This is a genomic window from Flavobacterium marginilacus (genome assembly GCF_026870155.1).
Lineage (GTDB): Bacteria > Bacteroidota > Bacteroidia > Flavobacteriales > Flavobacteriaceae > Flavobacterium > Flavobacterium marginilacus.
The window spans coordinates 3460286-3575628 of record NZ_CP113975.1 but is presented as its reverse complement, the minus strand read 5'-3'; the positions used below and the strand labels follow the sequence as shown (position 1 = coordinate 3575628).

Here is a 115343-nt window from a genome sequence, read left to right as displayed (position 1 = left end):
GTATTGAGAATCAGACAGGAAAAACCGATTAGACTGCTGGCAAATGATGTTCAGACTTAATTAAGTAACATCAAATAATTTATTTCAGATTATATAAAAGACTTTTTGTTTACAATAAAATAGTAAGAATATGGAAATTACATTAAATGGAGAGAATGTTTTAGACTTTGTAAAAATATTTCCAGACGACGATAGCTGCCGGGAATTTATTGCCAATGAAAAATGGAAAGACGGCTATAAATGTAAGCGCTGTGAGAATACAAAGTATGTTTATTTTGAAAAACATAATAAAAGAGAATGTACTAAATGCAGGTATAATGAGAGTCCGACAGCAGGTACTCTTTTTCATAGAGTGAAATTTGGAATTCAAAAAGCATTCTGTATAGTCTTTGAAATGGCTTATACCAACCAAGCAGTGTCGTCAATCCATATTGCAAAACGATATGAAATAACTCAAAAGACTGCATGGTTATTCATTCAAAAAGTAAAACTTGCTATAAAGGCTTCTAAAAAAGATCCTATGAATGACAAACTGCAGATTAATAATTTTGGGATTGGAAGAACAGAAATAAGTGGAAAGAGTTTTGGACAAAAGTCCGATGCCGTCTGCGATATTACCCTAACAGAGGAAGGGGAAATAAATGAGGCTATAAAGATGTTGTTAATGATTATTCTGCAAAGCCGATAAATCAGCGTTTTATTGGTCTCAATTAGAGTTTAAAACTATACACTTTCAGCGCATCTTGCTTTAGCTTCTAAAAAAATTTTGCCACAGATTCACAGATTTTAAAATCATTTTTTATCTGTGAATCTGTGGCAAAATTTCATCAATTTTCGCAATCCAATCTTGCAGTTTCAGTCAGCCTAACAATCGAACTCAGGTTATTAGTCTTAAAAAAAGTTAAAACTATGTACTTTGCGACATTTTGCTTTAGCTTCTGAAAATTATTTGCAGCCTTTGAGACTGCTAAATTAACTCATTAACATTCAGGGTAATATAGAGGTGGTTTGATTCATTTTCTCATTAATATTTTCTGTAAATTCAGTGCTTAACGGCACATTTGTGCTTTAAATATTTGAAACTTTATCAGTCTGTCCATTTTTTTTAAGTTTTTCTTCCATGTACTCTTTTGGCGCTGTTCCATAGAACTGTTTGAAACTTGTTGAGAATTTAGAAACATTTGAAAAGCCTACAAGGTAAGCCACTTCCGAAATATTCATCTGTTTGGAAGCCAATAGTTCACCCGCCTGTTTCAGCCTGATGTTGCGTATGAGATCTCTTGATGACTGATTCGTTAATTCTTTTAATTTCCTGTGCAGATGTACTCTGCTTATTCCAATTTCAGACGCGATCATTTCTACATTTAAATTTGGATCACTGAGATTTTTATTGACAAAATTCATTATTTTCTGAATTAGTTTTTCGTCAGAAGATTCCATTGTGATTTTTTTGATTTTATCCTCCTGTGCCTGATTGCCGCTGTAATTATTTTTTAATAATTCTCTTGTTCGGATAAGATTTAGTACCGTCTTTTTTAATATCTCCATGTTAAACGGCTTGGTAATATATGCATCTGCACCAATGTTGAGTCCTTCTAACTGATCATGATCGTGTGAATTTGCAGTTAACAGAATCACAGGAATATGATTAATGTTAATGTTTTTCTTTACTTTACGGCAAAATGTAACACCGTCCATTACAGGCATTTTAACATCGCTTATAATAAGATCCAAAGAATCTTTTAAAACTATTTCCAGAGCCTCTTTACCATTAATACTGGTAACAACTTTGTAATGCGCTGCTAGTTCTTTAAATAAATACTCTCTGATTTCGTCATTGTCATCGACAACTAAAATTCTTTTTTTACTAGTTGTACTAATAAAAGACTGATCAACAGGTTCTAATGAAGGTATCTGTAAAGCAGACAAGACCAAATTGTTAATTCGCTCATGAGTATTATCCTCATCCTCTTTTTCTACTTCCATATCCTCTGTTCTCATTGGAAGCTGTATAATAAAACGGCATCCTGGAGTTCCAATATTATTTTCAGCAGTTATGCTTCCATTGTGGAGTTCAACAATTGATCTTGTTAAGTGCAGACCAATACCAGTACCTTCAGTATGATTCAATCTGCTGTTACTGGATTGATAAAAGCGGTCAAATATTTTGGCCAGCTCGTTTTCATTTATTCCTATTCCATTGTCAGCAATAGTTATCGTAAAACAGGAAATCTCTTTATTGTCTTGATATAATTTTGAATCTCCCTCAATAAAAATTTCAATCTTTCCTTCATTAGGCACAAATTTAACTGCATTAGATAGCACATTCTGAATTATCCTGTCAAAATATTTTGGATCTATCCATGCATATAGCTCAGGCTTTTTGTAATGGAGTTCCAATTCTATATTTTTTGTCTGAATCTGCTCTTCAAACAGTAGACAGCTTTCCTGTAAGGAGTTTATGATTTCAGTCCGCTTAAGGTTCAGGGATATTTGTCCCTGATCTATTTTACGAACATCCATTACCTGATTGACCAGCTGTAGTATTTTTTCAGAATTGCGGTGCATTACCATATACGATTTCTGCCTTGTAATATCATGATCTGTACTCATTAATTTGAGCAGAGGGTTGATAACTAATGAAATAGGAGATTTTATATCATGCGAAATGTTTGTTAAAAACTGAAGTTTAGCTTCGTTTACCTGCTTGTTCTGTAAATGTTCCTGTAATTTTATTTTAGTTAATTTTCTTTGATTAATCTGCTGTACAGTAACATATGCTGCGCCAAAAAAGAATGCCCAATAAAACAATTTAGCCCATATCGAAAAATACCATGCAGGATGTACAGTTATTGTCAATTGGCGAATCCCCGAATATTTGCCATAGACTTCTGCTTTTACCTTAAAATTATAAGTTCCAGGTTCAAGATTGTTAAATGTGATATTGTTTATGCCTTGCTGCAGTTTATTCCATTTGTTGTTTTCTAAAGAGTAGAAGTAAGTTATATGCCGCTGATTGTTAAAATCCATAGTAGAAAATTCAATACTGAATGAATTGTCATCATGCCCCAAATCGACTGTTTTGGCATCAATAAGCGCACTGTTCACTATATCAAACTGATCAGATTTCATGCCTTTCTTTACCGATTTATTTTGAATATAAAATCCTGTTATATAGACATTTGTGCTTTTTTCGTTGTATTTTATCATTTCAGGGTCAAAATACGTTACGCCTTTCATTCCCCCAAAAATGATCTGGCCTCTGATGTCTTGAAAAGAGGCATTTTTGCTGAACTCATTTCCCTGAATGCCGTCATTAAAATTGAAATTGAAGAATTTTTTGCTTCGCGGACTGAAACGTGATATCCCGCTGTTAGTGCTGATCCATAGATTGCCGCTTTTATCTGATTGTATAGCAGAAATTATATTGCTGGGCAAATTATTATCGGTTGTATAAATAATTGGCTTCTCTTTTATAGGCAGGTAAATAAGTCCCTCAGATGAACCAATCCATAAATTTCCAAGTTTATCCTCATGTAAGTCGTAAATTATTTTTTTTGGAAATGTATGGTTTAGCGAGCCTTTTTTAATGAAGGTCTTAGTTTTCAGATCCATGCAGTACAGTCCGTCGTAAGTTCCAATATAAAGTTTATTGTTTTTAGCAGGCAAAAGACAGTTCACACACCAATTTCCTAAGGTATTTTTACTGTCTTTTGAATTATAGTCAGTAACTTTATGTGTAGTGAGATCCATGCAGTACAGCCCAGATCCAAGAGTACCTATCCATAATTGTTTTTTCTGATCTTCGACCAGACTGTAAATGTTTTCTACAGGTTTATTTTCTTTACTTAATATAGTATTTATAAAATCAAATTGGTTCGTGCTACGGTTAAGTTTGGCCAGCCCATGCAGGTAAGTTCCAATCCATAAATCATCATTTGAGTCTTCAAAAATGCACATAATCGCCAGCCGGCTGAAACCATTTTTTTCAAAAGTGTAATGGTATTTTTTTTTATTCTTATCTGTAATGCCATAAAGACCGCCACCGTCAGTTCCTACCCATAAAATACCTTTTCTATCTCGGAACACTGACATCACGCAGCTTGAACCAATAATGTTGTTGTTTACGGATTGGTATCCTATATAGTTAAAATTATTTTCTTTTGGAGGAATCTGCAGTACTCCCTTTTGATATAGTCCCATCCAAAGATTTCCTGCCCGGTCTTTAAGTATAGAGTGCACTTTGGACATTGAAAAATCAAAATTGGCAACATTAAAGTTAGCTACTGAAAGCTTCTTTTTTTCAGAATCATAATTATACAATCCCATTCCGTCTGTTCCCACAAGGATTTGATCATTTTTAATCAGAAATAATTTTTTGATAGGGAGCGATTTTGAATCTAAAAAGGATTCAAATTTCTGTTCAGATCTGTTGTAAATAAAAAGACCATTGTTAAGCGTACCTAAAAATAAGTTTCCTTTTTTATCTTCGCAAATACTGGTAATGTTGGTCAGATGATCTTTTAAAAGGATAAATTGTTTTAAGTTATTATTGCTGTCAATTCTCCAAAGTCCTCTGTCCTGAGTTAAAATCCATAAATTTTGATTCTTGTCTTCATAAAGATCGTGGATCATCGTTGTAGAAATCTGGATATCGAGATGTTTTGCGGCCAGGTTCTTTTTTTTAGAATCAATTTTAAAAATACCATAGCCTGAAGATCCTACTAAAATGTCACCATTTTTTCGCTGTATCATACAGCTGACATGAGGACTAAATTTTGTATCAGTATTACCAGTCATCGGAACATCCGTAAAAGAGTCCGTTGCATGATTGTAGATCTGCAACCCATCAATAAAACCAAAAAATAAATTCTTGTTTCTGTCTTCAAAAATTGATTTTATGTAGTTATTATGAACAGTTCCGGCAGTATTTTTTCTGCGTTTGTAGATAACAAACTTTGCTCCATCATAACGATTTAAACCATCTTCGGTAGCAATCCAGATATATCCCTTACTGTCTTGATACATAGAGTTTATAAGACTGCTTGATAACTGCGAATCTGAAGTATATAATATTCCTGATTGAGACTGTACTCGGCAGGAAATAAACAGTGCTATAATTATTACTATTTTAAAGATTTTCATGAAAATAATAGGTTAGAAAATTTTAATCTAAAAACGAGAGTCTTCTTAAAAACTGCTTGCAGAAGACAAGTTATAAAATGGTGAATATAGAAATCTGTAAACGTACTAAAGCATAAAAACGAACAACCCGATGTACTATCCCATATAAATTAAATTTAAAAATAGTCCATTTTGATTGCTTTATAATAGGCGGGCATCTTTAAAAAAAATAAGGCTGAGCCTATTCGGAATAGCTTACTTTCCTTTTAAGAAAAAGTAATGAACTTTTATATAGTCCGGTTACAGAGCGTAAAAAATTATTTAATGAGAATGATACTTAAAAATTGTTTTTTACATAATAGTCTAATTGACTACAATTTTAAGGGATATATTTTATATCAGCAAATTTTTCTTAAATAAGCGTTTGTTTTTTCTTGTATTTGACTCAAAATTTTAGTATTATAATTCTATTTTATTTAATGAAATCATAAAAATAATTAATAATATTTAATTTCTGTTTACAAATGTATAAAATACATTTAATTTATATGATAACTTTGTTTTTTATTGATAATTGTGTAATTTTTATCTAAATATTTTTTTAGGTGTAATTTCTGTTTAAAACTAGATTGCTGTTGATGTTCTATTTTGGTTTTTGTCAAAAGGCGGTATTGGTCAGCTTTGTAAATAACAATATGTTTTGCTTTTAGAATTCGAAACTGAATCCCTTTTTTGTTAGTTTTTCGTAAATTTCAGTATCAAATTCATACAGCTGCGCAGCTCTGTATTTAGTGTTCTGCTGTTTCTCGGGGAGGGTTTTAAGTAGTTTCATATTCAGGAATTTACGTCTAAAGTTGGGTTTGTCCATTTCGTATCCTAAAATTTCTTCATACAAATGCATAAGTTCAAGTAAGGTGAATTTGTTCGGAAGTAATGAAAAACCGATAGGTGCTTTTTTGACTTTTTTTCTAAGTTTTTTAAGGGCATACTCTAGTATTTGACTGTGATCGAAGGCTAGTTCGGGTATTTCTTTAATGTTGTACCATTTTGCGTCAGAGATGTTTCCTCCTGCAGTGATGCTGTAATCTGTGCTTTTGATTACTGCATAGTAGCCGATAGTGATTACACGCGCCGCAGGATAACGGTCTGGTGCGCCAAAAGCTTTTAGCTGTTTGAGGTAAATTTTGTCAAGACCTGTGATTTTTTTGAGCAGTCTGTGTGCGGCGCCTTTTATATGTTCTTTTTCAGTAATCCACCCGCCGGGAAGGCCCCATTGGCCTATTGATACTCCTTCACCGTGCTGTACAAGAAGTATTTTGAGGCTTCCGCTGTCATAGCCAAATACTGCACAGTCAATGGTGATGTCTCTCATTACCCATGTAGTTTCATTTCTGTCAATTTTTTTCTTTTTTTTCTTTTCTTCCACTATAAAAGTCTTTTTTTTCTAAAATAAAATCTGCGGTAGTGTGATTTATAAAGCAAAAATATTAAAAACTTACTATATATTGTCAATGTGACTATATTAAAATTCGAATTAGTCCTTTTTTTTTGCTGAAAATGTAATAATGGTACAAAGAACACTTAATTTCTTTTACATTAAAAAAAATGATATATTTTTACACAATCGTTTGTGTTTGCTATTTTTTTAAACATTATTCATTTTTATGTATATAATTTTATTAATTCATTTGATAAATAGCTGTTTTTTTAAATGCAATTTTTTGTAAAAAGTACTTGAGTTTGATAATCATTTATAATTTTTAGAAGACCGTCATAATAAATTATTATCAGAAATAAGTAGCAAAAAATTGACTTGAACAGATAAGCAGTTATGATCCAAACAATATAAATGCATCCAGATGATGGATATATTCTGAAATCAGATTAATTAATTATTTGTAATGAAAACTTTTTTTTTAACATTCCTGCTTTTTGGATTTTCTGTGTACTCACAGGAAGACAGAAATCTTAAACTTTGGTACAATCAGCCTTCGGGAGAAACATGGGAAAATGCGCTGCCGATAGGTAATGGTTTTCTTGGTGCTATGGTATATGGTAATGCTGAACATGAAATTATTCAGTTGAATGAGAATACGGTATGGAGTGGCGGTCCCAATAGAAATGACAATCCAAATGCTTTGGCAGCTTTGCCGGAAATTCAAAAAATGATTTTTGAAGGAAAATATAAAGAAGCTGAAGAATTAAGTAACAAAGCATTTATTTCAAAGAAGTCTCAGGGACAGATGTTTCAGCCAGTTGGAAATCTTAATTTATACTTTAAAGGCCATGAAAAATATTCTGATTACAGGAGGGAACTCGATATAGAAAAGGCAGTTTCGAAAACCAGTTATGAGGCTGATGGTGTGAAATATACGCGAGAGGCTTTTGTGTCATTTGCAGACAGAGTAATAGTAATGAGAATTACAGCTAATAAAAAAGGGAGCATTTCATTTGCAGCAAGCTATACTTCGCCTCATAAAATAAAGAATTTTGCAGTAAACAATTCAAAAGATCTCGAAATTACCGGAACTGCAAGTGACCACGAAGGTGTAGCGGGGCTGATTAAATTTAAAGGTATAACCCGTATTAAATTAGACAGCGGAAAATTATCTGAATCAGACGGAATGCTTACCGTTAAAGAGGCAAATGCTGTTACAATCGTTATTTCTATAGCAACTAATTTTAATAATTATCATGATGTAAGCGCTAATGAAGGACAACGTGCTGCCGATTATTTGAATAAAGCTGTTGGCAAATCTTATGAGATACTAAAAAAAGCACATATTGCTGCTTACCAAAAATATTTTAATCGTGTTAAACTTGATTTAGGAACAACTCCTGCCGCAGATCTGCCTACAGATGAACGATTGAAGAATTTTAGAAATGTAAATGATCCGCAATTTGCAGCATTATATTATCAGTATGGGCGCTACTTGCTTATATCATCTTCACAGCCTGGAGGACAGCCGGCTAATCTGCAGGGCATTTGGAATGGAAGTCTTCATCCTGCTTGGGATAGTAAATATACCATTAATATAAATGCAGAAATGAATTACTGGCCTGCTGAAAAAACAAATCTTTCAGAGCTGCATGCCCCTTTTTTACAGATGGTAAAAGATTTATCAGTAACGGGACAGGAAACTGCTAAAACGATGTATGGAACAAGAGGATGGATGGCACATCACAATACTGATATTTGGCGGGCTACTGGTGCTGTGGATGGTGCTTTCTGGGGGCTTTGGACTGCAGGAGGAGGATGGGCCAGCCAGCATTTGTGGGAGCATTATCTTTACACTGGTGATAAAACATTTTTAGCAGCTGTTTACCCGGTAATAAAAGGTGCTGCTTTGTTTTATGCCGATTTTCTGATTGAACATCCAAAATACAAATGGCTGGTAGTAAATCCAGGGAATTCACCAGAAAATGCACCAAAAGCACATAACGGCTCATCACTTGATGCAGGGACAACTATGGATAATCAAATTGTTTATGATGTTTTTACTGCAACAATTCAGGCAGCACAAACTTTAAAAGAGGATAATGCTTTAATAGACACTTTGAAACAGCTTCGCAATCGACTGGCTCCAATGCATATAGGGAAACACAACCAGCTGCAGGAATGGTTAGACGATATTGATGATCCTAAAGATAATCACCGGCATGTGTCGCACTTATATGGATTATTTCCTTCTAATCAGATTTCAGCCTATAGAACACCTGAATTATTCGCAGCTGCAAAAAACACCTTACTGCAGCGCGGAGACGTATCAACAGGCTGGAGTATGGGCTGGAAAATAAACTGGTGGGCAAAACTGCAGGATGGAAACCATGCTTATTCTCTTATAAAAAATCAATTGACCCCATTAGGTGTAAATGCTGGCGGGGGCGGAACGTATAATAATCTTTTTGATGCGCATCCTCCATTTCAGATTGACGGGAATTTTGGGTGTACTTCGGGAATTACAGAAATGCTGGTTCAAAGTTCAGATGGAGCGGTTCATCTGCTTCCCGCATTGCCTGATGCCTGGCCTGATGGCAGTGTTGAAGGAATACGTGCTCGGGGCGGTTTTGAAATTGCTGAGATGAAATGGAAAGATTCTAAAATTACAAAATTAGTTATCAAATCAGCACTTGGCGGGAACTTAAGATTACGCCTGCCAAATGCTATGAAACAAAAGTCAGGAGAGGAATTAGCAGCTGCAAATGGAGAAAATCCTAACCCGTTTTATTTTACAGATGAAACGGCATCACCTATTATATCTGAAAATTCTAATATAAAACCACTGGAGCTTAAACCTACAGTTTTGGTTGACTTTTTAACAAAAAAAAACGGTGTTTATACATTCGTCAGCAAATAAAAAAATACACAGTCCAAATTGAACTGAGAAGAGAGATATGAAAAATAAATTATTAAAAATCATAAACTTAAAAGGCATTATAGTCTTGTTTGCTGTGTTCAGCTTTTTTAATGTCTGGCCACAGTATGTACTATTGCAATCACAAGTAATTGTAGTAAATAAAAATTCAACAGTAGAGGTAAAATTACTTCGCAGGGGCGGTTTTGTTGTTTCATTAAATCCAATACAAAATTAAGCAGTTAAAAAAATGCAAAGATTCATATACATTCTAATTTTAAGTTTCTCCTTTTCAATTAGTGCGCAGCAGTATAAAAAGCACATTTTGACTACGGATAGGCTTTCAATTGAATTATCTGAAGGCATACTTAATATAATTCCTGTTACTGAAAAATCAATCCGGGTGCAATATCAAATTGGAAATTCAAAAGAAGCCCAAGAGTTTGTTTTGATTAATAAGCCTAAAGTTCCAGGTTTTACATTAAAAGAAACCGCAGCGAGTTTGAAGTTGAGCACAAAAGCAATAACAGCATCATTTGATAAAAAAACAACTGTTATTCAGTATAGCGATAAATCTGGTAAAGTGTTTCTTTCCGAGAAAGCAAATTCGAGGTTAATGAAACCCAGTTCCATTATGGGAGAAACTTGTTTTGTGGCCGAACAGGGATTTGAATCTCCTCAAGACGAGTATTTGTTTGGATTAGGACAATTTCAAGATGGCTTTTATAATTTAAAAAATACTGCCCGAAAGTTAATTCAGGTAAATTCACAGATTGCCATTCCGTTTTTGGTATCTAATAAAGGATATGGACTTTTATGGCACCAATATGGTCTGACCTATTTTAATCCAACGAACCAAAATATTCCCTTGGTTAAAAATGGTATAAACCAAAGTGAAAATCGAGAAGCCGAAGTAACAACCACAGCAGGAACACAGCGGGTTTCACAACAGCAGTCTGTTTATTCGGGCAGTTTTTCGGTGGCTAAAGACGGCGAATATTCTCTAATGCTTGACCTTGGTGATATGGATAGTAATCATTTGGTTATTATTGATAATATAGATGTAATCAATCAATCCAATTTATGGTTGCCGCCGGCAGTGAGCAGATTAGTTCAGTTAAAAGCAGGAGAACATACTGTAAAAGTTGTCTGCAAATCGAGCAACACACCGTCGCTTAGTTTAAAACTTTCTAATAACGAAACGGTTTTCAATTCGCCAAATGCGAAGTCACTTGATTATATCGTTTTTTCGGGAAAAGACACAGACGAAATTATTGCTGGTTACCGTAATTTAACCGGGAATGTTCCTATGCTGCCAAAATGGGCTTTTGGTTTCTGGCAATGCCGAGAAAGATATACTTCTGGCGAGCATTTGGTTGCTGCAATTAAAGAATTCAGGAAACGCAGTCTGCCTGTAGATGTAATTGTACAGGACTGGCAGTATTGGGGGAAATATGGCTGGGGAGTTCCTAAATTTGACGAAACACATTATCCTGAACCAGAAAAATTCATAAAGGAAATTCATGATTTGAATGCTCATTTTTCGGTTTCTGTCTGGGAAAATCTGAATAAAGAATCAGAAATTGGTAAGGAATATTTAGCTAAAAATTTATTCATTCCCAATAGTCCGTGGATAGACATTTTTAATCCCGAAACTCAAAAAACACATTGGAATGCACTCAATAAAAATTTATTTGCACTTGGTGTAGATTCTTGGTGGATGGATGCTACTGAACCAGAAAATGATGCGCTGAGAGGCAAACAAACTTATTTTGGCCTGGGAGATTTTTACCGCTTAACTTATCCATTATTTGTCAGCAAGGCGATTTATGAAGGACAAAGAAATACAAATCCAGAAAAAAGAGTTGCCATTCTCACCCGTTCAGCTTTTCTTGGACAGCAGCGTTACGGAACTATCAATTGGTCAGGTGATATAGGCTGGAGCTGGGACACTTATAAACGTCAGATAGAGGCAGGGTTAAATTACAATCTTACAGGCATGCCTTATTGGACAACTGATATTGGCGGTTTTTTCCGCCCGGGTCCGAGACAATATACTGACGAAAAGTATCATGAAATACTCACCCGCTGGTTTCAATGGGGTGCTTTCAATCCGATATTCCGTATTCATGGATACCAAACAGAAACGGAACCTTGGAAATATGGCGAAAAAGCAGAGAATAATATGCGTTCTATGATGAACCTCAGGTATCAGCTGCTGCCATATATTTATTCAGAAGCGTGGCAGATATCCAAGAATAATTCAACATTAATGCGGCCGCTAATTATGGATTTCAATGATGATCCAATTGCTGTCAGCCAAGCTTATGAATACATGTTTGGTAAAGCATTTTTGATAGCGCCGGTCACAGCTCCAGATGTTATCAATTGGGATGTTTATTTACCAAAGAATACTGCCTGGTATGACTTCTGGACTGGTAAACGATTTGAAGGCGGACAAACAGTAACAGTTCCGGCTCCATTGGATAAAATTCCGGTTTTTGTAAAGGAAGGTTCAATTGTGCCAATGGGGAATGTTGTTCAAAATACCCAGACAAAGCAGGATATTCTAGAAGTACGTGTCTATACAGGCAAAGATGCTGCGTTTACATTTTATAATGACGAAGGGAATAATTACAATTATGAAAAAGGAAAGTATATCGAAATTCCAATGATTTGGAATGAAAAGAATCAAAGTTTGACTATAGGTAAACAAATTGGTAATTACCAAGACCAGACAAAGGTGTATACCATGAATATTGTATGGATGTCTGGAAAACAGAATGATGCAGCTGTTAAAACAATAAAATATACAGGTAGGCAAGCAGTGGTAAAAAAGTGATTTCAGATTAAAACTGAAATCAGAATAGATAATTAGAAACTAAAAATGGATAATATGAAATTTAAGATTAAAATTCTATTGGTGTTCTGTGGTTTGTCAATGATTAGAATGACAGCACAAAATCCTATTATAAAAAATATTTTTACTGCAGATCCTTCGCCGCTTGTACATAAAGGCACATTGTATTTGTATACAGGGCATGATGTAGCAACAGAACAAGATACGAATTATAAAATGTCCGATTGGCACGTATTTTCTACAACAGACATGGCAGCCTGGAAAGATCACGGAGCACTGCTTTCGCCAAGTACATTTTCTTGGGCTACTGGGGATGCTTATGCTGCGCAGTGTGTGGAGAGAAAAGGAAAGTTTTACTGGTTTGTTTCTACGTTTCACAAAAAAGATGATGTAAGCGGGGGCGGTGCCGCAATTGGCGTAGCTGTTTCTGACAGTCCTACAGGTCCTTTTAAAGATGCTATTGGTAAGGCTCTTGTAATAAACGAAATGACTACAGACATGAAATTTGCCTGGGATGATATTGACCCTACCGTATTTGTTGATGATGACGGACAAGCTTATTTATTTTGGGGTAATGGAAGCTGTAAATGGGTAAAACTTAAAGACAATATGATCGAAATGGACGGGCCTATCACCACTTTTAAACCTAAAAATTACATTGAAGGACCATGGGTATATAAGAGAAAAAATCTGTATTATCTAGTTTATCCAAGCGTTGGTACAAAACCAGAAATGATAGAATACTGCACAGCTCCAAAACCAGAGGGACCATGGACATATCAAGGTATCATCCAAGATAATGTGACAAACAGTTTTACTACACATCCAGGGATTATTGACTATAAAGGGAAATCATACTTTTTTTACCATAATGGGAGTCTGCCTACTGGCGGTAGTTATAGACGTTCTGTCTGCGTAGACTATATGTATTATAATGAAGACGGAACGATTCAAAAAATTGTGCAGACAACTGAAGGCGTAGCCAAAGTAAAATAAAATATACACCTTAGATTCAAATTTATACAATGAAAAATAAAATTAGTATCATTTTTACCTGTCTGATTTTAATTATGCAGACGGCAGTATTTTCTCAAAAAACGACAGCCAAAAATCCCGTGATTTATGCAGATGTGCCTGATTTATCTATCATTAGAGTTGGGAATACATACTACATGAGCAGTACCACAATGCACATGAATCCGGGTGTTCCAATCATGAAATCCAATGATTTAGTGAACTGGAAACTTATTAATTATGCTTATGAAACATTAGAGGATAATGATGATAAACTGAATTTAGATAATGGTAAAAATGATTATGGCAGAGGTTCATGGGCCAGCAGTCTGCGCTATCATAATGGCACTTATTATGTCAGTACTTTTTCTGGGACAACTGGTAAAACGTATATTTTTTCCACAAAAAATTTAGAAAAAGGTCCTTGGAAAAAAAATGTATTAAATGCTTCTTACCATGACCATTCGATTTTTTTTGATGATGACGGCAGGATTTATATGGTTTATGGTAACGGAAAACTTTTTGTAAAAGAATTAAATGCTGATTTATCGGGAATTAAAGAAGGAGGATTGGATCAGGTATTAATTGAAAACGCCAGCGCTCCAGCCGGAAGCAATATTATGCTTAATTCGGAGGGTTCTCAGCTTTTTAAGGTGAAAGGAAAATACTATCTGTTTAATATCGCCTGGCCAAAAGGAGGAATGCGAACTGTAGTTATACATCGGGCGGACAATATTAACGGCCTTTGGGAAGGAAAAATCGGTTTGCAGGATTTAGGTGTTGCACAAGGCGGAATTATTGATACTCCTGACGGAAAATGGTTTTCTTATTTATTTAGAGATGCAGGAGGCGTAGGCCGTATTCCCTATCTGGTTCCTGTTAAATGGGAAAACGGCTGGCCAATATTAGGAGAAAATGGTAAAGTGCCGGAAACTTTAGATTTACCGGCTAATAAAAGCCTTATTCCGGGTATTGTAAATTCTGATGATTTTACCCGAAAAAATGGAGAAACTGATTTACCATTAGTGTGGCAGTGGAATCACAATCCAGACAACAAACTTTGGTCTGTTACAGAAAGAAAAGGCTATTTAAGATTAAAAACAGAACGAATCGACAACAGTTTTCTGCAAGCTAAAAATACTTTAACTCAAAGAACTTTTGGCCCTGAAAGTTCAGGTGAAATAATGATTGAAGTTTCTAAAATGAAAGACGGCGATTTTGCAGGACTTTCATTATTGCAGAAAGATTTCGGACTAATAGCTGTAAAAGCTGAAAACGGTTCTAAAAAAATCGTAATGATTGATATTTCCAAAGAAATTGAAAGTGTTCCTTTAAATCAGGACAAAGTATACTTTAAAGCCGAATGTAATTTCAAAGATAAAGCTGATACAGGAAGATTTTTCTACAGTCTGGATGGAAAAAAATGGATTAGTATCGGAAATGCTATAAAACTGCCATACACACTTCCGCATTTTATGGGATACCGTTTTGGACTTTTCAATTATGCAACCAAAAATACGGGCGGTTTTGCGGATTTTGATTATTTCCATATCAGTGATAAAATTTCGAAAACGAATTAGTTTTTCTTTTTATAACAAGCTTAGCTATTAAATTATAATATAAAAAAGCATGAAAATTAATTGTCTCATCATCATAAGTTTATTTTCAATATGCAGCATAAATGCGCAGAAATATCCTTACCAGAATTCTTCACTCAGTTCAGAAGAAAGAGCCAAGGATTTAATTTCAAGACTGACACTTGAAGAAAAAGCCGCATTAATGTGCGACCAGTCTGATGCTGTGCCAAGGCTTGGAATTAAAAAATTCAACTGGTGGAGTGAAGCTTTGCATGGCTATGCAAATAATGATAATGTAACTGTTTTTCCAGAACCTATCGGTATGGCAGCTTCATTTGACGATCAGTTTGTTTATCGTGTTTTTGATGCCGTATCTGATGAAGCCAGAGCAAAATACAATCAGTGGATTAAAAACGGAAATGAAAATAAACGGTTTTTAAGTCTCTCAGTATGGACTCCAAACGTAAATATTTTTAGAGACCCGCGCTGGGGACGAGGTCAGGAAACTTATGGAGAGGATCCTTATCTTACTTCACGAATGGGTATTTCTGTTGTGAAGGGACTGCAGGGACCAGCAGATTCTAAATACCGTAAGCTCTTGGCCTGCGCAAAGCATTTTGCTGTTCATTCCGGCCCGGAATGGAGCAGACACGAATTAAATCTTAATAGTGTAGATCCTAGAGAATTGTATGAAACCTACCTGCCGGCATTTAAAGCACTAGTGAAGGATGCAGATGTAAGGGAAGTTATGTGTGCCTATCAGCGTCTGGATGATGAACCTTGCTGCAGTAATACCCGTCTTTTGCAGCGTATTCTTCGTGATGAATGGGGATATAAATACATGGTAGTTTCAGATTGCGGAGCAGTAACTGATTTTTATACTACTCATAAAGTCTCATCAGATGCGGTACATGCTGCTTCCAAAGCTGTACTTGCAGGAACTGACGTAGAATGTGTTTGGGAGAAGTACCCTTTTAAAAACCTGCCCGAAGCTGTTGCAAAAGATTTAATTAAAGAATCTGATATTAACAAAAGTCTGCTTCGTGTTTTAGTGGGGCGTTTTGATTTAGGTGAAATGGACGATGATGCTATTGTGCCTTGGACAAAGATTCCTGCTTCGGTTCTTAATAATAAAGAACATCAGCAGTTAGCACTTGAAATGGCTCATAAAACAATGACGCTTCTGCAGAATAAAAACAATGTTCTTCCTTTAAATAAAACAGCTGGTAAGATTGCAGTTATTGGTCCAAACGCTGATAATGAACCTGTGTTATGGGGAAATTATAATGGTACACCCGTTAGAACCATTACGATAAAAGATGGAATTGAATCCAAAATAGGAGCAAACAAAATCGTTTATGATAAAGCCTGTGATTTAGTAGAAGATAAAGTAACTCAGACTTATTTTGACCAAATTTCATTTGAAGGGAAAAAAGGAATGAAAGCTACTTATTGGAACAATCCAAACAGAGAGGGCGCTAGTGTAATTTCTCAGCAGATTGTTAATCCTATAAAAATGACTACTGCGGGTCAGCATGAGTTTGCTTCAGGAGTTAAGCTGGAAGGATTTTCTGCAAAGTATGAAACAGAATATACAGCGAAACAAAACGATACACTTGTTTTTAAAACTGGGATTACCGGTGTTTTTGAATTGTTAGTGAACGGGAAATCAATTTCAAAAGCCAATAATTGGCGGACAGTTCCTTCTAATATTCCATTTGTTGTAGAGGCAGGGAAAAAATATAAAATTGAAATTCTTTATGCTCAGTCAAACAATTGGCAGGCCAATCTAGAATTCGATTTTGGAAAAGGATTTGATATCGATTTCAGCAAATTGGTTCAAAAATTAAAAGGTATCGATACGGTAGTTTTTGTAGGCGGACTTTCGACTTTGCTTGAAGGCGAAGAAATGCCTGTTTCTTATCCGGGTTTTAAAGACGGTGACCGTACAAATATTGAGCTTCCATCTGTTCAGAGAAAATGTTTGAAAGAACTCAAAGATGCCGGCAAAAAAGTAGTTTTTGTAAACTGTTCCGGTTCTGCCATTGCTTTAGCTCCTGAAACCTCGAGCTGTGATGCTATTTTACAGGCGTGGTATCCAGGAGAATCGGGCGGTCAAGCTGTTGCCGATGTACTTTTTGGAGATTATAATCCTGCTGGAAAACTGCCGGTTTCATTTTATAAAAATTCAGAGATACTAGGTGATTTTGAAAATTATTCAATGAAGAACCGTACTTACAGATATACAACAGATGTTTTATTTCCTTTTGGTTTTGGCTTAAGTTACTCTGAATTTAATATTGGCTCAGGCACATTAAGCAAGACAAATATAAAACCGACTGAAAACACGCAGTTAAGTTTTCCAATACAAAATATCAGTAAACGTGATGGAACCGAAATTGTTCAGGTGTATGTCCGAAAATTAAATGATTCCAACGGTCCTTTAAAAACATTAAAAGCTTTTAAAAGAATCAATTTAAAGGCAGGCGAAAAACAAAATGTTACGATCGATTTACCGGCTTCTTCATTTGAGTTTTATGATACTAAAATTAATAAAATGAATGTGGCATCAGGTGAATATGAAGTTTATTATGGCAATAGTTCGGATGCCAAAGATTTAAAAATGACTACCGTTTATATTAAATAAAACAGTTAAAAAAAATGAGCTTTAAAAAGAAATGCCTTTTAGTATTTTGTAGTATTCCCATGCTGGGGTTTGCTCAGAAGCCTATTATTCAAACCAAATATACTGCCGATCCTGCTCCGATGGTACATAATGATACAGTGTTTTTATATACATCCCATGATGAAGATGATGCCACTGGATTCAAAATGAAGGATTGGCTGCTTTATACTTCAACAGATATGGTAAACTGGACCGATCATGGTATTGTTGCTTCACTGAACGATTTCAGCTGGGTAAAGCATGACAATGGTGCCTGGGCGATTCAATGTATAGAGAGAAATGGTAAATTTTATATTTACGCTCCCATGCACGGGCAGGGAATAGGTGTATTAGTATCCGATAGTCCTTATGGACCGTTTAAAGATCCACTGGGAAAACGATTGATTGAGGACAATCATATTTGGAATGATATTGACCCAACACCACTTATTGATGATGACGGACAAGCTTATCTATATTGGGGAAATCCGGATGTATATTATGTGAAATTAAATGAAGACATGATTTCGACCTCTGGAGAAGTTGTCAAAGAACCTACTAAACCAAGGAACTATCAGGAAGGGCCTTGGGTTTATAAACGCAAAGGACATTATTATATGTCTTACGCCTCAACTTGCTGTCCGGAAGGGATTGGATACGCGATGAGTAATTCCCCAGCAGGACCTTGGGAATATAAAGGAATGGTCGTTCAAGCCAGTGAGAAAACAAGAGGTAATCACCCTGGGATAATTGATTATAAAGGTAAATCTTATGTTTTTGGTCATAGTTATGATTTAATAAAAAGAGAAACTGCTACGTTTTATGAAAGACGTTCTGTGGATATGGACGAAATCATTTATAATCCCGACGGAACAATACAAGCCTTATCATACTGGTCTGTTGATGGACCAAAACCAGTTGGAACAATTAATCCTTTTAAACGTGTTGAAGCTGAAACCATGGCATGGAGTGAAGGAGTGAAGTCGGATGCAATTAATGAAAAAGGTGTATTTGTGACTAAAATAGACAACGACGATTATATTGATATTCAGTCTGTTAATTTTGATAAAGAACCAAAAAGTTTCCAAGTTAGTGCCTCTTCCATTTTGGGAGGAAAAATAGAAATCCATTTAGATACTAAAGAAGGCGAACTTCTGGGTGTTTGTGTTATAAAAAGTACCGGGGATTTAAATACTTGGAAAGAATTTAATGCTAAAGTTAAAAAGGTAAAAGGCTTGCATAATCTGTTTTTTGTGTTCAAAGGGAATGAGAAATCTATGTTTAATTTAGATTGGTGGCTATTTGAATAATCCCATTTAATTTAAAAACAATCTAAAAAAGTTAATAAATAAAAAATGTACTTAAAAAAAATTAAGCTTTTGGTATATATAATTCCTATGATTGGATTTTCTCAAAATCCTATTGTACAGACAAGCTATACCGCCGATCCCGCACCGATGGTGTATAATGGCAAAGTGTATTTGTATACTTCCCATGACGAAGATGAATCGACTTGGTTTACGATGAATGACTGGAAGTTATACACTACCGAAGACATGGTAAACTGGACAGATCATGGCGCGGTGCTGTCATACAAAGATTTTAGCTGGGCAAAGATGAATGCTTGGGCAATTCAGTGTATAGAAAGAGAAGGCAAGTTTTATATATATGCGCCAATAACCGATCGTCAGGGGAAAAATGGTATTGGAGTCGCAGTGTCAAATAGCCCTTATGGACCTTTCACAGATCCTTTAGGAAAACCACTAATTCAAAACAGCAATGCCGATATTGATCCAACGGTTTTTGTTGATGATGATGGACAGGCTTATCTATTATGGGGAAATCCTGTATGCCATTATGTGAAATTGAACGAAGACATGATCTCTTATAATGACGAAATAAAAACATTCCCAAACACTATTGAAGCATTTGGAAAACGCATAGGAAAAGAAGATTCCCGCAGGCCTACAACTTATGAAGAAGGACCCTAGCTTTATAAAAGAAACAAATTGTATTATTTGTTTTTTGCGGGAGGTCCAATTTCAGAACATATAAGTTATTCGACCAGCAAAAGTCCGATTGGTCCTTGGAAATATCAGGGGGTTGTAATGCCTACTCAGAGCGGAAGCTTTACAAACCATCCCGGTGTTATTGATTTTAAAGGCAAGTCTTATTTTTTCTATCATAATGGCGCATTACCTGGAGGTGGAGGTTTTACCCGATCAGTATGTGTAGAAGAAGCTGTTTTCAATCCGGATGGCACCATTAAACAGATGAATATGACCGAAGGAATTAAAAAAAGCTTGGCCACTGTCAATCCTTACGTTAAGTCAGAAGCAGAAACTATGGCTTGGTCAAAAGATGTAAAAGCGATGCAGAATAATGAGGTTGGTGTTTTTATAACTGCCATGAAAAATGATGCTTTTACAAAAGTTAAAGATGTCGATTTCCGAAAAGATGGGGCTTCAAAATTTACCGCAAGGCTGGGTACAACTCACAACAGTGATGTATCTATGGAAGTAAGGTTAGACGGTGTGGATGGTGAATTAATTGGAACTATAAAAGTTCCAATGACAGGAGGAAACGATAGATGGGCATTAGTGACTACAGACATTCAGAAAGTCACAGGAATACATGATGTTTATTTTGTGTTTAAAGGAAAAGCTTCCAGCAAAATCATGTTTTTTGATTATTGGATGTTTTCTAAATAATAAAAAAGGATTCAGATAATTATGTATTTAAGAAGCAATTTAAAGTATCAGTTTCCTTAAAAAATGTAATGGAGGGATATTTAGTCAATTAATGTAAAATAAAATGAAGAATTTAACCTGTATTTTTAAAATTGAAATGGTGTTAGTATTTATAATTAACACAGTTTCTTTTGCTCAAAATCCGCTTATCCGAGATCAGTTTACGGCCGATCCTTCTGCGAGAGTGTTTGGAGATAAAGTTTATATATTTCCGTCTCATGATATTCTTGCGGCTGAAGGGAAAGGACGCAAAGACTGGTTTTGTATGGAAGATTATCATGTGTTTTCTTCGGCTGACTTAACCCATTGGACAGATCACGGAATGATAGTACAGCAAAATTCAGTTTCCTGGGTTAAACCCAATAGTTATAGCATGTGGGCACCAGATTGTATTGAAAGAAAGGGTAAGTATTATTTCTATTTTCCGAGTATACCAAAAGATACCATTAATTATAAAAAAGGATTTACCGTAGGCGTGGCCATTGCCAGTAAGCCTGAAGGACCTTATGTGCCGGAACCAAATCCGATAAAAGGAATCAGTGGGATTGATCCTAATGTTTTTATTGACAAAGACGGACAGGCTTATTTATACTGGTCTGGAGGAAATATTTATGGAGCCAAATTAAAGGAAAACATGACCGAATTAGATTCGGAGGTGAAAACACTAGAAAATTTGCCTGCGATAGGATTAAAAGAAGGACCGTATGTATTTGAGAGAAACGGAATCTATTACCTGACTTATCCTCATGTCGAAAACAAAATTGAGCGTTTAGAATATGCAACTGCTTATAATCCGTTAGGTCCATTCAAAGTTGCAGGCGTTATTATGGATGAATCGCCTGCCGGATGCTGGACTAATCATCATTCGATTATAGAATTTAAAAAGCAATGGTATTTGTTTTATCACCACAACGATTTATCGCCTCAATTTGATAAAGCCAGATCAATCAGAGCTGATTATTTGAATTTCAATCCAGACGGAACTATTCAGAAAGTGATTCCGACTTTAAGAGGCGTTGGAATCACCAAAGCAACGGATCAAATTCAAATTGACCGATATTTTGAAATAAGCGATAAAGGAGTTTCAATTTCATTTTTAGAGAGTCAAAATTCCTTTAAAGGATGGAAAACTTCCTTCAATCAGTCAGGAGGATGGATACAGTACAATAATGTTGATTTTGGTCAGAAAAAATTAAAATCGGTGACTGTAAAAGTTTCTTCAGAAAAAGGCGGGGTTCTGCAGATAGCTTCGAAAGAAAAAAAACAAACGATTATCGCTGAAGTAACTGTTTCCAAAGGCAGTAATTGGGCAGAAATAAAATCGCCAGTATTGACAATGGAATCCGGTATTCAAAATTTGATTGTTTTGTCGAAAGGTGATAATCAAATTGAAATTGATTGGATCAAATTTGAATAGCAGTACAAACTAAAGTTAGAAAAGAATAAAATTAATAAATAATAAATAAATAGTTAGAAATGAAAAAGATACAAATCGTTTTATTTTCATCATTAATGATGGGCTTGTTTTCCTTCACAAATATTGGTGATAAAGACAAGCTCAAAGGTAAAACAGCAAAAAATCCACCAGTGTTTTCCAAAGTGGTTTATCAGGGTGACGATCAGTTATATAAAAAAAATCCATTAAAAGCAGGGGAGTTTTATACCCCGGTGCTGCAGGGGTGTTATCCGGATCCGGCAATTACCAGAAAAGGGGATGATTATTATATGGTTTGTTCATCATTTGCAATGTTTCCCGGCGTACCTATTTTTCATTCTAAAGATTTAGTAAACTGGACTGATTTGGGCGGGGTTTTGAATAATGTAAACGAATTTAATCCGCACGATACGGGTATCAGTGCAGGAGTCTACGCTCCGGGGATAACTTACAATCCGCATAATGATACTTTTTATATGATTGTTACGGCTTTTACAGGGAATATGGGAAATATAATAGTAAAAACCAAAGACCCGATGAAAGGCTGGGGAAGCCCAATTAAACTAGATTTTGGAGGAATTGATCCATGTATTTTTTTTGATGATAATGGAAAAGGTTATATCGTTCACAATGATGCTCCGGATAAAGGCAAAGAACTTTATATTGGTCACCGCGTAATTAAAGTATGGGAATATGATACTGCAGCTGACAAAGTAATTCCAGGTACTGATAAAATTATTGTTGACGGAGGAGTAGATCTTTCTAAAAAACCTATTTGGATTGAAGCGCCGCATTTGTATAAAAAAGACGGACGTTATTATTTAATGTGTGCCGAAGGTGGTACAGGAGGGAATCATAGTGAGGTGATTTTCATCAGTGACAGTCCAAAAGGTCCTTTTAAACCATCATCAAACAATCCCATCCTAACACAAAGATATTTTCCAAAAGACAGAGCCAATAAAGTGGATTGGGCAGGACATGCTGATTTAGTATTAGGACCGGATAATAAATATTACGGAGTGTTTTTAGGAATACGCCCTAATGAAAAAGACAGAGTAAATGCAGGACGTGAAACGTTTATGCTTCCTGTAGACTGGTCTGGAACGTTTCCTGTTTTTGAAAACGGATTAGTTCCAATGGAACCAAAATTAAAAACGCCAAACGGAGCTGAAAATAAAACCGGAAAGGATGGATTTTTTCCTAATGGAAATTTTACTTTCGAAGAAAATTTTACTTCCAATAAATTAGATTACAGATGGATAGGATTAAGAGGGCCGCGCGAAAATTTTATTTCAGTAACTAAAAAAGGACTGCAGATTAATCCATTTGAAGTAAACATTAAAGAAGTGAAACCTACTTCGACGCTTTTTTACAGACAGCAGCACAATAGTTTCACTTTTGCCACAACAATTGATTACAAACCAGCTTCCGAAAAAGATTTGGCAGGTATTACATGTCTGCAAAATGAGAAGTTTAATTATGTTTTTGGTATCACCAAAAAAGGAAATGATACTTATATATTGTTAGAAAGAACAGAAAAAGGGGAGTCTAAAATTATTGCAAGTACAAAAATTGACATCAAAAAACCAATCCGTCTGCAGGTAAAAGCAACAGGAGACAGTTATGAATTTAGCTATTCAACTGATGGTATTGATTTTAAAAACTTAGGGGGAGCAGTTTCAGGAGATATTCTGTCAACTAATGCTGCAGGAGGTTTTACAGGCGCATTGGTAGGATTATATGCAACTGCTGCTAATGATGCTCAGCCTCAGTAAAGAGAAGATGCAGTTTTTAAGTTACAGACCCCGAAGGGATTTTGATTTTGGGGTCTTTGATACTGTAATTTTTAATTTAAAGTCTCGCTTATAGGCTGTCTCAAATCTATTTATAATCAATTATGATTCAATTCAAAATGAAATTTTATACGTTATCAGCAGTATTGTTTTTAATGGCAAATACATTTGGTCAGTCAATTAAAAAAAGTGTCCAGCAAACACCTCCACAATATGTTTTGCATCAAATGGAAACACATGCTTTTACAATTGCGGCTAATGGTAAATCAGCTTCTATTTATGTTGATCCAAGTGATTGGAAAGGAGTTGTCCGCGCTGCGAAAGATTTAGGAGATGATGTCCGAAAAGTAACAGGGGAATCTTCTCAGGTTTTTGAAAGCATACAATCTGAAAAGAATTCTATTGTGGTAGGAACTATCGGTAAAAGCCAGATTATTGATAAATTAATAGCTGCTAAAAAAATTGATGTTTCTGGTATAAAAGGACAGTGGGAATCATTTTTAATTCAGACAGTAGACGGTCAGTTAGTAGTAGCAGGCAGTGATAAACGGGGGACTATTTATGGAATTTATGATATCTCGGAAAAAATTGGCGTCTCTCCATGGTATTTTTGGGCTGATGTTCCAATTAAAAAAGTAAAAGAACTTTACATTAAGCATGGAACATACATTCAAAATTCGCCAAAAGTAAAATACCGCGGCATATTTATCAACGATGAGGAACCTTCATTTGCACAATGGGCAAGAGGAAATTACGGAGGAATAAATTCCAAAATGTATGCCACTATGTTTGAATTACTTTTGCGTTTGAAAGCCAATTATTTATGGCCAGCAATGTGGGGAAAATCATTTAATGAAGACGATCCGCTGAATCCCGTAGTTGCTGATGAATATGGCATTGTGATGGGAACTTCACATCATGAACCGATGATGCGTTCGCAAAAAGAATATACAGATAGAAAAAAAGAAATTGGGGAATGGAACTTTGAAACCAATGAAAAGAATATTAGTCAATTTTTTTACGATGGATTAGAACGCAATAAAAATTTTGATAACTTAATCACCATTGGAATGCGTGGCGAAGGTGATGTGGCAATGGGAGAAGGTGACGATTTAAAGAACATTAACACTTTGCAGAATGTTATAAAAAAGCAAAGAGGAATTATTCAAAAAGTATATAATGATCCTCCTGAAAATCACCCTCAAGTTTGGGCTATATTTACAGAAGTGCAGCGTTATTACGATGCAGGCATGACAGTTCCAGATGATGTTATTCTTTTATTCTGTGACAATAACTGGGGACAAATACGACGTACTTATCCAGAAAAGGAAAAGAATAGAATAGGAGGGGGTGGATTGTACTATCATATTGATATGAACGGAGGTCCTTGGAATGATCGTTGGCTTAACACTACTACAATTCCTAAACTGCAAGAACAATTTAATTTGGCTTATCAATCAGGTCTTGATAAATTATGGATAGTTAATGTTGGTGACTTAAAGCCTAAAGAACTTCCTATTGATTTTATTATGCGTTTTGCCTGGAATCCAGATGGAATCCCAGCGGATAAAACTTGGAATTATACAGTTGATTGGGCTAAGAGAATTTTTGGAAACGAACATGCTGAAGAGATTGCAGATATAGTTTCAAAGTATACCAAATATAATCTTTGGCGTAAACCTGAAGTACAGGTTGCTAATATTTTTAGCGTTGTCAATAACCATGAATCGGATAGAGTATTAAAACTATGGAGGGAAGTAACTGATAAAGCAGAAAAATTAAAATCAGAAATTCCTTCAGATGCTCAAGATGCTTATTATCAATTAGTATTGTATCCAGCGAAAGCTTCGGCCGGCGTTGCTGAAATCTTTCTGGCAGCCGATAAAAACAGGCTTTTTGCAAAACAAGGCAGAGTAAGTGCAAATGATTTTTACAAACGTGCTCAGGATCTTTTTGAAGAAGATAAAAAAATGAGTGATTACTACAATGATACAATGTCCAAAGGGAAGTGGAAGAATATGATGAGTGACGTTCACATGGGGTATACAATGTGGTCTATGCCTAAAGCTAATCAACTTCCTGAGATGAAAGAAATAACTCCATTAGCTGAGCCAACGATGGGTGTCGCTATAGAAGGATCTGAATTATCATGGCCGAATGCTACTGATAAAGCAGTATTGCCTGTATTTGACGGATTGGCTAAATCCAGTTATTATATTGACGTATTTAACCGTGGTCTTGGAAAATTTGAATTTGTTGCTAAAGCAAATAAACCTTGGATTAAATTAAGTCAGTCTAAAGGGGTTGTTGAAAAAGAAACACGTATTCAGGTAGATATAGACTGGAATATTTTAGCCGATGGAACTTTTGATGGTGTGATTGAAGTTAGTCAAGGAAATAATATAGTATCTGTTCAGCTTGACGCTGTAAAAGCAGATCAGCCAAAAATTAACGAACCTTATTTTGGGAGTTTAACGGGAGAATTTTCTATTCCTTCAAATAAATACAATGCTAATATACCAGGAAAGAATGCAAAATGGATTGCTTTATCAGATTTAGGAAGATCAGAAGCGAGTATGGGAATTTATCCAACAAATGCACCAAGTGCAACTGTAGAAACAGCTCCTCGATTAGAATATAAAGTCTTACTTTCTGAAAAAGGAAAAGCAAAAGTTTTTTTAGGTATTCTTCCTGTGCAGGATGTTAATCCAACTCGTGGATTGAGAATTGCAGTTGCTTTAGATAATCAAACACCCCAAATTATTGATGCTCGAAAAGGTATGGTTGATGAGTTCAAAGAATATACCCCAAGTAATTTAGCGAACTCAAAAGTGTTAAAACCACTTCCTCCTTTAAACAGAGATTGTTATTTGAACGGCAGTGGTAAGGAACGGCGAAGCGATATTTTTGACAATATGAGGTGGCTTGATACAGCATTAGAAGTAAGCGAACCGGGTATTCATACCTTGAAAATCTTTATGATTGATCCAGAAGTAGTGATTGACAACATTGTTATCAACCCAAATAATAGGTATCCCAGTTATTTTGGACCAGTTTCAAATCAGTATAATGCAAAATAATTTTTAGATTCAATATGAAAAAGCAACATATCAAATGGGTTTTGTTTTTTAGTCTCCTCATTATTTTGGAGGGATGTAAATCCAGTCAAACAGCCGTAAATGGAATTGAAAAATCCAATACTCAAAATTGGGTAGGAACTTGGGCTACGGCACAAATGCTTGTTGAACCCAATAATATGCCGCCTGCTCCAGGTTTGGCTGAAAATACATTGAGGCAGATTATCAGGGTTTCAATTGGAGGGAAAAAGCTGAGGTTACACTTTTCAAATATATATAGTGATCAGCCAACTGTTTTAAAATCGGTAAGTATTGCAAATGTTGCTGATGCTCCGGCTATTGATGCAGCTACGCAAAAGACACTCAGCTTCAAAGGAAATCCGGGAGTAACAATGAACCCTCAGGAAGAAGTGTTTTCAGATGCTTTTGATTTTGTGCTGCAGCCAGGCCAGCTTTTAGCGATAACTATTCATTATGGGACTGCTTCGCAAAAAACATCCGGGCATCCAGGTTCCCGAACAACCTCTTATATTTTGGAGGCAGATAATCTGAACAATGCTGCTTTTTCGGGTGCGGTGAAGACAGACCATTGGTATTCAATTATGGGAGTGGATGTTATTGCACCTAAAAAATCGGCAAATATTGTCTGCTTAGGGAATTCTATTACTGATGGACGAGGTTCAGGAACTAATAAACAGAACAGATGGACTGATATTTTTTCTGGACGTTTATTAGAAAATAAAGGAACAGAACATATTGGAGTTTTGAACTTAGGAATTGGAGGAAACTGTGTTGTCAGAGGCGGATTAGGTCCAACAGCATTGAATCGATTTGACAGAGATGTACTTTCTCAGGCTGGAACAAAATGGTTAGTAATTCTTGAAGGTATAAATGATATTGGAGGGATTAAAACTGCTGAAGAATCTCCAGTAAGAGCACAGGAATTGATTGCTGCCTATAAAGTGATGATCGACAAAGCACACGCTAAGGGAATCAAAGTGTATGGCTGTACTATTCTACCGTTTGAAAAATCATTTTATGATGCGCCTTATCGACAAGAAGCCAGAGATATTGTAAATGCATGGATTCGAGGAAATAATGGTTTTGATGCTGTAATTGATTTTGATGCAGCAATGGCTTCAGAGCCTGGCTCAAAAACTATTTTACCCAATATGCATGATAAGGATTTTTTGCATCCAAATGAATTGGGTTACAAAAGAATGGGCGAAGCCATAGATTTAGGTTTGTTTAAATAAAGTTATGAGTTAGCTTTTGTAAAAAACATCAATGAAAGACTTGAATTCTAGAATAGTTTTAAATGGAAAATAGTATAAAATCAAAAGAAAATTACTTATGAAAAATATATTTATAGCTGTAGTATTAACCTCTTTGACTTTTTCGAGTACAATTGCCCAATCGCTAACAACACAAGTTCAAGTGAAGCAAGGTCAGTTGCTTGGAACTGCTGAAGATGGATTACTGGTTTTCAAAGGAATTCCATTTGCAAAACCGCCGGTTGGAGATCTTAGATGGCGTGCTCCTCAGCCAGTAAAAAAGTGGGATGGTGTGCTGCAGGTAAATAAATTTGCGCCGGGTCCAATCCAGGGAGGAAATCCACCTTCTGGAAAGAGCGAGGATTGTCTTTACCTGAATGTATGGACACCAGCTAAATCTGCAAAAGAAAAAGTTCCGGTACTGGTTTGGATTTATGGAGGCGGATTTGGAGCAGGAGCAACTTCTGAAGCCTCCTACAATGGTAAAAATTTGGCCAAAAAAGGTGTTGTATTGGTAAGTATTGCCTACCGTGTGGGACAGTTAGGTTTTATGGCACACCCGGAACTGAGCGCTGAAAATCCAAAAAATGTTTCAGGAAATTACGGTTTACTGGATATGATTGCAGGTCTGCAGTGGGTAAAAGAGAACATTGCTGCTTTTGGAGGCGATCCAAATAAAGTAACCATTTTTGGAGAATCAGCAGGAGGTATTGCAGTAAGTATGTTATGTGCTTCGCCTTTAGCAAAAGGGCTTTTTAATGGTGCTATATCACAAAGCGGCGGTTCATTCGGTCCTTCAAGACTTACAACGTATCCAGGTGAAAACATGAAAACACTTAAGACAGCTGAAAAGGAAGGAGTGGATTATATGAAAAATGCCGGAGTGGCTTCAATTGAAAAATTACGGTCGATTGAGGCTGATAAACTCCCTGCAGGGCGAGGTTGGCCCATTACTGACGGGTGGGTAATTCCAGACGATCAATACAGATTATATGAAGCGGGCAGATATAATGATATTCCCGTTCTTATTGGTTACAATTCAGATGAAGGGGCAAGTTTTACACGAACCAAAGACCCAAAGGAATTTATCAGGAGTGTAGAAACGCGCTATGGTAAATTCGCAGAAAATCTTTTAAGAGCTTATCCTGTGGGCGATTCTTCAGTTCCTAAAACGGCTCGTGATTTATCCCGCGATGCTGCTTTTGGCTGGCAGACATGGTCTTGGGCGAGACTTCAGGCAAAAACGGGAAAGTCAAAAGTGTTTTTTTACTATTTTGATCAGCATCCAGATCATCCTAAAGATTCACAATACTATGGTTTTGGTTCTTACCATGGTCAGGAGGTAGCGTATGTTTTTGAGAATTTAGATAAATCAAACCCACAAACGAGCAAGTCAGATTTAGCAGTTTCAGATCTAATGGGAACTTATTGGACAAACTTTGCAAAATATGGTGACCCTAACGGCAAAGATATTCCTAACTGGCCGGCTTTTAACAATTCGGATCCCAAGTTAATGTATTTCAATAATAGTGCCTACACTGGTCCAGTTCCAAGTTTAAAATCACTAGAGGTTTTAGATTCCTATTTTTCGTGGAGGCGTACACCAGAAGGCGAAGCTTGGGCAAAATAAATTCTATTTCAAATTATACTAAATTATAAATGCAACTGCTTAAATGACCATTAAACTATGAAGAATAATATCAGCCTAATGATGTTTGTTATCTTATTATTTTCAGCAAACACTATGTTTTCACAAAATCCTAATTTCCATATCTATCTGAGTTTTGGCCAGTCTAATATGGAAGGGAATGCTAAAATTGAACCTCAGGATACCGTTGAGGTTGATGGGCGTTTTCAGGTTTTGGAAACGGTAAATTGTCCAGAACTTAAACGTGAAAAAGGAAAATGGTACACAGCTGTTCCTCCATTATGCCGTTGTAAAACTGGTTTGACGCTAACCGATTATTTTGGAAGGACAATGGTCGCAAATCTTCCTAAAAATGTAAAGGTGGGAATTATCAATGTCGCAGTTGGGGGCTGTAAAATAGAGCTTTTTGACAAAGATAAATATGAATCATACGTGACAACCGCTCCTGATTGGCTGAAAGGAATGGTCAAAGAGTATGATGGAAATCCTTATGCAAGATTGGTCGAAATGGCAAAAATCGCTCAGAAAGACGGTGTGATTAAAGGAATTTTAATGCATCAGGGCGAATCAAATACTGGCGATACGCTTTGGACAAAAAAGGTCAAAATTGTGTATGACAACTTGATGAAAGATCTTAAGCTGAATCCTAAAAATGTTCCGCTGCTTGCTGGAGAAACTGTTAATGCAGATCAAGGCGGGATTTGTGCGAGCATGAATACAATTATTGCCACTCTTCCAAAAACAATTCCTAATTCCTATGTGATTTCGTCTAAAGGATGTACAGTTGCTAAAGATAATTTGCATTTTGATGCTGCCGGCTATAGAGAATTAGGAAAAAGATATGCTGAGAAGATGCTTTCGCTAACAGAAAATAAAGCGTCAAAATAATATAGAATTTCAGTAATGATTTTTACAGCTAATCAGCCAGATATTTACCAAATGATAAAAGCAAATTTATTCAAAAACATACATAAAACAGGATTATTTCTACTGTCTGTTATTGTTTCTTCTAATATGCTTTTTGCCCAAGAAAAAAAGAAATCAAAAGGAGCATTTGAAAATATAAAATACAGAAATATTTTTTTAGAAGCAGGGTATAAAAAAGCAGCTATTAGAGAGAAACTTTCTAAGGCTTATTACGATGTTTTTGAAGGTCCCAATCGTGTTTATTTTACTGTTGGAGATACAATGGCCTACGTATCGGATGTGAAAAATAAGGATGCAAGAACTGAAGGAATGTCATACGGAATGATGGTGGCAGTGCAGCTGAATAAAAAAGATATTTTTGATAAAATATGGCGATTTTCTAAAGCCTATCTGCAGCATCAAAGCGGTCCTCGTGAGGGTTATTTTGCATGGAGTCTTAACCCTGTTACTATGAAGCAGAATTCTCCTGGATCTGCATCTGATGGGGAACTGTATTACATAACCAGTCTTTTGTTTGCTTCAAACAGATGGGGTAATAATACCGGCATTAATTATTACAAGGAAGCCAGACGAATACTGGATGCTATGTGGAAAAAAGACGGAACAGGCAATATTTATAATCTGATTAATACTGAGCATAAGCAAATAAGTTTTGTACCTGAAGGAAGAAATTATAAATGGACAGATCCGTCTTATCATTTACCCGCTTTTTATGAAATATGGGCTGAATATGCAAAAGATGGACATGAGCAATTTTATAGAGATTGCGCAGATACCTCTAGAGTGTTTTTTAAGAAAGCGACACATCCGGTAACGGGTCTGAATTCTGATTATACAGAATTTGATGGTAAGCCCCATGTAACTCCATGGATGCCAGCAGGATTTCGTTATGATTCCTGGCGTGTTCCAATGAATATTGCAATGGATTATGCTTGGTTTGGTAAAGACAAAAAATGGCAGAAAGAATATGCTGTGAAGTTTCAAAAGTTTTTAAGGTCTAAAGGGATGGATACGTATCAGGATCAGTTTAATCTTGACGGTTCAGCTCCAGAATTTATTCTGCAGGCGGGTACTGTGAAAAAATTGAGGCACTCGATTGGGTTAGTTGCCACAGCTGCTGCAACAGCAATGATAAATGATGAAAAGGGAAGTTTAGATTTTGTGCATGCAGTCTGGAACGCTAAGCTTGAACCGTATGAGGATGGCTATTTTGACCCTTATTATGATGGTCTAATGTATCTTTTTAGTCTGATGCATTTGAGCGGTAATTATCAGATAATTACTCCTCAGACTAAATAGATTAAGTATTATCTGCGATTAGATTGAGTAATTAAAAATTAGAATTCCCATAGTTTACAATTTATCGGAGTTATTATTTAGCTAATGAATTATCAGTAAAGCTTGTTGTTTTTATATAAGATAAATTAATAGAATTAGTTAAACCTTAAATTGTTTTTATAAATAATGGCAAAAGAGCACAAGTGTTTCTCTTTAGCCCCGATCGCAGTGGAAATCCTTGTGGGCTGGGGTTCAGCCCACAAGATTGCAGCGAAGAGCGGGACCAATCTTGCTTAAAATACCCAATGTTTCTGCTCCAAAAAATACTAATTGGGTTCAGGTTAAAAATTAATTGAGCATATAAAGTGGATGAAATATGCTTGCCATAATTCCTGTTTGAACGGAACAGGAGTATCAGAATAAGTTTTAAACATATTGCCAATATTATTTTATTAATCAAAAAACCAACAAAATTATGAAACAGTATTCTATTGTTTTGTTGCTGTCATTGACTTTAATTAGTTCGTTAATGACCGCACAGACAGCTTCGTCAAAAATTATTGAAGATTTTAAGCCTTCAGTATTAAATCAGCCAGGGAAAGAGTTTCCTCAGGTAAATTCTCAAGGTTATGCCCGTTTTCGTATTGAGGCACCAGCAGCAGACAGTATAATAGTAAGCCTTGGATTAGGAGGTAAAAAAGGAGGAACAAAACTTTCTAAAGGAGCAGATGGTGTTTGGACAGGTACTACAGCAGGTCCTATGGATGAAGGTTTTCATTATTATCACGTTAATGTGGATGGAGGAACATTTAACGATCCGGGGGCACTAAATTTTTATGGCTCAGTACGTTGGGAAAGCGGTATTGAAATTCCTGCTCATGATCAGGATTTTTATGCGTTAAAAGCAGCAGCTCACGGAAATGTACAGCAAATACTTTTTCCATCGAAAAGCACTAATACATCCCGCCGTGCCTTTGTTTATACACCTCCAGGATATGAAAAAGAGCAGTCCAAACGCTATCCTGTATTATACTTACAGCATGGCTGGGGCGAAGATGAAACGGCATGGAGCAATCAGGGTCATGCCAATTTGATTATGGACAATCTTATTGCTGAAGGAAAAATTAAGCCATTTATTATTGTGATGACTTATGGAATGACAAACGAAATTAAGTTTGGCGGATTAAAAAACTTCGATATTACTCCTTTCCAGACTGTGATGGTTGACGAATTAATCCCTTATGTCGATGCAAATTTCCGTACAGTTGCTAAGCAGTCTCACCGTGCCATGGCAGGTCTCTCGATGGGAGGGATGGAGACACGCATGATTACACTGAACAAAACAGACGTTTTTTCTCATTATGCACTTCTTAGCGGAGGGCTTTACAACCCGGAAGATATTAAAGATAAATCTAAAGTAAAATTGATCTTTTTGAGCTGTGGAAGTAAAGAAAATCCCGATGGTGTAAAAAAATCAGCAACAGCTCTTAAGAATGCTGGGTTTAATGCTGTTTCATATGTTTCTGAGGGTACCGCACATGAATTTCAAACCTGGCGCCGTAGTTTGAAAGAACTGGCTCCGTTATTATTTAAAGAGTAGTTAACGGGTTGTATAACTTATAAAAGATAAATCATGGACAAACTTAAGAAAGCGATAATGCTTCTTTGTTTATGCAGTATTTCCAACATTGCAATTGCCCAAAAATTAGTGCTGAATGAAAAGGAATATTTTGAAACTCAGGGCTTAAATGTTCTGGTTTTTAATAATGAATACAATGGGATGTTTTTTGATGAGAAAACGGCTGGGATAGAATTTATACATCATGGTGTCAGGACTGTGACCGGCGGTGCCGTTAGGCTTCATAATACACCGGAACAATGGGATTTAATTCCCAAAATGATCAGCCGAAAAGTTGACAAGTCAAACAGCACTATTGAAGTAGCACTGCGATATGAAGAATTTAATTTTGATTCGAAAGTAGTAGTAACTGCAAAAGACAAGGGGTTTACAATTTCTGTTTTTCTGGAAAAACCATTACCAAAACAATTAGAAGGAAAGGCAGGCTTTAACATGGAATTCATACCCACTTCTTACTTCGAAAGCAACTATCTAGTTGATGGAAGGGCAGGAACATTTCCAAGATATCCTGCCAGCAATACTGAAATTCGGTCTTCAGCTCAAAAGATTCCGCAGTTTGGCGGGCATAATACGTTTGACGATCGTGGAAAAAATGAATATATAGTGACGCTCCCATTAGATTCTGGCAAGAGTTTAACCTTTGCACCTGAAAACCCAGAGCGTACTGTAAAAATTCAGTCCGAGGATCAGGATGTGATGCTTTTTGACGGGAGAAATCTTGGGCAGAATGGATGGTTTGTTGCCCGCAGTATTTTTCCAGCAAATAAAACAGGCAAAGTGCTTACCTGGTATGTAGAACCAAATGCGATTCCAAACTGGATAAGAAAACCAGTAATTGGATTTTCTCAAGTAGGTTATATGCCAAACCAAAAGAAAGCTGCAGTTATTGAACTTGACAAAAATGATAAACCGCTGGCTGCGGCATCTATTTTTAAGCTTAATGAAAATGGAGAATTTGTTGAAAAATTAAAGGCAGATGTAAAGGTTTGGGGGAATTATTTAAGATATAATTATGCGCAGTTGGATTTTAGTTCAGTTAAAGAAAAAGGTCTTTATTATATCCAATATGGAGATCAAAAAACGAACACTTTCCAGATAGAGGATGATATTTATTCAAAAGTATGGCATCCTACTATGGACGTATGGTTTCCTGTTCAAATGGATCACATGGAAGTCAATGAGGCATATAGAATTTGGCATGGAAAGCCATTTTTAGATGATTGTCTCCAGGCACCGTTAAATCACGAACACTTTGACGGATATAAACAAGGGCCTGCTACAGAAACCAAGTATAAACCTTTGGAACGTATTCCGGGGATGGCAGTGGGAGGCTGGTTTGATGCTGGTGATTTTGATATACAGACTTTTTCACATGTTAGTGTAATCAATAGTTTTGTTGAATCTTGGGAAGCATTCAAAGTAAAGAGAGACGAAACTTATATAGATCAAAAAACGCAATATGTAGATATTCACCGTCCTGATGGTAAACCAGATTTGCTGCAGCAGATTGAGCATGGAGTTTTGAACCTAGTTGCACAAGTTGAAAATATTGGTCATCCTGTACGAGGTATAATTGTACCAAATCTGCATCAGTATCATCACTTGGGGGACGCGTCTACAGAAACTGATAATCTGCCGTATAATTCATCGCTTAAACCATATGAGTCCAATGGAGTTTCGAGCGGTACACTTGATGACCGATGGGCTTTTATAAATAGAACTTCATTTTTGGATTATAGGACAGCCGCAGCATTAGCCGCAGCAAGCAGAGCTTTGAAAGGGTATAATGATGAGCTTTCAGCTAAATGTTTGTCTAGTGCTATAAAGCTTTTCAATGAAGCAAATGAAATTGCAAAAAATGCTAAGCCTGATGACAGCCCAATGTCCAAATGGGGAAAAGGAAGTGATATGATTGCAATGATGCAGTTATATCTTAGCACAAAAGAGAATCAATACAAAACTGGTTTCTTGAGTAAAATCTGGAATCAATTGGATGAAAATTTGGAATTTAATATTAATTCGGCACTCTTGGCTGTGCCATACATGGATGACAGCTACAAAGCAAAAGTGCGTGATTATGCAATTAAATATAAGATTGCTATTGACAAAGAAACTTCGGATAATCCGTATGCTGTTCCTATAGTGAAAAGAGGCTGGGGAGGCAGTTCTCAGGTTATAAATTGGGCAAGTACTAATTATTATATCCATAAATTTTATCCGGACATTATTGATAAAGAATATGTTTATCAAGGATTGAATTATGTTTTTGGATGTCATCCGTATTCTAATCTGTCATTTGTGAATGCGGTAGGCAACAAATCCAAAAAAGTGGCCTATGGCGGTAATCGGGCTGACTTTACAACTATTGCGGGCGGAGTAGTTCCAGGTCTTATTTTTCTTAAACCCGACTTTTTAGAAAACAAAGATGACTGGCCTTTCTTTTGGGGTGAAAATGAGTGTATTATTGATGGCGGTGCCTGGTATGTTTTTTTAGCAAACGCTGCAAATGAATTGGCACAAAGCCAGCAAAAAAAATAATATTACTGTCCGCAAATAATACCATGTATTTTTTTGCCGCTGATTACACATATTCTCACAGATTTCAGTACTGTTTTTAAAAAAAATCTGTGTAAATCTTTTTAATCTGTGGCTGATTCGATCTGTTTGGGATTAGTTAAGAATAGTCATAAAAAATAATATTAAAACTTTAAAAAACTAAATATGAAAAGATTTTTAAGTGCAGTCATTTTAATTTCTGTTTTGCATTACCATACAAGCTGGAGTCAGGAAGCACAAGGCGTAACTCAGGATTTTAAGGCTTCATCAGTAAACCAGCCCGGAAAAGAATTTCCGCAGGTTAACTCTCAAGGGCGTGTACGTGCGAGTATTGCTGCTCCTAATGCAAATAAAGTGCAGCTGGATCTTGGAGGAGTGAAATATGATATGATAAAAAATGCTGCCGGAGTCTGGACAGGAGAATCTGCTCCGCAGGACGAAGGATTTCATTATTATCAGTTGAATATTGACGGAGCTTCTGTTCCAGATCCGGGAACATTATATTTTTATGGTGCAGGACGATCAGGCAGCGGAATTGAGATTCCAGCTTCGGATCAAGATTTTTATGCTCTGAAAGATGTTCCCCATGGTCTTGTTAGTGAAAATATTTATTTCTCAAAATTGACCAATTCGTTCAGACGCTGTTTTGTGTATACTCCAGCGGGTTACAATGAGAACACAAAAAACCGCTATCCGGTTCTTTATCTGCAGCATGGAAGTTTTGAGGATGAAACGGGCTGGTCAGTTCAGGGTAAAGCCAATTTGATTCTGGATAATTTAATTGCTTCCAATCAAGCGGTTCCTATGATTGTTGTTATGGATAATGGATATGCTTATAAAAAAGAAGAAGGAAATACAGCAAATATGCCTGCTCAGCCTGTGTCGGTTTTTGAAGAAGTGGTGATGACTGAGGTTATTCCAATGATTGATTCAAAGTTCCGAACTATTTCAGATCGCGGGCATAGGGCTATTGCGGGACTTTCGATGGGAGCCAATCAAACCATGAGAATTGCAATGAATAACTTGGATAAGTTTGCTTATTATGGCGGATTTAGCGGTACTTCAAATTATCCAAGTGCTGATGAAATTGATCCGGCAGTATTTTTAGGCGGAAAATTCAATGACGCAAAAGCAGTAAATAAACAGCTTAAAGTTTTATGGCTTGGACTTGGAACAAAGGAACCAAATCCTTTTCCCGGTTCAATAGGAGCTTTCAGGAAAATGCTTGATAAACAAGGTATTCGATATGTGTTTTATGAGTCTCAAGATACAGCTCATGAGTGGTTAACCTGGAGAAGATCTTTATATCAGTATGCCGGCTTATTGTTCAAGTAATAAGTATTCGATTAATTAAAAACATATTTAAAATGAAAAAAAATCTTTTGTCAATTCTTGCTTTAGTCATCATGACGAGCAGTTTATTGGCACAAAAAATTGAAAAAGAAGGGCCAAAAGGCTTTGATCAGGTTCGAACAGGAATTCCTAACGGGAAAGTGGAGAGTTTAGAATACAGCTCTAAAACTGTGGGAACAAACAGAAAAGTGACTGTATATACTCCTCCCGGTTTTAGCAAAAGTAAAAAATACCCAGTTTTGTATTTACTTCACGGTATAGGCGGTGACGAAAAAGAATGGTTAAACGGAGGCAGTCCGCAAGTGATATTAGACAATCTTTATTCCGAAGGCAAGATTGAGCCGATGATTGTTGTTATGCCAAACGGCCGTGCAATGAAAGAGGACAGCGCCGCTGGTAATATAATGGCTCCGGATAAAGTACAGGCTTTTGCCACTTTTGAGAAAGATTTACTAAATGATCTTATTCCTTTTATCGAAAAAAAATACCCAGCTCTCAAAGACAGAGAACACCGTGCAATTGCAGGTTTATCTATGGGCGGAGGGCAGTCTTTAAATTTTGGATTAGGAAATTTGGATAAATTTGCCTGGGTAGGAGGATTTTCATCTGCTCCAAATACTAAGATGCCGCAAGAGCTGGTTCCTAATCCTGAAGATGCAAAAAAGAAATTAAAGCTGCTTTGGATTTCCTGCGGAGATAATGACGGGCTTATTTATAATAGCAAGCGCACTCACGATTATTTGTTTAAAAATGATGTGCCTCATATTTATTATATTGAGCCGGGTGTTCATGATTTTAAGGTGTGGAAGAATGGATTATATATGTTTTCACAGTTTTTGTTTAAACCGGTAGATTCTTCAGCTTTTGCAAAATACACTATTTTGGGAACTCCGGCAGAAACGAATATCCGAAATGCCAAATATCCTCAGATACTGCCTGATAACCGAGTTATTTTTAAAGTGAAAGCACCTGAAGCGGTAAAGGTTCAAATTGATTTAGGAAAAAAGTATGACATGGTTAAAGACAGTGAGGGAATCTGGAACGTTACTACGGATGTTGTTAATAAAGGGTTTAATTATTACTCATTGCTTATTGACGGTGTAGCTGTTGCCGATCCGGCAAGTGAAACTTTTTATGGCATGGGCCGTATGGCCAGCGGCATTGAAATTCCAAACAAAGAAGGAGATTTTTATGCTTTAAATAATGTGCCGCATGGTGAAATCAGCATAAAAAAATATTTTTCAAAAGCCACTAATTCCTGGCGCGAAATGTATGTTTACACACCGCCAGGCTATGATAAAGCCACCGAAAAGTATCCGGTATTGTATCTGTTGCATGGAGGAGGCGAAGACCAGAGAGGTTGGGCAGCACAAGGTAAAGCTAATTTAATTTTAGATAATTTAATAGCTGAAAATAAAGCCAGACCAATGGTAATTGCAATGCTTGACGGTAATATGGGAAATACCGGAGGGATTGCAGGATTTAATGAAAATGCATTGAAAGCTTTTGAAAATGAATTAAAAAATGGAGCAATACCATTTGTAGAAAGCAATTTTAAAGTTGCGGCAGATGCTAAAAACAGAGCCTTAGCCGGTTTATCGATGGGAGGTTTACAGACGCTTTATGCCGGAGTAAAAAATTCGGATATGTTTTCCAGTATTGGTGTATTCAGCTCAGGATGGTGGGCAAATAGTCAGGAATTGTCAGGGCCTCAGTATGAGTTTATGAAAAATAATACAGCTGCTATTAATTCAAATCTTAAAGAATTCTGGATTTCAATGGGTGGCAAAGAAGATATTGCTTATGAAAATTGTAAAATAATGATGAGCAGGTTTGATGAGATGGGGATTAAATACAAATACAGTGAATATTCCGGAGGGCATAGCTGGCCAGTTTGGAGACATGATTTATTTATGTACACGCCGTTATTGTTTAAGTGAAATTTATTTATTTCAGAAGTGAGGTTTAATAAATAGTCTGAACCGCAGCAAAAATCAAAAGCCTGTAAATTTTATTAATATTTACAGGTTTTTTGTTTTATTCAAGACTGTATTTCTAGTCTTGCTGGCTTTCCATTTACATCAGGGTCTAAGGTGAAAATTTACAGCTTTTCTTTAATAAAAAATGTATATTTGAATCAGGTTAGCAGAGATGAAATAACTGTTTCAAAGACAGTTTAAAAATCCGATAATCAAACTATCCAATAACTTAAGATTAAGGTATGCCTCAAAACACCAAAGAATTAAAACTCGCCGTACTTATTGATGCCGACAATGTTCCTTACAGCAACGTAAAAGGAATGATGGAAGAGATTGCTAATTTTGGAACACCAACCACTAAACGTATTTATGCCGACTGGACCAAACCAAATGCCAACGGCTGGAAATCAGTTTTGCTAGAACACGCCATCACGCCTATACAGCAGTACAGCTATACGACTGGGAAGAATTCCTCCGATTCTGCTTTGATTATTGACGCTATGGATTTATTGTATTCGGGCAAATTGGATGGTTTTTGCATTGTATCAAGCGACAGCGATTTTACACGCCTTGCCATTCGCTTGCGGGAATCGGGCATGAAAGTAATTGGCATTGGAGAAAAGAAAACACCAAGTGCCTTTATTGCGGCTTGTGACCGGTTTGTTTTTATTGAAGTACTGGACGGTGCTATCAAAAAGACCAGAAAAACTACCAATGCCCAAAGCAAAGCACCAAAACCCACTGCTACAGTTCCTGCAGAATCTAAAAAGGCTGCAGAAAAAGAAATCTCCGTCAAAATTGACAATAAAACCATAGAACTTATCGAAGATTCGCTTGATGCTATCGGTGACGAAGACGGCTGGGCATTTCTAGGCGATGTGGGCAATCTCATTGTAAAAAAGAAACCAGAATTTGATCCTAGAAATTATGGTTTTTCAAAACTGACACCAATGCTCAAATCAATGACAGATATCCTTGAAATTGATGAAAGAGAATCAGACAAAAAAGGCATCAAACACGTTTTTGTGAGATTGCGTTATACGTAGTTATTTCAGAATAAAAATATATTTACACCTCTATAAATTTTTAAACAGGCTCTAAATGTTATTACTCTTGCAAAATACTTACTATCATCGTAATTCGTAATTTTTAATTCGTAATTACTGCTTAGAAACCAAATTCTACTAATTCCTCAGGATTTTCAATACAGTTTTCTATATCAGTGATAAAAAGGTCAATTTGTTCTTTGGTTACATTAGGCATGCAGATAACATGCGAGATATCGCCTTCTGTAGCCAATTGCCATTTGGATTTAACTTCTTCTGCTATTTTTGGAAAAACAACGGTTATTGAATTTGGATTCCTCCAGGCTTCGATTCCAATGCTTTTTAATCTTTGCTCACAATATTCGGCTGTTTCGAGGCTGTGCAGATAGCGTTTTTTTAGACCTTCAACTCCCATTTTTTTTAAAGTGTACCATAAAAACAAAGGACAATGGCCGTTTCTTGAACCTGTAATGGTTGTATCCAGAGATCCGATGTATGAAATTCCTTTTGAGATGCGGTCTCGGTTGGAACGCTTTGTGATAATTACGCCTGTTGGAATAGGGGAACCAATAAATTTATGTCCGCTGATGGAAATGCTGTCGGCTCCATCGGTAAAATCGAAAGATAATCTTGGTTCCATAAAAGCGCCGTAACTGCCCGATAAAGCAGCATCACAGTGAATATAGCTGTCTTGTATGGCCAGTCCTTTTAGTATATTCCTGATTTTTGAAACGTCGTCCTTGGCTTCTTTCATCGTTGTTCCAAAAGTGGTAAGTACGATGGCCGGCTTATGGCGGTTCATTTTTACGGTATTTTCAAAATCGATATAATCAATTTCGCCGTTTTCTTGTGAGCGGATGACGATGCTCGGAATGTTGAGCAGATGAATGTTTTTGCGGACACTGTAATGCGTAGATTCGGAATAGTAAACCATCGCTTTTGGATACAATTCACGGGCGAGATACAATCCATACAAGTTGCTTTCGGAACCGCCGTTGGTTACGTAGCCCCAATAATCTTTTGGGTTGGCGCGGAATAATTTGGCAAAAAATCCAACGACTTCTCTTTCGAGTTCGTGGGTCTGCACTTTGTAGGTGCAGTCTTCAAAGGGATCGCCAAGATTATTGATAGGATATTTTAAAAAATGACTGATTTCTGAATAATCAAAATCTTTGGAAACCGGATAGCCCAAGAAATTATCACGGGCATTTTCGATATATTGTGTTAGTTCGAACAAACGCTGATTGTCCTGCTCGGAAAGTGATTCTGAAATGGCTGCCATGATATTTTTTTCTGTAAATGTAGTTTTAAAGACTTAATATTCTGTATTTGTTCTGTAATTCAAAATATAATTCTAATTTTGAATAGTAATTCAGTTTTTTAATATTGAACTCAATCTTTCTTTTTTCTGAAACCATATAATTATTCTGTGATGGATGCGATAGACAAAAAAATATTGATGCTTTTGCAGCAGGATGCCAAGCAAAATACAAAAGAAATAGCTGAGAAAGTTGGATTATCTGTTTCTCCAACTTTTGAAAGAATCAAAAAACTGGAACAGAAACAGTATATCAAGAATTATGTGGCTTTGCTGGATGCTGATAAAATTGGGAAATCAATCAGTGTATACTGTCAGGTGACTCTGGCGGTGCATTCGAGAGAACTGATAGATGATTTTAAACAGCATGTACTTGTCCTTCCTGAAGTTTCGGGATGCTTTCATGTATCGGGAAATTATGACTTTTTGCTGAAAGTTGCTGTTAATGACATGAATGAATACCAAAAGTTTGTGATTGATAAACTATCAGTAATCAAAGGGATTTCGAATGTGCAGAGTTCTTTTGTCATGGAGGAAATTAAAAATGACTTTGCTTATAATCTTTAAAAAAAAACCGACTTGTTTTCACAAATCGGTTGTGTATTGAGTATTAATTTTTTATTCAAATAAACCTTCGATGCTTAAATAACGTTCTCCAGTGTCGTAGCAAAAAGTTAGTACTTTGGATCCTGCCGGGATTTCTTTAAGTTTTTTAGCAACAGCAGCCAATGATGCTCCTGAGGAAATTCCTAGAAGAATACCTTCCTCTTTAGCTGCTCTTTGTGCGAATTCAAAAGCTTCATCTTTGCTTACTTGTATAGTTCCGTCGAGAGCTTCAGTATGCAGGTTAGTTGGAATAAATCCTGCTCCAATACCTTGAATTGGGTGAGGTGAATGTGTTCCGCCGCTTATAACTGGAGATAATTCTGGTTCTACAGCGAATACTTTCAGGTTTGGAAAATGCAATTTCAGTGCTTCGGCACAGCCAGTAATATGTCCGCCAGTTCCAACACCAGTAATCAGATAATCCAATCCATTAGGAAAAGCTTTTATGATTTCCTGTGCTGTGGTGTTTTTGTGGATTTCAATATTTGCGGGGTTATCAAACTGATAAGGGATCCATGAATTTGGAATGCCACTTGCTATTTCTTCAGCTTTTTCAAGAGAGCCTTTCATTCCTTTTTCACGCGGAGTAAGCACAAATTCAGCTCCATAGATACTCATCAAACGGCGTCTTTCTACAGACATCGAGTCAGGCATTACCAAAATTAGTTTATATCCTTTTACGGCAGCGACCATCGCAAGTCCGATACCTGTATTTCCTGAAGTTGCCTCGATGATGGTACTTCCTTTTTGCAGTAATCCTTTTTGTTCAGCGTCTTCTACCATAGAAAGAGCAATTCTGTCCTTGATGCTGGCTCCTGGGTTTGTTTTTTCAAGTTTTACCCAAACATTGGCATCTGGTCCGTATAATTTATTGATTTTTACGTGCGGCGTATTGCCAATGGTTTCTAATATGTTATTGTGTGTCATTTTTTCTGTTTTTTTAGATGCTAGTAAATATACTCCATATTTAAGGATTTACAAAACGTAATTGTGGATTATTAACGATTGAAATCATTCGATTATTTGACCATGCCTTATAATCTATTTGAATTAAATATGTGTTAAATCGAAAATTTTGAGTTATTTATTTGAAACACATTATTATATTTGTGTTTATATAAACACAACTAATTAATTGTTTGATACCAAATTTTCAATCTAACGGAGTTTTGCCTTCAGGTATCCATTGGGCTACTATGGAAGAAATTAAAGAAAAACTGTGCTTTTCTGACAAAAGAATTGAATTAGTTTTTGGTCTTGAACAGGCAATTATAAGTTTAAAAAGTGCTGGTTGTGTAACTATATATTTAGATGGTAGTTTTTCAACTTCAAAAGAAAATCCTGGAGACATTGATGTTTGTTGGGAATTAGGAAAAGTAGATTTGGATATTCTACTTGCTATTGAACCTGTACTTTTTGATTTCAATTTTAAAAGGAAAGCTCAGAAGGATAAATTTGGATGTGAGTTTTTTGTAATGGATTTTATTGCAGCTCCTCCAGATATAACATTTATAGAATTTTTCCAGCAAGATAGGGATGGTAATCCAAAAGGTATAATTGGACTAAAAATTTGAGTTATGATAAAAAACGAAAAACAATACGGTGTCACAAAAAACAATTTGAAAAAATTTCAAGATGCAATAAGAGTGATTTCTGAATCTAGTAGTTCTAAGAATCCATTATTATTAAAACTTCAAATTGATTCTATTCAAAGTCAAATTGATGTTTTTGAGGAAGAAATAGAAATGTATGAAGGATTAAAAAAAGGAGAAATTACAAATGTTTCCAGAGGTTTTGAAGATTTAAGTTGTGGTATTATAGAAAGTAGAATTGCTAAAGGTTATAATCAAAAGCAATTTGCAGAATTACTGAAAACAAGTGAACAACAAGTTCAGAAGTATGAATCTGAAAATTATTCCAATATTAGCTTAAAGCGTTTACAAGAAATTGTGGCAGTTCTTGATGTAGATTTTGATGCAACATTTAATTTTAATAAAAAAAGACGTTTTACAACATCAGACTTTTTAGCGCCTCAAGGAGTTAATACCATAGAAATTCGAAATAGAATAAGAAGCAGAGGCACAACTGTATCAATGTGTAGGTAAGAAATGAAAACAATAACTTTTTATTCATATAAAGGCGGAGTTGGAAGATCGCTAACACTGTCAAACATTGCAATGCGATTAGCTGATTTAGGGAAAAAAGTATGTATTATTGATTTTGATTTAGAAGCTCCAGGTTTGCATCTTAAATTCAATAAGCACATCAATCGATCAGAAATAAATAAAGGAATTGTAGAGTATATTTCTGATTTTCAGAATAAAGACTATGTCCCAAAATCTATCAATGAATATGTGACTGATGTGAATTATTTAGGAACTCTGAATGGTTCTATAAAATTGATACCTGCAGGGGATATTTATAGTAACGAGTATTGGAAAAATTTATCTTCGATTAATTGGAAAGATTTATTTTATTCTGAAGAAAATAATGGTGTTAACTTATTATTGCATCTTAAAGAATTAATAAAAATTGATTTAAATCCAGATTTTATTCTGATAGATTCAAGAACAGGAATTACTGATATTTCAGGTATAGCTATGACTTTGTTAGCTGATAGTGTAGTTACTTTGGCAGCTAATAATGATGAAAATATTTCTGGTACTGCTAGAATAATTAAAAGTTTGATGAATAATGAAAACAATTTGTTAGGTAGATTGCCTAAAATTTATTTTGTTTTAACAAGAATTCCATATTATCCAAATCCTGATGAAAAGCATAAAGAAATCAGAATAAGTCGAAAAGCTTTGCTTCAAATAAATAAAGGTGAAAAATTAATAGATAAAGTATTTGTTATTCATTCAGACAGGGATTTAGAAGAGGAAGAAAGATTTAAGATTAATAATATTTCAGAGAAAACTACTTCAAATCAAGTTGTACCAATCGAAGAAGATTATTTGACTTTATTTGAAGAGTTAACAAAGGATGATTTAACAGATGAAGAATTGTGTAGGTTTAATGATTTAAGAGAATCAGAATTATTAATTGAAGAAGCTAGAAATATAGTAGATAATGCTGTAAAAATTAATAAACTTAAAAAAGCAATTGAGTTGAATTCAAATTCTCATGAAGCAATTGATTTGCTTGGTCTTGCTTTTATTGATTTGAAGAATTATGAAGAGGCACTTTTCTATGCAAGAAAGGCATCTGAAATTGATGATAAAGATTGGGGCTATAAATATCATATTGCTTATTGTCTTGATGAATTAAATCAGACTGATGAGGCGAAAATTATACTTGAAAATATTTTAAAAGGAGATGAAAGAAATTCCGAGACACTATCATTTTTGGGTAATATTCATTGTAACAAGTTAGAATACGGAATAGCTTTAAATTATCAATTAAAAGTAGTTGAGTATTTTCCTGATTACGATAACGGATATAATAGTGTTGGAAATACATATAGATTATTGAAAAACTATGAAAAGGCTTTTGAATATGTTTATAAATGTTTGGAGTTAAGTCCTAAGAATTTTTATGCTTCGTGCACTTTAGCTGAAATATATGCTGAATTGGGTAATGAAAATGAATTTTATAAAAATCTTCAATTATCTTTTATTTTTGGAATGAATTCTGAAACTTTTGATAGAATTGTTAATGAAGATGAACTTTATAAAAAGTATTTTAAAGAAGAGAGGTTTTTGAATTTATTGAAAACTTATAGAATAAAAGTAAATCTTCAAGAATAAATAAAAGAAAACCCCGATTTGAATAATTTCAAATCGGGGTTTTGTGAATATGTTTCTAAAACTATTACAAGTGAATCACTTCACCATAAGCATCAGCAACAGCTTCCATTACTGCTTCACTCATTGTTGGGTGAGGGTGGATCGCTTTAAGGATTTCATGTCCTGTAGTTTCCAGTTTACGAGCTACAACTGCTTCAGCAATCATATCGGTAACTCCGGCTCCAATCATGTGGCATCCTAACCATTCTCCGTATTTAGCATCAAAAATTACTTTTACAAAACCGTCTGGAGTTCCAGCAGCTTTTGCTTTTCCTGAAGCTGAGAACGGGAATTTACCAATTTTCAATTCGTATCCTTTTTCTTTGGCTTGTTTTTCGGTCAAACCTACAGACGCGATTTCAGGTGTAGCATACGTACATCCAGGAACGTTTCCGTAGTCGATTGGTTCAACGTGCAAACCTGCAATTTTTTCAACGCAGTTAATACCTTCAGCAGAAGCTACGTGAGCCAATGCTTGTCCAGGAGTTACGTCACCAATTGCATAGTAACCAGGAATATTAGTTGCGTTGTAAGCGTTTACCAAGATTTTGTCTCTGTCAACAGCAATACCTACTTCTTCCAATCCGATGTTTTCGATGTTAGTTTTGATTCCAACAGCAGACAATAAAATATCAGCTTCAAGAACTTCTTCTCCTTTTGCAGTTTTAACGAAAGCTTTAACTCCGGCTCCAGAAGTGTCAATACGCTCTACTGAAGAGTTTGTCATGATTTTGATACCCGCTTTTTTCAAAGAACGCTCAAATTGTTTAGAGATATCTTCGTCTTCAACAGGAACTACGTTTGGCATAAATTCTACGATAGTTACATCAGTTCCCATAGAGTTGTAGAAATGTGCAAATTCAACTCCAATTGCTCCAGAACCTACTACAATCATAGATTTTGGCTGTGTTGGTAAAGTCATTGCCTGACGGTATCCAATTACTTTTACACCATCTTGTGGCAAGTTTGGCAGCTCACGAGAACGAGCTCCAGTAGCGATAATAATGTGGTCCGCACTGTATTCAGTAACTTTTCCGTCTTTATCAGTAACGTCCAATTTTTTACCTGGTTTCAATTTTCCAAAACCATCAATAACGTCAATTTTATTTTTTTTCATCAGGAATTGAACTCCTTTGCTCATTCCTTCTGCAACACTACGGCTACGTTGTACAACAGCCGAAAAATCTTTATCAAATTCATTTACAGTTAGTCCGTAATCTGAAGCATGTTTCAAATAATCAAAAACCTGAGCTGATTTTAGTAACGCTTTTGTTGGAATACAACCCCAATTTAAACAGATACCGCCAAGGTTTTCTTTTTCAACTACAGCTACTTTAAATCCTAATTGAGAGGCTCTAATTGCTGTAACATATCCTCCAGGGCCACTTCCTAAAACTATAATATCGTATTTCATTTCTTTTCGTATTTTCTAAATTAATTTAAGTTTCCAAAATTAAGGATTTATTCTGTCTTGAGAAAGTTTCCATCAAATTTTTCTATTATGAACGGTTATCAATTGCTCTACTTGACAGTCATATACGGGCATCCTTGTAAAACCGAAATTAAGGATGTACCTTTGCAATGTGATTTTTTTCTCTTCCATTAGAGAGTCAGAGGATATTAATCTTTGGTTGATTTAATTTTTTTAGGATGAACATTGTTATTATTGAGGATGAGGATTTGGCGGCTGAGTCTTTAGAGAAATTATTATTGAAAAGCAGTCGGAATGTTGTAGTTATAAAACGTCTGGAAAGTGTATCTGAAGCTTTAGAATGGTTTAAGGACAATAGCTGTGATTTGATTTTTAGTGATATACATCTTGGTGATGGAGAAAGTTTTGAGATTTTCGAAACTTTAGATATAAAGATTCCTATTGTTTTTACTACTGCTTTTGATAAGTATGCCATACAATCTTTTCAGTTTTTTGCAATCGACTATTTGTTAAAACCCTATGATGAGGATAAACTTAATAGCGCCATAGAAAAATATTTTAGCATTAATGTTTCTGCTCCTGTTGAATTTAATAAGATTGAGAGTTTTTTGCAGCAATTAAAGTCTAATGAAAAAAACACAAATATTCAAGAACGTTTTTTGGTTTCCAGAGGCGAGCAATTGATTTCAATAAATAGCAATGAGATTGCTTATTTTATGGCTCAGGATAAGTATCTTTTTTTATTTACGAATACCGGCGATAGCTTTTTGTACGAAGACACTATTTCTAACATAGAGTTTAAATTGTCCAGTAAAGATTTTTTTAAAATTAATAGAAAGTTTATTGTAAGTCATCATGCTATAAAACAGATATTTAAGTACAGTCAAAATAGGTTGAAGCTAGAATTACAGCCAGTGCCTAATTTTTCGGAGTTGATTTTGGTTAGTTCAAAAAGCACCAAGGATTTTAAAAATTGGCTCAATAATTAATAGCAGCTGTTATTGCAAATGAAATTTCTAATTCGAGCAAAAAAACATCAGAGATACTTATATTTGAGTATCTTTATTATTGTCTTATTCTTTGCAGGGAGTTCACTAATAACTCCTAAAATCACCACAGTTACTGAGAATTTAATTGAACATATAGTACAAGACAATTTAAAATCCAAAGAGAATATTATTGCTTTTGAATTTAATCAACTGAATCAATTTTTAGAAGATTCTGAAAAAATGATTAACAGTTCATCAGCTGTTTTGATACCAAAATTGAAGTCTAAATTATTGTTTAATAGTGATTTATCTGTAAGTAACCCCAATGTGTCTAATAGTTTTGTTTGTTTCTTGGATAAAAAAATGAACAAGGATATTTGTTTTTCTAAAAAAAATAATACTGTCTATAGGCATGAAATTATCAGTTGGATAAATACTTTAAAAAAAAACACTAAGGAAGTTTTTTTAGACAGTGTTGTTAAAAGTGAAGGAGGCGTTTTTAATAGAAAGATAGTTGCTAAAAAATTAGCCAATGGTACTATAGTAATTATTGGTTATGATATCGATTTATTGCATTTTTGGAAATATTACTCAGAAGTGTATAAAGGCGAGGGTGGTTATACAGTGGTTACAAATGCAAAGGGGATATGTGTTCTGCATCCCGATACTAGATATATTGGTAATCCGCTGCCTGATTTTTTTAAAACTTTTTCTATAACAAAAGTGCTTAAAAATTCGGAAAATATAAATAGTTATTATCAACCCCATGATAAAAATATACTCAAAGAAAAAGCGATTTCAGCTTTTTTAGGTATAGAAGTATTACGGTATTATGATGCTGTAAAAATAGGAAGAAACTCTTTGGTTGTTATTGTAAGTTTTCCTGTAGATATTTATCTTAGAGAGTCTGTTGTTTCCATTAAAAAGTATTTTTCATGGATGACTGTTTTTGCTTTTTGTGCATTTATGCTTTTGTTAGCTGTTTCTAGAACTCAATTAAAAAAAGAATTTGCCGAGAATCTGATAATAGTAAATGAAAAGGAAGATTTAATGCGGGTTAATGAAAAATTCCAGCGTGAAAATGCCGTTTTACAGCTGAGTCAATTGAAGAAAAAGATGAATCCTCATTTTTTATTCAATAGTTTAAACTCTTTACATGTTTTAATTGGATCGAAACCAGAAGTATCCCAGCAGTTTGTTTTAAAATTAGCCGATGTATATCGCTATCTTTTAGAAGAGAGAGAGCAGCATTTGGTTACAGTTAAAAAGGAGTTAGATTTTTTAAAGCAATATATTTTCTTGCAGGAAATTAGGTTTAGCAATAGTTTGAACGTTTCTATATCCTGCGAATGTGAAGCTAAAATTCTGCTAAAAAAAATTCCTTTTTTATCTCTGGAAACATTGGTTGAGAATGCAATAAAACATAATGAAATTACCAAGCAGAAACCGTTGTATATAAGTATAGTAATTCACGAGACTGAAATTATTGTGAGTAATAATTATGCACCAAGAAAAAATAAAGATCAAAGCAGTCATCATATTGGTTTGGATTATCTGAGAAACAATTATGAGTATTATCAGGTAGATACTTTTCGTACTGTAATTGATGACGGAGCATTCAAATGTTACTTGCCTTTGTTGTCTTAAAAATACAATTTCACTCCCTTTTTTAACGAGTTCACTCTGTTTTGTTTTTTCAGAGATGATGTCTTTTGCATCTTTACTCATAAATTCTTGAATTATTAGATTTTACGAATGCTTTCTGGCTTGAATAGTTTTTTTTGTTAAAATAGGTTAATTCGTCACATTATCTGTATTGATAGATGGTTTTATCAAATAAAAAAGCAGGTGGCTTTGTAAAGTAGATTAGAGAAAGAATTTAGAATTTTAGGTTAGAGCCTAACATATTGATTATATAATTTAAATATTTGAATAAAAGATGATTAAAAAAATACTTTATTTCTTAATCCTTATACCCGCAGCTCTATTGGCTCAAAATAAGAAGGTTATTAGCGGAAGGGTTATTGAAGCAAAAACTCAAATGCCTATTGTCGGAGCATCAGTCTATGTTTCTTCTGCAATTATTGGGAACCAAACCAAGATTGCCGGTGTGCTTCAAGGAGCAATGATTGGAACGACTACTAATAATGATGGGAAGTTTACATTGTCAGTTTCTGAAGACATAAAAAATCTTTTGGTATCCTATATGGGGTTTGAAACCGAAGTAGTAAGTGTATCAAAATCGAGTTCTAACTTGAAAATTCAATTGAGAGAGAGTTCGGAAGTCTTGAAAGAAGTCATTTTAATGGGTTATCAGAGTCTTGAGAAACGAAAACTTACTTCTTCTTATACAGTAATTAATGCATCTGAAATTAAGCAGTCTGCAGTAGCAAATGTCGACCAAATGTTAATGGGGCAAGTTGCTGGAGTTGTTATTCAGCCTACTAACGGAGCACCAGGAGCTCCTTCAAAAATTTCGATTCGTGGGACATCTACTTTAAATGGTACATCTGATCCTTTATGGGTTTTGGATGGAATTCCTTTGGAAGGCAATAATGTACCTTCAGATTTTAAAGACAAAGACAATATTGATAATTTAAAATCCTATGCTATTGGGGGATTAAACCCTGATGATATTGAAAATATAACCATTTTAAAAGATGCTTCGGCTACTTCTATTTATGGTGCAAGAGCTGCCAATGGAGTTATTGTTATTACAACTAAGAAAGGTAAAAAAGGCGCGATGCGTATCAATTTTAATGCGAACAGTTTTGTGACTCAAAAACCTGACTTTGGTAAATTAAATTTGATGAATTCTGCTCAAAAAGTAGATTTTGAGTTGTTTTTAGCGAGCCGTTCCGATTTGAATTACCATGAAGATAGAGGTGCGGTAGCTAGAATTTTAAATGCGAACAACGAGTATGCTGCTTTTAGAGACAATGGATTTGCAAGTCTTTCTAAAGCCACTCAAAATTCCATAAATGATTTAAAAAAGACAAATACCGACTGGGGTAACGAGATTTATCAAATGGCGGTAAACCAACAGTATAGTTTGAGTCTTTCGGGTGGAAATGACACAAATGATTACTATTTTTCTACAGGAATTTATGATGAAAAAGGAACTACGAAAGGGACAGGTTTAAGACGGTACACTATTACGCTGAAAGATAATTTTTCAGTAAATGATAAATTAAAATTTGGTGTGTCTTTATTTGGAAGCCAGAATAAAACGGGTTCTTATATTACAGATGCAGATGGTTATACCAGTCCGTCTTATTATTCCAGAACAGCTAATCCTTATTTGAAAGTATATGATGCCAATGGCAATTATGCTTATGACCCTGATTTGGTAGAAAGATCTGATTTGAATTTAAATTATAATCCTGTAGAAGAAAGAAAAAATACACAATATGATTTAACAGCCAATTCTCTTAAATCAATCTTTGACGCAAATTATAAATGGAACAAGAATTTTAGTCTTGCTTCGCAGCTAGGTTTGCAATTGGATTTTGATAAAACAGAGAAATATTCGGCAGAGAATAGTTATTATACACGAAAATACAATCAAAATTCACAGTATCTTACACCAACTGGTGATGTTGCTTATTATATGCCAAAAGGAGGAATTATTCAGAATTGGAATGCTGATTCTTTTCAATACAATTGGAAAACAACAGCCAATTTTAATAAAACCTTCAATTCACTGCATGAAGTAGATGTTATGGCAGGAACTGAGTTTAGAAGAAATAAAAGGACCGAAGTGCATACTAAAGGATTTGGTTTTAATCCTAATACATTAACCACTACTGCTATCACAAACGAATTATCCTTAACGAATTCACTTTTTAAACCTTATAGAAAAACGTTTAATGAAAATGCTTTTGCATCATTCTTTGGTACAGCTTCTTATACTTTTGATAAAAAATATACCGTTTTTGGCAGTTTGCGCTATGATGGTTCTAACTTGTTTGGTGTTGATGTTAAATACAGATATCTGCCATTGTGGTCTGTAGCTGGTTCATGGAATGTTTTTAGAGAAAACTTTATGGATGGAATCGATCTAATAAGCGATTTGAAATTGAGAGCTTCTTATGGAATACAAGGAAACATTGATAAAACTACCTCTCCTTACGTAGTTGGGGTATATGACAGCGAAACTATTCTGCCAGGAATGCCAGAAGATGTTATTCGTGCTTTGAGCGCTCCTAACGGAAAATTAAGATGGGAAAAAACCGTATCCTCAAACTTTGGTTTTGATTTAGGCATTTTAAATAATAGAGTTAACCTAACGGCAGATTATTATAATAGAAAGAGTACAGACTTGATTGGATTGAGAGCTGTACCACTGGAAAGCGGTTATAATTTTATCAATACAAACTGGGGATCGGTAACCAACAGCGGTTATGAGCTGTCTGTTACTTCCAAAAATATTTCGACTTCAAATTTTGGATGGTCTACGGGACTTAATATTTCCCATAATAAGGATGTAGTTAACGAAATTCAGATAAGAGATGAAGATTTTAAACCTTCGCTAAAAGGCTATAGCTCTAGTGCTATTTTTGCAATAAAAACAGCTGGAATAGACAGTAATGGATTGCCTTTGTTCTGGAAAGACGGAAAGAAAGTAACGGCAGTAGATTTTTATAAATTAGAAAATGGTACTAACGGAAGCCAATTGACTAGAGAAGAACATAGAAAATTGTATTCTTATGTAGGAGACGCAATGCCAAAAATTAGTGGTGGTTTTAGAAATAGTTTCCGATACAAACAATATGAACTAAGAATTTTATCTAATTTCAATATCAAACAAACCGTTAAAACTGCGCCAACGTATTATCCAACAATGGCTGACCCTAGCAAAAATTATAGTACCGATATCTTAAAAGCTGGAACAGGAAAATATCCTGCTTTAATCGGGTTAAACTCACCAGGTTTTGATACTGATTTGGTTTACACTTGGTACACCTCCTCCGATGAAGGAAAAACATACAACGATTTGGATATTTGGGTTAAAGATATTTCATATATACGTATCAGCAGTATTAGACTTGGATATGATTTACCAAAAAAATATTTGGACGAGCTAAATTTGTCCAGCTTTAATTTCAACATCGAAGGACGTAATTTATTCGTTTTTGGAACCAGTTATAATGGGTATTTCGATCCAGAAACTTACGGAAGTATCTATGCACAACCTATTCCTAAAATAGTTTCTTTAGGATTTAATCTTTCTTTTTAAAAACAGGAAAACATGAAAAAAATTAATTATATATTTTTATTTCTTGCTCTAAATTTAGTCTCTTGTAACGATTATTTAGACATAGAGCCTGTAGGGCAGGTAATACCAAAATCAGTAGAGGAATATAGAAGTTTCCTAACTGCTGCTTATGCTGTTTCAAAAGAATATAAAGTATTTACAGCTTATCGTGCTGACGAATTGTCATTGAAAGCAAATGCTGTTGGTATAGAGTACTATCAAGATATTTTTATTTGGAATGATTTAAATCCTAGTCCTTCAACAAGTGCTTTTCCTTATGCAGGTTTGTATAACACTATATTTTATGCCAACCACGTCATTAACAATGCGGCAACTATGGAAGGTGAGATTGCAGCCAAAAATCAGTTAGTGAGCGAGGCTTATGCGTTGCGTGCAATGACTTATTTTGAGTTAGTCAATCTTTACGCAAAACCATATAATAAAACTACCGCCAGTACTGATCCTGGAGTGCCAATTACTACCGAATATGATTCGGATAAAGCATACCCGGTAAAAACAGTTCAAGAAGTTTATAACTTAATATTGAGCGATATTAGCCAAGCGGAAACTCTGGAAAATGTTAAACAGCAGACATTAGGCTACAATTATAGATTTTCTACGATTGCTGTGAAAGCTTTGAAAACAAGAGTGTATTTGTATCAAAAGGAATGGCAGAAAGCGATTGATGCAGCTAAAGAAGCTTTAGCTATAAAAAGTGCAATTCAGGACTTGAATAACAATGTAACAATTATGCCTTCTGAATATAATTCGGCAGAGTCAATTTTGGCATTAGAAACTGTTGCAACTTTTGACATAGTAAATAATGCCTCCATTTCGGATGATTTGATTTCGGCTTATGATAAAACCAATGATTTGCGTTTTGATTTATATTTTAGTAAAAATACAGATGGATCTTATCGCTCTAAGAAAAGTAAAGACACCAAATTCAAGGCATCATACAGAACTGCTGAATTGTTTTTGACGACTGCAGAATGTTTGGTTGAGTTGAATGACATTGCAGCGGCTAAGCAAAAATTAATTGATTTTACTAAAAATCGATATACTCCTGGTGGCTGGGCAGCTTATAAAACTAAAATAAGTACTTTAAATGCAACTGATTTATTGACCGAAATACTTGAAGAACGCCGAAGAGAGTTTGCAATTGAGGGCTACAGATGGAATGATTTGAGAAGAACAACGCAGCAAGCTTTGACCAAAAACTTTAATGGAAAAAATTATACACTGGCTAAAAATGATAGCCGATACGTAATTCCATTTCCAAAAGAGGCAACTATAAATAACCCTAACTTATAGAATAAAACCGTTTTAAACTGTTGTTATCTTGTGGTTTAAGATGCTGAATAAAGAAGATAAATAAAACCCATTTTAACCTATTTTTAATTATGAAAAGAATTTTTTCGACTCTGTGTTTGTTTATAGCAGTAGCTATATCAACGGTTTCTTGTTCAAGCGATAGCGAATCAGCTTCAAGCTTAGCTAGTATTAATGATTTTAAAATTGCAATAGCTAATGTTGATGCTGCATCAATTACTTATAATTTAGGTACTGCTATTACAGTGAGTGTGCCTTATGGAGCAAGTTTAGAGGCTGTTATACCAACTATCACAGTTTCTGATAAAGCTACAATTTCGCCGGCATCTGGCACAAAAGTTAGCTTTGTTAATGGAGAATCTAAACCATTTACTGTTACTGCCGAGGATGGAACAACAAAAGTATATACGGTTACTATTAAAGTTCGTCCAGAAGTGGGCAGTGGTTCTAAATTAAAAACATATAAATTGGAAGATTTATTTGGTGAAAACTCTACTACAACTTTTGCAAAATATAATACAGCCAATTTTGTAACTGAGTTTACCAAAAATGTGGATGATTTTGGGGATATTACTTCTACTACTTATACATTAGTGTACAATGATAAAAATGAAGTGATAGAGAAAAAGTCTGAAACAGCTAAAGAAAGCACTGTTTACACATACAATAGTGCAGGTCAAATTACGACTGCCGTTTATAAAAAGAATTCAGTCTTGACTTATACCTACGCATATACGTATGACACAGCTGGAAATTTAGCTTCTGAAAAAAGAACAGCTCATGCTGAAAAAGATGCAGTTTCTGAAGTGAAATATACTATTGTTAATGGAAACGTTACCAAAGAGAATAGATTTGGAGAGGATTATATTGCCACTTACGATTCAAAAAACAATCCTTTCAAAGGGATTTATCCATCTGCTTATGCTGCAATTAATGCAGGAATTCAATCCGTAAATGTTAACAATCCTATTAAAGGTACTTTTGCTGATCCTGCAGGAGTGAAATACATATACAATACAGATAACTATCCTGTAAGTGCTGAATATACTTATTTTGATGGTTTAGCTACGGTATCAAAAACATTTACTTACTACGCTAATTAAGTAATTTTTTTTTAAAGAATTGAAACAAACACTCTTTTTTAAGGGTGTTTGTTTTTTATAAACAGTTATGAAAAATGAATAAATACTTATTTATATTGCTCTTTGCCTGTTTATGCAGCTGCAATGGGTGCTCTTCGGATAGTGAGGATAAAAATGCAGAAATAGTTTTAAGCAATGAGGATTTGCTCATAAAGCGGTACAATGAATCAGTTGTTCCAATGTTTAAAAGCTATAATGGTATTGAAATTCCTAGTGAGTTTCATGTTGATGCCAAAGACAAAACGATTAATGCTGGAGCTTCTTTTGGCTATGTAGAAGTAAGTCAAGGATTGATTGAGGTTAAAAAACAATCACTGCAAATTTTTGTTTTATCACATGAAGTTTCCCATATTGTTACTATTTCGCAGGCAAAATTATTTGGTTTAAAAGGAGAGATTCCAAGAGGAGCAATAACCAACGACTATAAAAAAGCTGAATACTTGGCTGATTTAATTGCGGTACATTTAATGCAGACCAAATTGCCTAAAGAGTTTGAATCCTTGTATGCAGATTTTGATTATTTACAGCAATTGTTTGGGGCAGCAACTTTTACACATCCTTCTGGTTTGGATAGGATTAATTCTCTAAAAGAATATCTCCATAATAGTAAAGAAGAAAACGAACCAACAGCTTTCAAGAAGCAGTTTCTTAGCATTTGGAATAGGGATTAGCAGAATTTTAAAGTTCCAGAGAGAGTCGAAAATGCAGTAGTCTGAAAGTCAATAAAGCTCTAAAACAGGCTATATTGTTTTAAGATCTTTTGTGTTTTACATATTTAAAAAAATAGGCGGCCCAATTATGCCGCCTATTTTTTTATTCTAAATCTAAATGCTTTTTATAATGATGAGTTTAATGCTCTTTCGATTCGTTGAATCAAATCAAAATAATGATTTTTAGTTTCTTGATTGCCTGTGTTTTGTTTGATTTTTATTAATTTCAAGATCTTGTTTAACTCTCCTCTTTTCTCTGAAGTAACTTCAGAAACTCTTTTCATAGCCGATTGATTGATGTTGCGCACCATTTTAGAATCGTCAATGTAGGTGCATATTTCGGGAATATTCAAGTTGTTTTCAATTTGAATCAGTTTTTTAGACTCTGTTTTTTCGAATAGTTTATTGATTGAAACAATTAGTACATCTACATAATTTTTTTGAGTCATACGCTCTAAGATACTCAAGGATTTATTTTGTATTGTAGGAGCAAAAATATGATTATTAACGGTTTGAAATAACTGGGTTACTGTAAATAATTTCTCTTTGCTTTTATTACGCTGATACAATTCGTTTTCAATCATCCGAAGCAAGCGTTCGTCATTGAACATATTGTATAAAGTGTTATACTGAAGATCTCTTGCCAGGGTATAAGGTGTGTATTCATAAGGCCCAACTGGAGAATCTTTGAGTGGATTTGTCTTGTCCAGTATAGGATTAAAAAACAGCCATTCTGGCAAAGTGATACTATTTTTCAATAGATATGCTGTCGCTCTTTTTTGAATAGCAGCAGGAACAGCTGTATAACTAGCCTTGTTATCTCCATGTACTGTTGTGTTGAGATAAATACCGCCGAGGTTATTCAATACATGTCTGTTATACAATTGCCATTGTCCTATGGCACCAATGTACAATTTTCCAGTTTCATAGTATGATTCATCCTTATCATATGTCCAGGCCAGGATGTTATTCACAACAACTTTTAGGTTTTTCAGGCCATATTCGCCGGCTTTCATAGCATCATTTCCTAAATCTTCTGATTGCGAACGGGGATCTATAGTACTGTCTCCATCTTGCTGTTCTCCATAGAAATAGATAGGGTCATTTTGATGTTTGGCAATCAGTCCGTTTAAAGCCGTATGTTCTTCTTTTTCGTTGGCATACCAGCGGTAGCCCCATTCTATAGCATATTTGTCATATTCACCAATTTTTGGAGTGATTGCTTCTACATGATCTTCGGGTTGGGCGATATAATTGTAACGTGCATAATCCATGATCGATGGAGCTGTTCCTCCCATTTTTGCTGTAAAATCTTTAGAGCGAAGCGATTCAACATCATAAGCAAAAGAAGCACCCATATTGTGTTTTAAACCAAAAGTATGCCCCACTTCATGAGAAGAAACAAAACGAATAGCTTCGCCCATGTGTTCATCACTAAAATGATTATTTCTAGCCTTTGGGTCAATAGCACCAGTTTGAATGCGCATCCAGCTTTGCAGGGAAGTCATTACATTGTGCCACCAAATAATATCGGATTCAATTATTTCTCCGCTTCTGGGATCCACAACTGCTGGTCCCATCGCATTTGCTTTTTGTGAAGCTACATAGGTTATTACCGAGTAGCGTACATCGTCAATGTCAAAATCAATATCATCTGCAGCAGGTTCTTTAGCGATAACAGCATTTTTAAATCCTGCTTTTTCAAATGCAGTCTGCCAATCGAGAACTCCCGCAATGATATAGGAACGCCATTGTTTTGGGGTAGCCGGGTCAATATAGTAAACAATTGGTTTCTTAGGCTCTACTAATTCTCCTTTCTGGTATTTTTCAATATCTTCTGGTTTAGGTTCTAAACGCCAGCGTGTAATCAATTCTTTTTCATTCATAGCATGCTGTGCATCACTGAAATACCAATGCTTTTCGGTAAAGTAACCAATTCTGTTATCAGAAAATCGTGCTTTCATAGGTGTTTTGTCCAGTAATATAATGTTGCTGGTCACACCAATAGTTACTGATAAAGCGGGGCCTCCTTCGGCAACCGAAGTGGTGAGCTGTGATTTTATAATAATATTTTTGGGAAAGCTTTTTACTGTTTCTATATAAGATAAGTCAGATTTTACCGAACCTCCAAAACCGATATTGCTCAATACATCATTAAAACTTTTTTGTTTTCCGTCAAATACTTTATTCACTTTAATAACTACTGATGTAGAGTCGTTATTTTTAGTTTCAATATCAAAAACTTCAATGATAGATTCCGAAAAATTATTATTTACTGAAGCTGTTATTGCATCACCTATAGGAGAAGAAATTTTTGGAACGGATGATTTTACCCAGACTTTTTTTGCAATAAGATCTTTATGGAAAGTAATGATTTTGTTTTCATAATTCATTCCCTTATTTAATCCAGCATCATTTACCGGCATTGGAACATTAGAAATTTTGTTTACCACTAAAAACTCTCTTTGAAAAAGCGAGTCGTTAATCTCAAAATAAAGATCACTTTTAACCTGAATAATATTAAATAATCCTTTTTTGACAGTCCCTTGTTTTATAAGGACATCATATTTTTTCCCTTTTTTGTTAGCAGTACTATCTTGGATAATTTCTTTTTTGTCTGTTTTGTCTTTTTTATTCTTCTTTTGAGCAATTATAGCATTACAGCTCATAACTAATATAAATAATAGCAAACTGTTTTTTAGAGCTGTTTGATATGCCTTTCCCTTCATCGTGAAATAAGTTTAGGTTAAAATTTTTCCTAAAAATATCTGATTCAATAATCTTAAAAAAACAAAAAGGAGTGAGTAGTATTATTCTGGGAGTGAATACTCGTTTTTGTCCATTAAAGTTAAAAGGGTGGTTGCTTATTGATTTTTTTGATGATTAAAAGGCTTGTAAAGTTTGTAAGTATCCGGTATTTTGTATTTATGAGTACAGACAAAGTGATTAGTTAGCAGTTGAAAACTGCGAATCATACAGATTTTTATAATATCCCTTGTCTTGGTTTATTAATTCCTGATGTGTTCCCTGTTCTACAATAAGACCTTTATCCATGACAACAATTTTATCAGCATTGACAATAGTTGCCAATCGATGCGCAATAACAATTGATGTTCTTCCTTTGGTAATCGTTTCAGTAGCACGCTGAATCAATTCCTCGGAATAAGTGTCAATCGAAGAGGTTGCTTCGTCCAGAATAAGAATACTTGGATTGCTTACATAAGATCTTAAAAACGCGATGAGCTGTCTTTGTCCTGAAGAAAGCATTACGCCTCGTTCTTTTACATCAAAATCATAATTATCCGGCAGGCTCATTATAAAATCATGAACCCCGATTTTTTTGGCAGCATCCAATACCTGATCTCTTGTGATTTCAGGATTGTTAAGTGTTATATTGTTGTAAATGGTATCGGCAAAAAGGAAAACATCCTGCAGAACCACAGCAATCTGTTTACGCAGCGAACTCAAAGTATAATTTTCAATATTATGATTGTCTATAAAGATGGAACCGCTGTTAATTTCATAAAAACGGTTCAGTAAATTAATAATCGTTGATTTTCCTGCTCCGGTAGAACCTACAATGGCAATGGTCTGACTCGCTTTTACTTCAAGATTGATTCCTTTTATCACCTCCTCGTTTGGAATATAGCCAAAACGAACATCTTCAAAACGGATATCTCCGTTAAACAAAGGTGCTTCAATTGTTCCAGTATCTTGAATTTGGTCCTGTGTGTCCAAAATATCAAAAACACGATTGGCGGCAATCATTCCCAGCTGCATCTCGTTGAATTTATCAGCAATCTGACGCAGCGGATTAAACAGCATACTGATGAACATCGTGTATGAAAACAAGTCACCAAAGGTTGTTGAAGTATCGCCCTGCAGAATATGGAAACCTCCGTATAAAACAATGCAACCTAAAGTCAATGACGAAATAATATCAGCTATAGGAAAAAAAATGGAGTTGTATAAAATAGTCTTTATCCAGGCTTTATTATGTTTGTCATTAATTGCCCTGAATTTTTCGGCTTCAATATCTTCGCGATGAAACAGCTGAACAATTTTCATGCCCGTAACTCTTTCCTGTACAAATGAGTTCATATTGGCGATTTGAGTTCGCACTTCTTCAAAAGCAACCTGCATCTTTTTTTGAAAAATACGGGTGATATAAACTAAGATAGGCATCGCAACAATAACAATCCACGTCAGTTTCCAGTTCATATAAAACATAAAAATAAGAACTACTAGCATTTTCATCAAATCACTTATAATCATAAATAATCCTTGGCTGAAAATACGGGCAATCGCTTCAATATCCGAAACTGATCGCGTTACGAGCTGTCCCACTGGAACCAGATCGAAATATTTCATTCTGAAACTCAGAATATGTTTAAAAAGTTTTAAACGGATGTCTTTTACAATATCCTGTCCCAGCCAGTTGGCCCAATACACAAAGAAAAATTGTGCTAAAACTTCAAGCATCAGTACAATTCCCATCAGGCTTATGTAAATCAATAAACCGGTCTGATCTTTTGGCTGAATATAGCTGTCGACCGTCTGTTTCAGTAAATAGGGGCGAAGGGCCGCAAAAACAGATAGTGAAACAGCAAATGCAATCACGCCGTTAAAACGCCATTGGTAGGGTTTTGTGTAAGTTAAAATTCTCTTGAATAATCGGGTATCAAATGCTTTTGCTTTCAAAATTGACTTTATAAGTTAATTGTTTGTTTTTTATTATTAATGGTTTATTCAAAAAAATATCTAATTGTTCAATTGTCTAATTTTTTCAAAATCGTATTCAATTTTAGTTAAATATAAACCATGTGCAGGAACCGAAAAGCCTGCTTTTTCTCTGCTTTTACTTTTTATGATCAGTTCAAAATCATCTAAAGTAATTTTATGTAACCCAATATTAATTAGTGTGCCTACTATAGAGCGAACCATATTTCTTAAAAAACGATTGGCCGATATAGTAAAAATTATTTTCTCACTTTCCTGCATCCAATGAGCTTCAAATATTTCGCAGTTAAAAGTATTGACATCGGTATTTACTTTAGAAAAACATTGGAAATCGGTGTGATTTAGTAATGTTTTCGCGGCTTCGTTCATTAAATCTAAATCTAATTTTTGATGAAAATACCAGCTTTGCTCCTGAAGGAATGCATCTTTAAAAGTATTTATGTGATACTCATATGTTCTTTTGGCAGCATCAAAACGGGTATGTGCTTCATCAGCAACGGGGAAAATATCATATATCACAATGTCTTTTGGTAAAAAAGAATTCAGCTTGTGCATGGTGTTTGGAATATCAAATGGTTTTCCCAAATCGAAATGGGCGTACATCTCTCGAGCATGAACTCCAGTGTCTGTTCTTCCTGCCCCCATAAGACTAATTTCAGAGTTAAGAATCACTGAAAAAGCCTTGTTCATTGTTTCCTGAACTGAGGGAGCATTTGGCTGAATTTGCCAGCCGTGATAATTTGTTCCATTGTAAGCTAGTTTTATAAAATACCTCAAGGCGCTGATTTTAGATTGCGGATTTTATAATTACAGATTTTTGATAATAATCTGCAATTGAAAACCGCTGTTTTTTTAATGCAAATTTACAAAGAATGTATCTTCATCACGGCATTCGCTTATAAAAGTTTCTGACACGAATTACACTAATCTGCACGAATTAAGATTGCTGTTTAATTACACAAAATATTCGAAACTGTAAAAAGTTGTAAAATTTGATTTCAATTTTGATAAGAATTAGTGTTAATTGGTGAAATTCGTGTTTATCTTTTTTTAAAAGCGAATGCCGTGTATCTTCATTGGTAGTTTTTTATTTAAAAGCAGAATGTCTATTTTTGCTGGCATCTCCTAGCCCTGATAATAGTGAAAATCCTTTTGTGCCGGTGTTCGGCACAAAAGATTGAAACGGATAGCGGGATCAGCTCCAAAAAAATATGAAAAAAATTCTTCTCCTTTCAGATACACACAGTCATATTGATGATACGATTTTGAAATATGTAAATCAGGCTGATGAGGTTTGGCATGCTGGTGATATTGGCGATTTGGCTGTTACAGATACTATAAAAAAGTTAAAACCGCTGCGCTGTGTTTACGGTAATATTGACGATGCAGAGGCACGTTTGGAATTTCCTTTGCACAACCGTTTTTTTTGTGAAGGTGTTGATGTTTGGATTACGCATATTGGGGGTTATCCGGGGAAATATAATCCTGCTTTGAAAGAAGAGATGGCGTCAAATCCTCCGAAATTATTCATCTGCGGGCATTCGCATATTTTAAAAGTAATGTTTGATAAAAAAAATAACCTGCTGCATATGAATCCTGGTGCTGCAGGTAAAAGCGGTTTTCATCAGGTGAGAACGATGCTTCGTTTCGTGATTGACGGTGAAAAAATTAAGGACTTGGAAATTGTTGAACTAGGTAAAAAATGATAGTTTTCTTATTTGATAACAGGGACTTTTAGGTAAATTGCAGTGCCTTTATTGGGGGCTGAATTGACAATAAATTCTCCTTTCATATTGTTTATTCGGGCACGGATTTGATTAATTCCAAATCCTTCGTAAGTCTCAAACTGGTAGTTTTTAAAACCTGTTCCGTCATCTGTCACATGAATGATTAAGGAAGAGTCAGTTTCTTCAATATTAATTGAGGAATGGCTTGCATTACTGTGTTTTATAATATTATTGATTAATTCGGCAATTATAAAGTACAGTTTCATTTCAAAATCTTCATTGTATCTTTTTTTAATTTTGATAAGCGAATTAAAAGCAATTGTAATTCTGGAATTGGATGTTTTTTCACATAAATCTTCCAATGCATATAAAAGTCCAAATCGAACTAATAAAGCCGGCATTAATTCATGTGATAAGTTTCGGATCTGTTTGTGTGCTTCTTCAAGAATCCCTTTTGTTTTGTTAATTTCCTCTGGATGTGTTTTTTGGAGTGAGGTAAAAACATTCAGATGTAAACCGGCTGAGGAAAGTAAAGCACTGATATTGTCATGCAAAAAGGTTGAAATCTTTTTTCGTTCCAATTCCTGGCCATCAATAGAGGCATTGATAATTCTCTCTTGAATTTTACTTTGAACATCGATTAGTTTGTTTTTGTGTTTCAAATGAATGTTCTGGAAGAAAAAATAGAAAGATATTATAGTGCAGATTAAAATAAAGAAAACAATAATTACGATTTTTTTATTTTTGGACTGTTCTTCAATTAATAAATTTTGCTTGTTTTTGTAAGTGGTTTCAATTTTGTCGATTTCTCTTTTGTAATGGTCAATTTCGAGATTCAGGCCTACAATATTTGCTTTGTTTAGTTTTTCCTCAATATGGAGTTCTTCTGTGATTTTATTGAATAAGCAAAGGTTTTCATAGGCTTTTTGAGGTTCGTGAATTTTGTTTAAAAATTTTGAATACTCTAAATGCGAGAAAGACAGATCTGATTTTTCATTTCCTTTATTGCCAAATTCTATTGCTTTTTGAAAATATAAATCGGCTTTTTCATTTTCGTTTGTAAAATTGTAGTACATGCCATTAAGCATGTTTAAAATAACTACGGTAGATTCGCTGCCAAAAATTGACTGGTATTTATTGATGTATTTTAAATAAGGAAGCCCTTCCTGATACTTTCCGATATCAAAATAGGCCCAGGTAATATTGAGTTTTGTGAAGAATATTTGTTTTTTATCTAAAACTTTCTGGCTTTGCTGCAGTGATTTTTGATAGTAATAAATTCCTTTGTCATATTGCTTTTTATCGAAGCAATAGATGTTGCCCAGATTATTGTAGAATTGATTTTTTAGGGTGGGATTATTAGTTTTGTTAACATAAAAAAGCCCTAGATTGTAATAATGCAGTGCTTTTAAGGGTTCTGTAAGTTCATCAAAATTGGAAGCTATTATCAGGTAAGAGTTAGCTGTTAAAACATTGTTCTTTATTTTGATTGATTGTTCTAGTGCTACTCTTGATTTCAATAATGATTCTTCGTAATTACCATTTATTCGATCCTGTTTTGCATCTTTTAATAAAGAAGTTATTTCTGTTTTGGAAAGTGCCTTGTTTTGAGCAGGTAAGGTTAGACTAAAATTGATTAGAAATAAAAATGGAATTAAGATTCGAAATCTAATTTTAAACATATTTTATTGTATCAATAGAAAGCCTGCAATGCTTGAATAGTTAAATTAAGATATAACCAAATGATTGTTCATAGCATATTTTACTATACCGATAGTGTTTTTGGCTTTTAGTTTTTTCATTATATTTTTGCGATGAGTTTCTACAGTATTTGTACTGATGAAAAGCTGTTCGCTTATTTCCTTGCCGCTATATTCAAGAGCAATTAAAATAACAATTTCAATTTCACGCTCTGTTAATAATGGATTTATATTTGGCTTGTAAGTTTTGAGTTTCGGATTGTTTTTAGTAGCATGACTGAATATTTTTTCACGGATTGTTTCACAAAAATATTCTTCACCGTTAGCTACTGCCTGTACTGCTTCGATGATGCTGTCTCCTGCACATTGTTTAGTTAAATAGCCTGTGACACCCATGTCCATGATTTCTTTAATTAATTTTAAGTCGTCATAGCTGGAAAGTATTATAACTCTGCACGGAAATCCTTTCTGTCTGAATTCTTTAACAACTTCAATTCCGTCTTTTTCCGGCATGCTAATATCAAGAACAAGTACATCAGCCTGATTTTTAGTAACATCCTCAAAAACTGTTGTTCCATTGAGAGAAAAGCCAACAACTTGAAAATTTGGGACAGTATTGAGTAGGGTTTGAATTCCGTGGATAATTATTTGGTGATCATCTGCAAGATGGATTCTGATATTCTTTGTCATAGGTACTAATAACTGTATCCAAATTTATAAAAAAAGATTATTAATAGTGCATTTGTAAGTACAAATTTAACAGAGCTTGATAAAAAAACCCGAACTGTTACATTCGGGATTTCTTCGCACATTAATAAATTAAATTTTATAGGTTTATCTCAATCTATCCACAGATTTTACAAGATCTTCATCCTTCTTAATCGCTTTATTAGCTAAAACTAAAAAAACGACAGCTAAGATAGGAACAAACATCCCAATACCTTTCTCAGAAACAGTAACTGCTTCTCCAGATAAATTTAGTGAATGATATACAAACAATCCTAATAAAATCAAATTTAATACGATATTCAATCTGTTGGCAACAAATTGAGTTTGTCTTTTTTTAAATGAAATTATGCTGTAAACTGTTATTGCAGTACTTAGTCCAAGTAATATTGAGTAAATTTGATTCTGCATGACAAAATAATCTTTACCATCGCTCCATTTCCAAAGCGGAAAAATAAACGGCAGAATACCTACTGCTAAAAAAGCGATTAGTAAATAAATGGTCTGAATTCGTTGTATCATGTCTTATTATTGTTCTACAAAAATATATTTTCTTTTTAATAAATACTATTGTATGATAAATTTTATTTGTATTATTGCATAACATTACCGTAAGCACTTCATACTGCGGGTCATTAAAAATAAGATACTACCTAAAAATCTTTTGTATTATTTTCCAAATTAATTAAACACATAGAACTTTCATGTTTGATATTTCTGTATTAAAAGATTTGAAGCTTACTGAGCTTCAAGAAATAGCTAAAAAGGCTAAAACTATTAAATTTACTGGTGTAAAAAAAGATACTTTAATTAGTCTTATTTTAGAACATCAAGCTTCTGCTGTTGAATCTGTTCAAGAGAATACTGCTGATGAGCAGAAGCCAAAAAGAACCCGTATTGCTGCTGAAAAAAAAGCAGCAAATCCAAAAAATGATGTTCCGGTTTTGTTTGAAAATGAAGAGGAAAAGGAAAGTGCTGAAATACAGATTACTTCAGAGAAAAAAGTTAAAGCTGTAGCAAAAAATGCAGATCAAACAAATGCAGATGCGGGTAAAGAAGCAGTTGTCTCTGATAATGATGTAAAAGAAGTAAAAGCTGTAAAATTCAGTAAGTCAGCATACGAGAAGAAGATCGCTTTGCAGAAAGAAAAAGAAGCTTTAAAAGAAGTTGCGAATGTAGAAGAAGCAGTATCAGATTCTAATTCGGAAGCAGTGGCTGAAAAAACAGAGAATACTGTTCCTGAAAAAAAAATAAATCCACACGAGCGCAAGCGGACTGACGAAGCAAATCAGTTAAATAAAAAAGGTCAGAATCCAAATAAAATAGGTCCAAATCCAAACGGAAATTCCAATCCAAATGGAAATCCAAATCAGAATCAAAACGGGAACCAAAACCAAAACCAAAATCCCAGCCAAAATCCAAATTTTAAAAACAAAAAAAGCAATTTTAAAGATGCCGATTTTGAATTTGACGGAATTATAGAAAGTGAAGGTGTTCTTGAAATGATGCCTGATGGTTACGGCTTTCTGCGTTCTTCTGATTATAATTATTTAGCTTCTCCTGATGATATCTATTTATCTACATCTCAGGTTCGCTTATTTGGTTTAAAAACTGGTGATACTGTAAAAGGTGTGGTTCGTCCTCCAAAAGAAGGTGAGAAATTTTTTCCTCTTGTTCGTGTTTTAAAAATTAACGGACATGATCCGCAAGTCGTTCGCGACAGAGTTTCTTTTGAGCATCTAACTCCGGTTTTTCCTTCTGAAAAATTTAAATTAGCCGAAAAACAAAGTACTATTTCAACCAGAATTATAGATTTGTTTTCTCCAATAGGAAAGGGACAGCGAGGGATGATTGTAGCACAGCCTAAAACAGGTAAAACAATGCTGCTGAAAGAAATTGCTAATGCAATTGCAGCAAACCATCCAGAAATTTATTTGATCGTTTTACTGATAGATGAGCGTCCAGAAGAAGTTACAGATATGCAGCGTAGTGTTCGTGGTGAAGTAATTGCTTCTACATTTGACAGAGAGCCGCAAGAACACGTAAAAATTGCCAATATCGTCCTTGAAAAAGCAAAACGTTTGGTAGAATGCGGTCATGATGTTGTTATTTTGTTAGACTCAATAACGAGATTGGCTAGAGCTTACAATACAGTACAGCCTGCTTCTGGAAAGGTTTTAAGCGGTGGTGTTGATGCTAATGCGCTGCAAAAACCAAAACGTTTCTTTGGAGCCGCCCGTAATGTAGAAAATGGCGGATCTTTAAGTATTATTGCTACAGCTCTGACTGAAACAGGTTCTAAAATGGATGAGGTGATCTTTGAAGAATTTAAAGGAACTGGAAACATGGAATTGCAGTTAGACCGTAAGATTGCTAACAAACGTATATTCCCTGCCATTGATTTAACATCGTCTAGTACAAGACGTGATGATTTATTATTGGATCAGAAAACATTACAGAGAATGTGGATTATGCGAAAAATGCTTTCAGATATGAATCCGGTTGAAGCGATGACTCTTATAAATGACCGTTTCAAAGAAACCAAAAATAATGATGAGTTTTTAATCTCGATGAATGATTAAGAGAAAATCAATTTCAAAGTTTAATTTTGAAAATTAAAAATAAAAAACTCCAATTTCAAATTTGAAATTGGAGTTTTTTTATGCTTTGTAATTGCTATTGATTTTTGTAATTGTTATTAAAAAAATTACTCTTTGCGTTCTAATAAAGCCATATAAAAGCCGTCAAAACCTGATTCTGAGGCCAGTATTTTTTTGTCTTCTATGAAATTGAATTGTTTTCCAATTTCGGTTGTTAGAAATTTTTGGACCTGTTCCTGATTTTCTGATGGTAAAATAGAACAGGTTGCATATACTAATTTCCCTCCCGGTTTTACAATTTTAGAATAACTTTCTAATACTTCAGATTGAACTTTTCGGATGTTATCGATGAATTCCGGCTGTAGTTTCCATTTAGAATCCGGATTTCTTTTAAGAACTCCTAATCCGCTGCATGGGGCGTCAATTAATACTCTGTCTGCTCTCTCGTGAAGTTTTTTAATCACTTTTGTAGAATCAATAATACGGTATTCAATATTAAAAGCGCCGTCTCTTTTTGCTCTAAGTTTCAGCTGTTTTAATTTACTTTCGTACAAATCCATTGCAATCAATTGTCCTTTGTTTTCCATCAAAGAAGCGATATGCAGTGTCTTTCCTCCAGCACCCGCACAGGTATCAACTACGCGCATACCTGGCTTTACATCCAGAAAATGCGCAACTAATTGTGAATTGGCATCCTGAACTTCAAAAAAACCTTGTTTGAAAGCATCAGTTAGGAAAACGTTAGCTCTCTCTTTTAGGACTAAAGCGTCTGGCTGATCTTTTAAGAATTCCGTTTCGATGTTTAAATCCATCAAAATCGCTCTTAAGTTCTCTTTGGTAGTTTTAAGTGTGTTTACTCTCAAAATTACTTTGGCAGGCTGGTTTTGGGCAGCAATTTCGGTAGCCCAAACTTTTTCTCCTAATTCTTTTACGCCTAATTCGTCCATCCAGTCCGGAATAGATTCTTTTAGAGCTCTTGTTTTTGAAAGTTCATCAAAGCGGCCTTTTATTTTTCTTTCAGGAGTTCCTTCTAATTGTCTCCAGTCTGGAATTGGATAACCTCTTAAAACTGCCCAGACAGAGAACATTCTCCATAGATTGTCTCTGTCGTAAGGCTCTTTTACTTCGGCAATTTCAGCATATAATCTTTTCCAGCGTACGATTTCGTAGATAGTTTCTGCAACAAATTTTCTATCGGAACTTCCCCAGCGTTTGTCTTTTTTAAGGGATCTTGCTACTACTTTATCTGCATATTCTCCTTCGTTGAAAATAGCGTTGAGTGCATCGATAGTGGTATAAACTAAATTTCTGTGTAATCTCATTTTGAATAATTGAAATGCAAAGGTACTATTTATTGGTCAAAACCAAATTTTAAATTTTAAACAAAAAAAACACTGTTTAGAGAACAGTGTTTTGAAGTTTTTAGTTTTTAACGAAGATTCTGGTTAGTCCAATATTTTCCGGCGGATGAAGGACCATTGGGAATTTTTCTATTTTTACAGAACTGCTGTCTAAACCAAAAGCGCTTTCTTCTGACAAGCTTAGTTTTTTAATTAAGAAATAAGAGTTCATGATTAATTTTTCATGCCATAATAAATCACTGTCTGGTGATAAAAATTTCTCGGATAGTACAAATTTAAAATCGCCAATAATGTTGTTTTTGTTTAGAGATTCATATCTGCTGGTAATGTCTACTTCACCATTTTTTACCATGTCTTTGATTACTTCTCTGAACATCAGGTTGATTTTGGTAGGTTCTCTAAATCCTAGATTGAAATCAACTCTGTATAAATCGTCTTTAAGAATTTCTCTTACTTTGTATTCGGTTTTATAAGGTTCTGATACGATATTTACGTGAACAAACCAATATATATCGGCTCTTTTGGGTCTTTTCTGCAGGATAGAAAACATTACTTTTTCCTCTATTTCATCACTGCGGTTAGCATTAGTCATGTAAACCAAATGTGTAGCATATTTTGGAATTGATAAGTCAGAACTCAATTCGCTGAGGACTTTTTTGTAGTCATCGATTTTTACAAATTTGGTGTAGTTTTTATTAATTTGTTTAGCTCTGTACCAAATTGTCATTACACCAATAAGAATCATGGCAATCAAAAGAGTTACGTAACCGCCTTCACTGAATTTAGTAACATTTGCTGCTAGGAAACTCAATTCGATAGATAGGTAAATGGTAATCAACGGTACAAAAAAGTACCATTTTACACGTTTCATTATTAAGTAAAAGTTCAATAATATAGTGGTCATTATCATGCATAAGATAATAGCCAGGCCATAAGCATGTTCCATATTGCTGGATTCTTCAAAATGAAGTACAATTCCGATACAGCCAATAAGCAATAACCAGTTTATTGAAGGGATGTATAGCTGTCCTTTAAGTTCTGTAGGATATTTGATTCTGACTTTTGGCCAAAAACTTAATCGCATTGCCTCATTGATTAAAGTGAAAGAGCCAGAGATAAGGGCTTGAGATGCAATTACTGCAGCCATTGTTGCAATAACAATTCCAAAGGGCTTGAACCATAATGGCATTATCAAGTAGAATGGATTAGCAAAATCACCTCCTAAAGATTGTAATGTTACTCCCTCGTGGTGTATTAAATAGGCTGCCTGTCCGAAATAATTTAAAACCAGAGCTGATTTCACAAAAATCCAGCTTATTCTAATGTTTTTTCTTCCGCAATGCCCCATGTCTGAATATAAAGCTTCAGCCCCAGTTGTACATAGAAATACAAAACCTAATGCAAAAAAACCTTCTGGATGTATGCTTAATAAATGGTAAGCATAATATGGATTAATGGCTTTGAAAACTTCCGGATGTAAGGAGATTTGATTAACACCTACAATGGCGAGCATTAAAAACCAGATAAGCATCATTGGTGCAAAAAATTTACCAACTAGTTTAGTTCCAAATTGCTGAATAGTAAATAGAATCACCAAAATGCCAATAACAATAGGCACGGTGTTTATGTGCGGAAAATAACTTCTCATTCCTTCTACTGCTGACGATACGGAGATAGGGGGAGTAATGATTCCGTCAGCGAGTAAGGCACTTCCTCCAATAATTGCGGGGACTATCAGCCATTTAATTTTTGTTTTTTTAACCAAGGCATATAAAGCAAAAATTCCGCCTTCTCCATGGTTATCAGCACTTAATGTTATGAGTACGTATTTAATTGTTGTCTGCAGTGTTAGTGTCCAAAACACACAGGATACACCTCCTAAAACAATATCAGCATTAATGACATATTCGCCAAGTATGGCTTTCATTACGTATAATGGAGAAGTACCAATGTCTCCATAAATAATTCCCAAAGAAATTAATAAACCTCCCAAAGTCAATTTGCTATGGAGGTCTTTGTGCGTTGCGCTCATCTAATGATTTTATAAAAACGGCTCAAATTTACTACTTTTCAATAAAAAAAAAGGACTTATGTGTTAAAATAATAAAAGAGGCCTAATATGTTAATATTAAGCCTCTTTGCTGTTTCTATATTTGTTTTTAAATTCTTCTATTGCTGCCTCTTGAGGTGTAATCGTTATTTCTTTGTGATTCAGATCTTTGAGAGCTGTTGTTTTCTCTCTGCATATTATTTTCTCTAGGAGCACTGTTTCTGTTTTGAGAATAGTCTCTTTGCGGCTCTGCTCTCTGAGAATTGTTTTCTCTTGACGAGTTATTCATGTTTTGAATTCTATTTTCTCTTTGAACATTGTTATTGTTTTGAGAATAGTCACTTTGAACATTGTTTTCTCTTGATGTACCAGCCATATTTTGATTATAATCTCTTTGAGAATAATTTTCTCTAGAAGTGTTTCCTCTGTTTTGACTGTAATCTCTTTGAGGTTCAGATCTTTGAGTTGTTACTGTTCTTGGAGAGTCTGTTCTGTTTTGAGAATAATCTCTTTGATATTCAATAATTGGTCTATTTGCTGCTCTCGAATAACTTGTTCTGTTTTGAGAATAATCTCTTTGATAATTATTGTAATTAGTACTGCTTCTTGAATAAGCAGTTTCATTTCTGGTACTATTGCTGTATCTTCTTTGATTTAAATCATAATGATTGGAATAACTGCTGTTTCTTCTTGAAAAGGCATAGTTAGGATATCTTCTTTCGTAACTGTTACAGCTGTATGAAGTGTAAATTGCTGGTGCACGATAGCATCTTCTGTAATTTACATAATTATAAGTGTTGTGATAATTTACACATCCATAAACATTTTGTCTGTATCTGTAAACTGAATATGGGTTCCATGCAATATAGAAACTTGGATAAAAATTCCATGTCCAAGCTGAATAGTAAGGACGGTAATAACTAGCCCAAAATGATGCATAAATCTGCGGAGTTAAGCAATATTGAGGCTCGTAAATATAGTTTTGACCATAAATGTATGCGTTTCCAACAATTTGAATAGAAATTTTATTGCTTCTGTCTTTTTCAACTTCTATTGTTGCTATATCTTGGTATAAATCACGGCCAAGTATTGATTGGATGATAATTATGTGAGTATTGTTTTCTACAGATTCGATTACTCTTAAATAGTCTACCTGATTGTCATTATTTAAGTCTAAATTTGAAATTTGAAGTTTAGGATCATTTAAGCGTCTTTCAAAATCACTTAAGTTTTGAGATTCACCAAAAATAGAAGATACAGCTGTTAAATCAAGATTATCACTAATATCTGAATTCATCGCATTTATTGTAGTTCTATTTTGTGCGCTCATTTGAAAGGCAAAAAAAGCAGCGATAATTGTGGCTAATTGTATTTTGGTTTTCATGGCTTTTTAATTTAAATTGTTCGTATTATTATCTTAACAACAACTGTGCCAGAAATAGTGATTACTAGTGGCGGATCTTAAAATAAAATTATAAGTATGATTAAAAATATTGAGTTATGATGAATAAAGTATTTTTTAGTTTATTGTTTTTTAGCGGATTGCATTTTGCTCAGGCTCAAGATTTAAATAAAAATAAAATCAATCAAAAAGGTTTTAGTACAGTCAAAATTGATACTCTTTTCCAGGATAAAATAAGTATAAGGGCAATTGTGATGGATGGCGGTAAAGTTTGGTATGCCGCTGATAAAAACCGCTATGGATATTATGATTTAAAATTGAATAAAAAAATTGAAAATAAGATTGTCGAGGATACTCTAAAAATGGAGTTTCGGAGTATTGCCAAAACAGACAATTTTATATACATACTTAGTGTGGCAAACCCTGCTTTATTGTACCAAATTAAGAAAGATGCAAAAAGTATCAAATTAGTTTACCAAGAAAGAAATGAAAAAGTTTTTTACGACAGTATGCAGTTTTGGAATAATAAAGAAGGAATTGCGATAGGAGATCCTTTGACTAATCATCTTTGCTTATTGAAAACAATTGACGGTGGTTTTACTTGGAATAAAATACCAGAAAGTAAACTTCCTGAAGTTTTTGACGGAGAGGCACATTTTGCAGCCAGCAATACAAATGTTATTATTAAAGGAAAAAACACCTGGGTTGTCTCGGGAGGAAAGAAATCCAGAGTTTTTTATTCCTCTGATAAAGGAGATTCTTGGAGCAGTTATCAGACTCCTATTGCTGAAGGTAAACAAATGACCGGAATTTTCACGGCAGATTTTTATGATGAGAAAAATGGTTTTGTTTCAGGTGGTAACTATGAAATCCTGAATCAGAATTTTAATAATAAAGCGATAACAGATGACTGCGGAAAAACCTGGAAGCTAATCTCTGATAATGAGGGTTTTGGATATGCTTACTGCGTACAGTATGTTCCTAAAAGCAGTGGAAAGGGAATAGTAACTGTCGGAGCATCCGGACTTTATTATTCATCAGACGGCGGAGCCAGCTGGATTCAATTTAGTAAAGATCCAAGTTTGTATACAATCAGGTTTATTAATGAAAGTACGGCAATCGCTGCCGGCCAGAATAAAATGATCCGTATTCGTTTTAAATAAAAATTCCCGTTTTATAAATCTATTATAAAACGGGAATTTCTGAATTAACAACTAATTTATTTATTGGAACCTTTGTCTTTATATTGCTGCAACAGTTTTCTGTTGAAATCTTCTTCTGCTTTTTTCAATTTTAATATTTTAATCGAAGGTAGTACGTCTTTTAAATTTGTCATGAATTTTTTTCGTAAGTTGTATAAATCTTCTTCATTGTCCTGAATCTGATCTAAAATGGCACTGGCTTCTTTCTCTGATAATTTATCAAGATTGTCGCCCTGCATTCTTTTGAAATAATTTTTCATTTTTTGATGTCTTAATTCAAATTGTCTGTCATCAAAAGTGTTGTAAATTGGCCAGAATTTTTCAGCTTCGCTTGATGTAAGATCAAGTTCGGTAGTAAAAAATGCGACTTTCATTGCTCTGATCTGCTCTTTTTTATCTTTAAAATTTTCATTTTGAGCATAAAAATTAAAAGATAAAAACAGAAAAAGTATAGGGAGTATTTTTTTTAAGTCCATGGTTTCTGTGTTTTGAGTGTATTTATTTTGAAGAGTATTAAGTTTAATTTTCAATTACAAGATTTTCAATGTTAGGGTTTGATGCCAGCATATCTTCTAATGTTTGAGTTTCGATTTCTTTTGTATCAAGGATAATATTGCTTTCAGGTTCAATTTCGCTTATTATTTCGTCCTGATTTATATGTCCTTCTTCAGTTAAATAGTTTTCAATAGTTGCAGCGTCAAGATCTTTGCTTTTTGAGTACGATTGGTATGCTATTGGAATCATTAAGGCAATTGCAAAAACTGCTGCAACCGCAAAAAGAACTGTTTTTCTTCTCCTAAAAATAGATATAACTTTTGTTTCCTGAGCAATTGGTTCATTAGCTAATTTCTCAATTAACACTGCTTGGAAATTTTCAAAGTAGTTATCAGGGGTTTTAAAACCTGATTCTATTTTTGCTGAGTTATCTAATTTAAATGGTGTCATGTTGTAATATTTTTAATGAAATTTATGGATAAGTGATAACATTTTTTGTGTTTTGGGGCTATCAAATATTTATTTTTGTCATTTCATAATGGGTATTGGACTTGTTTTTTTAACAAAGGTTTAATTGGTTGTTACAAAAGTTTCTATTTTTTTTACGGCATGATGATAGGATGCTTTTAATGCGCCTACCGATGTTCCTAATATTTCTGATATTTCTTCATATTTTAAATCTTCAAAATATTTCATTTTAAAAACTAACTGCTGTTTTTCCGGTAATTCGGCAATTGCTTTCTGCAATTTTATCTGGATTTCATTTCCGTCAAAATAAATATCAGCTTTCAAATTGTCAATTGCTTTATTTTGTAATTCAGCAGATGATATCCCGCTTTTTTTTGCTTTTTGACTCAAAAAAGTCAAAGCTTCATTGGTAGCAATGCGGTACATCCAGGTAAAAAGCTTGCTTTCGCCTTTAAAGTTTTTTAAATTCTGAAATACTTTTACAAAAGTGTTCTGCAGAACATCATCAGCATCATCATGATTTAAAACAATGTTTCGGACATGATTATACAATGGTTTTTGATAATCCTGCATGAGTTTTTGAAACGCTAGATTCTGCGTCTGCGGATTCAATAGACTAAAAATAAATTCCTTTTCGTCCTGCAATTTGTTTTGTTTTAAACTTTGATGCGAATAAACAGAAAAGGTTTAATCTGAATTTAAATTTATTTTAAAAATCAAATTCGCTGTCCTGTTTTTTTGTTTTATGCTGAGGAACCAGACTGTCGTTCACTGCTTTTTTGTATACTACAGGCGGTGCTGTATTTTTTGGCGTTATTGGAAAATAAATTTCTGTCAGCCATTTTGATGGGCTTAAGTTTTCATTTTTGCCTTTAGTGAAAATTTCTAAATGTGAAAAAGTACTGCCAATTTGGATTTGTTTTGCTGTAGTATATGCTGTCGTCTCGGCTAATGCTTTGTTTTTATAAGTGTAATTTCCCGTTAGACTAGTTTTTAATGCTTCAAAAGCAACTAATTTCCCAGAAAGTATATCACTTCCGTCACTAGTGAAAATTTGTTCTTTAATCGGAATACAAAATGAAACTTTAGCCAAATCTTTGATAGTATCGTAAGTTTTGTAAATGATAAAAGGTTTTCCGTTTTGGTCAATGTTATTTTGTGTGCAGAAAGCAATGATTTTTGGAAAAACAGCATTGGCGTTTTTAGTGATATCAGAAATTTTACTGGTGAATGACTGTCTTAAGTAGTATGTTTCTAGTTTTTTTACAATTCCGTTTATTTTTATGCTAAATGCAGAATTTTCAAAATCAAGGGTTTTGTCAAGATTTGCTAAACTTTTATTATAGACTTTGGATAAAGTGTTTTTTGTGCCAAGGTTAAAAAAGGAACTCACTTTCAGCATAAAATCCATTTTTCCTACTGATTTCCAAGTTACTTTTGTGCCGCCTACAGTGTCTTTGAAACTCCAATATACATCTGAAGAAGTTTCGTCAAACTCCATTTTCTGAACAATGCTGTCATTGCCTTTGGTGTATAAAGTTTCGATGTTACCTGTATTATTAGATCTTTCCCAAGTAAATGTACTTCCTCTGCCAATTGTGGTTGGAGAAAAAGACGGTTTGATTGATGGATCTTCGGAAATCCAAGAACTAAATTTAGGCCAGTTTTTATAATCATTAACATAGTTAAAAACGCTGGCCTTTGGAGAATTGATTACTTTACTGCTTTCTACTGTAAAATTTCCTTTTTGCGTTGCAATATATATTGTAAGCGCAACAAGGCTTAATAGAAATAAAAGAAAAAGATATTTGATAATTCTCATAATAGGTTTAGTGTTTTTGCTGCTGTAAAGTTAGAAATTAAATTAATTATACTACAACATCAATTCATAAAATGTTAACGTGATTAAGAGGTCATTATCGTTTATTGTGTAGAAAATACCATTATAATTATTTAAAACGTCAAATAGTTTTGTGATAGTATGCGTGGAGAAATATTCGGATCGTTAGAAGTTGAGAAATGTGTAAATTAATAATTATTAAGTGCTTTGTTTTTATTGTTTGTTTAAAGAATATGTATATTTGTTATGTATTTATTTGTTTAACATCTAAAAAAAATAAAAATGAAATTAGTTAAAACTATAGGTCTTTTCATGGCTTTTACGGTTTCAGTTATCGGCACTGCGCAAAATGATAAAAAAGCACCAGCAAAATCAGATGAAAATGTGCCTTTCGACTTTTTCGTAGAACAGTTCTCTGATATAAAAGTTTTGAGATATCAAATTCCTGGTTGGGAAAACCTTAGCTTGAAAGAACAGGAGTTAGTTTATTATCTAACGCAGGCAGGAAATTCAGGACGGGATATAATGTGGGATCAGCATTATAAATACAATTTGAAAATACGAAAAGCATTAGAAAATATTTACCAAAATTACAAAGGAGACAAAAGTACTGCTGATTGGAAGAATTTTGAAATTTATCTGAAAAGAGTCTGGTTCTCTAACGGGATTCATCATCATTATTCCAATGATAAAATTAAACCGGATTTTTCTATAAATTATTTTAATACTTTGTTAGCAGCTACAAAAACGGAATTATCTCCTGAAATCACTGCCATTTTATTCAATGATGCTGATTCCAAAAAAGTAAATCTTGATGCTTCAAAAGGATTGCTTGAAGGTTCTGCAATTAATTTCTATGATAAAGGAATTACTCAGAAAGAAGTTGAAGCATTTTATGCTAATAAAAAGAGTCCAGATCCTAAAAAGCCGTATTCTTTTGGTTTGAATTCTAAATTGGTCCGCAATTATAATGGTCAATTGGAAGAAAAAGTCTGGAAAAGCGGCGGTATGTATGGAGCAGCGATTGATAAAATTATTTATTGGCTTGAAAAAGCACAAAAAGCAGCCGAGAATAAAAAACAGGGCGATGCCATTGGTCTTTTGATTAAATATTATAAAACTGGAGATCTCAAAACTTGGGATGATTACAATATTGCTTGGTTAAGTGCTACAGAAGGTAATATTGATTACATCAACAGTTTTATAGAAGTGTATAATGATCCTTTAGGGTACAGAGGTTCTTATGAGGGCATAGTTCAGATTAAGGATTTTGACATGTCCAAAAAAATGGAAGTAGTGTCAAGCAATGCCCAGTGGTTTGAGGATAATTCTCCATTGGCACCAGAACATAAAAAGAAAAAGGTAGTAGGTGTTTCGTATAAAACGGTTATTGTTGCTGGAGAATCAGGAGATTCATCACCAAGCACTCCAATTGGGGTGAATTTACCAAATGCAGATTGGATTCGTGCAGAACATGGTTCTAAATCGGTTTCACTTGGAAATATTATTGACGCTTATTCTAAAGCAGGAGGAAAGGGAAGATTGCAAGAGTTTGCTAATGATGCTGAAGAAATTAGACTGGCTGAAAAATATGGTGAATTGGGAAGTAAACTGCATACTTCTCTGCATGAAGTAGTAGGTCATGCATCAGGACAAATCAATCCGGGTGTTGGAACTCCAAAAGAAACCTTAAAAAATTATTCTTCGACACTAGAAGAAGGAAGGGCTGATTTAGTGGGATTATATTATTTATACAGTCCAAAAATTCAGGAAATTGGATTGACAGACAATTGGAAAGAATTAGGTATGCAGTGTTATGACAGCTATATCCGTAATGGATTAATGACACAGTTAGTTCGTTTGGAATTAGGTGCTAATATTGAGGAAGCTCACATGAGGAACCGTCAGTGGGTAAGTGCCTGGGTTTTTGAAAAAGGCAAAAATGATAATGTTATCGAAAAAATTACCCGAGATGGTAAAACCTATTTCAATATTACCGATTACGAAAAATTACACGATTTATTTGGGCAGTTGTTGAAAGAAGTACAGCGAATTAAATCTGAAGGTGATTTTGAAGCTGGAAAAGCATTGGTAGAAACATACGGAGTAAAAGTGGATCAAAAACTGCATGCCGAAATTTTAGAACGCAATAAACAGTTCCCGGATGCTCCTTACAGCGGTTTTGTGAATCCTGTTTTGGTTCCAAAATTAAATGCTAAAGGACAAATCATCTCGATAGGAATAGAACAGCCAAAAACATTTGCAGAACAAATGCTGCAGTATTCTAAAAAATATGGTTTTCTGCCGTTAGAAAACTAGTATTTAAGTTTCTAAGATTCTGAGTTTGCTGCTGCTTTAAGTCTTCAATGTTTGAAAAAACTTAGAAGCTTAGTGTCTTAGCAAACTTAGAATCTTTTTTTAATGCTTAAAGTAAATTTTGATAACAAATAGGAGTCCGATAAATGCCAGGAAACCAATTAGGATTTTATAATTTCCTTTGTAAAAAACTTTATGTAAGCTGGCGTCTTTTCGATAAGCAAATACCATTGTTATAACAAATGCGATAAAAAAACAGAGTGCAAATAGTAATTGACCTTTACTGAACATGTTGAAAATTTTCTGCAAATTTAGTCAATAGTTTAGAAATAGTTGTTAATTTTCCATTTCAAATCAATAACAAGTCAAAGGATGCAAAAACAAATCAACGCTGTAAAGGAATTTCACACAGCATTTAGAATTGGACACAGCGAAACGCCGATTGCCAGTCTGGGCGAGGTTAAAAATATACTCCGCTATAATTTAATGAAAGAGGAAAACGAAGAATATCTGGAGGCAGTTCAAAATAATGACTTGGTAGAAATTGCCGATGCTCTCGGGGACATGATGTATATCCTTTGCGGAACTATTATCGAACACGGGCTGCAACATAAAATTGAAGAAGTATTTGATGAAATTCAGCGTTCTAATATGAGTAAATTAGGTGAAGATGGAAATCCTATTTACCGTGAAGACGGAAAAGTAATGAAAGGCCCTAATTATTTTAAACCAGATTTTTCTAAATTACTTTTATAAAGTTTCTGAGCTTCTAAGTTTCTTAGGATCTAAGTTTTAAAATTTTAAAAAAAATAAGGTTTAAAGTTGCTGTTTAGTGCAACTTTAAACCTTAAACTAAAAAAAACTTTAAACTTAGCAACTAGTTACTCAGTAGCTTTTCTATACTTTAACAGTCCAGCCAAAAGTATCTTCAGTTAATTTGTTTTGAAGGCTTGTTAATTTTTCTTTTAATAGACCAGCAAAAGAGTTTTCGATTTTAGGCAGTTCATAATAAACTTCTTTATATGAATAGCCTGCAATTGGGTTTACTACTGCAGCAGTACCAGCTCCAAAAATTTCTTTTAAAGTTCCTTTTTGAGAAGCTTCAACCAGTTCAGAAACTAATACAGGACGAACCTCTACATTAATTCCTTCTTTTTTGGCCATATCAATAAGACTTTTTCTAGTGATACCATCCAAGATTCTTTCACTTACAGGAGCAGTCAGTAAAGTGTCATTTATTCTAAAGAACACATTCATTGTGCCTGCTTCTTCTAGTTTAGTATGAGTCGCGTCGTCAGTCCATATTACCTGCTGGAATCCTTCTTTGTTTGCTAAACTAGTTGGGTAGAATTGACCGGCATAATTACCGGCAGCTTTTGCAGCACCAATACCTCCGTTTGCAGCCCTGCTGAAATGCTCAGCGATTAATACTTTTACTTCTCCGGAATAATATGCTTTTGCAGGAGATAATAATATCATGAATTTATAATCTTCAGACGGGTTAGCGACAACTCCGGCTCCAGTAGCAATCATAAATGGTCTGATGTACATAGTGCTTCCGTTTCCGTTTTTTACCCAAGCTTCATCTAATTTTAATAATTGTTTTAAACCTTCAATGAAGACAAATTCAGGTACTTCCGGCATAGCCATACGTACTGCAGAAGAATTAAAACGTTTGTAATTTTCATCTGGTCTAAAAAGCCAGATATCATTGTTGTCATCTTTGTAAGCTTTCATACCTTCAAAAATGGCTTGGCCATAATGAAACACTTTTGCAGACGGATCAAGTAAAAGCGGTGCATAAGGCTTAATGACAGGCTGCTGCCATTCTCCATTAATGTAATCGCATTCTAATAAATGATCTGTAAATACAGCTCCAAAGCTTAAATGATCAAAATCAACATCATTTATTTTTGTAGTAGCAGCTTTTATTGTTTCAATTTTGTTAGTTTGAGTGGTACTCATAATTATTGCTTATATATTAAAAAAAGGATTGTTTAGCTAATAAATGGTCTGCAGTAGAGAAAGTTTTCTGCATCCTTTTATTGGTGATTGCAAAATTAAATAAAAATCAGATAAATAGTTGTCAAAAAAGCATTAATTATGGTCTTTAACTGTGATTTATTTATTGTATAATTTTATTTAAAAAAAGGTGTTAAATTCTGCTGAATATATAAAAAATACCGTTTTTAGATAACGATAAGAAATTCTTTTATTTAATTTTGAAAGCAATATAGCGGTCTGAAATGCTATGCTAACTCAAAAACAATACTTTGGAAAGAGAAATTATCCGTACCTCCGATGGTTCTACAACAATTCATATAAAAGATTGGGATGAATGTTATCATTCTAAGCATGGAGCAATACAGGAAGCTAAACATGTATTTATCAAAAATGGACTGGCTTTGTTTCCAGATCAGAAAGTCACCATTTTGGAAATTGGTTTTGGAACCGGACTGAATGCCTTCATTACTTTTTTGGAAGCTCAAAAATTAGGGCAGACAATTGATTATACAGGAGCAGAGGCATATCCTATTTCTGATGATGAGTTAAAATCTATGAATTATCCAAAGGAATTGAAAGCTTTGGATAATAAAGAGATTTTTGATAAAATGCATGCAGTAAACTGGGAAGAAAAAAATGATTTGTCTGAAAAATTTTCTTTAACCAAAAGAAAGCAGTTTTTTGAAGACATTAATGATGTTGAAAAATTTGATTTGATTTATTTTGATGCTTTCGGTTATCGTGTGCAGCCCGAATTGTGGAGTGCTGATGTATTTAATAGAATGTTTAAGGCATTAAAAAAAGATTCTGTACTAGTAACTTACGCCGCAAGAGGCGTTATTAAAAGAAATATGATTGAAGCTGGGTTTACTGTCGAAAAGCTTGCCGGCCCTCCAGGGAAAAGAGAAATGTTCAGAGCTAGAAAATGATTTTTTCTGTAGGTCTTATGATTGCTGGGTTCTGTCGCGAAATCGATGTAATTTTATTATTTCTGTGTTAAAATAAGTATTTGTATTTAAAAAAAAATGTATTTTTACATCACGTTAAAATCAAGATATAACCCCAAAATCTTAATTTATTATGTCTAAAATAATGTTTGAATACACAAAGTCTGTGTTAGAAAGAGTAAGTTTTGACCCAGTACTTTTCTGTAAAGAATTAGAAAAAGCGATTCGAACACTGCTCCCTTTTGAGTTGGATCAATTAAGAGAGTGGCTGTTTGACTTCACTGTCGAAAAACCAGAATTAAAACAATGTTTGCTTATTGTAAATTCATAAAAAAAAGAGGAATCATTTAATGGTTCCTTTTTTTGTGGATTTCTCTTTTTTTGTATAATCCCTAACGAAAAGAACAAATAACTTACAATGAAATTGTAAATAATGTTATTTGTCGATTTATTTTGTTTTTTATGGATTATTTTTATTTGAGAGAAAGATTTTTTTCAATAATTTTGTACCTGTTTACTAATTCAATTGTTTAAATCTTTTTGTTAAATCTCAAATTAATTAAGATTATACAAAATGGTTCTCGAAAGAGTGAGCTTTAATCCTAATACTTTTTAAAAGAGTTGAAAAAAGCAATAAAAACATTTATTGCCTTATATAATTTACTGTATTTAAGGCAGGACATTAAAAAAGGAACCAATTCGGTTCCTTTTTTTCGTTTTATCTTATTTTTTAAGTAATGGACTCACAATTTGGACATTTTGAAAAACGATTGCTCCTTTTACAACTCCAGAAATGGTACTTCTTAAAGCGTCAATAATTTGTATTTTTAATTCACTTTTGGGATAAATTAAACTTACTTCACGGGCAGGTTTCGGTTCTTTAAACTGTCTAAGTTTTGATTTGTCTGATTCTTTTAAATCTAATGTATGCAAATAAGGAAGCAATGTTGTTCCTAATCCTTCATCGGCTAGTTTTATTAATGTTTCAAAACTGCCGCTTTCGATTTGGAAAGATTTAAGTCCTGTTTCATTTCTGTTTTTGCATAAGTTCAAAATACCGTCTCTAAAACAGTGACCGTCCTGCAGCAGTAAAATTTCATTGATATTGAGATCGTCTATTTCGATTTCCTCTTTTTTGAATATAGCATTGTTTTCAGGTATATAAGCGACAAATGGTTCAAAGTAAAGAACAATTTCTTTTATTTTTTCATCCTCCAGCGGTGTTGCTGCAATCGCAGCATCCAGATTTCCGTTTTTTAATTTTGTGATAATTTCTTCAGTATTCAGCTCCTCAATAATTAATTTTACCTTTGGATACTTTTTAATGAAATTATTCAAAAACATTGGCAATAGAGTAGGCATAATAGTTGGAATAATTCCTAGCCTGAATTCACCTCCAATGAATCCTTTTTGCTGCTCTACAATATCTTGTATTCTATCGGCTTCATTAACAATGTTTTTAGCTTGGGATACAATTTTTTGGCCAATATCTGTAAGCTGAATTGGTTTTTTTGTTCTGTCAAAAATCTGAATATTCAATTCATCTTCAATTTTTTGAATCTGCATGCTCAATGTCGGCTGTGTTACAAAACATTTTTCGGCAGCTAAAGTGAAATTTTTGTGTTCGGCTACAGCCAACACATATTTAAGTTGTGTGATAGTCATGAAATAGTATATTTTTATGCAAATATAAAAACAATCAATTTAATTTATAGTTGTTTTTTTGATTTATTGCATAATTTTGAATAGATAAACTTAAAATAATGTTTTCAAATATTTTAAGTGAACTGTAATAAATATAAATTATGAAAATAAATGTTTTAGGATTACCTGTAGAGGAATCAGAAGTTATAATTGTAGAATTGAATGTACTCTTGGCAAATTATCAAGTCTATTATCAAAGTTTGAGAGGTTTGCACTGGAATATCAGAGGAAAGCGTTTTTTTGACCTGCATTTGAAATTTGAGGAATTGTACAATGATTCTCAATTAAAAATTGATTTGATAGCCGAAAGAGTTTTAACTTTAGGAGGAAGACCATTACACACTTTTGAAGATTATATAAAATTCAATCAATTGCCGGTTGGGAAGAATATTTCAAATGACGAATCCAGTATACAGCTGATTGTAAATTCACTTTCTTTGTTATTAAAATTAGAAAGAGAGATTTTAAACAAGGCTTCTGATATTAATGATGAAGGAACAAATTCGATGATGAGTGACTTTATTGTTGAGCAGGAAAAAACGATCTGGATGATGAAGGCATGGTTAGAAGAGGGGTTGTAGTCTAAAAAGTTAAAATAGAAGGTCTAAATGTTTTTTTATAACAAATAGACCTTTTATTTAGTGTTAAAATTAGATTAATTTTGTGAAACTAATTTTTTTGTTCAAGTTCGATCAGCTATTTTTGCCCACATGAAATTTTTCGCAAGTATAGTATTATTGTTATTTGTTTTTTTTCTGGCAGCACCTACAATCGTGGTTTGTCTGGAAAATGACAAGGAGAATACTAGCCTTTGCGGAAATTCTAGTAATTCTTCTTTTGAGGAATTAAAACATGATATAAAGTATTATACATTCAATACTTTTTTAGAAGTTCCTTTTTTAACCTTAAAGAAAGGTTCTGCTCTTATCATTTTTGAAAATTTATCGAAGCATGATTTGAACTATGCTTCTATATTTATTCCGCCTCCAAACTTCGTGTAGTTTCCCCTCATTTCAATCATCCTTTTCTCAGTTGCTATTGTGATTTGCAGATTTTAATTTGTAAATAAGTAGTATCTTAGCATGTATATTATTTTCCAATTTTTTGATTGGGATCTAATGATTGTATGCTGATAGGATAAGTATTTAGGTTATGCTAGTCTGCAGATCTGATTAATAGGCTTGTATTATGAGTTATTGATGTAATGAAATGAATATGTCCCCTTTTTTTAGATTCCTTATTTTTTTTTTATAGGATAAGGATCTTCCATTGCAGAATTTGTCTGCAGTGAAATCTATTAATCAATCTTATAATTTTTATTATGTCAAAAAATACAAATCTTTTTACTCATTTTAAATCAGATTTTGCCTCTGGTTTAGTAGTCTTTTTGGTAGCTTTACCCCTTTGTCTGGGAATTGCAATGGCCTCTGGCGCTCCTTTATTTTCAGGAATTATTACAGGAATAGTTGGAGGAATAGTTGTTGGATATTTGAGTCAGTCTCAAATAAGTGTTTCAGGGCGCAGGTTTAACCGCTATAATACTTACAGCAATTACCGATTTGGGTGGTTTTGATATTTTTTTAACAGCAGTTTTTATTGCAGGAATTATTCAATTGGCTTTAGGTTTGCTAAAGGCGGGCAGTATTTCAAATTATTTTCCGACCAATGTTATTGAAGGAATGCTGGCAGGTATTGGGGTTATTATTATTATGAAGCAGTTGCCTCATGCTTTTGGATACGATGCAGATTTTGAAGGAGACCAGTCTTTTGTTCAAACTACAGATAATAATACATTTAGTGCGCTATTTGATCTTTTAAATCACTTGCAGTTAGGAGCTATTTTGATTGCATCAGTTTCAATTGCTATTTTGATAGTGTGGGATAAAGTTCCAGCTTTGAAGAAATTGAAAATTGTGCCGGGAGCATTAGTTGCCGTGGTTATTGGAATATTGCTGAATGAATTTTTTATTTCATCCGGAAGTTCATTGGCTATTGAGAAAGAACATTTAGTTTCACTGCCTGTGCCAACATCGCTGGATGAGTTTAAAGCAATTATTGTAACACCAAGTCTGGCTGGATTTTTAAATCCTAAAGTTTGGGTTGTTGGTCTGACTATAGCTATTGTAGCATCAATCGAGACACTTTTGTGTATTGAAGCAGCAGATAGAATGGATGTTCATAAACGATTTACCAATACTAATGTTGAATTGAGAGCTCAAGGAATTGGGAATATTATTTGTTCACTGATAGGTGGATTGCCATTAACATCAGTTGTTGTTCGTACTTCTGCTAACAATGCAGCGGGAGCCAAATCAAAATTATCTGCCATAATTCATGGTGTTCTATTGTTAGTCTGTGCATTGACAATTCCTTTTATTTTGAATAAAATACCTTTAGCAACGCTTGCTGCGGTTTTGATTCTGGTTGGATATAAATTAGCAAAACCTGCAACATTCAAACACTTTTGGAGCTACGGTAAATATCAGTTTTTACCTTTTATAGCAACTTTTTTAGGAGTTGTATTTATGGATTTGTTAAAAGGTGTTGTTTTGGGAATCGTAATTTGTGTTGTCTTTATATTGAGAGGGAATCTTAAAAGAGCATATAGTTTTAGAAAAAATGAGTATGTTGACGGGGATGTCATTCATATTGATTTAGCCCAAGAAGTTTCTTTTTTGAATAAAGCAGCTATCAAGATGACTTTGGCCAAAATACCGGAAAATAGTGTTGTAGTTATTGATGCTACAGATACAGTTTATATTGCGCATGATATTTTGGATTTAATTCATGAATTTAAAACGACAAGAGCTATAGATGAAAATATTAATGTGAAATTAATTGGATTCAAAAAGGAGTATGCTTTGGAGAATAGCAAAGAATCTCAGAATCATGTGTCCATTGAGCATCATTATGATTTTGTAAAAAGGGAAGTAGTTGAAAAAAAGATTGTCAGTGACAGTTTTCAGCAATAATTTTTGACTTTAATAAATAACGTGAATACATAATTTTTATACATTTTAAACCAAATAAAACTTTTAAAAGAAAAACAAAATGAGTGATTTTTATAAAAAAATATTAGACAATAATAAAAAATGGGTTGAAGAGCAATTAGATTTAGATCCAGATTTTTTTAAAGATTTAGCCAAGGGACAGCAGCCGCCATTATTATGGATAGGATGTTCAGACAGCCGTGTGCCGGCAAATGAAATTATCGGAGCTAAACCAGGTGAAGTTTTTGTTCATAGAAATATCGCCAATATGGTTGTTCATACAGACATGAATATGTTAAGCGTTTTGGATTATTCTGTAAATGTATTAAAAGTCAAACATGTTATTGTCTGCGGACATTACGGATGCGGTGGTGTAAAAGCCGCTATGGGTAATGATTCCATAGGAATTATAGATAACTGGATTCGTCATATAAAAGATGTTTATCGTTTACATGATAAATATTTGGATTCTATTTCGGATGAGACGGAGCGTTTTAATGCTTTTGTAGAAATCAATGTAAAAGAACAAGTGTTTGATTTAGCTAAAACATCGATAGTGCAGGCTGCTTGGAAAAACGGGCAGGATTTATCGCTTCACGGATGGGTTTACGGTTTGAATTCAGGATTTGTAACTGATTTAGGAGTTAACTTTAGTTCAAATGAAGATCTTGATGAGGTTTATCAGCTAAACATCACAAAATAGGCTGCGTTTAAAAACTTTATAAATGCCAAAAAGGCTGTCAAAATTTTGGCAGCCTTTATTATTAATCATCATTCTCTAAATTTTCATTAAATGCCGAAGGCAATAGTGTTGGAATAAACTTAATCAGGAGAGGCAGTAATAAACTTCCTCCTGGAAGTAAAAATATAGTTAGAGAAGGTACTGTTTTGCATATATCCAACAGTTGTTTTTTTACTTTCTTCTTCTCTTTTTCGTCTAAATCTCTGTGGGTCGAATGAGCCAGAAGCAGCATTAATTCCTTGCTTTGAACAATTTCCTTAACCAATCTTGATTTGTTGCGTGAAATCAGTGTAATGACACTTTTTGTAGTCTGATCATAAAAATGTTTTACCGGATTTGAATAATTAAAATAAGGAATTTCTTTTTTGTGTCTGCTTATAAAACTATTGGTTTTGCTAATGCTCAGTGTTACAAAATCATCTTCGATAGATAATGATTGTGCCAATGTATGAAGAAAATAAGACTCATTATTTTCGATAACGCCATCGCTCCATAACGCCATTCCTGCGATGTCGATTAAATATTTTTTTTCCAGTTCGGCAGTAAAATAAGACAAATCCAGTGTTTCTAAAGTGATATGCTCTTTTTTGGAAAATTTGCTGTATCGTATTGAAGCTTCAAATAATTTGATCAATAAATCATCATATTGCGATTTGTTATTCTTTATTTTTAAAGCCAGAATAGCAATGTTTACAATCGTTTCTTCAATTTTTTTGAGGTACTTCTCAGGGATTTGGCCTTTTATCAAATATTGGCGAAAAGCCAAAACATCTATAAATAATAATGCATTGGTTACTAAATGCGAAAAATTTTTATTAATTATATTGTCATTTGTCTGTACACGCTCATCAATTACTTTTTCTAAAGTTAAGGAAGGTGAATTCTTTGGGACAATTTTTTTGAATAAACTAAATCCTTCTGGATGCATTTCTTTGTAAAAAAGATTGGCTTGTTCAATAAAATCGGAAGGTTCTTTCTCTTTATTTGTTAATGAAAAAATACCATACAAAGCATTCAGTAAAGCTACTTTGGAAATTTCTTCTTTAAACCAGTCTTTAGTTTGTATTTCAAAAGAAGTATCAAGCGAAATGATATGACCGTAGATAAAACCTGTATTTCTTAAATTTTTATAAAAGCCGGCCTCAGTTTCAGAGACGTTGTGTTCTGATAACTTTAGTTTTATAAAAAATTTATCTATCCAACCTGATGCCGAAGGGTTAATCATTGTTTTGTTTTGATTATGCAAAACTATGTTTTTTTATGAATCAATACCTAATTCAGAGGGTTATAAAATTGTTTATCTGGTGTTTTTTGTGAAATTGGATATTTGAACCAGACAACAATGTGAATTTAATTTTTCAATGCCTTTTTTGATTTCTTAGATTCAAGTAATAAATGCAACGTGAAAAAAAACTCTAGTGTTATTCTTTTGACCTAGGTCAAAAGAATAACACTAGAGTTGGCGAAAAAATCATCATATCTTTGGGTTGCAACACTCAAAATAGATGGCACATTTAACGTTAGAACAAAGATACAAAATAGAAGTATATAGAAATGCCGGTATCAGTATTTCCGAAATTGCTGAATTGGTAGATAAAAACAAATCAGTTATTTCTCGAGAAATAAAACGTAATTCTGATCAAAGAAGTGGTGTTTATAAAGCTGTTTTGGCGGATAAAAAAGCTTTAAACAGGCATAAGGTTAAGATCAAAAAATGCACTTTAACCTCAGAAGTTGAAGCAAATATTTTGTTTTATTTAAAGCAAGATTACAGTCCTGAACAAATTGTTGGCAGAGCAAAAATTGACAAAAGAGCAATGGTTTCTAAAGAAAGAATCTATCAATATATTTGGGAAAATAAACGCAAAGGAGGACTCTTATATAAACATCTTAGGACCAAGGGTAAAAAGTATAAAAAAAGAGGACATTTAAAGGATAAAAGAGGACTTATTATTGGTAGGGTCGATATTAGCGAGCGTCCAAAGATTGTAGAAAAGAAAAGTAGATTGGGCGATTTAGAGATTGATTTGGTCATTGGTAAGAATCACAAAGGAGCGTTACTAACTATCAATGACAGAGCCTCTGGAATACTTTTTATGGGAAAAGTAGAAAGCAAAGAAGCTAGTGCAATACAGCAGAAAACAATTGAATTATTGAAAGATTGGAAACCAATAATCAAGACCATTACTTCGGATAATGGAAAGGAATTTGCCAATCATCGGGCCATTGCAGAAGATTTAGATATCGATTATTATTTTGCCAAACCCTACCATAGCTGGGAACGAGGAGCCAATGAAAATTTAAACGGATTAATAAGACAATATTTTCCTAAAAAATCTAACTTTGAAAACATCGAAGAACAACAAATAAAAACAGTAGTTAATACATTAAACAACAGACCCAGAAAAAGATTTGGCTATAAAACACCTAATGAAATTTTCGCCGAAAAAATCAATAAATTGAATACTGTTGCATTTATATGTTGAATCCACCTTTGGAATTTTAACTCAAATATTTTTTTGCTCAGTGAATGTTATAATGAATTAATCCCTTGATTTTTTATTTTGATGGCAAAGGTCTATTATTGAGGTAATTCTGTTGTTTCGGGTTTCTTCTCTTTTGGCTTGATTGAGCCAATGTAGATAACTTTTTCGATAAGATGGGCTGAACTTTTGGTAGTTTTCGTATGCTGTTTTGTTTTGTTCGAAAGCTAATTTTAAATCTTCAGGTATTATTAAATCTTCGGTTGCATCTGAGGATGTCCAAGAGCCATTCTGTTTGGCAGTCTCAATTTTAGATAATCCGCTTTCATGCATCAGATTGGCAGCAATGAGTTTCTCAATATAGCTTTTGTTGAGTTTGCTCCAAATACTTTTATCTTTTCTTGGAGTGAATAATTGTCTTCGGCGGTGTTCGTCAATTTTTTTTACTGTAGAATCAATCCATCCGTAGCAGATTGCTACCTGTACCGCTTCTTCCCAGCGCATGCTTTCAAAAGGACTGCTTACTTTATAAAAAATCAAATACACACCAGATGACGAATTATGATTATCATGCAACCATTCCCGCCATTCTGATGTGTTTTTAAAATAATGCTGTTCTTTCTCTATCAAGGAAAATCAGTTTTTTTATTTAATAATTGCTGAACAAGCTACTCTTGCTCCGGCATTTCCTGCAGGCTGACTTACATAGTCATCGGCTCCTTGGTGAACAATAAGTCCTTTTCCAAGAATGTTTTTTGTTGCATCTTCACCGCCAATAGACCATTCGTCTGTTGTGAAAGTGATGGTGCCATTTCCTTTTTCATCTGCAGTAAAATTACCGATATCACCTTTATGATGTTCTGCATCGCCCCATTTTCCGTGTTTTTTGAAAGTAGGATTCCAGTGTCCTCCCGCCGAACTTCCGTCAGCCGCAGAGCAGTCAGATTTTTCGTGAATATGAATGGCGTGAATTCCTGGTTTTAGCCCAGAAATTTTTGCTGTAAAAGTCACTTTGCCATTTTTTTCAGTAAATGTGGCAGTTCCTGTTACATTGCTGTTACTCTTTGATTCAAAAGTAAGGTTTAGGCTTTTAGAGCCGCTGGATTTGCTATTGGTTTTACAGCCAATGACTAACGCGATAATTACGGCAGCAGAAAAGATTATTTTTTTCATGATTTGAAATATTACAATTTGGATTATAAAATTACGTATAAAAAAGGTTACAGAGTCTCTAGGATGTTAAGTTTCTAAGTTTTTTAATTTTCATAGTGTCTTAGTAACTTAGAAACTCAGAATCTTAGTAATATTACTTTGACTTTTCTCCGACAAAATGATTGGTTGGCGATTTAAATAATATATTGAAGGAAGTCAAACTGCCATAAATACGGGTAATGTACTGCTGCAGTTCAATTTTTTCAATTTCTTCTATTTTGCTGCTGTTTATTTTTTGCTCCATTACGCGCAAACGGTCACGAACCATTATAATTTTATGAAAAAAGGTATCAATTGGAATTTCTTTTGACGCTAATCCAGCCTGACCCGGTTCCAAAATAAGTTTACCTCCTTTCCATTTGTCTCCGATAGGTACAATTTCGGAAACATCAGACCATTTTTTCAAAAGATCTCTGAGGCTTTGTTCTACTTCCGAGAAACTTATTGTATCTACTTCGTCTACAGTTGCTTCTATAACTTTAAATTCATCGTTTAATGGGATTGTTTCAAGTCCGTTTTCTATAAATGTTACCCAATACTCTTTGGATGAAACATTCGTAATAACTCCTTTTCCAAATTCTGGATGCTCAATGCGGGAACCTATTCCTAGTAGTGTCATGATTTTTCTTTTTTACGAAAATAATTATACCATTTTTAAAAAGCAAATTCGAAATCAAAAGGCACGGCATTCGCTTTTAAAAGTTTCTGACACGAATTACACTAATCTGCACGAATTAAGATTGTTATTTAATTACACAAAATATTCGAAACTGTAAAAGTTGTAAAATATGATTTCAATTTTGATAAGAATTAGTGTTAATTGGTGAAATTCGTGTTTGTCTTTTTTTAAATGCGAATGCCCTGCTAATCTCTTAGATTTTATAAGAATGTTTTGTTATCTTCGAAAAGTAATAATACGCTATTGAATGGCGCCAATTAATCCAATTTGGGTGTATAAGGGGCAATTTATTGCGTGTATATACAAGTTACCAGTAACCTTAAAAAGACGACACCAAAAAATAATGGCAACAGACGGAATCAAAATTATTGACGGAGATTTAGCTAAGGATACTTATGACCGAATAATGGACTTGTATGATAGTGACGCAAGTATTGAAACAATAAGAAAAGAAATTCCTTTCGTAAAAGGTGACTATGGAGTAGATTCAGACTTTTATCACGAAATATTTGTTACTTCTTATGCCCTTGCCTTTTGGGAAATCGGTGAATTAACAGAAGATATTCTTGAAGAAGTAAAACAAGTTATAGAAGCAAAAGCAGGCTTAAAAGTTTGGACAGAAGAATGCGACGAAAATGAAGGCAAAAAAAGGCAAAAAGAACTTGACAAATTTTTAAAGAAAATTTCACTAGTAAATCAAAAAATCCGAAAGCGCAAAAAATATAGAATTATTAAGAATTTGTATTTTCAACCAGACGATTTATTAACCTTTAAACTTTCAGACAAAAATTACTACGCTGTAATTTGTGCAAACGTAACACAACAACGTGGACAATGTACTTATGACCTTGTAGCTACAACATATAAAGGAAAAGAAAAACCAACAATAGATGATTTAAGATCCTGTTTTATAGCTGGGCGAAAAATTGGTTCAGGTTATGATTTAGAAACTACATTATTGCGTCAGCCAAACGTTGACGAAATTTGGGAATATGTAAATCAAGACAATTTTATATTTGGGCTCCCTTATCATTTAGTAACACATAGAGATATTATTTCATTCAAAGACAATTTTGAAGTTGTCGGCAAACTGAAAATCAAAGAAAGTTTCAAACATTCTGGTGGTTATGGCTATGAATCATCTTTTGACAGATTTGAAGATATATTTATAGACCTTGATAATCACATGAAGGTGTTTAGTGAGCAAAAATATCCAGTTACCTTGCTTTGTGAACTCTAAATGTATAAAAAAAGGCTACTGGTAACACTTGCTACAAGAGATTTGGGCATTTGGCTTAATTTGAAAATGGTCTTGTGATTGGGAAGTTTGGGCAAACCGAAAATAAGGCTTAATTTAATCCCAAACCTCTTGTAGCAAGGGAACGTTAGTTAGAATTAACAAAAAAACCGTACAAAAAATAAATATAATTAAACATGACTACAAATTTAGACGCATTGATTCCTAGAGAAGATTTTGAAATTAAAGACGGTAATCAAAATCCTTCACAAAATTTGCCTGCAATTCAGGTAAGAGATTTAGAAGCTGGTTCTTTTTTGTATCAAACTTTAAGAAAACCTGATTTCCAAAGAGAAACTTCTGAATGGACACCTGAAAAAGTATGTGATTTAATACAAAGTTTTTTAGAAGGCGATTTAATTCCAGCAGTTATTTTTTGGAATTCTAGTGGATATAATTTTGTGATCGATGGAGCGCATAGATTAAGTGCTATTATTGCTTGGGTAACTGACGATTATGGAGACGGTATTATTTCGCAATCATTTTTTGAATATAGTATTTCTTCCGAACAATCTGATATTGCAGACAAAACAAGAAAACTAATTAAAAAGAAATTTGGTACTTATAATGATCATAAATTCGCAATAACAAATCAAGACAAAGTAACTCCTGAAATGTTAGAGCGAGCAAAAAAATTAGCAACTTTAACTATTCAACTTCAATGGGTCAGAGGTGATTCAAGTAAAGCTGAATCATCATTTTTTAAAATTAACGAACAAGCTTCGCCAATTAATGACACTGAAAAAAAATTGTTGAAATCTAGAAAAAAGCCTAACTCAATTTCTGCTAGAGCAATTATTCGTTCGGGGACTGGTCATAAGTATTGGTCAAAATTTGAAAATGAAAATCAAATCGAAATTGAAACTTTAGCAAAAGATATTAATGATTTACTTTTTACTCCTAAATTAGAAACTCCAATAAAAACATTAGATGTTCCATTGGCAGGAAAAGGATATTCTACTCAAACCCTTTCATTAATTCTTGACCTAATAAATATTACAAATGATATAAAAAATGATTTAGAATTGGTCGATGATATTAATGGCTTAGAAACAATTAAATTTTTAAAAAAAACTAAAAAGCGATTAAGTAGAATTACTGGAACTCATGCATCATCATTAGGATTACATCCAGCAGTTTATTTTTATAGTACCACTGGAAGATATCAGGTTACCGCATTTTATACTATTTTAAATTTAGTACAAGAATTAGAGTCTAAACCAAATTCTTTAAATAATTTCACTAATATTCGAAGTAAATTTGAAGATTTTCTCATTTCATATAAAAGTATAGTTAATCAAACTAACACGAAATTTGGTAGCGGTCTAAAAAGTTATAAAAAGTTAACCAACCTATTTGTGCACATAATCAATGAATTTCAAAACGATAAAAATGAGCAAGAAATTTTAGACAGCATTGCTAAATTAGCAGAATTTGAATATATAAAACCTGAAAAAATTGATTATGAAGAGTTTATGAGAAAAGACTTTTCAACAGAATCTAAATCAGGTGTTTTTATTTTGAGCGCACTTAAAAATCCAACAAAGTGTAAAATTTGCAATTCACTAATTCATAAAAATTCATTAACTATAGATCACGTAAAAAGAAAAGAAGATGGCGGTTTAGGCATTATTGATAATGGACAACTCGCTCATCCATATTGCAATACAACCTATAAAAATTAACTACTGCCAACACTTGCTACAAGAGATTTGGGCATTTGGTTTAATTTAAAAATGGTCTTGTATTTGGGAAGTTTTGCTTCGCCTGTTCGCTATCGCTCGGGTGGCAAATCCGAAATAAGGCTTAATTAACCCCAAACCTCTTGTAGCAAGGGAACGTTGTGTATGATGCTAAAAACCGAACAAGAATGAAAAAAAACAAATACTTAATTCTATTTACACTTTTTACAATAAATCTTTTGATTGGACAAAATCAACCAAACACAAATGTGAAAATATTTAGTCCAAAAAATAATTCCTATAGTATTTATTACCCAGAAAATTATATCACTGAAGAGGATAAAGAAGGCATAGTTACCATTTTTAACAAAAGCCAAGACAGTAACGAAAAAGAAGAGAATAATATCACTATAAGTAATTATATAGTTGACAAAAAATTTTCGAAAGAAGAAACTATTACTTTGATGAAAAATTATTTTAATGATTATTTCTCGATTAAATTAGAAGATAAAGATTTTAACTCATATAAGTCAAAGTATGACAATCTTTTAGAATGTGATATAAAAGAAAGTGATAATTATTGGAAGTGGTGTACAATAACTTTAAAAAACAAAATATTTATCATTTCCCTTAATAAAAAAACAAATATTACCGCCGAAAATGCTACATTATTACGACAAATGATTGACAATTTGACTATTAATTAGCTTCAAGCACTATACTTGGCAATATGGCGGGATTTGGCTTAATTTAAAGTTGGTTTTGTACTTGGAAAATTAGTCATTAATCGAAAGATTAGGCTTCCTTAACCCCGAACGTTCTTGATATGTCTCGACAACGATAGCGCATTCTATGCAATCCGTGCTCGCAACGATAAGCTATTACACAAAACAAAAAAGCTACAAGAAAATATTTTTTGTAGCTTTTTATATTTATAAAGAGAAAATAACAATCTTTGTGAGGACAGTTAGAGATTTGTTTTCAAACATAAAAAATTACTTTACAAGAAGCCCTATTATGAACAATAACCAAAACCTAAAAGAAATCGCAAAGCTGTTTTTGAGGTTAGGTGTTACTGCTTTTGGCGGGCCTGCGGCACACATTGCGATGATGCAGGATGAAGTGGTTGTAAAAAGAAAATGGCTTAGCGAACAGCATTTTTTGGATTTAATAGGTGCAACAAACCTGATTCCCGGTCCCAACAGCACCGAAATGGCGATTCATATCGGACACGAAAAAGGTGGTTGGAAAGGTTTAATCATAGCAGGGCTTTGTTTCATCCTTCCGGCTGTTTTCATTACAGGTATTTTTGCATGGCTGTATAAAGAATACGGGCAGTTTCCCGAAGTACAGCCTTTCATTTACGGAATAAAACCGGCCATTATTGCTGTTATTCTTGGTGCTGTTTTTCCTTTGGCAAAAAAATCCCTGAAATCAATCGAACTTGTCATTATCGGATTGATAGTCTTGATTGGTTCATTGGCGGGCTTCAACGAAATTTACCTGATGTTTGGAGCAGGATTTTCAGCATTGTTTTTGGCTTATTGGCGAAATAAGAAATTGAACAATCTAAACAGTTTTTTGCCATTGATGCTTTTGCAAAGCGATAATTCCGCTATATTTTCGGCGAGCAGTGCAAAGCTGTTTTTGATTTTTCTTAAAATCGGTGCGATACTTTATGGAAGCGGTTATGTGCTGTTTGCATTTCTTGATTCCGAATTGGTTTCAACTGGAATTTTGACACGGCAGCAATTGATAGATGCTATAGCAGTCGGGCAATTCACGCCTGGTCCTGTTTTTTCTTCGGTGACATTTATCGGTTATCAAATCAATGGTTTGACAGGAGCGATCGTTTCGACAGTTGCGATATTTCTGCCGTCATTTGTATTTGTAGCATTGCTTAATCCACTTGTAAAGAAAATGCGGGATTCAGAATTATTTTCGGCCTTTTTGGATGCCGTTAATGTGGCTTCGGTTGCAATTATTACGGCTGTTTGTTTTGATATGGGAAAAGATACAATTACTGATTGGCGTACAATTTTGATTGCCGTTTTGAGTATTTCTATAACATTTGGTTATAAGAAAATGAATAGTGTTTTTGTAGTTTTGGGCGGTTCAATCATTGGTTATCTGCTGGCTTTAATTTAAAAATGCATGACTATCCGTGACTAGTACCATTTTACAGACTAAACCATTATGGACTGAAAGTCCATAGATTTAGTTAGGCACAGAATCTGCAAGGTTGGATTGCGAAAATTGATGAAATTTTGCCACAGATTCATAGATAAAAAATGATTTTAAATCTGTGAATCTGTGGCAAAAACTTTTTTAGAAGCTAAAGCGAGATGCACTGAAAGTGCATCGTTTTAAACTCTATTTGAGACCAATAAATTAGTTTTGAATGTTTTTCAAAAACTTTATCCCTTATGTTCTTTGTGCCTCTGCGGCTTTGCGAGCCCAATTTCACGCAAAGGTCAAAGGGTATTTCAATATTTAGACTCTTGGTATGAGTTACGGATAGTTATAATTAATTAAATGAACTGCTTTTAAATGCTCAAAAAATGAACAATCCTCTTCGATACACTATTAATAAACCAGATTCGTCACTTTCTGACTTTGTATACTGCTATTCATCGCTGCAGAATCTCTCAAATTTTACTGGAGGAGTAATTGTTCCCAACGGAAAAATTGATCTGCTGTTTTGTAAAACTGCTGATAATCATTTTCAGATTATGCTTATGGGCTTGGAGACAAAGCCAAAACCAATGCCAAAATTAAATATAGAAACTTTTTTTGCTGTCAGTTTTAATCCGCTTGCTTTAGAATATGTTTTTCATGAATCCATTGCCGAATTTGTAGACAGCGGTAAAGAAATGCCAAATGATTTTTGGGGTTTTGGTATTCATGATCTGGATGATTTCGATGCTTTCTGTAAAAAAGCTTCGCAAAAAATTAAATCGTTATTGTCCAATATAATTGACTCAAAAAAACTTCAATTGTTTGAATTAATTTTTGCTGCTGATGGGGAAGTGAATATTAAAGATTTATCCAAAAAAGTTTCTTGGGGCGAACGTCAGATTAATAGGTATTTCAATCAGCAGCTGGGGATTTCATTGAAAACGTATTGCAGTATTTTACGCTTTCAGGCTTCGCTGCATCATATCAAAGATGGTAAACTTTCCCCGCAGCTCAATTTTACTGATCAGTCCCATTTTATAAAAGAAATCAAAAAACTTTCGGGAGTTTCTCCCAAAGAATTGTTTAAAAATCAAAATGACCGATTTTTACAATTTTTGGTTTATCACGCGAAGTAATTTTGCTGCATAAAATTTAAAAATTATGCTGTTACAAAATAAAAAAATCGCAATTATTGGCGGTGGCCCAGGAGGATTGACACTTGCAAAACTCCTTCAGTTAAAAGAAGTAAATGTAAATGTATATGAAAGGGACATCAATAAAGATGCCCGCGTTCAGGGTTCACCGCTTGATCTGCATGAAGAATCCGGATTAGCAGCTATCACCGAAGCTGGTCTGCTGAATGAATTCAAAAAGAATTACATGCCCGGTGCAGACCGTCTGCAGATTATGAATGAACAGGCTGCGGTTTTTTTCAGCGATCATGAAGCTAAACCTGAAGAGAATTTTGGGCAGGAACATTTTCGTCCGGAAATAAGCAGGGGAGCATTACGAAGAATATTACTTGAATCGCTGGAACCAGAAACAGTTATCTGGGACAGTCATTTTGTTTCAATGGAAACTCAAAACGACGGTTGGTTACTGCATTTCAAAAATAATAAATCGGTTTATGCCGATGTTGTCGTTGCTGCTGATGGAGCTAATTCTAAAATCAGACCTTATATTACAGACATAAAAGCTTTTTATTCGGGAGTTACCATGCTGGAAGGTAATATTTATAATGCGGGAGTTACTGCTCCAAAAATAAATGCGCTGCTGAATGGCGGAAAAATTATGGCTTTTGGAAAAGGGAAGGATTTATTGATGGGACAAAAAGACAATGGCGAAATTGGTTTCTACGCAAGTTTCAAAACCGATGAAAAATGGGCTGTAAATAATGGTTTGAACTATTCGGATAAATCACAGATGCTGGATTGGTTTAAAAAAGAATATTCAGAGTGGAGCGATGTTTGGCATGAATTATTTGAAAGTGCTGTAACTCCGTTTGTTCCCCGTCTAATTTATTGCATGCCATTGGATCAAACCTGGGAAAGCATGCCGAACATGACAATGCTTGGAGATGCTGCGCATGTGATGCCTCCGTTTGCAGGTGAGGGAGTGAATGCGGCGATGCGTGATGCTTTGGAAATGAGCAAACGTTTAACTTCAAATGAATACGATTCTCTGCAGGAAGCAATTACTGTTTATGAAACGGATATGAGAGAAAGAGCTTCTGCAAAAGCTCAGGAATCTCTTGAAAATGGTGAGAGAATGCACTCAGAAAATGCGTTGGAAATAATGCTTGATTTTTTTGGAAATCATCAAAAATAGACACGGCATTCGCTTTTAAAAGTTTCTGACACGAATTACACTAATTTGCACGAATTAAGATTGCTGTTTAATTACACAAAATATTCGAAACTGTAAAAGTTGTAAAATTTGATAAGAATTAGTGTTAATTGGTGAAATTCGTGTTTATCTTTTTTAAATGCGAATGCCGTGAAAAATAGAAAGCTTAGTGTATAGTCATAAAAAATAATTTGTATAAAAAAGCCGCTTTGTCATTCAGGGACAAATGCGGCTTTTTACAAATAAAAAACTAAAAGAGAGTTTAAATATTAGAAAGAGTAAGCATTATCAGCAACTAGTTTTGAGGTGATTGTTTCCCTCAAACCAACAACATTCGGCATGTTGGTGTATTTTGTGTAACGGCGTAATCCCATTAACATCATGCGCTGTTCATCGCCTTCGGCAAAAGAAATAATGCTTTCTTTTCCTTTTTGAGTAACGATGTCAACGGCTTGGTACAAGTACAACTGCGCCATAGCGATTTGTTCTTTTATTTTGTCGGCACCATTTGATTTGGCTAGTTTTTCGGTTCTCAAAATAGCACTTTCGGCCATGTAGATTTCGATTAAAATATCCGAAGCTGCCATCAGTAATTGCTGGTGTCCTTCTAAATCCGGACCATATTTTTGAACAGCGCCGCCGGCAACCATCAGGAATGCTTTTTTCAGTTTACCGATCATTTCTTTTTCCTCAGCAAATAGTTCAGAATAATCAGGTGTGTCAAATGACGGAATGCCCATTAATTCTTCCTGTACTTTGGAAGCTGGTCCAAGTAAATCAACGTGGCCTTTCATAGCTTTTTTGATTAACATACCAACAGATAGCATTCTGTTGATTTCATTTGTTCCTTCGTAGATACGGGCAATACGCGCGTCTCTCCAGGCACTTTCCATTGGCGTGTCTTCTGAGAATCCCATTCCGCCGAAGATTTGGATTCCTTCGTCAGCACAATTTTGAACATCTTCGGAAACGGCCACTTTCAGGATAGAACATTCGATAGCATATTCTTCAACCCCTTTCAATTCTGACTCTTGGTGCGAAACACCATCAGTCTCGCGGGCAATGATTCTGTCTTCAATGTCTTTTGCTGCACGATAGGTCGCACTTTCTCCTGCATAGCAGGAAGCTGCCATTTCGGCTAATTTAGAACGGATAGCTCCGAATTGTGAAATAGCAGTATTAAACTGGATTCTTTCATTAGAATAATGAACAGCTCCTGTGATTACTCTTCGCTGTGCGTCCAGACAGGCAGCAGCCAATTTGATACGGCCAACGTTTAAAGCATTCATTGCTATTTTAAAACCGTTTCCTCTTTCAGAAAGCATGTTTTCAACTGGAACTTTTGTTTCATTGAAAAACACCTGACGGGTAGAGGAGGCACGGATACCTAATTTATGCTCTTCTTCGCCAAATGAAATTCCGTTATCGGCTGTGTTTTCCAAAATGAATCCTGTGATGTTTTTATCGTCTTCAATACGTGCAAAAACGATGAAAAGAGAACAGAACCCGGCATTAGAGATCCACATTTTTTGTCCTGTGATTTTATAATGTGTTCCGTCTTCAGACAGAACCGCTTTGGTTTTACCTGAATTAGCATCTGATCCGGCTCCTGGTTCAGTAAGGCAATAAGCACCAAACCATTCGCCTGTGGCTAATTTCGGTACGTATTTTTGTTTTTGTTCTTCGGTTCCGTACAGCGTAATTGGCATTGTTCCAATTCCGGTGTGAGCCCCAAAAGCAGTAGAGAATGAACCCGTTGCTCCCGAAATATAGTCACAAACCAAAACGGTATTGACAAATCCCATTCCCATTCCGCCATAAGCTTCAGGCACAGCTACGCTCAAGAAACCAAGATCTCCGGCTTTGCGCATGGATTCTTCGGTAAAAGCATAATCTTTATTTTCAAAACGGTTTTTGTTCGGCCAAATTTCTTTGTCCACAAATTCTTTTACAGAGTCACGCATCATCAGCTGCTCTTCGTTGAAATCCTCTGGGGTGAAGATGTCTTCACATTTTGTTTCTTTTACGATGAATTGACCACCTCTTGTTTTGTCGCTCATGACTTTTATTTTTTTGTTAAGACGAAAGAAAATAGAATATAGAAAATAGACTTTATTTTAGTCCATTTTGAAATCCCATCGTCATCCTTTGGAATTCTTCTATTTTAATTTCTAATTGGTTAAAATGTATTTCGTTTATATATTTTCTGTGTTTTGCAATTAATAACTGCGTAATAAGTTCGAATGAAGATCCAAGAGAAATATCTAAAAAGTGACTGAAAGATTTATCAGTTCTTGAAGAGCCTTCAGCAATATTACTGGGAATTGAAACTGAACATCTGCTTATTTGGGAACTTAAATCGTATCTTTCATGTTTTGGGAATTCTAATAATAAATCTGAAATCTCATTTGCGATTGTTATTCCAAGTTGCCAAATCTTCAAGTTCTTATAATTATGTCTCATTCTTTTTATCTTAAGGCTTATAACTATATTTTATTCTCTGTATTCTATTTTCAATTTAAAGGCATATATCTATATTCTATTCTCTATGTTCTATTTTCTTAATTAAAGAACTTCAAAAATCCCCGCACTTCCCTGTCCAGTTCCCACACACATACTCACGATACCGTATTTGTTACCTCTGCGTTTCATTTCGTCGAATAATTGAACAGAAAGTTTAGCTCCGGTACAGCCCAGGGGGTGACCTAGGGCAATCGCTCCTCCATTTACATTAATAATATCTGGGTTCAGATTCAGTTCACGGGTAACGGCCAAAGCCTGTGATGCAAAAGCTTCGTTCAATTCGATTAATTCGATATCATTTAGAGTCAGTCCGGCCTGTTTCAATGCTTTCGGAATCGCTTTTACAGGGCCGATTCCCATAATTCTTGGTTCAACACCGGCAGATGCAAAGTTTACTAATCGGGCGATAGGCTGAAGGTTTAATTCTTTTACCATTTCTTCGCTCATCACCAGTACAAAAGCGGCACCGTCACTCATTTGTGAAGAGTTACCTGCAGTTACACTTCCGTCAGCGGCAAAAACAGCTCTGAGGCCTGCTAATGCTTCCAATGAAGTTCCTGCTCTTGGTCCTTCGTCTTTGTTTACAACGTATGATTTGGTTTCTTTTTTGCCATTTTCATTAATGAAAGTCTGCTCAACAGTGATAGGTACAATCTGTTTGTCAAATTTACCTTCAGCCTGTGCTTTCAATGCTTTGTTATGCGATTGAAAAGCAAATTCATCCTGATCTGCACGTGAAATGTTGAACTGTTTAGCGACAGCTTCGGATGTGAGACCCATTCCCCAGTAGTAATCTTCGTGTCCCGCTTTTGCGACAGCGTAATCTGGAGTAGGTTTGTAACCTCCCATCGGAATATAACTCATACTTTCGGCACCGCCGGCAATGATACAGTGCGCCATTCCCGACTGGATTTTGGCAGTTGCCATTCCGATGGTTTCCAGACCCGATGCACAATAACGGTTCACAGTAACACCAGGTACATCATTTACTTTTAATCCCATCAGAGAGATTAAACGTCCTACATTTAAACCTTGTTCTGCTTCCGGCATGGCGTTTCCAACCATAACGTCGTCAATACGCGTTTTGTCAAAATCAGGCAGTTCATTCATCATGTACTGAATGGTTTCAGCAGCTAATTCATCAGGTCTTTTGAATCTAAAAAGTCCTTTTGGTGCTTTTCCAACTGCCGTTCTATATGCTTTAACTATGTATGCTGTTTTCATATTTTTTATTTTTAAGATGATAGACGGATAGATAATAGATTGATAGACTTTTAGGAGTACGGATTTTGTCTATCATCTTTCCGTCTTTTATCTATTATCTAATTCCTAAGCGGTTTCCCTTTAGTTAACATATACTGAATTCTTTCCAATGTTTTTCTTTCGGTACAAAGAGAAAGGAAAGCTTCTCTTTCGATATCCAGTAAATACTGCTCAGATACCAAAGTAGATTCGGATAAATCACCTCCAGCCATAACGTAAGCCAGTTTGTTTGCGATTTTTTTGTCATGCTCAGAAATGTATTTTCCGGCTTCCATCTGGTCAGTTCCTACTAAGAACATTCCTAATGCCTGTTTACCTAAAACCTTCACATCGGTTCTGCGGATAGGCTGTGTGTAACCCGCTTCGGCCATTAATAAAGCATGTTTTTTGGCTTCGGCAATCTGACGGTCTTTGTTTACTACGATAATATCTTTACCATGCTGTAAAAGTCCAGTGTCAAAAGCTTCGTAACCGGAAGTCGATACTTTTGCCATTGCGATTGTTAAGAAATATTCCTGCAGTACATTCAGTTCTACATCATTTTTGCGGAATAAATCAGAAGCTCTCAAAGCCATTTCTTTGGAACCGCCGCCACCTGGAATAACCCCAACGCCAAATTCAACCAATCCCATATAGGTTTCCGCTGCAGCAACTACTTTGTCAGCGTGCAGACTCATTTCGCATCCGCCTCCAAAAGTCATTCCGTGAGGCGCAACAATAACTGGAATTGAAGAATAACGAACGCGCATCATCGTGTCTTGGAACATTTTGATCGCCATATTTAACTCGTCATATTCCTGTTCAACAGCCATCATGAAAATCATTCCGATATTGGCTCCAACAGAGAAATTAGCTGCCTGGTTTCCAATAACCAGACCTTGGTATTCTTTTTCAGATAAATCTATCGCTTTATTAATTGCTTGAAGTACATCACCGCCAATAGTATTCATTTTGGATTGGAATTCTAAGTTTAGAATTCCGTCTCCCAAATCCTGAATAATTGCACCGCTGTTGCTCCATACTTTTTTGCTTTCGCGAATGTTGTTCAGAATGATAAAAGAATCTTGTCCTGGAATTTTTGTCTGTGATTTTGTCGGAATATTGTAGAAATAAGTAGCTCCGTCTTTTACAGTATAAAAACTAGTACTTCCAGAAGTAATCATTTCATTAACCCAAACTGCAGGCTCAAGACCTTCGGCTTTCATGATTTCGATTCCATTGGCAACACCAATAGCATCCCAAATTTCGAATGGACCATTTTCCCATCCGAAACCGGCTTTCATAGCGTCATCTATTTTATATAATTCATCTGAGATTTCAGGAATACGGTTGGAAACATAAGCAAACATTCCAGCGAAACTCTTTCTGTAGAATTCGCCTGCTTTGTCTTTTCCTTTAACCAAAACCTTGAATCTATTGATGGGTTTGTCTATTGTTTTTGTTAATTCCAAAGTGGCAAAAGAAGCTTTTTTGGCAGTTCGGTATTCCAAAGTATCTAAGTCCAAAGAAAGAATGTCTTTGTCTGCTTTTTTGTAGAAACCTTGACCTGTTTTGCTTCCGTACCATTTGTTTTCCATCATTTTGCTGACAAAATCCGGAAGTTTGAACAATTCGTGCTGCTCGTCTGCAGGGCAGTTTTCGTAGATTCCATTAGCAACATGTACCAAAGTATCCAGTCCAACCACATCGACAGTTCTGAAAGTAGCTGATTTTGGACGGCCAATAACTGGTCCAGTCAATTTGTCAACTTCTTCAATGGTTAATCCCAATTCTTTCACCAAGTGGAACAAACTCTGGATTCCATAAATACCAATACGGTTTCCGATAAATGCCGGAGTGTCTTTGGCAACAACCGAAGTTTTGCCTAAGAATTTTTCTCCGTATGTGGTTAAGAAATCCAAAACTTCAGCAGAAGTCTGTGGTCCCGGAATAATTTCGAATAATTTTAAGTAACGCGCTGGGTTAAAAAAGTGTGTACCGCAGAAATGTTTTTGGAAATCTTCGCTTCGTCCTTCGCTCATAAAATGAATTGGAATACCCGAAGTATTAGATGTTACCAATGTTCCCGGTTTTCTGAATTGGTCGATTTGCTCAAAAACTATTTTTTTGATGTCTAAACGCTCCACAACCACTTCGATAATCCAATCTACATTGGCAATCTTAGCCATATCGTCTGTTGTGTTTCCAGTTGTGATTCGGCTGGCGAATTTTTGGCTGTAAATAGGAGAGGGCTTCGATTTTAATGAATTAGCCAAGTGGTCGTTTACTACACGGTTGCGGACAATTTTGCTTTCAAGCGTCAGTCCTTTTTTGGTTTCAGCATCAGTAAGCGCGTTTGGAATTATGTCCAAAAGCAAAACTTCAACCCCAATGTTGGCAAAATGACAGGCAATCCCTGAACCCATGATTCCGGATCCGATTACTGCTACTTTTTTAATGCTGCGTTTCATATAATGTTACTATTTAAATTTTGTAAATATGTTATCGCCATTCTCCATTAATTTTTAAGGCTTGGTGATTTCATCATTACTGTTTTCTGTTTGGTTGAATATGTCTTTATTCTGAATCAGTTCGTTGATAATTTCCGCTACTTCTATGAAATTGTTTATTTTTTCTTCTGAGACATGCTGTCTTACAGAGTCATTAAATTTCAAAACAGTATTCTTTGAAAGCTCTCTTTTTTCTTTCCCAAAATCGGTCAGGTAAATCAAAACACCTCTGCCGTCTTCCGGGTTTTTCTTTCGGATAATCAATCCTTTTTCCTCCATCGATTTTAAGGTTCTGGTCAGGCTTGTTGCTTCCATCCCCATTCTTGGTCCCAATGCTGTCGAAGGTGTTCCTTCTTCTCTGTCGATGCTTAATAAAGCAAATCCGGTTGCCATTGTTGCATCATATTTATTGGCCTCTTCGTTGTACATTCTGGATACGGCCTGCCAAGTTGCTCTTAGGATATAATCTATTGTTTTGTTTTTCATAGTACTACTATATCGATTTCAAATGTAATAAAAAAAATACTATGCACGCATAATATTTTATCTCTTTTTTTTATTTTTTATAAATATAGATAAAAAAGTCCTTTAAAATAAGGTGCTGAGTAAATATTATGCATGCCTTGTATTTTTTGTAAAAAGCAAAAAACACTGCTAATTGAGCTTTAAATAAAAAGTTCGAAAATATTCATTTGGGATAATTGAAAAATCCTTATTAATCTGGATCACTTTCGTAACGCAGCAATCCTTTTTGGAGAATTGATTTCATGCGGTTGCGCAAATGTTCGGGGCTAAGCACTTCCAGGCTGTCGCCAAAACCTAATAAAATGCGTTCCAATTCATAATTTTGTATTACAAAAAGATGGACAATAATACTGCCGTCTTCATTTTCCTTAATCAATCGCTGGGAAGAATGTAAAGGTTTTGTAATAACATAAGGAGCATTATTGGCATCAATCCAGAGTTCGATGCGTCTTGGCTGTAAACCTGTGTTTACAGTAACGCCGACCACGTTTTTATAATAGAGTTCAGGATTGAATTTTTGTTCCAAGTATGGCAGATTCAAATTGTAATCAATCGAAATGATTCGGTCGAGCGCGAGATTTGTAATCGGCTGGTTTTCCTTTCTTTTTCCGATCAAAAACCAGCGGTTATTAAACTCTTTCAAAATAAAGGGATGAAAGTCGAAAACCTTTTCTTCAGCCGATTTAAATGATTTATAAGTAATCACCAAAACCACTTTTTTTACAATCGCCTGATAGATTTCTTCCAGAAAATGCAGCCCTTTCAAATGCTCGTTTTTATCCAAATGAATCACAGGCTGTGTATGCGATTTTTCGGCGTAGATTTTATCTTCCAAACGCTGTAAAATATCCGAAACATCATTAAACAAAGAGAAATCCTTAAACTGTTTCAGCATCGAAACCGTTTCGGTCAAAACATTCATGTCTGTTTCCGTCAGCGGAATATCTGTTATCGAAAAATCTTCGTCTTCATATTTATAAAACTTTTTATCATAAACAACAATTGGCGCATTATAACCTAGTTTTTCGCTCCGCATCAGCTGAATATCCATCTGAATGGTTCGTTTGCTGATTGGGTTGTCGCGTCCTTCGTATTCAAATAGCGCTTCCGAACAGCATTCGATTAAATCCTCCAAAGTCCATTGCCTGTATTTATTCTGCAGGCATTTGTCAATCGTTTTATATCGGATTAAGGCGTTTTTATTTTGTGACATGCTTTGTGTAGTTTTCGCTCGGAAAGTTGTGAAGGCGCAAAGTTTTATTTTTTTTGCCACAGATTAAAGGATTAAAAAGATTAAAAGAAATCTGCTTAAATCTGTGTAATCTGATTGAAACAAAACTTTGTGTCTTAGTGTCTTAGCGAGATTATTATTTGCATTCTAAAATGCTTATCTCTTTTTCAATATTAGCTCTGGCTTTATCTTCATATAAACCTCTTAATTCATCCGTTTGAAAAATAAATTCATTTTCCAAAAAATGTTTCAAAGCTTTTGCACGACCAGGTTTGTAGAGAAAATCAGGATAAATGCGGTATTCTTTTCTAATCTGTTCAAAATAGATTTTATAGTCGTTCCAATCCTTCGCCAAAATTTTCAAATCAAAATCGATTAACCAATTAACATCATCAGCCGAATTGTGCGCATGTAGCTGTGTCGCACAGATGGCATCAAAAACAAGCTGTTTATCAAGTTTTGCATTTTCAGGCAAAATAGACAAAGCAAATTCGGCGCTTTTTAGTTCATTATCCTTTTTTGAACTGGAATAAATAAAATCATGATAGAAAATTGAAAATAATATCTCGTTTCGATTTTGAAGCCTTTCAGAATAGGTTTCGAAACATTCAATCATCTCTTCTAAATGCGTTAGATTGTGGTAATGCCTTGATTTTTTGGAATATGACTTTTCTAAATCGGACCAGTTTTGCTGATTTTCCTTTTCGTTAAAACCAATATTTAGAAGTAAATCGCTGTAAATTTTCTTCAAATTCATCTTGTTTTTTCCTCAAATATAAAATTCTTTTTTTACTGCGCAAAATAATTGCGCAGTAGGTTTGAAATCTTTGCTCAAGAAATAAAACAATAACCAATTGTCTAATTTTTAAAAACCAGAAATTATGAAATTCAATTTTTTATCAAAAGAAAAAACTACTATAGTTAATCACGAAAATGCCAAAGCTTTTCCATTAACAGCAGAATATGAATTGTATGCAGCAGTTGTGACAACTAGTTTGAATGCTTCGTTTTATGAAAATGATACTACACGTTTGGAGCGAATAAAAACTTTGATCCAAAAATGCAATCCGGTATTTGTTGCCAAGCTTGCGGTTTATGCACGTAACGAAATGCACATGCGTTCGGTTCCGTTAGTTTTAATTGTCGAATTGGCCAAAATATATTCGGGTGATTCGTTAATCAGCAAAATGATCACATACGTAATTCAGCGTGCCGATGAAATAACTGAACTTTTGGCTTATTACCAAATGGCGAATGACCGAAATGGTGTTAAGAAATTGAACCGTCTGTCGAAACAAATACAGAAAGGTTTGGCAGTTTCTTTCAATAAATTTGATGAATATCAGTTTGCAAAATACAACCGTGACGGTGCTGTTAAATTAAAAGATGCTTTGTTTTTGGTTCATCCAAAAGCAAAAGACGATGCACAGCAGGAATTGTTTAATAAAATAGTAAACGATACTTTGGAAACACCCTATACTTGGGAAACCGAGCTGTCACAATTGGGTCAGTTTAAATATTCGAATGAAGCCGAAAAACAAAATGCATTCACTCAAAAGTGGGAAGAATTGATCGACAGCAATAAAATAGGTTATATGGCTTTGATGCGTAATCTGCGAAATATATTGGAAGCCAATGTTTCAGGTTTTCACGTAATGAAAGTTTGTGAGTATCTTTCGAATGAAAAAGCAGTTTTGAATTCAAAACAATTGCCTTTCCGATTTTTGGCAGCTTACCGTGAAGTGAAAGAATTGAACTTCAAGTATGCTACTATAGTTTTAGATGCTTTGGAAGATGCCGTAATGATAAGCGCCCGAAACATAAAAGGTTTTGATATCAACACTTCAGTTGTGATTGCCTGCGACGTTTCTGGTTCAATGCAAAAAGCGATTTCACCAAAAAGCAAAGTAATGCTTTACGATATCGGTTTGATGCTGGGTATGCTGATGCAAAACCGCTGTCAGAATGTGGTGAGCGGTATGTTTGGTGATACCTGGAAAATAATCAATATGTCAAAACGAAATGTATTGTCAAATGTAAATGAATACTACAAACGCGAAGGCGAAGTAGGTTATTCTACCAACGGTTACTTGGTTTTGGAAGATTTGATTAAACGAAAACTAATTACAGATAAAGTAATGCTGTTTACCGATGTTCAAATGTGGAACAGCAACCAGACTAATCATACTTTTAGCAAGTCTTGGGAGAATTACAAAAAAATAGCTCCGAATGCTAAATTGTATCTGTTTGATTTGGCTGGTTATGGTCAAGTGCCAATAAATATTCAGAAAAATGATGTTTATTTAATAGCCGGCTGGTCAGATAAAGTGTTTGATGTACTGCATGCTTTAGAAGATAAAGGCAGTGCTTTGAATTACATAAACCGAATAGAATTGTAAATTAAAATCTGCTGCGCAGAATAATTGCGCAGCAGTATTTAAATCTTTGCAATAGAAAGTTCATAGAAATAAAAAAACAAGTGTCGTAGATAAGTGTTGCTTCGATCCAAATATCTCGGTCGGGAGTTCGAATCTCTCCATTTTTTATAATAAAAAATGTAGCTCAGTGGTTAGAGCAAGATAAAAAGTTACTTATTGGCTGTAGCCTTGTTTTATAAATAAAAAAGAATGTCGTAAATAAGAGTTACTTCGTCTCAAATTTGGGGAGGAATAGCGAAGCTGTAAAAGCAGCAAGGTTATCCAGTTCGACTCTGGCAAGACAAGCCCCGTTTCTCTTATTGCTTTTTACTTCTTTTTAAAACTGAAAAATGTCGTGTGCAAGGGTTACTTCGTTTAGGGAATCAAATTGCTCTTGCCAATTGTTACTTTTTCAAATTTATAAGATGCCGTTTATAAAGTGCTACTTCGCGGCATGATAATATTAGGTTCGAATCCTAAAAGTCACTTATAAGCTATTGCTCTTAAAAAAAGAGTGTCGTCAGGAAATGGTTCCTTCGATCCAAATGAAATTTAAACCATTCCTAAATGTTACCTCTTTTATAAATATTAATTTTTAAAAAAAATAATATTTATCTTAATGATGACAATCAAAGAAATTAAATATAAAGCTGAAAAAAAGTTTAAAAAAATACAACTTTATAATAATATTTATGGTTTTCAAATACAGCCAAATACTAAATTTCTGAAAGGAATTAGCAGAAAACAAATTGATGAATTACAAATTTTTTTTGGATTTGATTTTCCTTGGGATTACAGGGAAATGCTTTTAAATATTGGTGGATTAGATACTGAAGAAATTTCAATTGATCCAGACAGAGAAGATGAAACAAGATTTGACAATTTTTTCTATCAGTATCCAAGAGATATTGAAAAATCAAAATCGTTGGTTGAAGAAATAAATGCATTCAAAATTTATGTAGAATCGGCTTTAATCGAAGCTGGTTTTGATGTATCTGAAATTGTTGGTTATATCCCAATTTACAGTCATAGGGCACTTGTTGTCTTTAAAGATAAATATCTGTCTCCCGTTATTTCTGCTTGTGGTGCTGATATAATTGTTTATAGTAATAATTTGAAAGAATATTTAAAGAATGATTTTTTATAGAAGTTATAATTGCTAAATTATGAAAACCACATTTCCATATCCATATTACCTCTATGGTTCTAATGACTCTACAGATCAGGATGTAATTATTGTTATTTCAAAAGAAGAAATGCCTGAAAAGCAGGAAGACAGAAAAAATAAAGTATTGGCACTTTTGAAAGAATATGATCTGAATTGGAATGCAACTTTGGCGGTAATAGAAAACGGGAAAATATCAGATACTATCTTTACCAAATCGTGGATTGATTCGCTTAACAACGCACTGTTTGAAACATACTTTCTGCATGAACAGAAGCATGAATTATTAGTAAAAGAAAAACATATCAGAAATAGAACGCTAGCTATTTATAAAGCAGTTCGTACGGTTTTAACAATGTTGACTAGAACCAAATACAGAACTCAGATTCGCCCAATTTTAAAAGGAATACACGATTTTAATCTAAAGTTGGAAGTTCTTGGTAAAATAGATTTTATCTCAGTATCAGAGTTCAATCAAAAGAATACAAATGATATTGATATTTGGAAAATCATTGCTTTTTATGTGGGACAGAATATTGCTTTAATTGAAAGCGATATTGAAATATATACTAAGAAAAAATTGGTGCACCATTTCAATGATTTAGAGTCATTTATTTATCGAAAAGAAATTTTAGCGGATGATAAACTGGTGTTGCAGCAATATATTAATGATTGGATACAGCTGATTCGTGATTTTGGAGAATTTAAATCGGCTGATGGATTTCTGACATGTAAAGATGAATGTATTGATATGTTAAATGAAAAATTTTGAAAAAAAACGACTACGCAAAATAATCGCGTAGTAACTTTTGAATATTTGTTCAAATATTAGAACTAATGAATATAACACTTTTAAAAGAGATGATTTCCCAAAATTATATCAGGGTAAACAAACATCCTGAACATGATTTGTACATTTATAATTATACTCAAAATGCCCAATTTGAGAGGGTGTGGAATGAAATTACCATAAGCTGTCGTGGTTTGATTTTAGATGCAAATGGAAATGTTGCAGCAAGACCTTTTCCTAAGTTTTTTAATTTGGGCGAAATGGAAAGTCAAATTCTTCCAAATACAGCTTTTGAAGTGTTTGATAAAGTGGATGGTTCGTTAGGAATTTTATATTGGATTGATGAGGTACCATTTATGGCCAGCCGAGGGTCTTTTGCCAGTGATCAGTCCGATAAAGCGAATAAAATGCTTCATGGAAAATATAAAGCTTCGTGGCCATTATTGGACAAAACCAAAACGTATTTGTTTGAAATTATCTATCCTGAAAACCGAATTGTTTTAGATTACGGAGCCTCTGAAGAATTGATTTTGCTTGCGGTTGTTGATACACATTCGGGCAAAGAATTTCCGCTTGAGGATATTGGTTTTCCAATAGTTCAGAAGTTTGACGGAATAAAAGATATTCGCACTTTATCAGCATTGAATCTGGACAATAAAGAAGGTTTTGTGATTAAATACGCAGATAATTTTCGGGTAAAAATTAAATTCGAAGAGTATCTTCGTTTACACCGCATCGTTACTCAGGTTTCTAATTTGAATATCTGGGAATTCTTAAAAACGAATAAGTCATTTGAAGAAATTTTAGAGCGCGTTCCTGATGAATTTTTTACATGGGTAAAGCAAACTAAAACAAATTTAGAAAATGATTATAAAGCAATCGAAGAGCAATGTAAAACAGATTTTAAAGAGTTAGAATCGCGAAAGGAAACCGCTTTATATTTTCAAACATGTAAATACCCAAGTGTATTGTTTTGGATGCTGGACGGGAAAGATTATTCAGAAATAATATGGAAAATGATTCGGCCAGAATTTGAAAAGCCGTTTAATAGAGAAGAAGAATGAATTTTAATTTAAACTGCGCAAAATAACTGCGCAGTAACAAAACTATATTTGTCAAACAAAAATAAGAACGATGATTATAAAACTTAAATCAGAGAATAAATACTTTTTAGACATTCTTTACAAGAACCCAAGCACCGATCAGGGACTTTACTTGAAAGAATTAAAAAACGGAATCTTAATTGGAAATGTAATTGCTGAAAACGAATATCACTGTGTTTTTCTTGATGGTAAAAACAGTTATCTGCCCGAAGAAGGAAATCAAATTGACTTTCAAAGTTACTGCAGTCCATTATTGGCTTTAAACATTGCTACTGAATTTTTTAATCATTTGTACAAAGAGAATGAAGTATTAAACGATACCGTAATTTCCTGGTTAGAAAAAAACTATAATGAAGTTGATACGGAGAAATGTACGATTGAAGTTCCAACTTTTTTTATTGATACAAATTGGTATAAAAACGGGAAATATCTTTTGTCAAAATACATTGATGGAATTTCGTTAAAACATAAAATCGGGAATAATTTCGAATTAAAGATAGAAGGAGCAACAGTAAGAGAAGCGGTTCAGAAATTTTCGCTTGTGGCATTGTTTACACATTTTACCAATAAATATGCGGTTTACACCTTCATAGACGACTATTTTATCCAGAAGCATATTACGATGTTTACCAATCTTACTGGGATTCCGTATTTCGTGTTTTACCTTTTTATCAAGAGAATTATGCGTTCACCGGTGCAGTTTGAGAAATTTAAACCACAATTAGAAGCGTATTTTGATAACCAGGTTCAGTTTGTTTTTACCGATACACATCAATCCAGAAAAGAATTTATTTGCAGTAAAATCAATTTTGATGAAGCTGTTTTAGACTTTGGATGCGGTGAATTGCAATACTTTAAGTTATTGAACAAAAAAGGATTTGAGCAGGAATATTATGCTTATGATGAGGTTGATTTTAAACACGTTGCAGAAAAAATTCAGGTAATTGAAAAAGCTGACAATTTAATTTGGGTTGAAAAGTTGGAAGAGCTTAAAGATTTCGAAGGGCAGATTATCTTAAGCGAAGTCATTGAGCATAATTCCTTTGAAGAAGCAAAGTCATTGTTGATTTGGATCCGTGATAACACCAAATTCACAAGATTGTTTGTCACAACACCGAACAAAAACTTTAATGTAAATTATGAAATGACAGATGAATTTAGGCACGATGATCATGATTTTGAGTTATCAAATGCGGAGTTTGTAGCTCTTATCGACGAGATTTTTACTAATCCCAAATCATTTTATGGAGTGGGAGATTGTGTAAAAGGAGTTTATCCAACAAGTGCTGTAATCATTAAAAAAGAGTAAAAGATGTTAGATTATAAAGTAAGAAACAGAATTGAGTGTTTTTGCAAAAATAAGATCAATGATTTTTCGCCAACCATTTCACCGGCTCCAAAAAGCAAGGCAAAAAACGAAATAGAAAGCATAGAAGAAGCTGTCAATTATTACTTGAAAAAAGGGGTGACAGAATTTGTGGTTCAAAAAAAATATATGGGTTCCTACTGCACCATTTATTTGAAAAGAAATATTGGAGAAACCTATTTTGTTTCGAGAAATGGATTTAAAATGGAGCATATCGATTTGGAACAGGCAATAAATAGTCTGAAATATTTGCATGCCAAAATGCTGAATGCTTTTCCTGATTTTGAAATTCTTTTGATAGCCTCGGAATTATTGCCTTGGAAAGTTTTAGGAGGAGGATTAATAGAAAAAGAATTTACAGGTTATCATGATGCTTTGTTGACACATAACTCGTATTTGAAGACTTCAGGATTATTTGAAAAATTGAATAGTGTAAAAAATAGTAAACTGTTCACGGAATACATTTCGGATAAAAAACAGCTGAACAGAAAAGAATTCGGGAGCAAATATAAGACACATATTGTTCGTCAATATGAAGCTTTGGGAGCTGTAAAAATACTTGATTTAGATAAGCAACAGGAATCTTTGAGTGTATTCAAAAATCAAATCGATACATTTGGCAATGAGGGCGAAATATATTTTAAACCATTTGCAAT

Annotated in this window: 84 protein-coding genes and 2 pseudogenes (1 of these 86 cut by a window edge); 55 read left to right on the top strand and 31 right to left on the bottom strand. The window is 34.3% G+C overall.

Annotation, left to right across the window (positions count from 1 at the left end):
• The first annotated feature begins 130 nt into the window (after positions 1-130).
• Positions 131-688: a transposase gene (locus tag OZP07_RS14730; protein ID WP_194640273.1), complete on the top strand. Its 558-nt coding sequence runs from the start codon at positions 131-133 to the stop codon at positions 686-688.
• A 380-nt stretch (positions 689-1068) separates the two neighbouring features.
• Here the strand turns inward: OZP07_RS14730 and OZP07_RS14725 are convergent, their stop codons facing one another.
• Both OZP07_RS14725 and OZP07_RS14720 read right to left on the bottom strand, forming a co-directional pair.
• Entirely contained in the window at positions 1069-5145 is a 4077-nt protein-coding gene (locus OZP07_RS14725; protein WP_281635687.1) for a hybrid sensor histidine kinase/response regulator transcription factor, read from the bottom strand.
• Positions 5146-5830: 685 nt separating this feature from the next.
• Positions 5831-6496, bottom strand: coding sequence for an NUDIX hydrolase (locus OZP07_RS14720; RefSeq protein WP_194640354.1), 666 nt, complete (start codon positions 6494-6496; stop codon positions 5831-5833).
• A 529-nt stretch (positions 6497-7025) separates the two neighbouring features.
• Between OZP07_RS14720 and OZP07_RS14715 the strand changes: the two genes are divergently transcribed.
• From OZP07_RS14715 to OZP07_RS14625, 20 genes and pseudogenes are all read left to right on the top strand, one after another.
• Positions 7026-9482: a glycoside hydrolase family 95 protein gene (locus OZP07_RS14715; protein WP_281635685.1), complete on the top strand. Its 2457-nt coding sequence runs from the start codon at positions 7026-7028 to the stop codon at positions 9480-9482.
• Between the two features lie 247 nt (positions 9483-9729).
• Positions 9730-12321 carry a glycoside hydrolase family 31 protein gene (locus OZP07_RS14710; protein WP_281635684.1) on the top strand — a complete coding sequence of 864 codons (2592 nt, stop codon included), beginning with the start codon at positions 9730-9732 and terminating at the stop codon, positions 12319-12321.
• A gap of 54 nt (positions 12322-12375) precedes the next feature.
• Entirely contained in the window at positions 12376-13335 is a 960-nt protein-coding gene (locus OZP07_RS14705; RefSeq protein ID WP_281635683.1) for a glycoside hydrolase family 43 protein, read from the top strand.
• Between the two features lie 29 nt (positions 13336-13364).
• Entirely contained in the window at positions 13365-14933 is a 1569-nt protein-coding gene (locus OZP07_RS14700; RefSeq protein WP_281635682.1) for a glycoside hydrolase family 43 protein, read from the top strand.
• 49 nt (positions 14934-14982) lie between these two features.
• Positions 14983-17577, top strand: a complete 2595-nt coding sequence (gene xyl3A, locus OZP07_RS14695) for a xylan 1,4-beta-xylosidase (protein ID WP_281635681.1) — start codon at positions 14983-14985, stop codon at positions 17575-17577.
• Between the two features lie 14 nt (positions 17578-17591).
• Positions 17592-18905 (top strand): glycoside hydrolase family 43 protein, encoded by a 1314-nt coding sequence (locus tag OZP07_RS14690; protein ID WP_281635680.1) that lies wholly within the window; start codon positions 17592-17594, stop codon positions 18903-18905.
• Between the two features lie 45 nt (positions 18906-18950).
• Positions 18951-19802 (top strand): annotated as a pseudogene (locus tag OZP07_RS22175) (glycoside hydrolase family 43 protein); the annotation flags it as partial.
• 66 nt (positions 19803-19868) lie between these two features.
• The gene (locus OZP07_RS22170; RefSeq protein ID WP_349293671.1) at positions 19869-20306 is read left to right on the top strand and encodes a carbohydrate-binding protein; all 438 of its coding nucleotides are present in this window, start codon (positions 19869-19871) and stop codon (positions 20304-20306) included.
• A 103-nt stretch (positions 20307-20409) separates the two neighbouring features.
• Positions 20410-21762 carry a family 43 glycosylhydrolase gene (locus OZP07_RS14680; RefSeq protein ID WP_281635679.1) on the top strand — a complete coding sequence of 451 codons (1353 nt, stop codon included), beginning with the start codon at positions 20410-20412 and terminating at the stop codon, positions 21760-21762.
• A 59-nt stretch (positions 21763-21821) separates the two neighbouring features.
• The gene (locus tag OZP07_RS14675) at positions 21822-23555 is read left to right on the top strand and encodes a glycoside hydrolase family 43 protein (RefSeq protein WP_281635678.1); all 1734 of its coding nucleotides are present in this window, start codon (positions 21822-21824) and stop codon (positions 23553-23555) included.
• Between the two features lie 137 nt (positions 23556-23692).
• A complete protein-coding gene (locus OZP07_RS14670) occupies positions 23693-26653 on the top strand; it encodes a glycosyl hydrolase 115 family protein (protein WP_281635677.1) in 2961 nt (986 codons plus the stop codon).
• A gap of 14 nt (positions 26654-26667) precedes the next feature.
• Positions 26668-27906 (top strand): SGNH/GDSL hydrolase family protein, encoded by a 1239-nt coding sequence (locus OZP07_RS14665; protein ID WP_281635676.1) that lies wholly within the window; start codon positions 26668-26670, stop codon positions 27904-27906.
• Between the two features lie 97 nt (positions 27907-28003).
• Complete coding sequence (locus tag OZP07_RS14660; RefSeq protein ID WP_281635675.1) at positions 28004-29554, top strand: carboxylesterase/lipase family protein; 1551 nt, start codon at positions 28004-28006, stop codon at positions 29552-29554.
• A 57-nt stretch (positions 29555-29611) separates the two neighbouring features.
• Positions 29612-30460: a sialate O-acetylesterase gene (locus OZP07_RS14655; RefSeq protein ID WP_281225578.1), complete on the top strand. Its 849-nt coding sequence runs from the start codon at positions 29612-29614 to the stop codon at positions 30458-30460.
• Between the two features lie 15 nt (positions 30461-30475).
• Positions 30476-31798: a family 8 glycosyl hydrolase gene (locus OZP07_RS14650; protein WP_281635674.1), complete on the top strand. Its 1323-nt coding sequence runs from the start codon at positions 30476-30478 to the stop codon at positions 31796-31798.
• Between the two features lie 454 nt (positions 31799-32252).
• Positions 32253-33377, top strand: coding sequence for an alpha/beta hydrolase (locus OZP07_RS14645; RefSeq protein ID WP_281635673.1), 1125 nt, complete (start codon positions 32253-32255; stop codon positions 33375-33377).
• A gap of 33 nt (positions 33378-33410) precedes the next feature.
• A complete protein-coding gene (locus OZP07_RS14640) occupies positions 33411-35954 on the top strand; it encodes a glycoside hydrolase family 9 protein (RefSeq protein WP_281635672.1) in 2544 nt (847 codons plus the stop codon).
• Between the two features lie 183 nt (positions 35955-36137).
• Positions 36138-37307, top strand: a complete 1170-nt coding sequence (locus OZP07_RS14635) for an alpha/beta hydrolase-fold protein (RefSeq protein WP_281635671.1) — start codon at positions 36138-36140, stop codon at positions 37305-37307.
• Positions 37308-37339: 32 nt separating this feature from the next.
• Entirely contained in the window at positions 37340-39265 is a 1926-nt protein-coding gene (locus tag OZP07_RS14630) for an alpha/beta hydrolase-fold protein (RefSeq protein ID WP_281635670.1), read from the top strand.
• A 281-nt stretch (positions 39266-39546) separates the two neighbouring features.
• Entirely contained in the window at positions 39547-40350 is an 804-nt protein-coding gene (locus OZP07_RS14625) for an NYN domain-containing protein (RefSeq protein ID WP_194639476.1), read from the top strand.
• A 121-nt stretch (positions 40351-40471) separates the two neighbouring features.
• Here the strand turns inward: OZP07_RS14625 and OZP07_RS14620 are convergent, their stop codons facing one another.
• Positions 40472-41632: a histidine decarboxylase gene (locus OZP07_RS14620; RefSeq protein WP_281635669.1), complete on the bottom strand. Its 1161-nt coding sequence runs from the start codon at positions 41630-41632 to the stop codon at positions 40472-40474.
• A 150-nt stretch (positions 41633-41782) separates the two neighbouring features.
• On the opposite strand from OZP07_RS14620, the gene OZP07_RS14615 reads away from it, so the two are divergent.
• The gene (locus tag OZP07_RS14615; RefSeq protein WP_281635668.1) at positions 41783-42235 is read left to right on the top strand and encodes an Lrp/AsnC family transcriptional regulator; all 453 of its coding nucleotides are present in this window, start codon (positions 41783-41785) and stop codon (positions 42233-42235) included.
• Positions 42236-42286: 51 nt separating this feature from the next.
• Here OZP07_RS14615 and cysK read toward each other — a convergent pair whose 3' ends face one another.
• Positions 42287-43201: a cysteine synthase A gene (gene cysK, locus OZP07_RS14610; RefSeq protein WP_281635667.1), complete on the bottom strand. Its 915-nt coding sequence runs from the start codon at positions 43199-43201 to the stop codon at positions 42287-42289.
• A gap of 269 nt (positions 43202-43470) precedes the next feature.
• Between cysK and OZP07_RS14605 the strand changes: the two genes are divergently transcribed.
• Genes OZP07_RS14605 through OZP07_RS14595 form a run of 3 tightly spaced genes read left to right on the top strand, consistent with a single transcriptional unit; the run spans position 43471 to position 46023 of the window.
• The gene (locus tag OZP07_RS14605; RefSeq protein ID WP_281635666.1) at positions 43471-43848 is read left to right on the top strand and encodes a DUF6932 family protein; all 378 of its coding nucleotides are present in this window, start codon (positions 43471-43473) and stop codon (positions 43846-43848) included.
• 3 nt (positions 43849-43851) lie between these two features.
• Positions 43852-44379, top strand: a complete 528-nt coding sequence (locus OZP07_RS14600) for a helix-turn-helix domain-containing protein (protein WP_281635665.1) — start codon at positions 43852-43854, stop codon at positions 44377-44379.
• A gap of 3 nt (positions 44380-44382) precedes the next feature.
• Positions 44383-46023 carry a KGGVGR-motif variant AAA ATPase gene (locus OZP07_RS14595; protein ID WP_281635664.1) on the top strand — a complete coding sequence of 547 codons (1641 nt, stop codon included), beginning with the start codon at positions 44383-44385 and terminating at the stop codon, positions 46021-46023.
• 64 nt (positions 46024-46087) lie between these two features.
• Here the strand turns inward: OZP07_RS14595 and lpdA are convergent, their stop codons facing one another.
• Entirely contained in the window at positions 46088-47476 is a 1389-nt protein-coding gene (gene lpdA, locus OZP07_RS14590; protein WP_281635663.1) for a dihydrolipoyl dehydrogenase, read from the bottom strand.
• A 236-nt stretch (positions 47477-47712) separates the two neighbouring features.
• Here lpdA and OZP07_RS14585 point away from each other — a divergent pair, with 236 nt between their 5' ends.
• From OZP07_RS14585 to OZP07_RS14560, 6 genes are all read left to right on the top strand, one after another.
• Positions 47713-48483, top strand: coding sequence for a LytR/AlgR family response regulator transcription factor (locus tag OZP07_RS14585; protein ID WP_281635662.1), 771 nt, complete (start codon positions 47713-47715; stop codon positions 48481-48483).
• A 63-nt stretch (positions 48484-48546) separates the two neighbouring features.
• A complete protein-coding gene (locus OZP07_RS14580; RefSeq protein ID WP_281635661.1) occupies positions 48547-50130 on the top strand; it encodes a sensor histidine kinase in 1584 nt (527 codons plus the stop codon).
• A gap of 292 nt (positions 50131-50422) precedes the next feature.
• A complete protein-coding gene (locus OZP07_RS14575; protein ID WP_281635660.1) occupies positions 50423-53722 on the top strand; it encodes a SusC/RagA family TonB-linked outer membrane protein in 3300 nt (1099 codons plus the stop codon).
• 12 nt (positions 53723-53734) lie between these two features.
• Positions 53735-55054, top strand: a complete 1320-nt coding sequence (locus OZP07_RS14570; protein ID WP_281635659.1) for a RagB/SusD family nutrient uptake outer membrane protein — start codon at positions 53735-53737, stop codon at positions 55052-55054.
• Between the two features lie 89 nt (positions 55055-55143).
• Complete coding sequence (locus OZP07_RS14565; RefSeq protein ID WP_281635658.1) at positions 55144-56175, top strand: SGBP N-terminal domain-containing protein; 1032 nt, start codon at positions 55144-55146, stop codon at positions 56173-56175.
• 74 nt (positions 56176-56249) lie between these two features.
• Positions 56250-56885, top strand: coding sequence for a M48 family metalloprotease (locus OZP07_RS14560; protein ID WP_281635657.1), 636 nt, complete (start codon positions 56250-56252; stop codon positions 56883-56885).
• Between the two features lie 164 nt (positions 56886-57049).
• On the opposite strand, the gene OZP07_RS14555 is transcribed toward OZP07_RS14560, so the two are convergent.
• The 3 genes from OZP07_RS14555 to truA form a co-directional block, all read right to left on the bottom strand.
• On the bottom strand, positions 57050-59653 hold the full coding sequence (locus OZP07_RS14555; protein WP_281635656.1) for a zinc-dependent metalloprotease: 2604 nt from the start codon (positions 59651-59653) through the stop codon (positions 57050-57052).
• Between the two features lie 217 nt (positions 59654-59870).
• Positions 59871-61625 carry an ABC transporter ATP-binding protein gene (locus tag OZP07_RS14550; RefSeq protein ID WP_281635655.1) on the bottom strand — a complete coding sequence of 585 codons (1755 nt, stop codon included), beginning with the start codon at positions 61623-61625 and terminating at the stop codon, positions 59871-59873.
• Positions 61626-61685: 60 nt separating this feature from the next.
• Positions 61686-62441, bottom strand: coding sequence for a tRNA pseudouridine(38-40) synthase TruA (truA, locus tag OZP07_RS14545; protein ID WP_281635654.1), 756 nt, complete (start codon positions 62439-62441; stop codon positions 61686-61688).
• 434 nt (positions 62442-62875) lie between these two features.
• On the opposite strand from truA, the gene OZP07_RS14540 reads away from it, so the two are divergent.
• Complete coding sequence (locus OZP07_RS14540; protein WP_194639201.1) at positions 62876-63370, top strand: metallophosphoesterase family protein; 495 nt, start codon at positions 62876-62878, stop codon at positions 63368-63370.
• An 8-nt stretch (positions 63371-63378) separates the two neighbouring features.
• On the opposite strand, the gene OZP07_RS14535 is transcribed toward OZP07_RS14540, so the two are convergent.
• From OZP07_RS14535 to OZP07_RS14525, 3 genes are all read right to left on the bottom strand, one after another.
• Complete coding sequence (locus tag OZP07_RS14535; protein ID WP_281635653.1) at positions 63379-65073, bottom strand: tetratricopeptide repeat-containing sensor histidine kinase; 1695 nt, start codon at positions 65071-65073, stop codon at positions 63379-63381.
• 45 nt (positions 65074-65118) lie between these two features.
• Positions 65119-65781: a response regulator gene (locus OZP07_RS14530; RefSeq protein ID WP_194639197.1), complete on the bottom strand. Its 663-nt coding sequence runs from the start codon at positions 65779-65781 to the stop codon at positions 65119-65121.
• A 144-nt stretch (positions 65782-65925) separates the two neighbouring features.
• A complete protein-coding gene (locus OZP07_RS14525) occupies positions 65926-66339 on the bottom strand; it encodes a DUF4293 domain-containing protein (protein ID WP_281635652.1) in 414 nt (137 codons plus the stop codon).
• Positions 66340-66521: 182 nt separating this feature from the next.
• Between OZP07_RS14525 and rho the strand changes: the two genes are divergently transcribed.
• Positions 66522-68399 (top strand): transcription termination factor Rho, encoded by a 1878-nt coding sequence (rho, locus tag OZP07_RS14520; RefSeq protein ID WP_281635651.1) that lies wholly within the window; start codon positions 66522-66524, stop codon positions 68397-68399.
• A 125-nt stretch (positions 68400-68524) separates the two neighbouring features.
• Here rho and OZP07_RS14515 read toward each other — a convergent pair whose 3' ends face one another.
• The 3 genes from OZP07_RS14515 to OZP07_RS14505 all read right to left on the bottom strand — a co-directional run bounded on the left by OZP07_RS14515 (position 68525) and on the right by OZP07_RS14505 (position 73212).
• Positions 68525-69739: an RsmB/NOP family class I SAM-dependent RNA methyltransferase gene (locus OZP07_RS14515; protein ID WP_281635650.1), complete on the bottom strand. Its 1215-nt coding sequence runs from the start codon at positions 69737-69739 to the stop codon at positions 68525-68527.
• Between the two features lie 100 nt (positions 69740-69839).
• A complete protein-coding gene (locus OZP07_RS14510) occupies positions 69840-71810 on the bottom strand; it encodes a KUP/HAK/KT family potassium transporter (RefSeq protein ID WP_281635649.1) in 1971 nt (656 codons plus the stop codon).
• Positions 71811-71937: 127 nt separating this feature from the next.
• Positions 71938-73212, bottom strand: coding sequence for a hypothetical protein (locus tag OZP07_RS14505; protein ID WP_281635648.1), 1275 nt, complete (start codon positions 73210-73212; stop codon positions 71938-71940).
• 116 nt (positions 73213-73328) lie between these two features.
• Here OZP07_RS14505 and OZP07_RS14500 point away from each other — a divergent pair, with 116 nt between their 5' ends.
• Positions 73329-74393, top strand: coding sequence for an oxidoreductase (locus tag OZP07_RS14500; RefSeq protein ID WP_349293640.1), 1065 nt, complete (start codon positions 73329-73331; stop codon positions 74391-74393).
• A 56-nt stretch (positions 74394-74449) separates the two neighbouring features.
• Here the strand turns inward: OZP07_RS14500 and OZP07_RS14495 are convergent, their stop codons facing one another.
• From OZP07_RS14495 to OZP07_RS14480, 4 genes are all read right to left on the bottom strand, one after another.
• A complete protein-coding gene (locus tag OZP07_RS14495; protein WP_281635647.1) occupies positions 74450-74908 on the bottom strand; it encodes a sensor of ECF-type sigma factor in 459 nt (152 codons plus the stop codon).
• A gap of 43 nt (positions 74909-74951) precedes the next feature.
• Positions 74952-75377, bottom strand: coding sequence for a hypothetical protein (locus tag OZP07_RS14490; RefSeq protein WP_281635646.1), 426 nt, complete (start codon positions 75375-75377; stop codon positions 74952-74954).
• A 120-nt stretch (positions 75378-75497) separates the two neighbouring features.
• A complete protein-coding gene (locus OZP07_RS14485) occupies positions 75498-76040 on the bottom strand; it encodes an RNA polymerase sigma factor (RefSeq protein WP_281635645.1) in 543 nt (180 codons plus the stop codon).
• A 64-nt stretch (positions 76041-76104) separates the two neighbouring features.
• Positions 76105-77217: an SRPBCC family protein gene (locus tag OZP07_RS14480; RefSeq protein ID WP_281635644.1), complete on the bottom strand. Its 1113-nt coding sequence runs from the start codon at positions 77215-77217 to the stop codon at positions 76105-76107.
• Between the two features lie 300 nt (positions 77218-77517).
• On the opposite strand from OZP07_RS14480, the gene OZP07_RS14475 reads away from it, so the two are divergent.
• Both OZP07_RS14475 and OZP07_RS14465 read left to right on the top strand, forming a co-directional pair.
• Positions 77518-79554 (top strand): dipeptidyl-peptidase 3 family protein, encoded by a 2037-nt coding sequence (locus OZP07_RS14475; protein ID WP_194639178.1) that lies wholly within the window; start codon positions 77518-77520, stop codon positions 79552-79554.
• 369 nt (positions 79555-79923) lie between these two features.
• Positions 79924-80307 (top strand): pyrophosphohydrolase domain-containing protein, encoded by a 384-nt coding sequence (locus tag OZP07_RS14465; protein ID WP_115809471.1) that lies wholly within the window; start codon positions 79924-79926, stop codon positions 80305-80307.
• 141 nt (positions 80308-80448) lie between these two features.
• Here the strand turns inward: OZP07_RS14465 and OZP07_RS14460 are convergent, their stop codons facing one another.
• Positions 80449-81516, bottom strand: a complete 1068-nt coding sequence (locus OZP07_RS14460; protein WP_194639176.1) for a branched-chain amino acid aminotransferase — start codon at positions 81514-81516, stop codon at positions 80449-80451.
• Between the two features lie 308 nt (positions 81517-81824).
• On the opposite strand from OZP07_RS14460, the gene mnmC2 reads away from it, so the two are divergent.
• Together mnmC2 and OZP07_RS14450 are read left to right on the top strand one after the other, a co-directional pair.
• Complete coding sequence (gene mnmC2, locus OZP07_RS14455) at positions 81825-82484, top strand: tRNA (5-methylaminomethyl-2-thiouridine)(34)-methyltransferase MnmC2 (RefSeq protein ID WP_281635643.1); 660 nt, start codon at positions 81825-81827, stop codon at positions 82482-82484.
• Positions 82485-82635: 151 nt separating this feature from the next.
• Positions 82636-82833, top strand: coding sequence for a hypothetical protein (locus tag OZP07_RS14450; protein WP_194639173.1), 198 nt, complete (start codon positions 82636-82638; stop codon positions 82831-82833).
• Between the two features lie 392 nt (positions 82834-83225).
• On the opposite strand, the gene OZP07_RS14445 is transcribed toward OZP07_RS14450, so the two are convergent.
• Entirely contained in the window at positions 83226-84167 is a 942-nt protein-coding gene (locus tag OZP07_RS14445; protein WP_281635642.1) for a LysR substrate-binding domain-containing protein, read from the bottom strand.
• A gap of 140 nt (positions 84168-84307) precedes the next feature.
• On the opposite strand from OZP07_RS14445, the gene OZP07_RS14440 reads away from it, so the two are divergent.
• The 4 genes and pseudogenes from OZP07_RS14440 (at position 84308) to can (ending at position 87899) form a co-directional block, all read left to right on the top strand.
• On the top strand, positions 84308-84787 hold the full coding sequence (locus OZP07_RS14440) for a Dps family protein (RefSeq protein WP_281635641.1): 480 nt from the start codon (positions 84308-84310) through the stop codon (positions 84785-84787).
• Between the two features lie 129 nt (positions 84788-84916).
• Positions 84917-85207, top strand: a complete 291-nt coding sequence (locus OZP07_RS14435) for a hypothetical protein (protein ID WP_194639170.1) — start codon at positions 84917-84919, stop codon at positions 85205-85207.
• Positions 85208-85527: 320 nt separating this feature from the next.
• Positions 85528-87178: pseudogene (locus OZP07_RS14430) on the top strand (SulP family inorganic anion transporter).
• 79 nt (positions 87179-87257) lie between these two features.
• A complete protein-coding gene (can, locus tag OZP07_RS14425) occupies positions 87258-87899 on the top strand; it encodes a carbonate dehydratase (protein ID WP_194639168.1) in 642 nt (213 codons plus the stop codon).
• 61 nt (positions 87900-87960) lie between these two features.
• Here the strand turns inward: can and OZP07_RS14420 are convergent, their stop codons facing one another.
• A complete protein-coding gene (locus OZP07_RS14420; protein WP_194639167.1) occupies positions 87961-89163 on the bottom strand; it encodes an LETM1-related biofilm-associated protein in 1203 nt (400 codons plus the stop codon).
• A 280-nt stretch (positions 89164-89443) separates the two neighbouring features.
• On the opposite strand from OZP07_RS14420, the gene OZP07_RS14415 reads away from it, so the two are divergent.
• On the top strand, positions 89444-90424 hold the full coding sequence (locus OZP07_RS14415) for an IS30 family transposase (RefSeq protein ID WP_281635297.1): 981 nt from the start codon (positions 89444-89446) through the stop codon (positions 90422-90424).
• A 57-nt stretch (positions 90425-90481) separates the two neighbouring features.
• Here OZP07_RS14415 and OZP07_RS14410 read toward each other — a convergent pair whose 3' ends face one another.
• The 3 genes from OZP07_RS14410 to OZP07_RS14400 form a co-directional block, all read right to left on the bottom strand.
• On the bottom strand, positions 90482-91051 hold the full coding sequence (locus OZP07_RS14410) for a YdeI/OmpD-associated family protein (RefSeq protein WP_281635640.1): 570 nt from the start codon (positions 91049-91051) through the stop codon (positions 90482-90484).
• Between the two features lie 15 nt (positions 91052-91066).
• On the bottom strand, positions 91067-91594 hold the full coding sequence (locus OZP07_RS14405; protein WP_194639154.1) for a superoxide dismutase family protein: 528 nt from the start codon (positions 91592-91594) through the stop codon (positions 91067-91069).
• A 133-nt stretch (positions 91595-91727) separates the two neighbouring features.
• Positions 91728-92252 (bottom strand): DUF8685 domain-containing protein, encoded by a 525-nt coding sequence (locus OZP07_RS14400; RefSeq protein WP_194639153.1) that lies wholly within the window; start codon positions 92250-92252, stop codon positions 91728-91730.
• A 403-nt stretch (positions 92253-92655) separates the two neighbouring features.
• Here OZP07_RS14400 and OZP07_RS14395 point away from each other — a divergent pair, with 403 nt between their 5' ends.
• From OZP07_RS14395 to OZP07_RS14370, 6 genes are all read left to right on the top strand, one after another.
• Complete coding sequence (locus OZP07_RS14395) at positions 92656-93552, top strand: hypothetical protein (RefSeq protein WP_281635639.1); 897 nt, start codon at positions 92656-92658, stop codon at positions 93550-93552.
• Positions 93553-93746: 194 nt separating this feature from the next.
• Positions 93747-95294: a GmrSD restriction endonuclease domain-containing protein gene (locus tag OZP07_RS14390; protein ID WP_281635638.1), complete on the top strand. Its 1548-nt coding sequence runs from the start codon at positions 93747-93749 to the stop codon at positions 95292-95294.
• Between the two features lie 185 nt (positions 95295-95479).
• Positions 95480-95998 carry a hypothetical protein gene (locus OZP07_RS14385; RefSeq protein ID WP_194639149.1) on the top strand — a complete coding sequence of 173 codons (519 nt, stop codon included), beginning with the start codon at positions 95480-95482 and terminating at the stop codon, positions 95996-95998.
• Positions 95999-96308: 310 nt separating this feature from the next.
• Positions 96309-97439: a chromate efflux transporter gene (gene chrA / locus OZP07_RS14380; protein ID WP_281635637.1), complete on the top strand. Its 1131-nt coding sequence runs from the start codon at positions 96309-96311 to the stop codon at positions 97437-97439.
• A gap of 413 nt (positions 97440-97852) precedes the next feature.
• Positions 97853-98605, top strand: a complete 753-nt coding sequence (locus tag OZP07_RS14375) for a helix-turn-helix domain-containing protein (RefSeq protein ID WP_281635636.1) — start codon at positions 97853-97855, stop codon at positions 98603-98605.
• 25 nt (positions 98606-98630) lie between these two features.
• Positions 98631-99797 carry an FAD-dependent oxidoreductase gene (locus tag OZP07_RS14370; RefSeq protein ID WP_281635635.1) on the top strand — a complete coding sequence of 389 codons (1167 nt, stop codon included), beginning with the start codon at positions 98631-98633 and terminating at the stop codon, positions 99795-99797.
• Between the two features lie 287 nt (positions 99798-100084).
• Here OZP07_RS14370 and OZP07_RS14365 read toward each other — a convergent pair whose 3' ends face one another.
• From OZP07_RS14365 to OZP07_RS14335, 7 genes are all read right to left on the bottom strand, one after another.
• Positions 100085-101875: an acyl-CoA dehydrogenase FadE gene (locus OZP07_RS14365; RefSeq protein ID WP_281635634.1), complete on the bottom strand. Its 1791-nt coding sequence runs from the start codon at positions 101873-101875 to the stop codon at positions 100085-100087.
• Between the two features lie 52 nt (positions 101876-101927).
• Positions 101928-102278: a four helix bundle protein gene (locus tag OZP07_RS14360; protein ID WP_281635633.1), complete on the bottom strand. Its 351-nt coding sequence runs from the start codon at positions 102276-102278 to the stop codon at positions 101928-101930.
• Positions 102279-102380: 102 nt separating this feature from the next.
• Complete coding sequence (locus OZP07_RS14355; RefSeq protein ID WP_281635632.1) at positions 102381-103562, bottom strand: acetyl-CoA C-acyltransferase; 1182 nt, start codon at positions 103560-103562, stop codon at positions 102381-102383.
• Between the two features lie 98 nt (positions 103563-103660).
• Positions 103661-106051, bottom strand: a complete 2391-nt coding sequence (locus OZP07_RS14350) for a 3-hydroxyacyl-CoA dehydrogenase/enoyl-CoA hydratase family protein (protein WP_281635631.1) — start codon at positions 106049-106051, stop codon at positions 103661-103663.
• A gap of 54 nt (positions 106052-106105) precedes the next feature.
• Entirely contained in the window at positions 106106-106576 is a 471-nt protein-coding gene (locus tag OZP07_RS14345; protein WP_194639127.1) for a MarR family winged helix-turn-helix transcriptional regulator, read from the bottom strand.
• Positions 106577-106805: 229 nt separating this feature from the next.
• Positions 106806-107828, bottom strand: a complete 1023-nt coding sequence (locus tag OZP07_RS14340; RefSeq protein WP_281635630.1) for a helix-turn-helix transcriptional regulator — start codon at positions 107826-107828, stop codon at positions 106806-106808.
• 154 nt (positions 107829-107982) lie between these two features.
• The gene (locus OZP07_RS14335; protein ID WP_281635629.1) at positions 107983-108603 is read right to left on the bottom strand and encodes an HD domain-containing protein; all 621 of its coding nucleotides are present in this window, start codon (positions 108601-108603) and stop codon (positions 107983-107985) included.
• Between the two features lie 124 nt (positions 108604-108727).
• On the opposite strand from OZP07_RS14335, the gene OZP07_RS14330 reads away from it, so the two are divergent.
• The 6 genes from OZP07_RS14330 to OZP07_RS14305 all read left to right on the top strand — a co-directional run.
• On the top strand, positions 108728-110245 hold the full coding sequence (locus OZP07_RS14330) for a TROVE domain-containing protein (RefSeq protein WP_281635628.1): 1518 nt from the start codon (positions 108728-108730) through the stop codon (positions 110243-110245).
• A gap of 637 nt (positions 110246-110882) precedes the next feature.
• Positions 110883-111410: a hypothetical protein gene (locus OZP07_RS14325; RefSeq protein WP_281635627.1), complete on the top strand. Its 528-nt coding sequence runs from the start codon at positions 110883-110885 to the stop codon at positions 111408-111410.
• Positions 111411-111429: 19 nt separating this feature from the next.
• Entirely contained in the window at positions 111430-112200 is a 771-nt protein-coding gene (locus tag OZP07_RS14320; protein ID WP_281635626.1) for a hypothetical protein, read from the top strand.
• A gap of 65 nt (positions 112201-112265) precedes the next feature.
• Entirely contained in the window at positions 112266-113282 is a 1017-nt protein-coding gene (locus OZP07_RS14315; RefSeq protein WP_281635625.1) for an RNA ligase, read from the top strand.
• A 70-nt stretch (positions 113283-113352) separates the two neighbouring features.
• On the top strand, positions 113353-114630 hold the full coding sequence (locus OZP07_RS14310) for a class I SAM-dependent methyltransferase (protein ID WP_281635624.1): 1278 nt from the start codon (positions 113353-113355) through the stop codon (positions 114628-114630).
• Positions 114631-114633: 3 nt separating this feature from the next.
• Positions 114634-115343: the 5' portion of a DNA ligase-like domain-containing protein gene (locus OZP07_RS14305; protein WP_281635623.1), read on the top strand. The gene runs 475 nt beyond the window's last position; 710 of the gene's 1185 nt are visible here — the first part of the coding sequence; its start codon is at positions 114634-114636; its stop codon lies off the right edge, out of view.

Excerpts from the sequence above, each read along its gene's own strand:
- OZP07_RS14500 (WP_349293640.1), top strand. The coding sequence starts at position 73,329 with ATGATGAATAAAGTATTTTTTAGTTTATTGTTTTTTAGCGGATTGCAT.
- OZP07_RS14495 (WP_281635647.1), bottom strand. The coding sequence starts at position 74,908 with ATGGACTTAAAAAAAATACTCCCTATACTTTTTCTGTTTTTATCTTTT.
- OZP07_RS14450 (WP_194639173.1), top strand. The coding sequence starts at position 82,636 with ATGTCTAAAATAATGTTTGAATACACAAAGTCTGTGTTAGAAAGAGTA.
- can (WP_194639168.1), top strand. The coding sequence starts at position 87,258 with ATGAGTGATTTTTATAAAAAAATATTAGACAATAATAAAAAATGGGTT.
- OZP07_RS14350 (WP_281635631.1), bottom strand. The coding sequence starts at position 106,051 with ATGAAACGCAGCATTAAAAAAGTAGCAGTAATCGGATCCGGAATCATG.
- OZP07_RS14365 (WP_281635634.1), bottom strand. The coding sequence starts at position 101,875 with ATGAGCGACAAAACAAGAGGTGGTCAATTCATCGTAAAAGAAACAAAA.
- OZP07_RS14640 (WP_281635672.1), top strand. The coding sequence starts at position 33,411 with ATGGACAAACTTAAGAAAGCGATAATGCTTCTTTGTTTATGCAGTATT.
- OZP07_RS14320 (WP_281635626.1), top strand. The coding sequence starts at position 111,430 with ATGAAAACCACATTTCCATATCCATATTACCTCTATGGTTCTAATGAC.
- OZP07_RS14480 (WP_281635644.1), bottom strand. The coding sequence starts at position 77,217 with ATGAGAATTATCAAATATCTTTTTCTTTTATTTCTATTAAGCCTTGTT.
- OZP07_RS14460 (WP_194639176.1), bottom strand. The coding sequence starts at position 81,516 with ATGAGTACCACTCAAACTAACAAAATTGAAACAATAAAAGCTGCTACT.
- OZP07_RS14635 (WP_281635671.1), top strand. The coding sequence starts at position 36,138 with ATGAAAAGATTTTTAAGTGCAGTCATTTTAATTTCTGTTTTGCATTAC.
- OZP07_RS14570 (WP_281635659.1), top strand. The coding sequence starts at position 53,735 with ATGAAAAAAATTAATTATATATTTTTATTTCTTGCTCTAAATTTAGTC.
- OZP07_RS14540 (WP_194639201.1), top strand. The coding sequence starts at position 62,876 with ATGAAAAAAATTCTTCTCCTTTCAGATACACACAGTCATATTGATGAT.
- OZP07_RS14705 (WP_281635683.1), top strand. The coding sequence starts at position 12,376 with ATGAAATTTAAGATTAAAATTCTATTGGTGTTCTGTGGTTTGTCAATG.
- OZP07_RS14575 (WP_281635660.1), top strand. The coding sequence starts at position 50,423 with ATGATTAAAAAAATACTTTATTTCTTAATCCTTATACCCGCAGCTCTA.
- OZP07_RS14595 (WP_281635664.1), top strand. The coding sequence starts at position 44,383 with ATGAAAACAATAACTTTTTATTCATATAAAGGCGGAGTTGGAAGATCG.
- OZP07_RS22170 (WP_349293671.1), top strand. The coding sequence starts at position 19,869 with ATGAATATGACCGAAGGAATTAAAAAAAGCTTGGCCACTGTCAATCCT.
- OZP07_RS14515 (WP_281635650.1), bottom strand. The coding sequence starts at position 69,739 with ATGAGATTACACAGAAATTTAGTTTATACCACTATCGATGCACTCAAC.
- OZP07_RS14715 (WP_281635685.1), top strand. The coding sequence starts at position 7,026 with ATGAAAACTTTTTTTTTAACATTCCTGCTTTTTGGATTTTCTGTGTAC.
- OZP07_RS14325 (WP_281635627.1), top strand. The coding sequence starts at position 110,883 with ATGATGACAATCAAAGAAATTAAATATAAAGCTGAAAAAAAGTTTAAA.
- OZP07_RS14670 (WP_281635677.1), top strand. The coding sequence starts at position 23,693 with ATGAAATTTTATACGTTATCAGCAGTATTGTTTTTAATGGCAAATACA.
- OZP07_RS14620 (WP_281635669.1), bottom strand. The coding sequence starts at position 41,632 with ATGGCAGCCATTTCAGAATCACTTTCCGAGCAGGACAATCAGCGTTTG.
- OZP07_RS14700 (WP_281635682.1), top strand. The coding sequence starts at position 13,365 with ATGAAAAATAAAATTAGTATCATTTTTACCTGTCTGATTTTAATTATG.
- OZP07_RS14370 (WP_281635635.1), top strand. The coding sequence starts at position 98,631 with ATGCTGTTACAAAATAAAAAAATCGCAATTATTGGCGGTGGCCCAGGA.
- OZP07_RS14505 (WP_281635648.1), bottom strand. The coding sequence starts at position 73,212 with ATGAAAACCAAAATACAATTAGCCACAATTATCGCTGCTTTTTTTGCC.
- OZP07_RS14405 (WP_194639154.1), bottom strand. The coding sequence starts at position 91,594 with ATGAAAAAAATAATCTTTTCTGCTGCCGTAATTATCGCGTTAGTCATT.
- OZP07_RS14675 (WP_281635678.1), top strand. The coding sequence starts at position 21,822 with ATGAAAAAGATACAAATCGTTTTATTTTCATCATTAATGATGGGCTTG.
- OZP07_RS14585 (WP_281635662.1), top strand. The coding sequence starts at position 47,713 with ATGAACATTGTTATTATTGAGGATGAGGATTTGGCGGCTGAGTCTTTA.
- OZP07_RS14555 (WP_281635656.1), bottom strand. The coding sequence starts at position 59,653 with ATGAAGGGAAAGGCATATCAAACAGCTCTAAAAAACAGTTTGCTATTA.
- OZP07_RS14680 (WP_281635679.1), top strand. The coding sequence starts at position 20,410 with ATGAAGAATTTAACCTGTATTTTTAAAATTGAAATGGTGTTAGTATTT.
- OZP07_RS14440 (WP_281635641.1), top strand. The coding sequence starts at position 84,308 with ATGAAAATAAATGTTTTAGGATTACCTGTAGAGGAATCAGAAGTTATA.
- xyl3A (WP_281635681.1), top strand. The coding sequence starts at position 14,983 with ATGAAAATTAATTGTCTCATCATCATAAGTTTATTTTCAATATGCAGC.
- OZP07_RS14435 (WP_194639170.1), top strand. The coding sequence starts at position 84,917 with ATGAAATTTTTCGCAAGTATAGTATTATTGTTATTTGTTTTTTTTCTG.
- OZP07_RS14310 (WP_281635624.1), top strand. The coding sequence starts at position 113,353 with ATGATTATAAAACTTAAATCAGAGAATAAATACTTTTTAGACATTCTT.
- OZP07_RS14390 (WP_281635638.1), top strand. The coding sequence starts at position 93,747 with ATGACTACAAATTTAGACGCATTGATTCCTAGAGAAGATTTTGAAATT.
- OZP07_RS14385 (WP_194639149.1), top strand. The coding sequence starts at position 95,480 with ATGAAAAAAAACAAATACTTAATTCTATTTACACTTTTTACAATAAAT.
- OZP07_RS14645 (WP_281635673.1), top strand. The coding sequence starts at position 32,253 with ATGAAACAGTATTCTATTGTTTTGTTGCTGTCATTGACTTTAATTAGT.
- OZP07_RS14475 (WP_194639178.1), top strand. The coding sequence starts at position 77,518 with ATGAAATTAGTTAAAACTATAGGTCTTTTCATGGCTTTTACGGTTTCA.
- OZP07_RS14600 (WP_281635665.1), top strand. The coding sequence starts at position 43,852 with ATGATAAAAAACGAAAAACAATACGGTGTCACAAAAAACAATTTGAAA.
- cysK (WP_281635667.1), bottom strand. The coding sequence starts at position 43,201 with ATGACACACAATAACATATTAGAAACCATTGGCAATACGCCGCACGTA.
- OZP07_RS14665 (WP_281635676.1), top strand. The coding sequence starts at position 26,668 with ATGAAAAAGCAACATATCAAATGGGTTTTGTTTTTTAGTCTCCTCATT.
- OZP07_RS14625 (WP_194639476.1), top strand. The coding sequence starts at position 39,547 with ATGCCTCAAAACACCAAAGAATTAAAACTCGCCGTACTTATTGATGCC.
- OZP07_RS14605 (WP_281635666.1), top strand. The coding sequence starts at position 43,471 with ATGGAAGAAATTAAAGAAAAACTGTGCTTTTCTGACAAAAGAATTGAA.
- OZP07_RS14530 (WP_194639197.1), bottom strand. The coding sequence starts at position 65,781 with ATGACAAAGAATATCAGAATCCATCTTGCAGATGATCACCAAATAATT.
- OZP07_RS14510 (WP_281635649.1), bottom strand. The coding sequence starts at position 71,810 with ATGAGCGCAACGCACAAAGACCTCCATAGCAAATTGACTTTGGGAGGT.
- OZP07_RS14395 (WP_281635639.1), top strand. The coding sequence starts at position 92,656 with ATGGCAACAGACGGAATCAAAATTATTGACGGAGATTTAGCTAAGGAT.
- OZP07_RS14355 (WP_281635632.1), bottom strand. The coding sequence starts at position 103,562 with ATGAAAACAGCATACATAGTTAAAGCATATAGAACGGCAGTTGGAAAA.
- OZP07_RS14710 (WP_281635684.1), top strand. The coding sequence starts at position 9,730 with ATGCAAAGATTCATATACATTCTAATTTTAAGTTTCTCCTTTTCAATT.
- OZP07_RS14535 (WP_281635653.1), bottom strand. The coding sequence starts at position 65,073 with ATGTTTAAAATTAGATTTCGAATCTTAATTCCATTTTTATTTCTAATC.
- OZP07_RS14650 (WP_281635674.1), top strand. The coding sequence starts at position 30,476 with ATGATTTTTACAGCTAATCAGCCAGATATTTACCAAATGATAAAAGCA.
- OZP07_RS14660 (WP_281635675.1), top strand. The coding sequence starts at position 28,004 with ATGAAAAATATATTTATAGCTGTAGTATTAACCTCTTTGACTTTTTCG.
- OZP07_RS14565 (WP_281635658.1), top strand. The coding sequence starts at position 55,144 with ATGAAAAGAATTTTTTCGACTCTGTGTTTGTTTATAGCAGTAGCTATA.
- OZP07_RS14720 (WP_194640354.1), bottom strand. The coding sequence starts at position 6,496 with ATGAGAGACATCACCATTGACTGTGCAGTATTTGGCTATGACAGCGGA.
- rho (WP_281635651.1), top strand. The coding sequence starts at position 66,522 with ATGTTTGATATTTCTGTATTAAAAGATTTGAAGCTTACTGAGCTTCAA.
- OZP07_RS14560 (WP_281635657.1), top strand. The coding sequence starts at position 56,250 with ATGAATAAATACTTATTTATATTGCTCTTTGCCTGTTTATGCAGCTGC.
- OZP07_RS14655 (WP_281225578.1), top strand. The coding sequence starts at position 29,612 with ATGAAGAATAATATCAGCCTAATGATGTTTGTTATCTTATTATTTTCA.
- OZP07_RS14345 (WP_194639127.1), bottom strand. The coding sequence starts at position 106,576 with ATGAAAAACAAAACAATAGATTATATCCTAAGAGCAACTTGGCAGGCC.
- OZP07_RS14525 (WP_281635652.1), bottom strand. The coding sequence starts at position 66,339 with ATGATACAACGAATTCAGACCATTTATTTACTAATCGCTTTTTTAGCA.
- OZP07_RS14730 (WP_194640273.1), top strand. The coding sequence starts at position 131 with ATGGAAATTACATTAAATGGAGAGAATGTTTTAGACTTTGTAAAAATA.
- OZP07_RS14690 (WP_281635680.1), top strand. The coding sequence starts at position 17,592 with ATGAGCTTTAAAAAGAAATGCCTTTTAGTATTTTGTAGTATTCCCATG.
- OZP07_RS14445 (WP_281635642.1), bottom strand. The coding sequence starts at position 84,167 with ATGACTATCACACAACTTAAATATGTGTTGGCTGTAGCCGAACACAAA.
- OZP07_RS14335 (WP_281635629.1), bottom strand. The coding sequence starts at position 108,603 with ATGAATTTGAAGAAAATTTACAGCGATTTACTTCTAAATATTGGTTTT.
- OZP07_RS14400 (WP_194639153.1), bottom strand. The coding sequence starts at position 92,252 with ATGACACTACTAGGAATAGGTTCCCGCATTGAGCATCCAGAATTTGGA.
- OZP07_RS14420 (WP_194639167.1), bottom strand. The coding sequence starts at position 89,163 with ATGATTAACCCTTCGGCATCAGGTTGGATAGATAAATTTTTTATAAAA.
- OZP07_RS14375 (WP_281635636.1), top strand. The coding sequence starts at position 97,853 with ATGAACAATCCTCTTCGATACACTATTAATAAACCAGATTCGTCACTT.
- OZP07_RS14360 (WP_281635633.1), bottom strand. The coding sequence starts at position 102,278 with ATGAGACATAATTATAAGAACTTGAAGATTTGGCAACTTGGAATAACA.
- OZP07_RS14330 (WP_281635628.1), top strand. The coding sequence starts at position 108,728 with ATGAAATTCAATTTTTTATCAAAAGAAAAAACTACTATAGTTAATCAC.
- chrA (WP_281635637.1), top strand. The coding sequence starts at position 96,309 with ATGAACAATAACCAAAACCTAAAAGAAATCGCAAAGCTGTTTTTGAGG.
- OZP07_RS14490 (WP_281635646.1), bottom strand. The coding sequence starts at position 75,377 with ATGACACCATTTAAATTAGATAACTCAGCAAAAATAGAATCAGGTTTT.
- lpdA (WP_281635663.1), bottom strand. The coding sequence starts at position 47,476 with ATGAAATACGATATTATAGTTTTAGGAAGTGGCCCTGGAGGATATGTT.
- OZP07_RS14415 (WP_281635297.1), top strand. The coding sequence starts at position 89,444 with ATGGCACATTTAACGTTAGAACAAAGATACAAAATAGAAGTATATAGA.
- OZP07_RS14630 (WP_281635670.1), top strand. The coding sequence starts at position 37,340 with ATGAAAAAAAATCTTTTGTCAATTCTTGCTTTAGTCATCATGACGAGC.
- OZP07_RS14465 (WP_115809471.1), top strand. The coding sequence starts at position 79,924 with ATGCAAAAACAAATCAACGCTGTAAAGGAATTTCACACAGCATTTAGA.
- OZP07_RS14340 (WP_281635630.1), bottom strand. The coding sequence starts at position 107,828 with ATGTCACAAAATAAAAACGCCTTAATCCGATATAAAACGATTGACAAA.
- OZP07_RS14615 (WP_281635668.1), top strand. The coding sequence starts at position 41,783 with ATGGATGCGATAGACAAAAAAATATTGATGCTTTTGCAGCAGGATGCC.
- OZP07_RS14315 (WP_281635625.1), top strand. The coding sequence starts at position 112,266 with ATGAATATAACACTTTTAAAAGAGATGATTTCCCAAAATTATATCAGG.
- OZP07_RS14725 (WP_281635687.1), bottom strand. The coding sequence starts at position 5,145 with ATGAAAATCTTTAAAATAGTAATAATTATAGCACTGTTTATTTCCTGC.